This is a genomic window from Tamlana sp. 2_MG-2023 (assembly GCF_030548465.1).
In the GTDB taxonomy this organism is placed as follows: Bacteria; Bacteroidota; Bacteroidia; order Flavobacteriales; family Flavobacteriaceae; genus Pseudotamlana.
This window is the reverse complement of record NZ_JAUOSF010000009.1, coordinates 1-89,978: the sequence shown is the minus strand read 5'-3', so window position 1 is coordinate 89,978 and position 89,978 is coordinate 1. Positions and strand designations below refer to the sequence as shown.

Sequence of the window (89,978 nt, the reverse complement as noted above, 5' to 3'; positions counted from 1 at the left end):
GGAGAGGGTCCTGGGTTCGAGCCCCAGCCCGGTCACATTATACTAAAAAGCCTGTAACACAAGTTGCAGGCTTTTTTGTTCTCAAGAATAGCTGTTACACTGAGGTGCGCGGAGGTTACACGGAGAGTCACAGAGGGTTTTTTAATAGTTGCTTGTTGTTAGTTGTTAGTTTTTGGTTTTTGGTGCTTATTCTTGCGTGAAGTTTATATATTAAAGTTCAACGTAACAGCTTCTAAAAATTTTTACTGATGGTTCTCAACTTCGCTTGAACACCGTTTCTATTGATGTTATGTATTTATTAAAACTGTATTGAAAATCTGTGTTAATCTGTGAAATCTGTGTCTTAAAATTAGTTGTTGGTTTATGGTTGCTTACTCTTGCGTGAATTTTTTTCTCTGTGTATTTTTGCGGTATCCTCGGTGGAACTCTGTGTAATAACGAGCGCATATGATATTCAGTGTTTGAATAAATTTAGCGCAATGCAACGCCTCAGGGTAATAGCTTCAGTAAAATTAAATTTATCAGCTCTAAATCTTTTTAACCTTCTTAACTAAGTTTTCAGATAAATTCAACAGCCATTTTACCTGCTCTGATACCAATTGTGTTTCGTGTAATTTCCTGCGCATTCCTGGTGTAATAGGTAGTCCAGCTTCAATTTCTTTATCTCTTTTTTCAGCTAAATCATGAAAGTAATTATCATATTTCTCTGTTGCTTGTTTTATTTCATCTGTGGCAAGTGTGTGACCTGATTCTACATTATTTAAGATCGCAACGGCTTTAAGTAAATTGAAATTGATGTGTTTGATGTAAATTTCAAAATGCCTAGGAGCTTCTCCTGTTTCATTTGTTCTGATATACATTCCTAGAGAAGATAACGAAGATAAAAAAGTGTTTAGAATAGCCGTTAATTCATAAATTACAGCAGCATTTGATTGCTTGGATTTAGGTTCTTGAGCAAATCTTTGGTATGCTGCATTCATATTACCTATTTCTAAAAACACTTCTTTTCGTGCTAAACTGTAACTAGTAGGCGCTTCTCCCTTTTTATGATATAATTGATCGACTTCTTTTAAAAATAGAGATAGGGCATCTATAGTGTGTGTATAATATTCTTTTATATTTTTTGATTCCCAAGCAGGCCATAACAAATAATTTGCTACATAAGCCAATACTGCACCAATAAGGGTATCTATAACTCTAAATTTAATGACATTTAAAATGTTTGGTGTCATAAGAGCGTACATGAAAATGACGTATAGCGTAATAAAAGCAGCACCATTACGATAGTTTTGCTTTACCAATGAAAAACCTATAATTAATGATACAGCAGCGATAACGCCATAAATAATTGTGTTTTGTGTTAGAAAGACAATGCCAACTCCTACCGTAGCACCTATTAGGGTGCCCGCTACACGATTTTTAGTACGTTCTTTAGTCAGGCTATAACTTGGGCGCATGATTACTACAATGGTTAATATAATCCAATAAGGCTGCTGCATTTCAATCGCGTGACCTATTATGAACCCAATTAACATGGTTACTGTTAGTCGTAGCGAATGTCTAAATATGGGAGATTTAAAACTAAAATTAGCCTTTAACTTTTTAAAATCATAATCTTGAGGTGTGATAAACTGCTCGGCGTCTTTTATTCCCCCAATTTTGTCATTTTTCGAATAGTTGTTCAAGATCCTTACCATATCATTTAAGTTGCTTATTTGCTTCTCTAGATAGGTTTTGTAGTTTAATAGAAAAATTGTGCCTTCTCTAGATTCGGGTAAGCCTACACTAATTTTATAGTGCTCGATATGATTGTCAAGGTTGTTTAATAGTATTTTGAAATTATTTTGAAAACTTAATTTCTCTTCTTTTAAAATAACTTTAGAAAGATGGTTTAGTCGCTCTGATATTTCGAATAATAAAAGCTTAAAATCATTAATTTCTTCGGGATGTTCCTTAAACCAGGTGTCTAACTTTTCATAATCTATGGTGTTAGAAATAGCTAATTCATAGATTTCCATGATTTTAGAGAAGAATAATTGACGACGTCGTGATCTATTGCTAAAACCTGAACTCCTTCTGCGTTCTAGAATAACCTCTCTGATAGTTTCATGGAGCTCGTTAATTTCAGTTTGGAGTTTGAATATTTGTTCGAATAGCGCTGGTCTATTTGTTGTTTCTACGAGAAGTTTACCACGAACTCGTATGAATTCAGATGTTTTTTCAATCAATTGAATGTATAAAAAATCGACTTCAACTTTTGAGAAGGCGATTTGGGCCAAAGTGGTTAAAATTAAAAACCAAGTACCTCCTAAGGCAATGTAAACAGAGTGTTCTAAAGATGTAGTTTCTGTACTATGATGAGCGAAGGCTAAAACTAAAGACAATAAACCAGACAATGAAACGAGAGAGGCTCTAAATCCGAATACCGAAATGTAGGCCACCGAAAACACTAATACGATTAATAATGGAATTAGAACTACTAAATTGCTACTAAAATAACCGACTACTAAGGTGATTACGAACGTTAAAATTATAGACGCAAATATGCCGTAAAACTTATGTTTTAAACTTCCTGGTACATCGGAGGGTGCACATAATATAGCTCCTAAAGCCATACTAAAACCAATATCTAATCTGTCAAAAAAATAAATAGATACAAAAACAGGAATTGCCATCGCAAAGGCCACCAAAAAGGCTTTTGTAAAATGTGTGCTCTTAAAGTAACGAAGTAAATTATTAACCATATTTCAAATTTAAGGAGGAAAAAGTAGATTCTATGGATCTTAAGGCTAAAATAGAACTTCATAAGTTTTATATAAAAAAAATAATTTGGTTTAAAGTTATATTCATAGTGGTTTGTTCTTCATGTTTAGTGTAGACTACTTAAAAAAATTACAAGATTATTAGTTGTTGTTAGATGTTGTTTTTCGTGATAATCTTTTTAACTTGTGGTAAAGGTATACGAAATATAGAAAATGCTTTATTTACGATCCAACTATATGAGTAGCTCATTTTTATGGGGTTAATTTTTCTTCGGAAAAACTAGACAATCACATATATGGTGCTTCATTTTATGCAAAATAAATGTTGTAAAATTAAAGGTTTCTAAGTGGTTTTATAAAGGGATGATTTCAGTTTTGATAAGACGATTACCTCATAAAGTAATAACATTAATACATTTATAATAATGACTACTAATTCTGGCAGACTAAAGGAGATCATTTCCGTATTAACGAAATATGGCATCGCAGATTGGTTAAGTGGTTCAAAATCTGAATGGATTCAACAACAACTTAAATCCTCTAAACACGAATCTATTTTAATGTTACGTAAAGAAGAACGTGTTCGAATGGCGTTAACAGAATTAGGAACCACTTTCATAAAATTTGGGCAGATTTTAAGTACCCGTCCAGATCTAATCGGGGAATCGGCAGCAAAAGAACTTAGTAAACTTCAATCTTCAACGCCATCGGCTACTATAGATAAAATAGAAAAGCGAATTAAAGATGAATTTGGAATTAATGATGTCACTGAGTTTTTTGTAGACTTCAGTGTTGAACCTATCGCTTCTGCTTCTATCGCTCAAGTACATAAAGCGAAACTCAAGTCAGGTGAAAATGTTGTGGTTAAAGTGATGCACGAAGGTATTGAAGAAAAAGTCAATGCTGATCTAGAAATTATGACCCACTTGGCATCAATTGCTCAGAAATATCATGGACTAAAACCATACCAGCCTGTTGCATATACAAGACTGTTTAAACAAACGATGCTCGATGAGCTAGATTTTAACAAGGAATTTCAAAACCTTAAAAAGTTCACTCATAATTTTGAGGATGATTATCGGGTTGAATTTCCAATAGGTTATGATGCTTTTTCTGGTAAAACGGTACTTACCATGTCACTATTGGAAGGTTCTCCTTTAAATGAGGTAAAGGGGCTAAATTGGTCGGATGAACAGCAAAATGCTTTTACAGAAGAAAGTGCTGATGTTTTTATGGAAATGATGTTTCGCGATAAGTTTTATCATGCCGATCCGCATCCCGGAAACTTATTAGTTCGCGCCGATGGTACATTAGGGGTCTTAGATTGTGGTATGATTGGCAGAGTAGATAAGAGAACCAACGCTATTTTTGAAGAACTAATTATAGGAGTGGCACAAAAGGATACTGAATACATTAAAGATTTAATTATAAATATGTGTGCTATTCCAAATGATGCTAAATACAACGTTTTGTCTGCTCAAATAGAAGAATTTCTTGATCGTTATATTGATATCTCTTTGAGCGAGCTTGATATGAGCAGTGCGATTCAAGAATGCATGTCTATTATTCAAGAGCATAAAATGATTCTTCCAGCAAATGTATCAAGTGTTTTTCGGGTAGTGGTTTTACTTGAAGGAACTTCAAAGATTTTAAACCCTAATTTCAATATTGCGGTTTTGTTTAAAAATTATCAAGTAAAAATTTTTAAACAGCGCTATTCTCCAAAGGCGATATTCAGTCGTTCTTTTAGTAATTTTCAGCAATGGCAGCGTGCTATTGATAAAGTGCCTAAAGCCTTGGATAAATTACTTCAAAATGCAAGTAGCGATAACTTCGAGATTAATTTAGAACATCGTAACTTGGAAAAATCGGTAAACAGAGTTGTAAAGGGCGTTATTACAGCGTCTTTATTCTTGGGGTCTTCATTGCTCTGTGCCTTTAAAGTACCTCCAGTATTTGATGGCTATTCAATTTTTGGAATTGCCGGAATTATAATTTCTACCTATTTAACATTTCAACTATTTAGAGATATGGATAAATCTTAGCTTGTCGTAGATTTAGGTTTTATTACGAACTAACAAGCTTAAATATGTTGATCTAAACCCAGTGAATAGCGGTTGTCTCCTTCAGCAAATCTCTTTGATTAGTCACCTTTAGGTTGGAATGTAAATGTCAAATCTAGCGCCTTTGCCTAATGCGCCAGTGGCTGTAATAGCGCCTTTATGGTTTTCTACAATTTTTTTTACGATAGCAAGACCAATACCGGTTCCTATATATTTTTCTTTGCCGTGCAGACGTTGAAATACTTCAAATATTTTATTACTGTACTTGGGGTCAAAACCAATGCCGTTATCTAATACAGAAATATGGTGATATGTTTTTACTGCAGAGCTATTTCCAATATTGATTTCTTTGCCTGTTACTGTTTGACAGGTTATACTTATTTCAGGAGGTACTCCTTCTTTAGAAAACTTAAGTGAGTTACTAATTAAATTTAGTAACAACTGCCTGAATTGAAAATTAATCACTTTTATTTCACACATTTCACCTAGATGAAATGTAGCATTTTTTAATTTGATACTTTCTCTTAAATCTTCTTGGACTTCTTCAATAATTATTTTTAAATCTATGCTCTCGAATTTACGTTCTTGAATATCTGTTCGTGAGTATAAAAGTAAATCTTGAATAAGCGTTTGCATTCGATGCGCTGCTCTTTGCATTCTGTTAAATTTATCTTTTACCCGTTCAGATAGATTGTGTTCTTCTCTTTCTATTATTTGAGAAGACAGAATTTGAATTTTACGTAAAGGTTCCTGTAAATCATGACTTGAAATATAAGTAAATGATTGTAGTTCCTTATTAATTTTTTCAAGGTCTATGTTCTTTTCTTGTAACTCTTTTGTTCTTTGTTGAACGAGTTTTTCGAGTTCGTTAGTGAACATTTTTTGTTCTTGAATATCGGTGCTAGTGCCTACCCACATGGTTATATTTCCCTCTACATCTTTTTGAGGTATAGCTCGGCTTAATTGCCAACGGTACTCGCCATCATGTCTTTTAAAACGGTGCTCAAACAAAAAATCACGCCCGGTACTAATAGAATCGAACCATAAATTAATATTTTCTTCTCTATCATCAGGGTGGACAATTTCTAACCAGTCATTATGAACTTTCTCAGGAGATAAACCAGAATAGTCATATACCGATTGGTTGAAATAATTTAAAGTTCCATCAATATCGGCTGTCCATATAAATTGCGGCATAGAATCGGCTAGGAGTCGAAATTTTTGTTCGCTTTCTCTTAGTTCTTGTTGATGAAGTTTTTCTTTTGTTATATCTCGTAAAGTTCCAAACTTTTTAAAAGGTTTATTGTTTTCATCAAAAAACACTTTTCCTTGTGTTTTTATCCAGCAAATGGTTTGGTCAGGTTTTACTACACGAGCTTCATAGCTATAAATTCCTGTTATCATTGCTTTTTCAAATGCTTTTTCAATAATATCATGAATATCTTCCTGATGAATTTGATTACGCATTTGTTGGTGTGTTATTTTTTTTGATTTATCATGACCAAAAATAACGGCTAATCGAGAGGAGTGGATAATATTTCTAGTATCTAGATCTAGCTCCCAAGTCGCAAGATCGGTAGCTTCAGCCGCTAAACGAGATCGTGTTTCAGCTTCTTCCACTTTTTGACGAGCTTCCACTTTATCTGTGACATCATTTGCAGTAATCATAACGCCAAATATATCTCCGTTAGGTTCTGTTAAAGCTTTGTATTCAAAATCGAGATAAAACTTTTTAATACCATCATCTCCTTTTATTAAAGCGACAGATTCTTTTTCGGTATGTGAGATTCCTAAATTATAAACCTGACTTAATAATTCTGGATATTTTTGTTCTTTTAGCTCTGGAAAAACTTCTATTATAGGCTTTCCAAGAATATCCTTTTCTTTTTTACGCCAAATGGTTTTAATCATGGCCGTATTTGCCGATTCTATAATATGATTTTTACCTTTTAGGATGGTCATTGGAATAGGAGATTGCATGACCAAATTTCGAAAATGTCTTTCACTTTCTTCAAGTAAATATTTTGCTTTTATGGTCGCTGTTACTTCACTAGCAACCACCATAATGCCTGATATTTCACCATTTTCTTCTTTTAGAGGATGATAAACTAGATTGAAATAGCATAATTCCATTTTTCCACCTCGGTTTAGTGAAACAGATAATTCGGGGGAATAAAAAGCTTCACCGGTATCCATGACACCTTGAAAAAGTGGGGCTATTAAATCTTTGACTTCGGGTAACGATTCAAAAAGAGGTTTGCCAATAAACTCTTCTTCTGTTTTGTCAACAATTAATAAATAATTTTTATTGGCCATTTCAGTTTTAAAATTTGGACCTCTAAAAATAGCAATGCCTAACGGGGCTTGTTTTACAGAATTTCGGAATCTTTTTTCACTTTCTTCTACCTGTTGTTTCGCTTCATGAAGCCCAGTGACATCGGCTGCAGTATTTAAAACGCCATAAACCTCACCAGCTGTATTGAGTAATGGCGTAAAACTATAGTTGAAATAAAAAGTTTCTAATATGTTATTTATTTCTAGATCGACACGTTGGTTTTTGGCATGAAAAGGCCTTCCTGTATCTATGACGCCTTGGAGTTGTTCAAAAATATTTTGTTTTTTTAATTCGGGTAATACTTCGGTATATAGTTTGCCTTCTAAGTCATCACCTTTACCCCAAACATCTTTGATAGATTGATTTAGAAGCTCAATACGAAGTTCTCGCCCAGTATAGACACCAATAGGAAATGGCGCACTCTCCACTACAGCTCTAACGCGTTGTTCACTTTCTTCGATTTTTTTTCGAGCTTCTACATGAGGCGTTACTTCTACACCTAAAGCCATGACTCCATTTACCTTACCTATGGCATCGAAAAGTGGTTCGTAAGAAAAATTAATATAAACATCTTCCAAGGCTTCATTTCTAACTAATTTTACGAGTAGCTCGTCTGTAGAGAAACGATTTCCTGTGTTTGCAACATCATCTAATAGTTCTTTAATACCCTGATCTGCCAATTCGGGCATGGAAACGAAAATGGATTTGTTTAATACTTCTTCTTCAGTTCGGCCCCAAAGTTCCAATGCTTTAGTATTTGCGATTTCAACAACGTAATCTGGACCACGAAAAATTCCGATAGCCACAGGAGCTTGTAAAATCATTAAGCGAAGGTTTCTTTCGTTTTCCTCTTTTTTATTTCGGGCAAGAACTTCTTCGGTTATATCCTGTAAGGTGCCCGTAAATTTTATAGGTTCGTTTTCTAGGTTGTAAATAACTTTGCCTTTGGCTCTAACAACTCTTACTTCTCTGGTAATGGGGTTAACGATACTGTATTGATAATCAAAATCACCTCCCGATGAAAACTCTAAAACAGCTTCGATAGCTTGATATAAGCTTTCTTTATCCTTTTGTAAAACAGCATTAAAACTTGTCTCTAAATTAACATCTGTACAAGGGGATAAATAATGCCACGACCTAAATCTTTCATCTCCTGTGAGTTTTTTTGTCGTGGGATCTATTGTCCATGTTGCCAGGTTGGTGGCGTCGATGGCAAACTCAAGTTGGTTTTTACTTTCTTTAAGTTGATCTTCCGCTCGCTTTTTATTTGTGGTTTCAATAACTGTTACTAAAACACCTCCAACATCACCGTTTTCGGTTCGAATAGGGCTGTAGGCAAAATCAAAGTAACATTCTTCAATAAATCCATTTCTATTTAGGGGTAACATAAAATTAGGAAACCCTATTGGGTTACCTTCCATAACCCCATCAAACATGGATCCTATAATGTTCCATATTTCTGAAAAAGTATCTTTAGTGCTTATTCCTAATGCATTGGGATGTTTTGTAGCTCCCAATATAGGGCGGTATCCATCGTTGTATATTTGTGTGTATTCTTTGCCCCAAGCTATGTACATGCCAAACGGGTTTTCAAGCATGACGGAAACCATAGTTTTTAAACTTGCTGGCCAATCTTTAGGGTCTCCTAAAGGGGTTTTACTCCAATCTTTAGCTCTTATGAGAGTTCCCATTTCTCCCCCTCCTTTTAGAAAATAGTGGGATGTATTCGTGTTAGCCATTTAATTATTAATTATGAGATTGGAGAATAAATGAGTCTTTCGTAATTTGTATGATCTTACCAGAGTAAATTTAGTGCACTGCTTAACGCATAACTTTTTTAATTTTGAAAAATTGTAGTGTTTTTCAAAATAAAAGTTTGCAATAGAATCATATAATAAATCTAAAACAGAGGTGTCTAGTGATGATAACATTGTGACTTTATGAATGTTTGTTAGTTTTTTAATTAATTTAATTTCAGTTAAGGAGTCAAAACTAGATTATAGGGCATATTTAAATTTAGGAAAACTATTGAAGTATATTGACGTTTTCTTCCTGTTTATTAAAATAAAAAGATGTGAATAATTCAATGAGTTTATCGTTTTCATATAACGAATGTAAAAAATTAAATTCTCTTTTCTAAAATCAATAAAACAGATATAATTGGTTGGTTTAGATTGAAAGTTTTTGACCTAAAAAAACTAAGGATATCTACATGTACTTTTTTTAGTTATGGTTTATTCTAGCGTTGTTATCATAAAGGAGCAAGAGCGTTTAAGTTTGAGGCTATATAACCGACCAAAATAAGAATATAATTAAGGGAAGATGAATGTTGTTTATGATCTTTAAGACTTCTATAATTGTCTATTATTTTGAAAGGCTGTTAAAACTTTTTAAAATATAAAGTATAACCTAAAAGTAAGCCTAATGAGCCATATGATGCCTCTGTAATGGTTGTGGTTCCTTTAATTAAATCATTTTCGTTAGGGTTATTTAAAGTTCCTTTTTGTTCATAGTCATTAGTGCTTCCGGTGCTAAATAATAAACCAAGGCTTAGATTGCTTTGGTTTTTTTTGATGGTAACTCCTGATGAAATATGGTAAATGTCCCAACTACTTATTGTGGTTTTTATGCCGCGTTCATCATTTAGAGATTCATCAAAATAAGACATGTCGTTCCTAGCACTTAAAAATAGAGACAAACTGTCTTTCAATAAATATTCATAGCCAATAGCCACATTAAAAACTGATTTGGCGGCAGCTTGAACACGCATAAAATCATCAGCCCCTAATTGAGGTGCTACATTAGCAGGTCTTATAAAGGTGTCTGAAGCAACGTCCATAATGTCATACATGTCAGTGCTTCCATAATACTGACAGGAGATGCCTATATGTGATTTAGTACCAATATAGTTAACACCTGCTGAAATCGATAAAGGTGATTTATAAATTGTTTTTAGTTCACTTTGTCTATCGGTTGCCACTGCCGAGATACGATTGTCATCAATTAATTTAAAGTTGTTGGCTTCAATGTTGGCAGCTACAGAACCAATTCCTAAGAGGTTAATAGATGGTGTGGTAAGTGTTAGCCCTGCTTTCCAACGTTCTTTTTGGTATGAAACACCAAGCTTAGCACTATAGCGCGCATTGTAATAATCTACATTTTCGTTTAAGTTAGCAGCAACTAATGTACGTTCTGCATCATTCATGAAAACATAGGTAGATAAACTTCTGTTATAAGATTGTGAACGTACTGTAAATAGGTTGGTAATTCCAATGGACCAATAGTCGTTTAATCGTCTGGCTGCTCCAAAGGCAATTAAAATCTCATTAAGCCTATCGCTAACAGCAGATTCAGCCACAGTTTCTTCAAGACCTGTACTTTCAGAATCATCAATAACGTCAAAGAACCCTTCTTTTCTGGCAATACCCTTAAAATTGAAATTTGTAGGAGCCATAAATCCGTAGCCTACTTTCCAGTTGTCATTCTTAACATTTATCATGCCACCAGCTAAAAGGGGCACAGCACCTAACTGCCTACTTTTAAAATTGGCCTCTTGACCTAGAGCATTAGAAATGGTGATGTTTTCAACACGGTAAGCGGTTGCGTTTACAGAAATTGAAGAATTGTCTATGAAACCAAGTGCTCCAGGATTGTAATAAAGCATGGTATTGTCATCACCACCACCAACAACAGCACCAGACATGAGTACTGAGTTTGAACCAAATTGCTGGGTCCAATAATTCGTGTCTTGAGCATGTGTTTTGAAAACAAAACAGATTGCTATTATAATTATGCTAGTTATTTGTAGGTGTTTTTTCATAAGGGATAACGAAAGTGTTAATTGCTTCTTAAATTTAAGTAGAATATAATTAACAATCAATATGTTATGAAAACTTTTTAAGGAATCAATTTTTGTATAGACACAACTTTTAGGAATGAACCATGATTTTTTCTAAAAAATCAGTAATAGCATGGGCTTCGAGGTGGGAAATAAAAAACCCATCAACTATTTCTAGTGATGGGTCTTGCTTAGTAGCGGGAACTGGACTCGAACCAGTGACCTTCGGGTTATGAGCCCGACGAGCTACCTACTGCTCTATCCCGCGATATATAATCTAAAACAACATTACTTAGCTTTTAACTTTCGGTTCATAATGCCGACCTTGTTGTTTCGGACTGCAAATATACAATCATTTTTAGGTTCTGCAAGCAAAAATTTAAAAAAATATTATTGCTCTATACTAACTGCTTGAAAATGTATTAACTCTGTGTTATTTATTTTTAAAGAAATCTGAAAAGGATTACAGCAAACCTCGCAATCTTCAATATAAATTTGGCTTTTAATTGAAGTATCTACCAAAACGGAAATAGTTTCCCAGCAATACGGGCAAGTAAAAGGATGTTCTATCATATCCTTAAAAATAAAAAAAAAGCCATTAAATAAATAATGGCTTTTACTAATTTAATTAAGAAATAGACTACTGGTCATTAACAGGATTCATGCTCGCAGTAGAATTTTGTGATTGTAAGTCCATTAAAGCTTCTGGTTTTTTTCCAGAGATACTTATGTATTCTTGACTTAACTTGTTATCACTCACCATAATTGTATTTAACTTTTTTAAATTTACAAACTCCAGAGGTAAATCACCGGTAAATTGATTTGAAGACAATAATAACTCTTCCAAGTCAGTTAATTGGGCAAGTTCTACTGGAATTTCTCCCTCCATTTGGTTATTCATTAAACTTAATTTTTTCAAATTAGTAAGCGCTCCCATTTCTACAGGAATCATTCCAGATAAGTTATTGCTTCCTAATAAAAGTTCCTTTAGATTTGTTAATTCCATGAGCTCTACAGGAATTTCTCCAGATAGTTTATTGCTATATAACTTTAAGGTTTCTAGTTGTTTTAAGGCGCCAATTTGACTAGGAATTGGGCCTTCAATGTCATTCATAAATATCTCTAAAGACTTTAGCTGTGTTAGGTTTTCAATAGTGGTAGGTAAAGTGTCTCTCAACTTATTGAATCCTAAGTTTATTTTTTTTAAGTGTACCAAGTTTCCAATAGCGTCTGGTAATTTTCCCTTCAGGTTATTAAATTCTAAATTAATTTCAACAACTTTATTATCTTCTATTTTTACACCGTACCAATTATCTACAGAATCGTCAATATTCCACGAGGCATTCCAATCGTCACCATTTGTAGCTTGGTACAGGGCAACTAAAGCTTCTTTTTCTTCTGGAGTAATTTGAGCAAAGCTGTAGCTGGTTACAAAAAAACAGAGTAATAGTAGTTTTAGGGAATTCATAAATTTATAAAAAAAAATAGTTAGACTGATACAGAGTACAAAATAAGATTAATATAGACGAAAAACTATTTTAATCGTTAAAGTACGTGTTTTTTTAACAAATGTAAGGTTTTAATACTTTTTGTCGGCTTTTGGTTTTTTAGTCAAATTTCCATCCTATTCCTGTAGTAATAACGTAATCGGTGTCGTTTCCTTCAATCGCTGGTTGGTTATCATAGTTTAATGTAAATCCTGCTTTTACATAAAAATCTGAAGGTAGGTCGTATTTTATTGTGAAATCAATATCCGATCTAATCCTTCCTTTTTGAGATAAACTTGGAAGTAATTTAGCTTCTGCTGTTAAGCTTAGGTCATCGAAGTTGAATAGATTTATATTACTTGAAATAAAAGCCTCGGAAGATGTTTTGTTTAGTGTGCTGTCTATATAGTTCTCGATGTTGTACAAGAAACCTAGTCCAATTCCCCAATAGAGTTTGTTGTTGTTTTTAATGAATTTACCAGCACCTAAACTCGGACTTATACGTCCTTTCAGTGCTTGTTCCGTATTGGAAAGAAAAGAAGTATTCGCTATTAAGAACCATTTACCATCGACTATGATTCTAATGATATCTATTTTAGCATCGGTTCTTTTAGTGTCTTCAACATCGTCTTGATATGAGTTTAAAACGTTAACCGAGCCATCCATTAACCACGATTTATCCATGTAATGCAAAGCGCCGCCAACAGAAAATTGTCTCAAATTATTAGCTTTCGATAAATTAAAGCCTAAATCGATTGAGCCTGTGAAACGTTCCCAAAACGCATCATCTATTTCATTTAAGGCAACCATTTCGTGCATACTAAAGGTTTCTACTTCGCCTTCATTGGTAGTGACTTGCAGTTTGCCATCTTTATTTGTTGTTAGGTGACCGAAACTGCGTCTGCCTTTTGATAAAATAATAAGTGTTTTTTTGATAATATGAATATGCGCTACTTTATCGAATTCTACTTTAAAATCGCTATCACTATAATCTGTCTCAATAGTAATAACACCTTGAGAAAGTCGTTTGACTTCTCCAGTTAAAATCACTTTGTTTTTAAGTTTTAAGGTGTCTACTTGTGACAATCCAGAAAAAGAAATGGCTATTAGAAAGATCCAGACTAAATTGTTTTTGAGTAAAGATTTAATCATATCGAGGGATTAAAATGATTCAAATTATTAATTATTTATTCCGAAAATAATGATTTCGGAGACTTTATATTAATCTTCAAGTTTTGAAGTTATTGCAATTTAATAATAATCTAAAAAATGTTTAAATTTTAAATGAAATTATTAAAAAATAGAACAGCTTTTAGTAGGTTTTAATTAAGTTTGTTGTCAACTATACTAGCTTATGAGTCGTTTTAAATTTTTTGGATGTTTCGTTATTTTATTTGTTGTTTGTTTCTCTTGTAAGGAGGATAAGTATAAAGATAAACTTGATGAAACACAATTAGTGCATAGCCAAGAGGCCTCTTATATCGGTTCTAAAACATGCGTAGAGTGTCACAATGCAGCATTTAAAAAATGGCAAGGCTCGCACCATGATTTAGCCATGCAAGTTGCAAATGATTCTACAGTTTTAGGCGATTTTAATGATAGAAAAGTAAATATTGATGGGGTTTCATACCACTTTTTTAAGCGTGAAAATAAGTTCTTAGTTCATGTCACGGAAATAGATAAATCTGAAAAAGAATATGAAATCACCTATACTTTTGGTTTTACACCGTTACAGCAATATTTAGTTGATTTTGATAAGGGTAGAAAACAAGTTTTACGCGTTACTTGGGATTCTGCAGAAAATAAATGGTTTCATCAATATTCAGGAGATACTATTGTACCAAACGATTGGTTGCATTGGACGCAAGGTGCACAGAATTGGAATACCATGTGTGCAGAATGCCATTCTACCAATTTACAGAAGAATTACGACGCGGACACTGATGCGTTTCACACTACTTATGATGAAATTAATGTGACTTGCGAAAGTTGTCATGGGCCAGGGAGTAACCACGTGAAGTGGGCTTCGAATGAAGACGGATCTTATCCAGACCAAATCATTAAGGGGCAAACGCAAGAAGAGCAGTTAATGCTTTGTGCACCCTGTCATGCGCGAAGAGCTAAGTTAACACCCGATTTAGTACCTGGTTTATCATTCGAAGATCAGTATTTACTTCAAAAATTATCAACTAATTTTTACCATGGCGATGGTCAAATAGAAGATGAAGATTATGTATATGCTTCTTTTCTTCAAAGTAAAATGTATATGAATGGTGTAAAATGTACAGATTGCCATGATCCACACTCCATGGAATTAAAATTTGATGGGAATCAATTGTGTTTGCAGTGTCATGTCCCTGCCAAATACGATACTGAAAAACATCATTACCATAAAAAAGGTACAGAATCAGCTCAATGTATTAACTGCCACATGACAGGTAAAGTGTATATGGGAAATGATTTTAGAAGAGATCATAGTTTTCGTGTACCTCGACCAGATCAATCGGTTGAACACGGTACGCCAAATGCTTGTACAGGTTGTCATACCGATCAAACAGATTCATGGGCTGCAGAGCAAATTGTTGCCTGGTATGGGGAAGAACGTTTGGATCACTTTTCTGATGCGCTGTTATTAAGTACTGAAAGTGAAATGTCAGCTTCAGAAAATGCGAAATTGGAAGCTTTTATCAATGATTTAACGTACCCTGAAATAGCAAGGGCTACTGTAATTGATAATTTATCCTTATTGAGCCAATCACAATACAATGCTTTTTATACCGCTTTAGATGATAAGTTCCCATTAGTACGTTATAGTGCGCTGCAAAAATTTAGACCGTTATCACCTGAAATTCGTATTGAAATAGCAACCAAGATGCTTCATGATTCATCTAAATTGGTACGCATTGGTGTGGCACAATTATTAAATGATATTGACGATCAAAGTTTGGCTCAAATTGACCAAACTGGATTAAACAAAGCAAAAGAAGAATACAAAATCATGTTATCAAGTAGTGCAGATTTCTCTAACGGTCGCATGCAATTAGGGGATTATTATATGCAGAAGAATGATTATTCTAACGCTATTGAACATTACAACATGGCTTTGAAAAAAGATAGTTTATTCACGCCTGTATACTCAAATTTAGCGACAGCATATTCCTTGGTTAAAGATTATGATAAAGCATTAAATACTTTAGAGACATGGAGCGAAATAGAGCCAAAGGTAGGTAGGGTACATTATTTAAAAGCCTTGTTGTTTTTTGAAATATCTAAAAATGAAGAAGCTGTTTCTGAGTTAAAAACTGCGATTAAATTAGATCCTAAAGATGCTAGGTCTATGTACAATTTATCAACTTACTATTATCAAGACGATAAAGATTTAGCTTCTGCAAGGCAATACATTAATGCCGCGTTAAAAGTGGAGCCAGGAAATCCTAATTATGAATATTTACTAGCTTTAATTTATCAGAAAACGGGTGAGGCTGACAAAGCGCAGCGTATCTTGTCTAAACTGCAGGCTAATCAGTAGCAGTAGGGTTTAACCATTTTTTGTTTTTCGTAGCAGCGTTTACCTTTGTTTTTTGATACTTTAAAAAGGCTTTTCTATCGGAAATTAAATGGGTTAGTAGCTGACTGTAATTTAAATTTTTAACCTGATTATTAAAGGCTTTATCATTTATGTCGCCAATGATTTCTTTTGTTTTTTGAAATGAAGGGTGTTCTTCTAAGTCCTGGAGCGATTCAAAATCGGGATCTAATTTATTAATCCAAATGTGACTTGTTGAAATAAAGCCGTAATAGTTCTTATGTCTTAAGGTTTTTTTTACCTGAGAGAACGCATAAGCTTCAGATTTTAAATAGACCGTATGTTTACGTTGATAAACAGCTAAAGTGTATTTTAATAATTTGAAAAGCACAAAGAGTAAGAGTAGCCCTGATATCAGGTATTCAACAAACACTTTTGGTGTTAAACCAAGTATTAAAAATGGTTTGTCTTCCGCTTCGGCTTCTTCGACAACTTCATCTTGTAATGATTTTTTTATACTGGCCAACATGGTTAGGTCTGCATTTGGTTTTACTGAAACCATGATTGAATCTATCTGTTTTCTGTAAAATCGCTTGCTACTTGGGTTCCAATACACGAATTCAATGGATGGAATCATAACATCACCTTCTTTTTCAAAAAGATAACTTACAGTTTCCGAGCGTGTGGCCGATACTGCTGTTTTAGATTTATGAGTGTTTACTGATGGGCGCTTTGGATAAATACTAACCCCAGGAATACTGTCCCATGTCGTGGCTGGAATAAATTCAGAAACGGTACCACTTGCCGATCGGCTAATGGTCCGCTGTACAACATCCCCAACTTTAATGTCTTTTAAAGGAATAGACCATTTTTGGTTTATGCTTAATGAATTTGATACAAGCCAGTTGTTTAAGCTGTAACCCAATGGCACATCTTTTACCTGAATGGTTTTGGGTTTGGTTTTTACGATCCTCTTAATGCCTTTATAGCCTCCTGGTTTTGGTGATTCCACGTGTATGGATAAGCTAGGAATCGTAATCTCTCCTTGTTTGGTAGGGAAAACGTTGTAATAGAAATTAACGCCAGCGTAATTCTTACCACTAAAAGTTCTAGAATTACTTACTGATCTAAAATAAACAGTGAGCGCTCCATCAACTTGAATGTTTCCTAAATCAATACCAGAAGTAAACCATGTTTCGCTATAAACAGAAACCGTTAAATGAATGGGCTGACCAATATAAGCTTCATTTGTGCTTGTAGTAACATAACTAATAAGGTTCTGACTAAAACAAGCTACAGACAATAAACAAAAAACGATATGTAAACCGACTTTCCTTACCATGAGTTGTTTGTTTTTTTAGTTTCTACCATACCTTTTTTAATTTGATAACGGAACTTTTTACTCAAAAAGAGCGCAGGGTCATCATCAACTTTTCGCATCAAAATATTTTTAGGCAGTTCACCTTTTCCAGATTTGAAATTATCTGGAAGTTCATCCAGCTCTTTAGCTTTGCGTTTACCCGTTTCAGCTGTTTCTTCATTTCTCTTTTTCTGCATGTCTTTTTTGGTGGCTTTTTGTCCGCCTCCACTTAAGTCTTCAGGTGATTTATTTTGCCTGTTTTTGGCATTTGGCTTGTCGTTCACGTCAATGTCTTCAGGTTTTAACGCTTCCATTTCAGTTATGGCCTGCTTCACATGGGTAAGGTTAGACTTTGCGTTTGTATTCGACGGGTCTTTTTCAAGGACCTTTTCAAAAATAGCTTCAGACTCATCTAAACGTCCTAATTTAGCATAAGTTAAACCTAAATTATATAAGCCGCTAACCGTACTATCTTGCTTAAAAGCCGTTTCTGCGCTTAAATAATCGCCAGCTTTATAATAAGCAACACCTTTATGCATGGGGTCTTTAAAAGCTACTGCAGCTTTGGTGTAATTTTTAGCATTGTATTCTTGTTGTGCCTGGTATTCTTTTGTATACCATAAATCCTTAAACTTAAAATCTTCTTTTTTAGGTTTGTCTTCATCTGAGCATGAACTAAAACAAAGCATGATAATAATGAGGTTTAAAGCCCAACCTTTACGGAAGCTAAAAAGGAAAATGAAAGCGAGCGGAAAGACGAGCCAGTAGCCTTGGTCTTCCCAGTTTTCATCTTGTTGATCTGTTTTGTCTTCAAACACAATGTGAGCACTTATGGCTTTAGCTAAATCTTCAACATCACTGTTATCTAAGGTGATTTCTAAAACTTCCACTTGATCGAGTTGGTCAAGGCTATTAAGTTTAGATATATCGAGTGCAGATTGTTGTTTGTGAGCTGGAATGGTTCCGCCACTTTGAGTAGCAAAAGGGTAGATGTATAATTTTACATTGTTTTGTTGTAAATAGGAACTCACCATTTCAATAGATAAGTTTTCTAAATCGTCGGTGATTAAAAGTATTTTGCCTTCAGCTTTATTAGCGGTGAAAAGCGTGTCTAATTTTTTAAATAATAAGCTAAATTCTGTACCACTTTGCGGCATCATTCTAGGTTGTAAACCATCCAATTGATCACCAATAATTTTATAATCGGTGGTAAATGGAATAGCGACGTGTGTAGAACCAGAAAATAAAACTAAGTTGGTTGCTGCTTTTGGGTTGGCGTCTAGTAAATCGTGAATTTTAAACTTAGCACGCTCTAGTCGGTTAGGAGAAACATCAGTAGTTAACATGCTTTGAGACATATCTAAAGCAATCGCAAATTGTGATGTTACTTTTTTCGCAGGTGCTTTAAGTTGGCTCCAAGTAGGACCTAAAAACGCAACAAGACCTATGGCAAACATGATAATGACTGAAAGGCGAATTAAAATCATTTTCCATGAGTTTCCTTTTTGAATCACATAAGGCCTAAGGTGTTTGGCAATTTGTTTTTTCCAAGCATAATTTTCCTTATAAAAAAGAAAGCCGATGGCTAATATAAGAATAGCACCTACACCAAACCACAAATAGTCGGTTCGTAAAAAATGGAATTTTTCCCAATCGATATGTTTGAGTTTTTCTAACATCAGGATGCTGTAAGGCGTTTAAAAATGACAATTAAATTGTTAAGAAAAACAAGAACAAAACCTAAAACTAAAGCAGCCCCTAAAGGGTAATAGTACAATAGTGTTTTAGGTGTGAAGCTTTCTTCTTCGTATTCTACAGGTTCGAGTTTTTCTAATTCGGTGTATATTTTCTCAAGTTCTTTAGTGTCTTTCGCTCTAAAATACTTTCCGTTGGTTAATTCTGAAATTTCTGTTAATGTACGTTCATCTAAATCTGACCCGCTATCGCCAGGGTCACCAATACCAATGGTGTAAATGATGGTAGAATCCTTTTTAGCCATGTTTGCTGCATCAAGCGGTAAGATGTCCATGCCACTATCAACACCATCGGTTAAAAGTAACATGACTTTATTTTGTATGGTATCGCGTTCAAACATATCCATACCTTTTACAATGGCTTTTCCTATATTGGTCATTTGTCCAGCCATGCCAACATCTGCTTCGTCAAGCATTGTTTGTACTGTTGGTAAATCTGTTGTGAATGGTGCTTGAATATAGGCGTTACTTGCAAAAAAAATCAGCCCCATTTTATCACTTTCACGCTTTACAATAAAGTCTTGCATAATGTTTTTAACAGCTTCCCAGCGAGTTACGGGCTTGTTGTTAATATGCCAATCTTTATTTGCCATACTGAAGGACAAATCGGCTAAAATTAAAAAATTACGTGAGGTTTTTATCTTTTTTTCAGGTTTACCCACCAATTCTGGTGAAGCCATAGCTATAATTAATAGAAGCCAAATAATGAACATAAAAAAAGAAGCAAACCAAGACCGTTTTTTTATGTGTGATGCTTTCTTAGGTTTTTGTTTGGATGCTTTCGAACTTGCTTTAAAATAAGGGTAAATTAAAGCAGTGCTCCTGTTTTTTATGGCAGGCAAAAGCCAATACACCAAAAATGGTAGTACAACCAAGAAGGCCATGTAAGGATATGCAAATTGAAAATTATCAGGCATGTTTTTTAATCCAAGTTATACTCGTTTCGGCAAATTCATTAAAATTGAATGCCCCTTTATTATTAAATTCATTTTTATAAATGGCAGAAGCAATAATTTCTTGATGTTTTAAATAGTAGGGTTTATGTAATTTTTTATCTAAAAAAGCTAGCCAGTTTTCTCCTTGCAAAGCAGCGACTTCTTTTCTATTATAAGTTTGCAATGCGGTTTGTTTAATTAAAAACATGACTTGCGAGATTAGCGAACTTGTAGTTTCTTTATTTTGGGTTTTTAATACCATAATTTGAGAAACAGCTTCTCGGCGGTAGGCGTTATGCTTATATTTAACATATAACTTATAGGCGATATATGAAATGAGGATAAATAGGAGGAAAAACACAATTTTCCAACCCAAGGTATCCATGGTAAATGGAATAGGAGCAGGCTCCATAATAGGACTTAGTTCTATGTTTTTGTCTTGCAGCATTTATCTATTATAATTACTAAACACGTCTATAAGTTGATCTTCAACCGGGTCGGTGGTGTTGACTTTAAAAATATTGATTTGGTATTTTTCCAATTCAGCTTTAAAATTTTTATAATCCGTTTCAAACGTATCTTTAAGTTCCTTATTCAGTTTTTTGTTTTTTCCGTTAAGGTTAATTTGATGCGTTGTATTGGTTATGGTGAATTTTTCATCAGGAAATTGTTCTTCCATGTCATCATAGACCTTAATAAGCACCAAATCATTATGCAGCGCTAGCTGACTTAAATATTGTACAACAGAAGCACTATATCTTCGGAAATCACTAATAATGAAAACCACATAATCATGTGTGACAATGTTGTTTATTTTTGAAATGATTTCTGTTAGATTGTCTTCAAATTCGAAAGGTTCTTGTGTGTAAATCTTCTGATTGGCTTCAATTATTTTCTGTAGAAAGTAAATAATATTTCTTGGATCTCTTTTAGGTGTTACCACCTCGTAAGTTTTTCCAGAATTTATCATGCCACCAACACGATCGCCACCTTTTTTTATTTTATGGGCTAGAATAGAGGCGAGCTCTCCGGCGACAACCGACTTTGTTTTTTTCTGAGAACCAAAACCCATACTAGCGGTTTGGTCTACATATATAAAGGCTGGTTTTTCTTTTTCTTCGGTAAATATTTTAGTGTGTGTACCGCCTGTTTTTGCAGTAACCTTCCAATCAATTTTTCTAATATCATCACCTAAAACATATGGGCGAGACTCTTCAAAATCTAAACCACGACCTCTTAACTTTGAGGCATAACGACCAGATAAAACACTGTTCGATTTTTGTTTTCCAGAGCCAAAATTAATGATAGAACTTATCAGCTCAAACTTCAAAAGATGTTCAAGAGTAAGAAATACATTTGTGTTATCAATAGGCTTGGGAGATTTCATAGGAAAAGGATTTAAGCCACTACAGCCACAACTTCAATAAGTTTATCTATAATTTGATCGGGCGTTGTGCCTTCAGCTCTTCCTTTATAGCTTACAGCGATACGGTGACGTAAAACATCTTTTATAACCCCATGAATATCTTCCGGAGTTACAAAATCACGACCTTGCATCCAAGCATGAACGCGGCTGCAACGATCTAAAGCGATGGTTCCTCTAGGACTTGCACCGAAATCAATAAGTTTATCAAGCTCGGCATCATATTTTTCAGGGTAACGACTGGCAGAAATTAGGCTCACCATATATTTTTCCATGTCTTCGGACACTTTTATTTTCGAAATTTCTTTTCTAGCATCAAATATGGCTTGCTGCGGAATGGTTTTTAAAATTTCTTTAGCAGTATCTGGAGCTGCTTCTCTTTTATTAAGGCGCATGATTTCTAGTTCGGCGTCATCATCAGGATAACCTATAATAGTATGCACTAAAAAACGGTCCATTTGAGCTTCGGGTAGCGGATAGGTGCCTTCTTGTTCAATAGGGTTTTGAGTCGCCATGACCATAAACAAGTCTTCCATTTTATAGGTTTTACCAGAAACGGTAACTTGGCGTTCTTCCATGGCTTCCAGTAATGCAGATTGTACTTTTGCTGGCGCTCTATTGATTTCATCAGCTAGAATCAAATTACTGAAGATGGGCCCTTGTTGAAACATGAATTTCTCGGTTTCATTGGGTAAATAAATTTCAGTTCCTGTAATATCCGATGGTAATAAATCTGGTGTAAATTGTATACGACTTAAACCACAATCTAAGTTTTTAGACAAGGCATTTATCGCTCTTGTTTTTGCCAATCCCGGCAAGCCTTCAAGTAACATATTGCCATCAGCAAGTAAAACAAGCACGATAGTGTCTATCAGTTTTTCTTGTCCGATTATGGATTTCGACATTTGCGCTTTTAAAGCCGAAACGGATTCAAATGGTGTCATAATGTTTAGTTTTTAGTTTCGTTCAACTGAAATGGGTAAATAACTTTCCAGTCTTTCTTCATATCGATAATGGTCCAACCGTTTTCTGTAGCGTAATCCAGTCCTTTATTAAACTGGCCGATGTGAGACTCTCTATCGTAAGCCCATTCTCTTTCGGCATCCGTATGGTGTACATAAAGTTGGAAAGATGGGTATTTGTTAGAATCGCCGTATTGCATCATTTGTAAATCGCCATCGGAATTTCCTGCTGTAAATACAGGTTTTTTTCCTATGAATTTGTTGATGCCAACAGGTTTTCCTGCTTTGTCATCTATAAAATCGATAGCTGGTAATCTTTTAATTTGTGCTTTACCATTTTCCATAACAAATTCAGTTTTTATGCTACTACCAACAACTTGTTCTTTTGGTATACCATAAGCTTCTTCAACCCAAGGACGCATAAACTCTACACCACCTCCAGAAACGATGTAGGTTTTAAAGTCGTTAGCACGTAAATAGTCCAAAAGCTCTAGCATGGGCTGAAATATTAAAGTGTTAAAAGGCTTCTTAAAACGAGGATGCGTGTCCTTAGTGAACCAATCTTTTACAACTTTTTCAAATGCTTCAGCAGTCATTCCTGCATGTGTTGTCATTACAATTTCAATCAGTCCTTTTTCACCTGAAGCCATCAAAGACTTCATGTCATTTTCAAGAACTGCTTTATATGGTTGTTTGTTTTTCCACTCTGGATGTTCTGGAGCTAAATCTTTAATTCTGGAAATCGCGAAGAAAAGTTGAAAATAGGCTGGTTGTTCACTCCATAAAGTTCCGTCATTATCGAAAGTAGCAATACGGTCTGCAACTGGAATAAAGTTCGAGCTGCCTTCAGTGGTGACATCTGTTACGTATGATTTGATGGATTCTTTAGTTTTGCCTTCCGCCCAGGATGGAAGAGGATCTTTAACTTCTGTTGTAGTTTCTACTTCAGTGGTTGTAGTTGTTTCTTTATTAACATTAGAATTACAGCTAGTAGTAATAACTAAAACTACGGCAAGAATTATGGCCTGAAAGGTATTTTTTGTTTTCATATAGAGGAATTAATTAATAGTTTAAATGTACATAAAATTTTAATTTTAGCTAGTGTGACATGTTAAAAAAAGATAATTTTCTTACTATTTTAATCTGCCTTTCTAAAAAAATAAAGTGTACGGGATAAAAAAAGTCCTTTGAAGATACATCTTCAAAGGACTTTTATATAAATTTTGTGCTAAGTTTTACTCATTCAAACTATACACGATTTTCGGTATTAATTTTTCAGCAGCTTTTTGAGCATCGTTAGGGTCGTCTAATTCTGTGGTAACGACTGCAACTAATTGTTTGTCTGCTGGCTCATCTAAATTATAAGCTACAGTTTCCAAAACGTAGTCTGTGCTAACGTAGGTTGAAGTTGATGTTGGAATATAACCACCAAAAGAACCGTAGTACCCGCCATAAGCGTAAGGTGCTCTGTAGTAATCATAAAAACCACCGTAGTAACCTGGGTAGCCGTAGCCCATGCCCATTCCCATGTAAACGCCGTTTGATGATTCTGTAATGGTTTGTTTTTTGTCTTTAATTGATGTGATCACAATGGCGTTATAGCCTTCGCTATCTAAGATGCTTTTAAGAAAAGCAACACGCTCTTCGCTCATTTCAACTTCTGGGTGAATTTCAGGAGCTCTGGTGTAGCTTTCTGTAACTTTTTTAACACCCTTAGCTCTAAGTGCATTGGCTATTTCTACTTCAAAAGCAATACGGCCTTGAGTGTTCGCTGTTCTTCCTATAACCAGTACATTTTTAGTTTTGAAAAGATCTACAACAGAGCCTTCTGCTTTCCATGAATTTAGCACTTTGGCAGTGTGGCATGATTGTAATGTTAAAACAGTAACCAGGATTAGTACAAGCGTATTAATTTTTTTCATTCGGTAAAAAGGTATTTAAAATTTTTATTATTCGGAATAAGATTCTAGGTTTTTCTCTGCCAATTCATTTGTTATAAAAGGCAAACTAAGGTGTAAAGATAGATAATTAGAACGGTTATCTGCAGTACTAATTTGATCATTTAAAATATCAGTAAATCCATAATAATATCTCAAATGTATGTGTAGACCTTTGCCTTTGTGTGCTTTACCTAAGATATAGGCGAAATCTACCATCATGCCATAATCAACATCTTTGGTGTAACCATCAAAATTTTGGGTAAAATCACCTTCTGGTCTTTGAAATTCACCTCTAGATTTTTGCAGAAATGATACTTGTGGAGCTAAGCTAAAACGGTATTTTTTGTTGTTGGTTTGATAAGAAAAGAAAATAGGAACATCAATATAATCCAAGGTTACTCTTGTAGGTACATTACTGAAATCAGAATCGAGATTGGCATTACCGCTATCTAATGAAAAGTTATTTAGAAATAAATTACGCTTAGCTAAGAAATATATATTCGGACAAACAAACCAGTTTTCGTTTAGTTTTATATTACCCCCGATACCAAAATTAATCCCCATTTTTGATCTTCCAGAATCATCTAAATTGGTGTATCCCATAAATGTGCCACCAGCCTCTAAGCTTACATTAAAATTTTCAGTAGCGACTTTATCTCCAAAAAGGAGGGCGAATAAGGCAGCTTGAGCTTGGCAGGAAGTTGTAATTATAAACAAAGTGATGCCTAATATTAATGTTTTTTTCATGTTGTGGTGTTTTGTTTGACTTTTAATACCCAATGGAATTATTTGTTTCGAAAGTTAATGAACTAATTCCTTAAAACGCATAGGTTGCAGTAATTCCATATCTAAAAGAAAGTAGTCTCAAATCTGAACTCCTTTTAATTTGACTAAATCTAAAATCACTATTTAATAAGTCGAAAAGGCTATATTTATCTAAGGCCTCATTTAAATCATCATAAAATTCATCTGGAAGGTCCTTTTTGTTACTTAGTGAGAAATTGTAAAAACCAGCTCCAGGCCCAGCTATCATAAAATCTATAGCAAACTTTTTAGTAACTGGCAGTTTATAACCTATCATAAATCCTACGGATGTCACGTTTATTTTTGCATCAAATTCTAAATCGTAAGTTGTACCGGAATCATTAATGTATTCGCCATCTAGATCAGATTTAAAACCAGAGTACTTGACATACGCGCCCATATAAAAACCATTCATACCTGTTTGGCGAATATTATTTAGATAATAGCGTACTTCGGGGATTACTTTAACGCCTGTATAGGTGATGTCACTGGTTTTAATTTTTTCAGTATCTAAACCGGAAAGTTTAACAATACCGTCTGTGCCCTTGTATCCTAAACCTAAATCAATCGAGAAATGATCGCTTATTAAACGTTCATATCTCAATTGTATGGAGCCATCTATTAAATCTGTAACAACAAACCCGATTTCATTTTTATGGTTTGAAGTACTTTCTTGCGAATAAACGCCTAAAGTTATCAAGCTGAATAATAAGAGGGCAAAAGTATTTTTCATTAGTTTGAAATTTAAGTATCACAATATTAAAGATACATTTTTAAAATTTGAATATATTTTTTGTTTTTTCAATATTTTTATAAAAGGCCCTTGTTGCGCTAGTATTAAGTGAAAAGAGGTGTGTGAAATAGTTTAGTTGGCTTGTAGAAGATTTGTATTGTGTTTAGTTATGTGTGAAAAAACTCTGTTTTAACTCATTTTTAACAGCATTGGTACGGGTTCATGACATTTGTCATGTTATCGAATTTTCATTTTACGCAACTTTGCAGTGTTAATGTAAAATGGTGGTTCGTTTTTCATATAAAATGTTTGGTTAGTTTAAACTGTTCAGCTCCTTCATAAGGCTGAACAGTTTTTTTTGTGCTAGAATTTCGTATGGCTAATACGTAGAGATATGTCAAGGAAATCACCGAAGTTCGACGAGAAAATTTTCAGACGCAGATTTCCCGTAAGTAGCTAAAAACCAATAGCCAGAAACTATTATTAAGACTGCTCGAAAACTTTGTTTAAAAAATTAATACTATAATCAAGAGTTATTTCAAACCATGGATCCATTAGCCAAAATGCAGGTGGGGTGTTTGGTATGGTGCGTGTTTCGGTATAAGTGTTAAATATTTTTAAAAGGCTGGTCATGTCATCTTTTCCAGCATGAAATTCTGAATTTGTACTGTTAATAAATAACATTGGCGGACTTTTTTCACCAACATATTGTAGAGGAGAAGCGTCTTTCCAAGCTTTTTCATTTTTATCACGTGATCCATTAAGCCAGATACTGGCCATACTATTTTCTAGAGGGGCATCACGATGCACTAAGGAAACCATACCATCTAAATTTATAACAGCTTGAATTTCATCAGAAACCTCTTCCTTGGTACTGAAAATTTCAAGCTTAGAAGTAGTTCCTGCTAAGGTGGCAAGCAGACCTCCAGAATCGGCTCCTAAAACAGCAATTTTATCAGGATTTATTTTATATTTTTTTGCGTTTTTTCGAACCCACTTTATCGCATCTTTAACATCGAAAACGGCAGCCGGATAGCGCGCTTCTAAACTTAGCCTATAAGATGCAGAAACACCTATAAAACCATTTAAGGCGAGATGTTGTGCCATCACGCGTTGGTTTTCTTTTTGGCCGGTTAACCAGCCGCCTCCGTGAAGTAAGATTACGGCAGGTCTTAGTTTTTTAGATTTTTTTGAAGGTGAGTAGATATCTAATTCTAATTTTCTCTGGTTTGTTTTTTTGTAAACAATATTCTCGTCGTACTTAATGTCCTCGGTACTCAAGGGTGTAATCATTTCAGCTACATCGAAGTTCTGTTTAGTGGCGTTATAAATGTCTACAATATTGTATGGGTTTTCAGTAATTTGGCTTTGAGACCAGCTTAGGGTAAAACAAAATAAAAAAAATAGCAGGCAACTAATTTTAGATAATGTATTCATAATGTCAAATTTAGTTTAAGAACCTAGTGGTCTCACGGCTTTTTAGAGGTAAGCTTTGAGATGTTTAAGAACTTTGGTTGGTTGATTTGGACTTTTAACCTTGTAAGATTATTCATAGAATATCTTTGAGATAGGTTATGGTGTATTTGTTGCTGGAAATATACATTATTTTATCAAATCTCTTAATATTATGTTAAACTTTAACATTCATAAATCTAGGAGTATGCAATAGAAATAGATTCAAGTTCCATTATAGAATTTTAATAATTAAAGTCACATGTTTTTGGGAATTATAATTAAAGCCCATTTCATTTTTTTATAAATACACGTGTTAAGTTTAAATCATTTTATTTTTTTTTAACCTATTTTTAACTGTGTTTTCAGGGGTTTATGACATTTATCATATAATTAGTTTCTCACTTAATGCAACTTTGCGGTGTTAATGTAAAACAGTGGTTCGTTTTTCATATAAAATGTTTGGTTAGATAAAAACTGTTCGTCTACTTCATAGGGGTGGACAGTTTTTTTATGTCTAATTGAAACTTTTCAAACCTATTTTCTCTATGTTATTTTCTTTTTTTTAGTCTCTATAATTTTGTTACATTTGGCTTCGAATAACAAAAAATGTTAAAATGAAAATAATGAAATTTTTAAGTCTAGTAACGTTGGTATTACTAGTTGTATCGTGTAATCAAACGGCTGTTTCAAAAAAACCAGTAAAAACTGAATTAGATTCTGTGAGTTATGCTATTGGAATGGATGTTGCAAAAAATGTAAAAGCTAGTTTTGATGATTTTGATGATGAACTATTCGTTCAGGGGTTTATGAATGTTTTAGATTCTACAGATATTTTGTTAGATGAAACAACTGCACAAACAGTAGTTAGAACTTACTTCCAAAAGAAACAACAAGAAGAGGCTGAAAAACGTGCTGAAGAAGGAGAGAAAAATAAAGAAGTAGGCGTTGCTTTCTTAGAAGAAAATAAAGGGAAAGATGGTGTGCAAACTACAGCTAGTGGATTACAATACATCGTTTTAAAAGAAGGAACTGGAGATAAACCAACACCTGCGTCTAAAGTGAAAGTGCACTATCACGGGACTTTAATTGATGGAACTGTATTTGATAGTTCTGTTGATAGAGGAGAGCCTACTGAATTTGGTGTAACACAAGTAATCAAAGGATGGACAGAAGGTTTACAGTTAATGTCTGAAGGAGCGAAATACAAGTTTTTTATTCCTCAAGAATTAGCTTACGGTGCAAACCCAAGACCAGGAGGGCCAATTAAGCCTTACGCAACATTAATTTTTGACGTAGAGTTATTAGAAGTAAATTAATTTTACTTTATAAGTATAAAAAAACAGGAAGTTCAACTTCCTGTTTTTTTTATGTCTTTTTTTTATAAATAACGCATTAAAATCAGGTGTTTCTATTTAAAGCATTTAAAAAGGTTGATTACATTTGCCCACTTATCTCAATAATAATATCATGAAATATTTTAATACAGTAATTGCCGTTGCTCTTTTGGTGTTTTGTAACCATAAAATGCTGGCACAACACAAAGTAAAGACTGAAATCGATTCAGTGAGCTATGCCATTGGAATGGATGTCGCTAAAAATGTAAAGTCTAGTTTTGATGAATTTGATAACGATTTATTTTTTCAAGGGTTTTTAAATGTTTTAGATTCAACAGATGTTTTGTTAACGCAGGAAGAAGCTGTTAATGTTGTGAAAAATTATTTTCAAAAAAAGCAACAACTGGAAGCTGCCGAGCTTGATGAAGTGGCTGAAAAAAATAATCAAAGGGGGATCGCCTTTTTAGAAGCTAATAAAGAAAAAAAAGGGGTTAAAACTACTGAAAGCGGATTGCAATACCTTGTTTTAGAAGAAGGCACAGGTGCTAAACCCATTAAGGATTCAAAGGTAAAAGTGCATTATCACGGGACTTTAATTGATGGAACTGTTTTTGATAGTTCGGTAGATAGAGGCGAGCCAATTGATTTTGTAGTCTCTCAAGTCATTAAGGGATGGACAGAAGGTTTACAATTAATGCCAGAAGGAGCAAAGTATAGATTCTTCATTCCTCAAGACTTAGCTTACGGAGCAAACCCAAGACCAGGAGGACCCATTAAGCCTTACGAAACATTAATTTTTGACGTAGAATTGTTAGAAGTAAAGTAATTTAATTTTACGCGTGACATATAGAAAAAAACAGGATGTTCGGCTTCCTGTTTTTTTGTTTCTATATTTTATAAGGAATACGCCGTGCAAGTTGTAACTTTGCAGCACAAAAAAAACAGAGTCTTATGAACCATAAAGCAGGTTTTGTAAATATTATCGGGAATCCTAATGTTGGCAAATCGACGTTAATGAATGCCTTTGTAGGTGAAAAATTATCCATTATCACTTCAAAAGCACAAACCACAAGGCATCGTATTTTAGGCATTGTAAATGGCGACGATTTTCAAATGGTTTTAAGTGATACACCTGGTATTATAAAACCAGCTTACGAGTTACAAGAATCTATGATGGGCTTTGTTAAGTCTGCCTTTGAAGATGCCGATGTGTTAATCTATATGGTTGAAATTGGCGAACAAGCTTTAAAGGATGAAGCTTTTTTTAATAAAATTAAAGCTTCTAAAATTCCTGTTTTATTATTATTGAATAAAATTGATAAATCTGATCAAATACAGTTGGAAACTCAAGTTCAAGAGTGGACAAGCAAAGTGCCAAATGCAGAGATTTATCCTATTTCTGCCTTAGAAGGTTTCAATGTTAAAGAAGTTTTTAATCGTATTATTGATTTGCTTCCAGAGTCGCCGCCATTCTATCCAAAAGATCAGTTAACAGATAAGCCAGAACGTTTTTTCATAAATGAAACCATTCGTGAAAAAATATTGATGCATTATAAAAAGGAGATTCCTTATGCTGTTGAAGTAGATACTGAAGAGTTTTTTGAAGAAGAAAATATCATTCGTGTACGATCGGTAATTATGGTAGAGCGTGAAACCCAAAAAGGGATCATTATAGGTCATAAGGGAAGTGCTTTAAAACGTGTAGGCGTAGAAGCTAGAAAGGATTTAGAGACCTTCTTCGGAAAGCAAATTCACATCGAATTATATGTTAAGGTGAATAAAAACTGGCGTAGCAATGCAAATCAATTGAAACGTTTCGGTTATAATAATTAAGAAATCTAATACTAACTTATTGTTTAGGTAATACTTAAGTAATACTGTATTGTCATATTTGCACAAGAATTCTACTTGGTAAATAGAAATTTGAGTTAGTTGGTTTTAAAAAAAAGTTTTGGTTGTTCCTACAGCTGAGGCTTTTCTTTTTTTAGAACATCATACATAAAATCATTTAGTAAGTGCATTTCTTTTATACTTGAGGCTTTTCCAAGGCTACCAGCAAAGTATAACGCAATCCAAATAATTACCATCAAAAGCACCACGCTGAATTGAATGGCATAATCTTGTTCAAGGGTCCAATTGGTATAAGCCCATATGCCAAAGCCTAAAAAGGTTCCAGCAACCAAAAAATGTAGAAACATAAATAGTGTCCAAACGGTAGGGCTAGGGCCAAATAAGCCATAAATCAAACTGTTATTATCATCTATAGCATTAATTTCTAAATGTAATTGCGGCGACCAGTAGGTTTGTTTTTCCTTCGGAAATTTAATAAAAACATGATCGTCAATCACAGAAACGATGTAGTCCGATTGCATCGTTTTGGCGTTTTTAAAATCACTTAAAATGGCTTCATTGTATTGAGGCATTTCAATTTTAAATCTTGGTCGCAAAACAATGTCATTGGATAAGGCCATATATACTGTGTTTAGGGGCGAGTAAAGTACTATTTTTTTTAATACTGTATAAATTTTATTCTTTTCATAAAAAAGATGTGGCATAGAGTATATTTCCTATTTTTGCAAAAGTTTTCAGGGTGCCTTAAGTAAATCGGTTTTAACCTGTTAACCTTAAATTGAGATTATGAGTAATATAGTAGCCATTGTAGGAAGACCAAATGTTGGAAAGTCAACGTTTTTTAATAGATTGATTCAAAGACGTGAAGCCATTGTAGATGCAGTAAGTGGGGTTACAAGAGACCGTCATTACGGGAAGAGTGATTGGAATGGAAAAGAGTTTTCTTTAATCGATACCGGAGGGTATGTTTTAGGAAGTGATGACGTTTTTGAAGCTGAAATTGATAAACAAGTTGAGTTAGCTATCGATGAAGCCGATGCCATTATTTTTATGGTTGATGTTGAATCTGGAGTTACAGGTATGGATGAAGACGTAGCTAAGTTACTTAGGCGCGTGAATAAACCTGTTTTTCTTGTTATAAACAAAGTGGATAACAGTAAACGTGCTGAAGATGCTGTTGAGTTTTACTCTTTAGGTTTAGGTGAATATTATACCATTGCCAGCATTAATGGTAGTGGAACTGGAGAATTATTAGATGATTTAATTAAAGCTTTACCTGAAAAAGAAGATGTTGTAGAAGATGAATTACCACGTTTTGCTGTAGTTGGACGTCCAAACGCAGGGAAGTCTTCTTTTATTAATGCTTTAATTGGAGAAGATCGTTATATAGTAACCGATATCGCTGGAACGACTAGAGATTCCATAGATACGAAATATAATCGTTTCGGATTTGAATTTAACTTAGTGGATACTGCTGGGATTAGAAGAAAATCTAAGGTTAAAGAAGATTTAGAATTCTATTCGGTAATGCGAAGTGTACGAGCTATTGAACACGCCGATGTTTGTATTCTTGTTCTAGATGCTAATCGTGGATTTGATGGCCAAGTACAAAATATTTTTTGGCTTGCAGAGCGTAACAGAAAAGGTATTGTCGTTTTAGTTAACAAGTGGGATTTGGTTGAAAAGGACCATAAATCGGTTAAGGAATACGAAAAAGCAATTCGATTACAAATGCAACCTTTTACAGATGTGCCTATTGTATTTATTTCAGCATTAACAAAGCAACGTATTTATAAAGCCATTGAAACGGCTGTTGAGGTTTACCAAAACCGTACTAAAAAGATTAAAACGAGCCAGCTTAACGAGGTGATGTTACCTATTATTGAAAATTACCCTCCACCAGCATATAAAGCAAAATTCGTTAAGATAAAATACATCATGCAGCTGCCTACACCACAGCCTCAATTTGCTTTTTTCTGTAATTTACCGCAATACGTTAAAGACCCTTATAAACGTTTTTTAGAAAATAAACTACGTGAGCATTTTGGTTTTAATGGGGTGCCTATTAGTGTCTATATGCGTAAAAAGTAATACGTTTTTGTAGCTTCTCATTTAATTTCATTTCCATTATTTTTATAGAAATTTCGATTTTGTTTTGAATTATAAAATTGGTTGACCAATTGTTCAGAATATCATAATTTTTTCCAATAAAGAATTTTATATCATTCGTTATGGTTAAATTTAGGCTGCAAAAATAATATTATGAGTCAGATTATAACATTCGGTGAAGTTCTAATGCGTTTATCTCCTTTCGGAAATAAAAAATTTATTCAAGCCAATACATTAGAATTTTATTTTGGAGGCACCGAATTAAATGTAGGACTTTCAATTGCTAATTTTGGAGGAAATGTAAAGCATATTACCTGTATTTCTGATGATTTTATAGGAGATACCGCGATTTCATACTTAAATAAGTTCGATTTAGATACCACGGCAATTGTACGTTCCGGCAGACCTCTAGGCGTTTATTTTCTTGAAGTTGGTGCTGTGATGCGTCCAAGTTCAATTTCATACAACAGATCACATTCAGCGTTTTCAAGTATTCAGCCAGAAATGGTAGATTGGGAATCTGCTTTAGCAGACGGTTCTTGGTTTCATTGGACGGGTATTACTCCAGGATTAACGCAGGGCAGTTTTGACACTTTAAAGGAAGGGTTAAAATTAGCTAAGGCTAAGGGCATGCAGGTTTCTGCCGATCCAACTTATAGAAGCGGGTTATGGAAATATGGCGTTAACGCCAAAGATGCTTTAATTGAATTGATACATTGTTCAACTATTTTTATCGGTGGAATTAATGAAATGAATGAAGTTTTAGGAACCGAATACGGTTATTCTAACGAAGAGTTTATTGAAGCGAGTAAACTACTTATGGAAACCTTTCCTTCAATAGAGAAGGTGTTCGATAAAATAAGAACGTCTATAAACGCTTCTTGGCATAAGATTAGAGCTAGAATGTGGAATGGTGAAGAATTTAGAGAAACTCAAGATTTCGATATTACACATATTGTTGACCGTATAGGAACTGGAGATGCCTTTGCGGCTGGTTTAATTTATGGTTTACAGCATTTCGATGACTATAAGTCTATGGACTACGCAAGTGCAGCGTGTGCCTTAAAACATACTTACGAAGGCGATGTTAACTACGCCACCATCGATGAAGTTACTGGAATTTTAGAAGGTAACGTATCAGGTAGATTTAATAGATAACTCCTGATTTAAAATAACAAAAAAGCGACCTTTTTATAAGTGTCGCTTTTTTTATGCTTTTATTGTCTCAGCCTCCAACCACCTGTCATTGGTCATCCGTCTTCCGTCCTAGTTTTAGTAAAAAAGGATAACTAAATTTGTTTCCAAGAGACAGCTTTTCAATCTTTTTAACTTTTAACTTTTAACTTTTAACTTTTAACTTTTATAGGTTTACCATCCGCCAGAAGCACCGCCGCCTCCAAAACCGCCGCCGCCGAAGCCACCACCAAAGCCGCCTCCGCCAAAGCCACCGCCAGAACTGCCGCCCCAGCCGCTAGAGCCACGATTGTAATTTCCGCGTCCCATGTTGCTTAAGATAATAGCATCCCAGATATCAAATCCTCCAGCTCTGTTTCCACCGTTACGACCACCGCCGCCACCGCGTTTATTTTTTATAAAAGACATGATAAAAACAAGCGCTATAAACCCGAATACCAAGAAGGGCATAATGGAGTTGTCGTTTGGTTTTGATGATTGACGAGAACCGCTATACTCACCTTGCATGACTTCAAAAATAGCATCGGCACCTCTGTTTAATCCGCCAGGATAATCGCCTTGTCTAAAATAAGGGATGATGTCGCCTTCAATAATACGTTTCGACATGGCATCAGTTAATAGATGCTCCACACCATAACCGGTATTGATCGCAATTTTTTTATCGTCTCTGGCTAGTAGAATTAAAACACCGTTATCTTCCTTAGCTTGACCAATCCCCCAGGCTTCGCCCCATTGAGCTCCAAGAAAATTGATGTTTTCACCTTCCGTAGAACCAATGATAGCCACTACAATTTGTGTTGAGGTGGTATCGGAATACTTAACAAGTTTTTGCTCTAAATTACTTTTTTGAGTATCAGAAAGTAAATTAATATAGTCGTAAACACTGGTTTGAAATTTTGGCTTTTCAGGAATTTTAAACTGGCCGAAAGTAAGACTACAAGTAAAAAGTGTAAAGACTAAAAATAGACTAAGGCTTTTAAGATTAGAATAAAAGGAAGTTTGCATTTCTTTTTTATACATCATAAAGCTTAGCCTTTTGAAATTTCGTCTGAAAGTTCATTAATATCATCCGATTGATAAGGGAAATATTTTTTAAGTCGGTCACCAGACCTTAAAATCCCATCAACCAAACCTTGTTTAAAATCGCCTTTTTTAAAGTGCGCTTGCATAATGTCTTTGGTGCAGTCCCAGAAATCACTTTCAACAGCGTTGTTAATGCCTTCATCACCATAAATAACAAAAGACTTGTCTTCAACCGCGACATAAATAAGTACGGCATTTTGAAGCTTCGTATTGTCCATTTTTAAATGATGAAAAACTTCTAAGGCACGATTGGTAGCATCGCCCTTAGCGGTTTTTTCTATATGAACACGTAATTCTCCAGAAGTGTTTAATTCCGCTTCTTGAATCGCTTCAATAATTTCTTGTTCTTCCTGGGCGGTTAAAAAATCTTCAGTTTGGTTTTTAGACATAACTAGGTGTTTTTACTAAAATTCAAAATTTACGTCAGGAGCATTCTCACTACCAGCATCTGCTTTGTAATAAGCCATTTCATCAAAGTTTAAAACACCAGCTAAAATCGTATTAGGAAAGGTTTTAATATGTTTGTTGTAAGGCTGAACAGCTTCATTAAAACGGTCTCTTGTAACATTTATTCTGTTTTCTGTTCCTTCTAACTGACTTTGTAGTTCAAGGAAGTTTTGGTTGGCCTTTAAATCAGGGTAGCGTTCAACCGTTACTAATAAGCTTTTTAAAGCACCAGATAAACCACTTTGCACTTCGCTAAATTTAGCCATTTGTTCAGGAGTCATGTTTGATGGGTCAATGTTCATTGAAGTCGCTTTTGCTCTAGCTTCAATAACATCTGTTAAGGTACCTCTTTCGTATTCGGCAGCACCTTGCACGGTTTTAACGAGGTTGCCAATTAAATCATTTCGTCTTTGGTAGCTACTTTCAACATTAGCCCAAGATTTAGTGGCTTCTTCTTTAAGGGTAACAGCGGTGTTGTTAAATCCTTTAACCCAAGAGTAAACTCCTATGACAAGTACGGCGATAATAATCCATGGTAAAAATTTCTTCATGATGCTTAAATTTTAAAGGTGTTGTTTTATTTTATTAAGTTGATTTTTAATGTCTTCAAGTTTACTAACAATTTCAAAAGTATTTAAAGCTTGCTTTTTCTCTTCCTTAAGGTGTGTTTTGGCGCCTTCTAAAGTAAATCCGCGTTCTTTTACCAAATGGTAGATAAATTTTAGGTTTTTGATGTCTTCGGGGGTGAATTTTCTATTGCCTTTAGCGTTTTTTTTCGGTTTTAAAACATCAAATTCTTTTTCCCAAAAACGAATCAATGAGGTGTTCACGTCAAATGCTTTGGCAACTTCGCCAATGGCATAATAACGTTTTTCGGGCAGATTGATATGCATTAATCTAAAGATTGATTTTCTAGTGAAGCATGCTCCAATAGTTTATTAAATTCTTCGGAAGTTAAACTGCCGTAATAGAAATTAATAGGGTTAATTCGTTCCTCATCCTTAAATATTTCATAGTGTAAATGCGGCCCCTGAGAACGCCCTGTACTACCTACAAAACCGATTAAGTCTCCACGTTTTACTTTTTGATTTTTTCTAACGTTGTACTTGTACAAGTGCGCATATAAACTCACATAGCCATAACCGTGGTCAATTCTAATATGGTTTCCGTAGCCTGTAGATCTGGAATCTGCACGCGTCACAACACCATCACCAGATGCGTAAATCGGTGTGCCTCTTGGTGCAGAGAAATCCATACCACGGTGCATTTTTCTAACCTTGGTAAACGGGTCGGTACGCATACCGTAACCAGATGCCATACGTGTTAAATCTTTATTGTTTACCGGTTGAATGGCAGGGATAGCAGCGAGAAGCTTTTCTTTGTCTTCAGCTAATTTTGTGATTTCATCAAGCGATTTCGATTGCACCACAATTTGCTTTTGAAGAATGTCAATGCGTTTATTACTTTCTATAATTAACTTAGAATTGTCGAAACCTTCTAAGTTTTTGTATCGGTTTACCCCACCAAAACCAGCGCGGCGTTGTTCATCTGGAATAGGGTTGGCTTCAAAATAAACACGATAAATGTTATTATCTCTATCGGCAACATTGGCTAAAACGGTTTCAGCATGTTCCATTTTTTTATTCAGCAGTTCAAATTGTAATTGCGTGTTCTGAAGTTCTCTTTTTAAGGCACGCTCTTTTGGCGATTCAACATACTGACTTCCAATAAAAACGAAAATAAACGCGAAAAAGGCTGTTCCTAAAATAAAGAAAAAAGCGTACTTAAATGTGGTACGTTTTTTACGGTGTATCTTCCTATAGGAGAGCGTATCAGGATCGTAATAATATTTTACCTTACTCATTTCTTAAATTATGCTATTTTTGCAGCGCATTGAAGGTGTTTATAATCTTCAATTAAGCAGTAAACGAACAAACCTACAAAAAAATTATTATAAAAATTTTTAATAATAATAGCTTTGAAGTTTAAAGCTGAACCAAATTTAAAATAAATTTGTAGCATAAATATAAAAATTGTTTCCCATTAAATCTAATGGATTAGAAACAAGGTGTTTAAAAATATTACATGAAATCACAAGACATTCGCGCTAAGTTTTTAAGTTTTTTTGAAGAAAAACAACACAGTATCGTACCATCGGCTCCAATGGTTTTAAAAGACGACCCTACTTTAATGTTCGTAAATGCGGGTATGGCGCCTTTTAAAGAATATTTTTTAGGGAATGCACAGCCTAAAAATAACAGAATTACTGATTCTCAAAAATGTTTACGTGTTTCTGGTAAGCACAATGATTTGGAGGAAGTTGGTTATGATACCTATCACCATACCTTGTTTGAAATGCTAGGAAACTGGAGTTTTGGTGATTATTTTAAAGAAGAAGCGATTGCTTGGGCTTGGGAATTATTAACCGAAGTTTTTAAAATTGATAAAGACATTTTATATGTATCGGTTTTTGAAGGTAGTAAGGAAGATGGTCTTGATTTAGATACTGAAGCCTTAGAAATTTGGAAAAAATACATTTCTGAAGATCGTATCATTACAGGTGATAAAAAAGATAACTTCTGGGAAATGGGCGATCAAGGGCCTTGCGGACCTTGTAGTGAAATTCATGTTGATATTCGTTCTGCAGAAGAAAAAGCGAAAATCCCAGGAAAGGATTTAGTAAATCAAGACCACCCTCAAGTTGTAGAAATCTGGAACTTGGTATTCATGCAATACAACAGGAAAGCGAATGGTTCTTTAGAATCCTTACCAAATAAGCATATTGATACCGGTATGGGGTTTGAGCGTTTATGTATGGTTTTACAAGGTGTTCAGTCTAATTATGATACCGATGTTTTCACGCCAATCATTAAAGAAGTTGAAGCCATTACAAATAAAACTTACGGAAAAGATGAAAAGGTAGATGTAGCCATTCGTGTTATTTGTGATCACGTTCGTGCCGTGGCTTTTTCAATTGCCGATGGGCAGTTACCTAGTAACACGGGCGCTGGTTATGTGATTCGAAGAATATTACGTCGTGCGGTTCGTTACGGATTTACATTTTTAGATAAAAAAGAACCTTTTATTTATAGACTGGTTGATGTTTTAGATAAAAAAATGGGGAAAGCATTTCCTGAATTAAAAGCACAAAAACAACTTGTTGAAAACGTAATTAAAGAAGAAGAACAGTCTTTTTTAAGAACTCTAGATCAAGGTTTGGTATTATTAAATCGCGTTGTAGAAGATACAAACGGTGAGATCGTACCGGGAACTAAAGCTTTTGAATTATACGATACTTACGGGTTTCCTATAGATTTAACTGCATTGATTCTTTCTGAAAAAGGATTGAAACTAGATGAAAAAGGTTTTGAAGAAGAACTTCAAAAACAAAAAAAACGTTCGCGTGCGGCTAGCGAAATGTCTACCGATGATTGGACGGTTTTAGTAGAAGATGATGTCGAAGAATTTATTGGTTACGATTCGCTTGAAGCGAAAGTAAAATTAACTCGATACAGAAAAGTGACTTCCAAAAAGGATGGCGATATGTTTCAATTGGTTTTTAACATGACACCATTTTACCCTGAAGGTGGCGGACAAGTAGGTGATAAGGGGTATATTGAAGATGCTTACGGTGATGTGGTTTATATCCTGAATACCAAAAAAGAAAACAACGTGATCATTCACTTTACTGAAACCTTGCCAAAACACTTAAACGAGTCTCTAAAAGTGGTGGTTGATGAAAAACAACGCCACAGAACAGAATGTAACCATACGGCCACACACTTGTTGCATCAAGCCTTGCGTTCTATTTTAGGAACACATGTAGAACAAAAAGGAAGTGCGGTACACTCGAAATATTTACGCTTTGATTTTTCACATTTTTCTAAACTTACGGAAGATGAATTACACGATATTGAAAGTTTTGTAAATGCAAGAATTAGCGGAAAAATACCTTTAGTTGAAAAACGTAATGTGCCTAAGGAAGAAGCTATTGCCAATGGAGCTATGAGTTTATTTGGTGAAAAATACGGCGATACGGTGCGTTCTATTCAATTCGGGCAATCTATAGAGCTTTGTGGAGGAACACACGTTAAGAATACTGCTGATATTTGGCATTTTAAAATTGTGTCTGAAGGTGCTGTTGCTGCAGGGATTAGACGTATTGAAGCCATTACAAATGATGGGGTTAAAGGATATTATACCGAAAACAACCGCTCTTTTCAAGAAATGAAAGGTTTGCTTAATAATGCCAAAGAACCTGTAAAGGCGCTTCAAAACTTACAAGATGAAAATGCTAATCTTAAAAAGCAAATTGAAAGCTTATTAAAAGACAAAGCAAAAAACGTAAAAGGTGAACTTAAAAGTGAATTGACCGAAATAAACGGTATTCAATTTTTAGCAAAGAAATTAGATTTAGATGCTGGTGGATTAAAAGATGTGGCTTTTGAGCTAGGTAGTCAGTTTGATAACTTATTCTTATTATTTGCTACCGAAAAAGACGGTAAAGCTTTATTGTCATGTTATATTTCTAAGGAATTAGTAGCTAGTAAAGGTCTAAATGCCGGTCAAGTGGTTCGCGAACTTGGTAAATTCATCCAAGGTGGTGGTGGTGGACAACCGTTCTTCGCTACTGCAGGAGGGAAAAACCCAGGAGGTATTGATCAAGCTTTAGCGGAAGCTAAAAATTATATCGTATAAGAAAGTTTCAAAATAAATAAAGTGATAAAGTTTTCTAAAACCTAACTTTATCACTTTACATTTATGTGACTTTACAATTTTAAACAGGTGAACCTTCAAACTAAAATAGTATTAGAAAAACAGTCTGAGTATCTCATAGACTATAATTCTAATTTGCTGATGTTAGGTTCCTGTTTTTCTGAAAACATAGGAGAAAAGCTAGCTTATTTTAAGTTTCAGAATATTCAAAATCCGTTTGGAATTCTTTTTCACCCTTTAGCCATTCAAACGCTCGTTTCAAACGCTGTTGAAAAAAAGATCTACACTGGTGACGATGTTTTTTTTCAAAACGAACAATGGCATTCTTTTGATGCACATTCAAAGTTAAGTCATTCTTCAAAAGAAACTTTAATAAGTAAACTAAACGAAAATGTAATTACCACGCATGAAGCATTAGACAAAGCGTCTCATGTTATCATCACTTTAGGTACGGCGTGGGTTTACCGCTTCATTGAAACTCAAAAAGTGGTTGCTAATTGCCATAAAATTCCGCAAAAGCAATTTTTGAAAAATATATTATCCGTTCAGGAGATATATGAGGTTTTGCAAGAAATAGAGAAAACTATAAGACGTTTAAATTCGAAAGCCGTTATTGTTTTTACGGTGTCGCCAGTACGTCATTTAAAGGATGGTTTTGTTGAAAATACTCAAAGTAAAGCACATTTAATTTCAGCAATTCATCAATTTTTGAATCAGAATAAGGTAAGCAAGAATGGAGATGCTTTTTACTTTCCGTCGTACGAAATCATGATGGATGAACTTCGTGATTATCGTTTTTATGCTGAAGATATGGTACACCCTAATCCGTTAGCCATTCAATATATTTGGGAGAAGTTTAAAAGTGTGTGGGTTTCAGAAGAAACTTCAAAAACTATGGATACGGTTGATGGTATTCAAAAGGGACTTCAGCACAGAGCATTCAATGAAAATTCTGAAGCACATCAAAAATTTCTTCAAAACCTGAATGAAAAGATGAGGGTGTTACAAGCAACATTTCCGCAGATTAAATTCTGAATTTATAAATGTTTGGTGGTTTTTTGAGGTTCTAAATCTAGATAATCATTTCAACTCTTTTAAGTAACATTTTGTCGAAAAACACATGGTCAGCACTTTTAATAGTTGTACATTTATTATTGCTATTAATCAGTTTATCACAAAAAGCATCATAAGCCAAATTTAAAAGGGTGGTCCGTGGTGCTTTTTTTGTGCTTTAAGTTAACCTATCAAGTCGAAGTTGCATTGTTAACTTAAAATAAGATTAACTTAACAATGCTTTAATATAATGTCTTTAGATCTCCCTTATCTTTGAACTGTTTAGTTTAGACAACTTAATTACATTGGTAGGCTTCATATGTCGAAGGAACCGATGTTTTTTTGTTTTATAACATCTCGTATTTGTAATTATAATAGGTATGCTATTCTAATGAAAGCATTAAAAATTTTTCTAAATTAGTGCATGCGAAAAATTCTATTAGGTATCGTTATAGCTTTAGTGGTGCTTTATGCGTTTAAAAACTGTGAGGCTAAAAAGGAAGAAAAAACCATTCTTCAAGAAAACTCTGCACTTATTCAAAAGCAAATAAATAATGTAGGGAAGCTTATAGTTACCGAAGGACATTTTAGTCAGGTTTTTAATTACCAGAATTCAAAGGAAATTCTAAGCAATTATTTAACGGTAGAGAAAAAAGCCTTAGTGGTCGTGAATGCCGATGTCACTGTCGCTTACGATTTAAGTAAAATTGAGTTTGAAGTTGACGAGGCTACCAAAACACTAAGAATTTTAAGTATTCCAGAAGAAGAAATAACCATTAACCCCGATTTTGAATATTATGATGTGCAAGCTGATTTTTTAAATCCTTTTGAAGCTAAAGATTATAATAAAATCAAGAATACAGTCAATGCTTCATTAAAGAAGAAAATTGACAAATCAGAATTAAAAAGCAATGCTAAAAATCGATTGATTAGCGAACTTTCAAAATTCTATATTCTTACCAACTCTATGGGGTGGACACTGCAATACAACGAAACACCCATTTATGAAGCAGAAGATTTAAAAGGCTTAAAGCTCTAATTTTTTATACAAACTCATAAAGCCACCGCCGTTTAAGGTTTCAATCCCATTCGATTTTAATAAGGCGGCAGCACTTCCAGAACGTACCCCGCTAGCACAACAAGTGATTACAGGTTTGTTTAATTTTTTAATAGTTTCGATATTAGCGTTCAACGTTTGTAAAGGCATGTTTTTTGAGCCAGGAATCGCACTTTGGCTATATTCTGCAACTGTTCTAACATCTATAATAATAGCGCCTCTCGATTGAAAATCTTTAACTTTCACGCTTTTGTTTCCGAAAAGTGAATTTAATATGCCCATAAAATTTTAAATTTTATACAAATATATCTTTCATTCATTAAAATGAAGGTAACAAGTGTTACTAATTATTTTATGTATATTCAGCCCGTTAAACTTAAGAAACCATGGAAGCTTACGTCAATTTAAATATAGAAAACAGTGTTGGGTATATCGAATTTTTTCATCCCAATAGAAACGCTATGCCTAGTGAAGTTTTAAAAGATTTAGCTGAAACCATTAGTCAAGCAGGAAATAACCCTGAAATTAAAGTGATTGTGTTAAAAAGCGGTGGTGAACGTACGTTTTGTGCCGGAGCTAGTTTTAATGAACTTATTGAAATAGAAGATGCTCAAACAGGAAGGCAATTTTTTTCTGGCTTTGCTAATGTAATTAATGCCATGCGTACTTGTCCGAAATTAATCATTGGCCGTGTACAAGGAAAAGCTGTTGGTGGCGGTGTTGGTATAGCTGCGGCAACCGATTATTGCTTAGCTTCACAATATGCAGCAATAAAACTTAGTGAATTAAGCATTGGTATTGGTCCGTTTGTAATAGAGCCAGCAGTTTCTAGAAAAATGGGTAAAATGACGATGTCTCAAATGACGATCAACGCAGAGGAATTTTATTCAGCAGAATTCGCCAAGGAAAAAGGTTTATACGGAAACGTTTTTGATAGCGTTGAAGCATTAGATAAAGCGGTTTCTAATCTTGCTGAAAAGCTTATAACTTATAATCCTGAAGCCTTAAAAGCTATGAAAAGCGTTATTTGGGAAGGTACCGCACATTGGGATACGCTTTTAGCAGAACGCGCAGAAATAAGCGGGCGCTTGGTTTTGAGTGATTTTACAAAAGAAACGTTGAAGCGTTTTAGATAATTTATAAAAAAGAGGCTGTTCAAAAAGTGAAGTTTTCGTCAACCTGAACTTGATTCAGGTTCTCATAATGATTGGTTATCAATATGATGCGATTCTGAATCAAGTTCAGAATGACGTACTTTAATACTTTTTAGACAGCCTCTTTTTTGTGTTATTTCTTTTGATCTAATTCAGGAGGATATTTTTCCATGATTTTAGCAACAAACTCTTGAATTCGAGCTTCTTTTTGTTCCATGTTTTGCGTTAAATAACCGGTTCCCATACCTTGCCAAACCAGTTCTTTTTTATCGGCATCAATAAGGTCTATGTAAAGTTGTCCTTCGGTGCTGGTTGATACATCAGGTTGCATGTTCCAACCCCAGCCCCAACCAGGTCCCATGCCGTAACCACCCCAACCCCAGGCGCCATAACCCCAAGAGTTGTTGTAAACGTCAACACGTTGATTTGATTTTGTAAATAAGCTTATCAGTAAATCGGGGTCTTCAGATTTGGTGAAGCCTTTTTTTAATAATTCCGATTCAATAGCGCGTAAAATACGGCGTTTATCTAAATCGCTAATTTCAGCTTTATCAATACCGTTTTTAAAAAAGGCAAAGGTTTTATAGTTGTCAAAATTAACTTCTTTATCGTAATCTGCGGCAACTTGAATCGAGCTACACGAGGTTAGTGTTAAAGCGAAAAGCAGTACCGCTGCTATTTTTGTAATGTGTTTCATAGGACAATTATTTAAATGATCATTATTTCATTAAAACATCAAGAATCATACCAATTCGGCTTGTATTTTGCTGAATAGGAACTACTTGTTGATTGTATTCGTTTTTTTGTTGTAGCCATAAGGGCAGTGTCTACAACCACTTTGGCAACAATAACCACGCCTTAGGTGATATTTTTCAGTAAAACAACGATAACCTTCTGGTGTAAGGTAGTAATCGCCTTCTTCAATAGGTATTATTTTTTTCATTGCTTACAAAGATAGTGTAAATTGGTAGAATTATTTATTTTGTGGTTTATTCAAATACGCACCTATAAGCGTGATTCTGTTATGATTTTTATTTCAAAATATATGATACCAAAAGGCTATACAGGCCTAACGCTGTTTCCTTTTATTTTTTTAAAGCATCGTAAGCTTTTAAAAGATGTTATTTTGTTAAATCACGAGCGTATTCATCTTAAACAGCAACTTGAAATGTTAGTGCTTCCGTTTTATATGTTTTATGTTTCTGAGTTTTTAATTCGCCTAGGATATTATCAGAATTGGAAAAAAGCCTATAGAAATATCTCTTTTGAACGCGAAGCCTATACCAACCAATCGAACTTAGAATATTTAAAAGTGCGTCCGTTTTGGGCATTTTTAAAGTATCTTCGCAATCATGATATTTAAGCTTGAAAATAGCATTAACCAGCACATCAATCTTCCGAATAAAGGTGTTGAATTGTACATAAAACGTGAGGATGCCATACATCCTTTTGTTTCAGGGAATAAATATCGCAAGTTAAAATACAACCTTCAGGAGGCCGAAAAACAAGGCGCTAAAACCTTACTTACTTTTGGTGGCGCGTTCTCTAACCATATTGCAGCAGTAGCTGCGGCAGGTCGGTTATTCGATTTTAAGACCATTGGAGTTATCCGTGGTGAGGAATTGGAGTCTGAAATTGAAAACAATCCTACTTTGAGTTTTGCTAAACAGCATGGTATGAAATTCAAGTTTGTGTCTAGAACAGAATATCGAAATAAAACATCTCCAGAATTTTTAGCGAATTTGCAACAAGAGTTTGGTGAATTTTATATGGTTCCTGAAGGCGGTACGAATACCTTAGCTGTTAAAGGCTGTGAAGAAATTTTAACAGAAGAGGATAAAGCCTTCGATTTTGTTTGTACGGCGGTAGGAACGGGCGGTACGATAACCGGACTCATAAATTGTTCAAAACCTCGTCAACAAGTTTTAGGTTTTCCTGCCTTAAAAGGGGACTTTTTAAAGCGAGATATTAGTAAATTTGCAAAACAATCTAATTGGGAATTGATTTCAGACTATCATTTTGGAGGCTATGCCAAAATAAATGAAGAATTAGTCACGTTTATCAATCAGTTTAAAGCCGATTATAGCATTCCCTTAGATCCTGTTTATACCGGGAAAATGCTATTTGGGATTTTCGATTTAATTGAAAAGGGTTATTTCCCAAAAGGCTCTAAAATTTTAGCCATTCATTCGGGAGGCCTACAAGGTATACCGGGTATGAATGCCTTTTTGAAAAAGAAAAATTTACCATTAATTATTTGATGTAATGAAGAGAATTTTATTAGTTTTATTTTTAGCCTGTGCCTTGTTTAGTTGTAAATCTAAAAAACAAGCCGTTGCTAAAAAACCCACTAAACGCACTGAACGTGTTGTTACTAAACCACAATCAGAACCTGTTACTAAGGATTTAGAATCTGAAGTTTCTGCACCTGCACCTACGTTTACCAGCAGTGTTGATGCTTATATTTATCAATATCACCAAATCGCGCAGGAAGAAATGGCGCTTTACAAAATTCCAGCTAGTATTACTTTGGCGCAAGGAATTTTAGAATCAGGATCGGGGAAAGGACGTCTTTCGGTAGAAGCGAACAACCATTTTGGTATTAAATGCCATGGGTGGAAAGGAGCAAAAATCTACCATGATGATGATGCAGATCAGGAATGTTTTAGAAAATATAAAGATCCTAAATATTCATTTCGCGATCATTCGTTATTTTTAAGTGAACGCTCACGCTATTCGGGACTTTTCAAATTAAAACAAGAAGATTATAAAGGTTGGGCGAAAGGTTTAAGAGCTGCTGGTTATGCTACTGACAGAAAATACCCTGATAAGCTTATTAGTTTGATAGAGCGCTACAAACTATACGAATATGATGAGTCTGTTTTAGGTAAGAACTATGTTAAATATGAAGCGCCAATGGCAAGCGTTAAAGGGACTTATACCGTTGAAAAAGGAGATACTCTCTACGGGATTTCCAAACGTTATAATTTAACAGTAGAACAACTTCAAAAATTAAATGGTTTACGTGGTACGTCCTTGGATATCGGACAAGTACTTGTCGTGAAACCATAAAAATAAACAGTAATAGTTATGATTTATAAAAGAAGCAGCGCCTTATTTGCTGAGGCAGAAAAAGTAATCCCAGGTGGTGTAAACTCTCCAGTTAGAGCTTTTGGAGGTGTTGGAGGAACGCCAATATTTGTTAAGGAAGCTCAGGGAGCTTATTTATATGATGAAGATGGAAACCGCTTAATTGATTATATCAATTCTTGGGGGCCAATGATTTTAGGTCACGCCTACCAACCGGTTGTTGATGCTGTTGTTGAAAAAGCTAAAAAGGGAACTTCTTTTGGGATGCCAACAGAAATAGAAACTGACATTGCTGAGTTGGCCGTTTCCATGGTGCCTAATATTGATAAAATACGATTTGTAAATTCTGGTACCGAGGCGTGTATGAGTGCGGTGCGTTTGGCACGTGGTTACACCGGAAAAGATAAAATTATCAAGTTTGCTGGTTGTTATCACGGGCATTCAGATTCGTTTTTAATTCAAGCGGGTAGTGGTGCGAGTACCTTTGGAACACCAAACAGTCCTGGGGTTACGAAAGGAACAGCAAAGGACACGCTATTAGCAAAATATAATGATATAGAGAACGCACAGGCTTTAGTTGATGCCAATAAAGACGAGATTTCCTGTGTGATTATTGAGCCAGTGGCAGGAAACATGGGCTGTGTGCCTCCAAAAAATGATTTTCTGAAAAAGCTACGCACTTTATGTGATGCCAATAATATCTTATTAATTTTTGATGAGGTCATGACTGGTTTTCGTTTAGCAAAAGGAGGCGCGCAAGAACTTTACAATGTTAATGCTGATATTGTATGCTTCGGAAAAGTAATTGGTGGCGGTTTACCTGTAGGCGCTTTTGCTGCTAGAGAAGAAATTATGAATTTTTTAGCCCCTCTAGGTCCCGTTTATCAAGCGGGAACTTTAAGCGGAAACCCGTTAGCCATGGCTGCAGGTTTGGCCATGCTTCGAGAATTGAATGACGATGCTGAAGTTTTTTCAAGATTAGAAGAAAAAACAAAATACTTACACGCAGGTATTGCCAAGGTTCTAACCGAAAACAACGTGATTCATACTATTAATAGAGTAGGGTCTATGATTTCGGTGCATTTTGATGAAACTGAGGTTGTAGACTTTGAAACTGCCGCCAAAGGAAATAATGAATCGTTTAAAAAGTTCTTTCACGGACTTCTAAACGCTGGGGTTTATATTGCACCTAGTGCTTTTGAAACGTGGTTTATTACTGATGCCTTATCTTACGAAGATCTTGATTTTACGATTGAAGCGGTAAAGCAAGTGTCAAAAACATTGTAGAGAAAAAAACAAAGCATACCATATAGAATTCTATTGTAAATAAAAAGCCGCATTTCCAAACTGAGAAATGCGGCTTTTATCATCAAACTAAACTAAAATCTATCCGTTTCGGTGTTCACCTTTTCCTTTATTATCCTTGTGGTGTCTACCTTGTTTTTTCATGTGTTTTTGCATTTTTTCAAACTTTTCAAATTGCTCCTTGTTTAGGATTTTTTGCATTTTAGCTTTTTCAGCAATTTGCATATCTAATCTGGCGATTTCTTTGTTATAACGTTCATCGCTAGTTAGCTTTTTAGACTTTTCATTATCTTTATTAGCCTTACGTTCTGCCATCATTGCTTTGCGTTTTGTCGCTTTTTCAAGATTTAAGGCTTGTATTTCCGATTGCTGAGAAGCTGTTAAGTCTAAAGCCAAAGTCATCTTTTTGGTTTTAAGCGTTGCCATTTGGTCGGCAGTTAAATCCATTTTTTGATGATGCTTTTGGTGTTGTCTTTTTCCTTCTTTTCCTTGTTCCTGAGCTATACCTTGTAATCCGATAAGAACAATAGCAATTATTAGTATTTTTTTCATCTTCTTATGTTTTTAAAATTATACTATTAGGACTTGTCCTTTTTAGAAAGGTTTAATGGGCTAATCTATTTTAACGAAGTCTTAACGGTTTATAATTTTAAGAGATGATGAATAAAAAGATTGAAATTGTTTTTCTTTTAACTTGTTGGCCTAGTCTACCTCTAGAGTAGATAAGTGACAAAACGGATTGCCATTTTCGGTAATGCCTTCTATTTTTATACCGTAAGTGCTTTTAGAATCACTTGTGAAAAACGACACGATACTTTCATTATCATTAGCTTCTGATAGTTCAATCAAGGGCTCCCAATGTAAGGTCGTTCTTAAATCTTTTTTGGTTTCAATTGTGAAATCATCTTCGTAATTAGGTGAATAGTATTCTCTGGCAGAATAGAATCCTTTGGCTGTAAAATTAATAATTCCTGGTTTGCGCTTGGTATTAGTATTCGTGTACATCCCTAACCTCGTATGAATAATAATAACACCTGGTCCAGCATTACTATACATAGAAGCAGCAGCTCCGGTTAAAACATCCATAAAGTCAATATCTGAACCTGTCATGGTTGATATATCGCTAACGTCCACGGCACTTTCATCAACATAAATTTTTGTTACAAGTTCAGTTCGAATATATATAGAGTCTCCGGTAGTTATTACCCCAGGCAGGTGGCCTATTAACTGAATAACAGATAAATGTCTTAAGTTTTCAAAGTCGGCCATGTCCAAGCGTTTGCTAGGGGACCCATAATTTGTTCTTTCATTGAGTTTTTCATTTCTAACGGCAGTTTCTGATTTCATCCTAGCTGTGACAAGAACTTCATCTAACCGTGTAGCTGTTTCATGATAAAGTGAGTCTAGTTGCGAAATGGTCTTGGCTTGCTCCTTAAAGGTTGTGATTTTTGTACTGTCATTTAGAAGTGGTTTTAAAACTTCTTTTTTTACAATTCGCGGACTGTCGTGATACTTTTGATCTAGATAGATTGCAAGATTTCTGTTTCCTGTGTCTTTTTCAGATTTAAAATGATCGGTTCGAGCCTCAATAAGTACAGGGAGCGAATCGTTAAAAATGTAAGGTCCGTATTTAAACGAACCGTTAGACGCTGTTTGTTGTTGTTCTTGATGCGGTAATTCGCCCATGAAGGTCATTCTAGTTGTTGAGGCTTGTCTTGTTTTTCCGTTTTTTAAAGTTGTAGTGTAACCAGAAAAATATAACCCTTTTTCTTCTGAATATTTAGTTTTCTCAGGTGAAGCAAATAGTAAGTCTGTCCATTGAAACCTTCTCCATCCATGTGTTAGCATAATTAAATCAAGTTGATAACTGCGTCGTTTGTCGTTTTTCTTTTCGAAAAAATAGCCTGGGTTTTCAATGGTGCCTCTTAAATCGGAATTAAGTAATAGATATGTTTTGATGTTTTCACTTGTTGTTTTTTGATCAACCGCATCTAAATCTGTTATGGCCATAGAAAATTGCCCGGCTAGAGGGGAACCGTTTTGGTCTTTAAGGTTTAATTTCATTGTAACCTTTTCTCTGGATTTAGGAGTGGTATTGCTTAAGTTGATTTGAATATCAACATTATTATTTGGAGTGTCTATAAAAACAAGACGTTCGCAAACGGGCTTGCCGTTATTATCAAATAAGGTGAAATTGGCAACACCATCGTTTAGTAGTTTGGAGTCAAGCATAACCGAGTATTCGTTGATAGCGGTAGGTACAAATTTCTCATAAATTAAATTCCCACGTTGGTGCCCCACCAGATAGGTGTTTTTTAAGCCGATAGCGTGATTAGCCGTAACTTTAATGATTATTTTGTCGCTAAAATTAGCGATGTTAAGATTATGTCCAGAAGGTAAAGCTTTAGGTAAACTATATTTTTGTTCCTTTCCATTAATAATAATACTGGCATAATAGCTTTTATTAGCCTCTGGTGTTAAGTTAATAAGGCCAATTCCAAAGTTCTGTGTTTTAAAATGTGTTAAGGTATTTCCGTCGGAATCTTTTATTTGACCTTCTAAGGTTTTATTGTTCTTTGATTTAATAGCAATTTTTGAAGTTAGATTAGTCACTAGGTTCCCACCTTCAGGGTAAAAGTAAATTTCAGGTTTATTATCTGGAATAGTGCTGAGATTTGAGTTTTGTAGGTTGGTAGCGCTTGGAGTGTTTACTTTTTTAGTGTTATCCTTCACGTCCCATACCGAAATCTCTTTTTGAAACAAATAACTTTCGTCTAAATTACGCATGTAATTGGTGTATGCTCTAAGGATATATTTACCAGGTTTAAAGTTTTTTTCAATTTTAAAATCACCAGCAACACCAATGTGGTCTACAAAAAGCTCTCTTCTAGAAACTATACTGTCCTGTTCATTTATTAATTCCGTATAAATGATTCTACTTTTTTCAGACTTTTTGTGTGTTACACCATTAACTAAATAGGCCGTATACCAGATGTCTTCGCCTAAAGCATAATAGGGTTTATCGGTTTGTACATATATTTTTTCAGGATATTCTTCAGAAGTATATCTATTTAGTTTTTTTAATACCAGTGCTTTGAAGTGATTGACTGCCACAAAAGAGAGTAGAGTGGATAGTGTAAGTCCAACGATTAGTTTTTTAATCATCTTTGGTTAGTTTTTGGAGGTGTTTGGTTTTGCTAAATATATGGACAAATCAGATAAAAAAACAAGAATAAATCTTTCCAAGTGTTAAAATGAATAAAATCATTCCTCCTCGAATATTAATAGCAATATAAAAGATTGGGTTTTAGTAAGTTTTTGTAACCAATCGTTGTGGTTTTTCGTTAGGATCTGTGATGATTTCAAAGTCAATAACTCCCAAAACGAGTTCTTCTTGGGTAATTACTTCAACCCGCCAAAGCCCTGGTTTAACATTATTCTTATAGGTGTATCCACGATAACCTTCATTTCGACCACCTTTAATTTTAAAGCTGATATTGTCAAAAGTTTGCCATTTATCTCTATTAGCGTCATACCATTGCCACCTGTGAATAATTGATTTTTCCAAGGCTGTTGGAGCAAAAACGGAAGAAAATATATAAACCGGTTTATTTGGCGTTCGAACAAATTTAGAGCGGTAATCTCTCCAGAAGATGAATTGTTTTTTCTGCTCGAAAGTTACTGTGTATTCATTGTTTTTAACCACTATATCATGTGCAACAATACCTGTTTGTAACGCAAGTGGAACAGGGGGGATTAGTTTGAAATGATAAAACACATTAATTGTAATATAGATAGCAAGTATTAATGATATCAGTTTTCCTAAATGCACTTCTGCTCTTGTGCTTGGACTCTTTCTGTAAATAATGGTGATTAAACTAAGCGTGGCTCCGAGGCTTATAAGTCCTGAGCATAGAAAAATAAGATGCCCCATATCTCTTAGAAACACGGGAATCATAAAAGCAAAAAAGGTAAAGCTGATAAAGTAATAAATACTAAACTGTAGATACTTGTTAGAAATTCGCTTTTTTAGAAATTCGTTAGCCAGAAAAAGGGCCACCAGAATGACAAAAAAAGAGGCTGTTTTAGACAAGGAAACACTTCTGGAAAAGTAAATCACGTAGGCACTTGAAAGTCCTCCAAAGAAAAATTGAATCGCTAAAGGGAAGTATTCCTCAAAACGACCTAAAAACGTATTTCTCCATTTGCCATCATCAGCTAAGTTGAATAAGTATAGGGTAATAGTCAGTGCAGACATGTGTAAACACAATACAGTAAGGTCATACAACCTATCGATACGGCCAAGCGTTAAGGAGTCAAAAATAAAACCACCTATAAAGAATAGGATAGGCGCATATTTCTTGTTTTTTTGAAGAAATCTAGGCAAGGCACTATTTCGAATTTTTACAATGTGGCGTTTCATATCCAAACTTAGGTCGAAGCAAAAATAGTTTTTATACCAATGTAACTGTATAATGTCGTATTTTTAATTTGAATTATTTTTTGTTCAGATGAAATATAAAATTCAAGCAAAGCATTAGCTGCGGTTTTATTTTTATTGAAATATGGGCGAAAAAGAAATAAATTATATGCAACATTATATGGTTAAAATGGTATTGTAGTTGAAATGTATGTGCTGCAAAAAATAAAAGGGCTTCAAGTTTTTGCTTGAAGCCCTTTTGTAAATAAAATAAACAATGTATTTACTGCTTAACTAATTTAACAGTAAGATTTTGCCCTGAGGCATTTGTAACTCTTACAAAGTAGATGTTAGTAGGTAAATTAGAAACATCATAGTTTTGGGTTTTACTAAAGTCTCCTGTAAATTGTTTAACCAATTGTCCTGTAACATTGTAAAGTGATACTTGAGAAGCCACTTTATTAATTTTAAAGCTATTTTGGGTAGGGTTAGGGTAAACGGTGAAGTTGTTTTTCCAAACATTATCATTAACACTTAAAGTATTAGCAGGCATGTTGCCGTAAATTTTAAATGTTCCGGGTTGTAATGTCACTGCATTTGTGGCTTGAACCGTTGTGTTACCAGAAGCGTCCATTAGGTCGTACCATGTACCGTTTGTTGTGAAATTTGGGTCTACAGTAATTGCTGTCGTGTCAAAATTTGAAATGATAATAACGTCATTTAACTGCGAGCTTGGTAAGTTTGTATCAAAAACACGGATTCTAGGGTTTAGATCTCCCGAAGTAATTTCATAATCCCCTTCAAAAACTGCTTCGTTAATTTTTAATGCGTTGATACGTGACCAGGTGTCGTAAATCGATTTTCTATTAGTATCTCCTAACCAATTGTTAGTCCATTGTGGCTGTGGTTTAGTATCTAATTTACAAGAATCATCAGCAGAAACAGTGCCGTCATTACATGTGAATATTGAGTTGTCCATACCTAAGGCTCCAAAATGCCAAATCATTTTTGGGCCAGGAATTGTTAATGAAACTGCTCCCATAGCCTCCATTCTGCTTAGGGATGTCATTAAGTCTTTAACATCGTAAGCGCCATTGCTTGCGCCGTACTGAAGGTTTTTATACATCAAACGCTCTTCATCATGACTTTCTGCATAACCTACCAGTCGTGGAGATTTAAAACCTCTGCTTTGATATCCCATAGCGCTAATATCTGTGTTAGAATCAAATCCCATGGTTAACTGGTTGTAGGGAGCTGTCATTTTTCCCCAAAGCATAATACCTTTGCCTTCATCAACGCGATAATCTGCCCAAGCTCTTTCCTCCTGATAAGCTCCTAAATGTTCGAAAATCACGTAGTGTGAAGGATCTAGGCTCCAAGAATAATCGGCATACTGTTTTAAAATTGCAACACGATCAGTCTTGTAACCATTCGTACAAACTTCATCGCTAGGGGAGCATAATTGTGTAAAACCTTTAGTTAAATCCCAACGAAATCCATCAATGTTAAATTCGGTAATCCAGTGGTTAACTACGCGTTCAACGTAGTATTGTGTTTTTGCTTGTTGGTGATTAAAATCCATACCAACACTGTAAGTATGTTTGGCTTCTTCGTTAAAATACGGGCTTTCAGAACTGGGGTCACCCCAACCATCGCCATCACCATCTTTCATCCACATACGTACCATTGGGTTTCTACCGTAGGCGTGATTTAAAGCGATGTCTAATATGACTGCAATACCATTTTGGTGGCATAAATCGATAAACTCTTTGAATTTGTCCTCAGTACCATAAAATTTATCAAGAGCCATATGAAAAGAGGTGTTGTATCCCCAGCTTTCGTTGCCTTCAAATTCCATAATAGGCATCAGTTGAATGGCATTAACATTCAGATTCTTAAAATAATCGATACGATCTATTAAATCCTGAACGTTTCTATCACTATCAAAATCACGAATTAATACTTCGTAAATAACTAAATCTTCTTTTTTAGGTTTATTGAAGTTTGTGACTTGCCAGTTATAAGGTGTTTTTCCTGTTTGTAACACTGTAACTTCTCGTTCTTGTCCGCTAGGGTAGGCCGGAAGGTTAGGATAGGTGTCTGCTGAAATATAAGGATCGTCAAAAGGAGATAAAACTAATGTAGAAAACGGATCGGCCGTTTTAACCATGACAGGTGAATCTGTAATAGGTGTTTCGTCAACCACCCAATATTGGAAGGTTTCAATTTTTTGAGAAGTTAATCCTGTGAGTTCCAACCAGAATTTACCAGAACTCGGATCTTTTTTCATGGCATACGCCGAAGAAGGAGACCAATCATTAAAACTTCCCGCTACATAAACAAAATCTTTAAGAGGCGCGTCTAGCACCAGCGTAGCTTTCGTGGCATCTGATGGATTATAATTAATACCATTTTCTAAGCCGCTCGGCATGGCTTGAGAAGCTGTACCAGGGTTTAATAAGGCTGAAAAGGATTTTGTTCTCGTATTTTGTCCTTGTGTTACTGTTAAAATATAATCTTGATTTGTAGTAATGTTACTATGTGTGAAAGTATATGAGCCGATTCCTGATTTTGAGTCTATAGTGCTTCCGTTAGCGGAAAGGCTATAGTTTGCATTACCACTGGTGTTTGATGCAGAGATATTTAAACTGCTGCCAGAAGTTAAAATAGACGTACTGTTTTCGGAAGGTGCATTTAGAGCGACTTGAAAGCTTCCAACGCCGATTTTGAAATCGGAACAGCCAGTCGCTTTTAATTCTTGATTCCCTGCTGCATTTCTAAAAACCATGCCCATTTTTGTAGCCGAATTCGCTTGAGCATCGCTTAAACTATAATAAGATTTTGGAGTCATTGTGATACTCCATTTTCCATTACCATTGTTGGTCATTTCACCAACGCCATCATCTTGTCCCCAATTACCAACAGCTCCATACTCCCATGGGTCGCTATCGGTACCTATGCCGGAATGCATATAGACTTTCGCAGGGAGGCTTAAGCCATTGCAGTTTGAGGCAGAGCTTGTAATATCTACAGTAATCGTTACTGTTTCTGTCGTGTTAAATGCTGCAGGGTTAGTTGTGATTTGTGCATAACTAAAACAAGTAGCGATTAAAAGTAAAAAAGAAAGTAAAGTTTTTTTCATCATTTAAATCGTTTAGTCTCTTAACAAAAAAGACTATGAAAATTCATAGCCTTTTTTATTTGAGAGTGTTATAATTATTGAACAGGGATTAAAACATAACCACCATCTAAGTCATTAAACCAAATGTTATATGTTCCTGCCATTACCGGTATGTTTGGTCCACCAGCTGTTGCAAATCCGCTAAAAGCAGTATCTGCTCCCCAGCTGTCATCCCAAGCATCATTAGCTCTAAATTTAAGTTCACCATCCGCTAATGTTACATTTTGAATGTTCCAAATGTGTGGATCAAAATCAGATTGTGTCATATCCATATCATTATCCCATCCCCCCTCGGTAGAATCGCCTATAATACCAATAGTTGGATAAATAGAATCTCCTGAATCATCATACGCTTCAAGTGTATATGTCATATCTGTAATATTCATACTAAAAGAGTAGTACCCTGGTGTAGGAACAGCGAAAGCAGCAGGATCACTTCCTGTACCATCATTTACACCTAATGTTCCTGCAGATCCTCCCCATTGTGGAGACCAATCAGCAACTTCTAAAAGTTTAAATCCTTCAATAGAGCTTCCTCCGTTAAAATAGCCAATGTAAGAGTAAATGTTTTCATCAGCTGGATCTCTTGTAATAGCAGGGTTGTTATTATCAGGGTTCCATCCTGGAGCTGTAGCATCACCTACTAAAAACAAGTTTCTAAAAGTTGGTAGAGCAGGTGCTCCTGTGTCTTCTAACATGACTAAGGCTAAAGATTCGCCAGTAGAAATCAATTCAGTATCAGAATCTGTACCAGCAAAAGCTCTAACTCTAAAGGCTACATTACCTGTGTTAGGCATATCGTCTGTAGAAGGATCGCTATCTAAACCTGCTTCTTCAGCAATTGTAATTAGCTCACCAATAGTAACTACATAGTTGTTCTCACTTGTTGTGCCTACAACTTCTGTATCGGTAAAATCACCTAAGATAGAGCGTTGTATTTCATATGAAATATTTGTAGGTGTTCCAAAATCTGCACTTTTCCAGGTAAATCGTTCACCAATGTTGCTGGATGCAGCTGGTGATAATAAATATTCTGGTAAGAAGGAGTTTGTGAACTCTAAATCACCTTCAGGTTGAGCGATGTAAGTTAAATGGTCATCTTCAGTACAAGCACTTAGCGCTAACATGCTCACTATAAATAGTGTTATTAATTTTATATTTTTCATTGTCTTAAAAGTTTTTAGTTAGTAACCTGGATTTTGTATTAAGTTAGGATTAGTTGAAATGGTATTATTTGGAATTGGAAAAATGTTTCTGAACGGATCTGTTGATGTACCGTTTTTTTGATTGGCTTTAAAAGGCCATAAATAATTCGCCGTTGTAAAGTAATTGTAACGTACTAAATCTGTACGTCTTTGTCCTTCCCAATACAATTCTCTAGAACGTTCGTCTAGTACAAATTGTAGATTTAGGTCTGCCGCAGAAATATTTCCTGAGGCATCGCCATAAGCACGTTCTCTTAACTGGTTAATTAAAGTTACAGCAGTGTTATTATCTCCACCGCCACCTCTTAATGAGGCTTCAGCATAGTTTAAAAAGATTTCAGGAAGACGAATAAGAGCTAGATCGACATCTGCGAATTCGCCTGTTTTATCATTTCCTTGTACACCATTAGAGTCTATGTTTTTAAACTTTGTACAAGCATATCCGTTACTAAATTCTGGGATGCTTTCTATTTCAAGACTTTGTCCGTCGCTGTAAAACATTCCACGTTGGTCTGCTGCATTAAATTTATTTACTAAGGCTTTGGTAACACGGTTACCACCCCAGCCTCCGTTTACGCCAAATTCTGTAGGGTCCATAGTTCCACCAATGGCAGCATGAATTAAAAAAGTAGAACCCCCATAAGTTGTCGATCTTGTTCCGTCAAAATTCACTAAGAAAATGAATTCATTTTGAGCACCGTTTGAGTTGTTATCGGCTAAGAATAACTCATCATATGCCGTTCCGTTTCCGTTCGCATCAACTGTATTAATAGCGTACGATGAGTTGATAACATCGTTTGAGTAAGCCACACAATCACTATATCTATCTGTCCCTGTCCATACATCTGCATTTAAGTATAATTTAGATAGTAATGCCCAAGCTGCAACTTTATCCACACGTCCGTACTCGTTACCTTTAGCGTCTGGAAGTAAATCTTTAACTTCTAACAACTCGGTTTCAACAAAATCGAAAAGTTCAGTTCTGCTAGCCTGAGAAGGCAGTTCTGTAGTGATTTTTGTAACTAATGGTACGCTTCCGTAGAAATCTATCAGGTTATAATAGGCAAACGCTCTTAAAAAACGAGCTTCAGCAATAAAAGTTTGTGCTTCAGCATCAGATAGACCTTCGGCATTCGTGATAAATGAGTTACAAAATGATACTTGTTGCGCTAAACGTAAGTACATAGCTCCTGAAAAGCTATTACTCGATGTCCAGTACATACCATGTAAATCAGGTAGACCGCTATCTCCCCAGCCCACAACACCATGATCGGTAGTAAGTTCGTTGAGGTTAAATAACATACGTGTGTATTGGGAGAATCCTTGTTCGATATCTGTAATATCAGGAGATCCGCTATCGCCACCATCTTGGCCTGTTAAGGCTAAACTGGCATAAAGTTTTGCTAGAGCCCCTTTTGCTTCAGTGGCATTTGCAAAAACATCTTGTTCAGTGAAACTATCTGGATCAATAGGATATTGATCTAAATCGTCATGACATGATACCATGAAAAACGAGATAGTTAAAATTGGAATAATTCTGTTTATTATATTTTTCATAATTCAATTTTTAAAATCCAACATTAAGTCCCAATACTATTGTTCTAGGTCTTGGGTAAAAGCTATTATCTATCCCGCCATTAATTTCAGGATCTAAACCATTGTAATCTGTAATAGTTAATAGGTTTTGAACAGAGCCATACAATCTAATTGAAGCGTCTTTAACCGCATCGTTTAGTGTGTAGCCTAATGTGATGTTATCTAACTTAAAGAAAGATGCATCTTCGATAAAATGACTGCTTAAGAAATTGTTGTCTGTTTGGTTTTTAAAGCCAGTGTCTAGATATTCTGAGTGGATGTTCCATAAAAAATTGTTGGTAGTTGGAATAACCCCATTTAAGTATGAGTTTCCTGAAGCCACATTGTTATAAGCGTAGTTTCCTATGTTAGCTCTCGTAATTATTGCTAAATCCCAGTTTTTGTAAGTAAGATTTGTGTTCAACCCCATAATCACATCTGCATAAGGGTTTTTGTGAACGTATTTATCGGCATCATTAATTACGTTATCATCATTTCTATCTACAAAAGCTCCTTCGATAGGTTTTCCGTTATTGTCATAGATTTGTTGGAAAACATAAAAACTATAAGGCGCTTCACCTTCGGTGTGTAATTGAATGTTGTTACCAGTACCACCACTAATACCTCCTGTTACTTGATCGAAAGGTAAGTCTGTAATTTGATTATCGTTTACTGCGATGTTATAGCTTACCGACCATTCAAAATCATCAGTTCTTACAGGAATAACATTGATAGCAAATTCTACCCCTTTGTTTTCCATGTCGCCTATGTTTTTGTCGATACGGCTACCAAAGTTGGTAAAAGGATCTACTGAAGCAAAAGCAATTAAATCTTTTGTTTGTTTAATATATGCGTTAAATGATCCAGATATTCTTCGGTTTAATAAACTATAATCTAAACCTACATTTAATGTGTTACCAATTTCCCAACGTAAATCTGGGTTGATAGGATCAGGTCTGTATGTTTGGTAAAAACTATTACCAAATTGGTAGTTTGCATTAGATTGACTTCCTAAATAACGCGTGAGGAATTGGTAGTCACCTAAACCATTAACGTTACCAACTTCACCATAACCAACTCTTAGTTTTAATTCGTTTAATACCGCAGAGTCTTCTAAAAAGTTTTCGTTATGCATGTTCCAAGCTAAAGCCACAGAAGGGAAATAACCCCAACGGTTGTCTGGATTTAATTTAGAAGAAGCATCGGCTCTTAAAGTTGCAGTAAGTAAGTATCTGTTGTCGTAACCATAGTTAAGTCTGCCAAAGTAAGATAAAAGCACGTTTTTACTTTTGTCTATAAACTCATAAGTATTGCCGCGTTCTTCAAGCTCACTGTCGTAGCTATAATTGTCGTATTCAAATGATTGATACGAGTAACCACCAACAACAGTTAATTTGTGTGCCTCATTAAGTGTTTTGTTGTAAGTAAGGTAAGCATCAAATAAATTGTTAGTTGATTCATTTCTAAAGCTGGTTCTAGCACCGTTCCAAGTAGGATCTGTTGTAGGCATCAACTCTGAGGTGATCACACGGCCATGACTGTTTGATTTGTCTAAAGCCGCATTAACAGTAGCTGTTAGGTCTGGAAAGAAATGTAAATTATAGTCAAACTTAGCATTACCAATAAACCTTCTTACCTCGGCAACATCGTCTTTTAAATTTAATAGAGCCACTGGATTGGTATTTGCTAAACTTGGTTCTAAACCTGTAGCAGGATCAATCCACGAAGAATATCCGCCGTAAGGCAAGCTAGAATCGTAAATTGGCTGTGTTGGGGCATAACTATTAGCCGAACCAATAGCGTCACGGTTTCCAAAAGCATTTTCAGTGTAGGTACCTCTTGCGTTTAATTCAATTTTTAAATGATCATCAAATAATTTAGGCGTTAAACTAAGGGCTCCTGTGGTTCTTTTAAAATTATCACGTTTCAAAATCCCTTCAAAATCAGTATATGAAATAGAAGCACGCATTGGTACTCCAAAAGCTTTCCCTGTAGCGCTAAAAGAATGGTCTTGCCCAAAAGCACTACCATAAATTTCATCTTGCCAATCGGTATCATAATCCTGTAGTAAGCTTAAAGTTGTCGCATTGGCTTGTGGATGATTCATAACAATGTTACGAAATTCGTCTGCGTTTAAAACATCTACTTTGTCTATAGGAGACCCTACCGAAGTTAAAGAGCTTAAATTGAATTTGAAGTCGCCGTCTTTTCCTTTTTTAGTGGTAACGATTATAACACCATTCGCAGCACGAGATCCATAAATTGAAGTTGCCGAGGCATCTTTTAATACGGTCATGCTCTCGATATCGTTAGGGTTAACCATATTTAATGGATTTCTAGACCCTCCAATACCGCCTTGATCTAAAGGAATACCATCAATTACAACTAAAGGATTATTGTTTAGTGATAACGAGCTGTTACCACGAATTCTAATCTCTTGGCCGTCGCCAGGAGCGCCACTGCTAGAGGTTACAGAAACCCCAGCTACTTTACCTTGAATTAACTGAGGCGCCGAAACTACGGGGCCTTGATTAAAATCTTTGTTTGTTACAAGGTCGGCCGCACCTGTTACGTCTTCTTTTTTTACGGCACCATAGCCAATAACGACTACTTCATCTAAAACGGAGGTGTCTTCCACCAGTTGAACATTTAGAGGTGCTTGTCCACTATAAGTGATTTCTTGTGTAACAAATCCCAGATAGGAAAACTGTAATACATTGCCTTGGCTAACAGACAGTGAAAAATTTCCGTCGAAATCGGTAACAGTACCTGTAGTGGTCCCTTTAACAATAATATTAACACCTGCTATGGGAATATTAGTATCGGTCTCCGATACCATTCCTGTTACGGTGCTTTGCGCCAACACGAAGGCTGGAGCAAAAAACAGTGTCAGTAATAAACTATTAATAATTGTTTTCATACGATCTAATTAAGTTAATTGTGATTTAGTTTAAGTTGGTAGAATATATTTTTACTTCTCGAGGTTAAAATTATGTAAATGAAATGTTAAATATGAATTATTAGTTACGAAATTCTCAGCGAAAACGTTTGCGTGTTAGTAACTTTTTGTTTTTGCTGTGATATTTCGCTTTTAAACTGAGAATTTATTAAAAACGGATTAAAATTGCAATTAAACTGATATCTTTACTTTAACAAAAATCTATTCATGAAACGTAAAATAACCTTAAAGCAGATAGCTAAAGAATTAGATGTGTCTATAGGCACGGTGTCCAAAGCCTTAAGGAATAGTCAAGAAATTAGTGAAGAAACAAAAGAAAAGATACAAGCTTTTGCTAAATATTATAACTACAGACCTAATAACATTGCGTTAAGTCTAAAGAATAGAAAAACCAAAACTATAGGAGTAATTATTCCTGAAATTGTACACCACTTTTTTACTAAAGTTATTCAAGGAATTGAGCATTTGGCCAATAAAAAAGGCTATAATGTGATTATTGGATTATCTAATGAATCATTTGATAAAGAGGTGATTAACATGGAGATGTTAGCCAGCGGAAGTATTGATGGTTTTATTATGTCCATTTCTAAGCAAACCTTATTAAAACAAGATTATCATCATTTAAATGAAACTATTAATCAAGGGATGCCTATCGTGATGTTTGATCGTGTGGTAAGTGAAATTCGCTGTGATAAGGTAATTATTGATGATGTTGAAGCCGCTAAGAAAGCAGTAAATAAACTTGTAGCAAATAACTGTAAGCATATTGCCTTGATAACTACCATGGATTATATAAGTGTGGGTAGGTTAAGAACTCAAGGGTATATTGAAGCTTTAAATAAGCACGAAATTACGACGGAGGCTGAGCTAATTTTAAAAGTAGATGACAAATTAGTTTCAGAGGACTATATAGATGTATTAGAGAAAGAAATTAAAACCTTGTTTTTAATGAATCCTCAAATTGATGGTGTGTTTGCAGTTAATGAACTCTATGCTGTTACGGCTATGAAAGTGGCTAGGAATTTAGGAAAACGTATTCCTGAAGACATTCAAGTTATTGGTTTTACCGATGGTGTTTTATCAAGACATGCAACACCGAGTTTAACAACTGTAACACAATATGGGCATAAAATAGGGGAGGTTGCAGCCTCATTAATCATCGAAAAAATAGAGAGTGAATCTCCGGAAGACCCTGTAAGAACGGTAGTTATAGAGACAGAATTGATTGAAAGAGAATCAACAAAATAAAAATTAACATGGTCAAATAGAAATCTTTTGTATATTTGCCCCAGATCAAGACTTATATTTTTACTTCTCAGGTAATAAAGTTTTGATAAGTATTTTTTCCGCTTATCAATAGTATTCATTTTAAATATACTATTAATGAAAAAGCGCGCCCTTAGTTTCTGGGAAATTTGGAACATGAGTTTCGGTTTTCTGGGAATACAATTCGGATTTGCATTACAAGGAGGCTTTATGTCTCGAATATTTCAAACACTAGGAGCTGATAAAGAGGCTATTCCATTGTTATGGATTGCTGCACCTTTAACAGGTTTATTGGTTCAGCCTATTATAGGTTATATGAGTGACCGCACGTGGAGTCCGCGTTGGGGTCGTCGTAGACCTTACTTTCTAATAGGCGCTATTTTAAGTTCCATAGCTTTACTTATTGTACCGCATTCACCAGCATTATGGGTGGCGGCCGGTTTTTTATGGATTCTTGATGCTTCAATAAATGTTTCTATGGAACCCTTTAGAGCGCTGGTTGCCGATAAATTGCCAGATTCACAACGCTCGTATGGTTTTGTTGTTCAAACTTTAATAATTGGTATTGGAACTTGGGTTGCAAGTAATTTACCTTGGATGGTTTCGCAACTTGGTGTGAGTGATTCAGCCCCTATGGGCGTGGTACCTATGTCGGTAAAAGTGGCTTTTGGAATTGGAGCCGTGGTGTTTTTAGCTAGTATTTTATATACTGTGTTTACAACTACTGAATATCCACCAGAGGATATGAAGGCTTTCGAAGAAGAAAAAGCTAAGAAAAATCAATTCGTTTCAGACATCATGAATAATATTGGCAACATGCCAACAACCATGAAGAAACTAGGATTGATTCAGTTTTTTAGTTGGTTTGCCTTTTTTACCATGTGGAGTTTAGCCAATCCAGCCTTAACGGAGCATGTATTTCATACACCAGCACCTATAGAATCGGCTTACGATTTAGCTATTCCAGCTCAAGCGGAAGCTTTTGATGTGGCAAATACAGCTTTTCAAAAAGCATCGAATTTGGTGGGGTCTTCTATGGGAATCTACGGTTTGTCATCTATGGCATTTGCACTGGTTTTAGCTTTTTATACGTCCAAAAAACGCATTAATAGAAAATATGTTCATATGTTTTCTCTTATTATGGGCGGTATAGGTTTCTTAAGTATGTACTATGTGCCTTCTCCAGAATTTCTAAAGTATTCATTCATTCTAGTAGGAATCGCTTGGGGTAGTATTTTGTCTATGCCGTATGCGATGTTATCAAGCTCGGTAAATCCCAATAAAATGGGGGTTATCATGGGGATATTCAACATGTTTATTGTGATACCGCAAATTATTGCAGCCATTGGAGGCATCAACTTTATTTCCAATTTAATAGGTGAAGAAGCGATTAACGCCATGTTAGTAGCAGGATTAAGTTTAATTATTGCAGGACTCTGTAATTTATTGATTACAGATAAAAATGCCATTTCATATCAACCAGAATTAGAACAGTAATGAAAAGAAAAGGATTTATTTTCGATTTAGACGGTGTCATCGTAGACACTGCAAAGTACCACTTCTTGGCATGGAAGAACCTAGCCAATAGTTTAGGATTCGATTTTACCGAAGCGCAGAACGAGCAACTTAAAGGTGTAAGTCGTGTAGACTCACTAAATAAAATTTTAGCCTGGGGAAATACAACGGTTTCCGATGAGAAATTCCAAGCACTCATGACCCTGAAAAATGATGAGTATCTAGGTTATATTGATAAAATGGGTGATTCAGAAATTTTAGTAGATGTTCCAACGGTTTTAGATTTTTTAATCGCTAACAATCAGGGGGTTTCTTTGGGTTCAGCCAGTAAAAATGCTAGACGTATTTTAGAGAAAGTAAACTTGATTTCCAAGTTTGAAACCATTGTGGATGGTAATGATGTCACTAAAGCCAAGCCAGATCCAGAAGTGTTTTTAAATGCAGCAGCTTCTATTCATTGTAAGCCAGAAGATTGTGTGGTTTTTGAAGATTCTGTAGCAGGTGTGCAGGCAGCAAATACAGCCAACATGATTTCCATTGGTATTGGAAGTAAAGATGTGTTACATGAAGCCGATTATATTTTTAACGATTTCAGTGAGATTTCAGAACACTTTTTAAACGAATTAATTAATAAATAGAAAAAAAGGGATTAAAAGTGCGATTAAAAGGCTTTCAAGGTGATTGAAGTCAAATGTTCTTTTTTAATTCTTATTTATCCAAAATAAAAAATGAATCAAGATTATATAAAACCAGATAACTGGTCGATTATTGAAGAGGGATTTGATGTAGACCGTGTTAAATCGTCAGAAAGTTTATTCAGTATTGGAAACGGTGCCATGGGGCAACGTGCTAATTTTGAAGAACATTATTCCGGGCCAACGTTTCAAGGAAGTTATATCGCTGGAATATATTATCCAGATAAAACCCGCGTAGGATGGTGGAAAAATGGTTATCCTGAATATTTTGCTAAAGTATTAAATGCACCTAGCTGGATTGGTATTAATGTATTTGTGAACGCCAATACGTTAGATTTATTCACATGTAAAAACATTACCGATTTTAAGCGTGAATTAAATATGAAAGAAGGTTGGTTGTCTAGAAGCTTCAAAGCAACCATGCCCAACGATGTTGAGGTTTTAGTAGAAACAAAACGTTTTTTGAGTGTTGACTTAGATGAAGTAGGGGCTATTGAATTTCATATTACACCTTTAAATGGTGGTGCTGAAATAACTTTTGAACCTTATTTAGACTCTAGTATTACCAATGAAGATACCAACTGGGATGATAAATTTTGGGAAACTACCGCAGTCACTCAAAATGGAAATCAAGCGTTTATAGAAGCTCACACGATGAAAACACAGTTTCATACCTGTACTTTTATGGAGTCTAAATGCGCCCTAGCAGGTGAGCCTTTAGATATTGAGCCAAAAGTTACGCATTTAGAAACGCGTATTGGTTTCGAATACACTACGAAAGTTCAAGCCAACGAAACTTTTTCGATAAATAAATTTGGAGGATATGTAGTTGACAGAAACCATGATAAAAAACAATTGTTGAATGCTGCCAAAGCTGTGCTCTCTCAAGCCGTTGAAATTGGTTTTGATGCTTTGTTGAACAAACAAAAAGAAGCTTGGGCTAAAATTTGGGATATGGCCGATATTACCATTTCTGGTGATGTCAAAGCACAGCAAGGTATTCGCTTTAATATCATGCAATTAAATCATACCTATTTAGGGAAAGATGCTACTTTAAATATTGGGCCAAAAGGTTTCACAGGTGAAAAGTACGGTGGCAGTACTTACTGGGATACCGAAGCGTATTGTATTCCGTTTTACATGGCAACTAAAGATCAAAAAGTAGCACGTAATTTGTTGGAATACCGTTACAATCATTTAGATCGTGCCATCGAAAATGCTGAGAAACTCGGATTTACTAATGGTGCAGCCTTGTATCCCATGGTAACCATGAATGGAGAAGAGTGTCATAACGAATGGGAAATCACTTTCGAAGAAATTCATAGAAACGGGGCTATTTCTTATGCCATTTTTAACTACTACCGTTACACCAACGATTATAGTTATATCCCAGAAAAGGGCTTAGAAGTTTTAATTGGGATTGCTCGTTTTTGGCAACAACGTGCTACGTTATCTGCTGCGCATGATAAATACGTCATCTTAGGAGTAACAGGGCCTAATGAATACGAAAACAACGTCAATAATAATTTTTACACCAATTATATTGCAAAATGGTGTATCGATTATGCCTTAGAAAATATTGAAAAAGTTGCTAAAGAATATCAGTCGGATTACAAAAGAATTGAAGCTAAAGTCAAGCTTACTGAAACTGAATTAGAACAGTGGAAAGCTGTTGCCGGAAATATGTATTTTCCGTATTCAGAGAAATATCAAGTGTATTTGCAACAAGATGGTTTCCTTGATAAAGAATTAATTACCGTAGCCGATCTTGATAAAGCATCTAGACCGATTAATCAAAAATGGTCATGGGATCGTATTTTACGTTCACCATACATTAAACAAGCAGATACCTTGCAAGGATTCTACTTTTTTGAAGACGATTTTACTACAGAAGAATTAGAACGTCATTTCGATTTCTACGAGCCGTTTACAGTTCATGAAAGTTCACTATCACCATGTGTGCATAGTATTCAGGCTGCAAAATTAGATCGTATGGATCAGGCTTATGAATTCTATTTGCGTACCTCACGTTTAGATTTAGACGATTATAATAAAGAAGTCGAAGAAGGTTTACATATTACTTCAATGGCAGGAACATGGATGAGTATTGTTGAAGGTTTTGGAGGCATGCGGGTAAAAGACAATAGCTTGTCTTTTGATCCTAAAATTCCAGAACAGTGGGATGGTTATTCGTTTAAAGTGAATTTCAGAAATCAAATACTTAAAGTTGATGTCACTAAGGAAGAAACGACCTTTACTTTAGAAAGTGGAAGTGTATTAACCATCACTTGTAAAGGAAAGCCTTTAACATTAAAAGCAACCGAATCTCAGGTGCTGAATAGTTAAAAAAATACTGATTATCCGTAATGTGACATAATTGTTATCGTCAACCTGAACTTGTTTCAGGTTCGCATCACAATATATTAATTATCAGCTTTATGAGATTCCGAAATAAATTCGGAATGACGTAAATACAATGTTTAGGTTACAAAACGGATATACAAAAAAATATATTTAATAATAAAAAAATAGGACTTATGAAATCAGTAATATTAACCTTAGGGCTGTTGTTTTCAGTAGTTTGTTTAACTCAAGGACAGGACTTAAAATCTCCCAATGGTGATTTAAACATGCATTTTGAACTAAAAAAAGATGGTACACCAACTTATAAACTGCATTATAAAAATAAGGCGGTTGTTAAAACCAGTGGTTTAGGTTTAGAGTTGAAGGATGATAACAAATCTTTATTGGATGATTTTACGATTTCAAAAACCGAAACAGCAACGTTTAATGAGACTTGGAAACCTGTTTGGGGTGAAGAAGAATCAATTCGTAATCATTACAATGAATTGGCAGTCACCTTAACTCAAAAGGAAACCGAACGCGTTATGATTGTTCGTTTTCGTTTGTTTGATGAAGGTTTAGGCTTTCGATACGAATTTCCTGCACAGAAAAACTTGGTGTACTTTACCATTAAGGAAGAGCGTAGCGAATTTGCAATGACTGGCGATCATACAGCATTTTGGATTCCTGGAGATTATGATACTCAGGAGTATGATTATACAGAATCTAAACTTTCGGAAATTCGTAGTTTTTCTGAAGGGGCTGTTACCGAAAATTTATCACAAACCTCTTTTTCTCCATCAGGAGTACAAACGTCACTAATAATGAAAACCGACGATGGGTTGTATTTAAATTTGCATGAAGCGGCTTTAATTAATTATTCTTGCATGCATCTTAATTTGGATGATAAAAACATGGTTTTTCAGTCATGGTTAACCCCAGATGCTAACGGCGATAAAGGTTATATGCAAGCACCTGCAAAGTCACCTTGGCGAACAATTATGGTGAGTGACGATGCTCGTGATATATTAGCATCTAAAATGACCTTGAACTTGAATGATCCTTGCGCTATTGAAGATACTTCATGGATTAAACCAGTAAAATATATTGGTGTTTGGTGGGAAATGATTACTGGAAAAGGCGCTTGGCAATATACAGACGAATTGCCAGCAGTGCAATTAGGGGTTACAGATTATTCTAAGGTGACACCTAATAAAACACATTCAGCCAATAATACCAAAGTAAAACGCTACATTGATTTTGCTTCAGAACATGGCTTTGATGCCGTGTTGGTTGAAGGTTGGAATGTAGGTTGGGAAGATTGGTATGGCCATTCTAAAGATTATGTTTTCGATTTTGTAACGCCTTATCCTGATTTTAATGTTGAAGAAATTCACGCCTATGCTAAATCAAAAGGTGTTGAAATGATGATGCATCATGAAACTTCTGCTTCCGTTAGAAACTATGAACGCCATATGGACGAAGCGTATCAGTTTATGAATGATCACGGTTATAAATCTGTAAAAAGTGGTTACGTAGGCGATATTTTACCGCGCGGTGAAAACCATTATAACCAGTGGATTGTAAATCATTATCAATATGCTATTGAAAAAGCAGCAGATTATAAAATCATGGTAAATGCGCACGAAGCGGTGCGTCCAACCGGTATTTGTAGAACTTATCCAAACTTAATAGGAAACGAATCGGCTAGAGGTACAGAGTATCAAGCTTTTGGTGGGTCTAAACCAAATCATGTCACGGTTTTACCTTTCACACGTTTAATTGGAGGACCTATGGATTATACGCCAGGTATTTTTGAAATGGATATTTCTAAATTAAATCCTAAAAATAATTCACACGTAAACAGCACAATTGCTAATCAATTAGCCTTGTATGTTACGATGTACAGTCCGTTGCAAATGGCAGCCGATTTACCTGAACATTACGAACAGTTTATGGATGCCTTTCAGTTTATAAAAGACGTCGCTATCGATTGGGATGAAAGTAAATATTTAGAAGCCGAACCTGGCCATTATATTACTGTGGCACGTAAAGAAAAAGGTAGTAACAATTGGTTCGTTGGAAATGTAAACGGAAACGATACGAGAACGTCTAACATTTCTTTAGATTTCTTAGAAAAAGGAAAAAAATACGAAGCAATCATTTATGCTGATGCCAAAAATGCACATTACAAAACGAATCCGCAGGCATATACCATCACTAAAAAGAAAGTGACAAGTAAAACGAAGCTGTCACAGGAGTCTGTACCAGGCGGTGGTTTTGCAATAAGTATCAAAGAAGTGAAATAAGTAAACTATTTTCTTTTCAAAAGAAAGTTATAAACCCTCATAAATATTGGTTATGCATACCTATTTAAGTACAATAAAATACAGTAAACAAAGGCTTGTTTTAGGCTTGTTAATCGTTTTTAACTTGGCTTTAAACGCGCAAACCATACGTGTTGAACCATCAAATTGGTGGGTGGGATTTCAAAATTCGGAATTACAATTGTTAGTGCACGCTCCTAAAATAGGTGAAACCACACCTAAAATTAATTATGAAGGAGTAAGCATTAAAAAAACACATCAAGCGCATAGTTCGAATTATTTATTCATCGATTTAAAGATTGATAAATCAGCAAAACCAGGGCAGTTTGAGATTGTTTTTAAACCAAATAAAGGCAAAAAAATAGTTTATACTTATGAATTAAAATCCAGAGACAAATCCGCGGAAGCGTACGTAGGATTTAATAGTAGTGATGCTATTTATTTAATCACACCTGATCGTTTTGCTAATGGCGATACATCAAATGATGTTGTTAAAAGTATGAACGAAAAAGTGTTAGATCGTAAAAATGATTACGGTAGGCATGGTGGTGATATTCGTGGTATAATCAATAATCTGGATTATATTCATGGTTTAGGTTTTACAGCTATTTGGCCTACACCTATGCTAACCAACGATATGCCAAGTTCGTCTTACCATGGTTACGCGATGACGGATTTTTATCAAGTTGATCCGCGTTTTGGAACCCTGGATGAATACATTGAATTGTCTCAAGAAATGAATGAGCGTGGTTTAAAACTGATTATGGATATGGTAGCAAATCACTGCGGAAGTGAGCATTGGTGGATGAAGGATTTGCCTTTTGAAGACTGGCTAAACCAACAAAAAACATTCGAAAACAAAGGGGAGCTTAAAAACTCGAATCACAGACGAACTACAAATCAGGATGTATACGCTTCAAAAATTGATAAAAAGGAAATGACTGAAGGTTGGTTTGTGCCTTCAATGCCAGATTTAAATCAGAAGAACCCTTTTATGGCAAAATACATCATCCAAAATAATATTTGGTGGATAGAAACCTTAAACCTTGGAGGTATTCGTCAAGATACTTATCCTTACCCCGATAAATATTTTATGAGTGATTGGGCTGGGGCTATCATGACTGAGTACCCGAATTTTAGTATCGTGGGTGAAGAGTGGAGTGTGAATCCGTTATTGGTGCGTTACTGGCAAACAGGAACACCAAATAAGGAAGGTTATGAATCACATTTAACGTCTACAATGGATTTTCCAATGCAAGAAAATATTGTAAATGCTTTAAATGAAAAAGAAGATTGGGGTACTGGTTTGGTGAAAATGTATGAAGGTTTGGCAAACGATTTTGTGTATACAAAGCCTGAGTCTATTCTAATTTTTCCAGACAATCATGATATGGATCGCATATTCACGCAACTCAAGGAAGATGTAACTCATACTAAAATGGCGTTAAGTTATATGTTTTTAATGCCTCGAATTCCCCAAATGTATTATGGTACCGAAATTTTAATGCAGAATACGGCAAAACCTCACGATCATGGTTTAATAAGAACCGATTTCCCTGGTGGCTGGGAAGGTGATGCGGTGAATGCTTTTTCTGGCCAAGGCTTAAGCAAAGATCAAGCGAGCATGCAGGATTTTGTGCAAAAGGTACTTAATTATAGAAAAGATAGTAAAGCCATTCATGAAGGTGAAACCATTCATTTTGCACCCGAAAATGGTGTGTATGTTTTGGCTCGAATAGCAGGAGACGAAACGGTAGTGCTCATATTAAATAGAAATGAAGCAGCTATCGATTTAGACTTAAATCATTATAAAGAATTAGGTTTAGAAGGAAAATCTTTAAAAAACATGATATCGGGTACACCAGTAAAATGGGGTTCCCATTTAAAGTTATCAGAAAAAGGAATGCTCTTGTTGACCTCAAAATAAAAGACCATGTTTGAATTTCGAATAATACTTATTGCTCTTACTTTAGCAGCATTTGTTGGTTGCCAGACTAACAAGAAAGAATCCCTTAAAAAGAAAAATACGATCGCATCAACAGAATCACCTAAAAAAGCGGTAGTTTATCAAGTGTTTACACGCTTGTTTGGAAATACCAATACCACAAATAAGCCTTGGGGTACCATTGAAGAAAATGGTGTAGGGAAGTTTAATGACTTTACAGATAAGGCTTTAAAAGAAATTAAAGATTTAGGGATGACTCACATTTGGTACACTGGCGTACCACACCACGCAGTTATTACCGATTATACTAAATATGGTATTTCTAACGACGATCCTGATGTAGTAAAAGGTCGTGCAGGATCACCTTATGCTGTTAAAGACTACTACAATGTAAACCCAGATTTAGCTGAAGATCCAGCCAAACGCTTAGAGGAATTTGAAGCACTAATCGCGCGTTCACACGAAGCTGGTTTAAAAGTGATTATTGATATTGTTCCTAATCATGTTGCTCGAAAATATGAGAGCATTTCTAAGCCAGAAGGGGTTTCCGATTTTGGTGAAAACGATAATACTGCCGTTGTTTATGACGTGAATAATAATTTTTACTATAACCCAGATGAGGTTTTTATGGTGCCAGAACGACCAAATGGTTATTTGCCTTTAGGTGGTGATAAGAATGCTTTATCCGACGGGAAATTTGAAGAGATTCCTTCAAAATGGACGGGGAATGGTTCGCGTTTATCACAACCAGATCCTAACGATTGGTATGAAACGGTTAAAATTAATTATGGCGTTTCTCCAGAAGGAAACCGTGATTTTGACGTCTTGCCTGATCATTTTGATAAGAAAGACTATCAAGCGCATTTCGAATTCTGGAAGGATAAAACAGTGCCAAATTCTTGGGATAAATTTAAAGACATCGCTTTGTATTGGATTGAAAAAGGTGTTGATGGCTTTCGTTACGATATGGCTGAAATGGTTCCTGTGGAATTTTGGAGTTATATGAACTCCGCTATTAAAATGAAGAATCCTGATGCTTTTTTATTAGCCGAAGTTTATAATCCGAATTTGTATCGTGATTACATCCGAAAAGGAAAAATGGATTATCTCTATGATAAAGTGCAGTTATATGATACTTTAAAATATGTGATTCAAGGTAAGCGTAAAACCCATAATATTCCAGCGGTTCAAGAAGATTTGAAGGATATTGAGCATCATATGTTACACTTTTTAGAAAATCATGACGAGCAACGTATTGCAAGTCCGGAGTTTGCTGGTGATGCGAATAAAGCGAAACCTGCTATGGTAGTGTCGGCAACAATTAGTTCTTCGCCTACTTTAATATATTTCGGACAAGAATTTGGGGAGCCTGGAGCAGATGATTTAGGTTTTGGAGACCCTTCAAGAACATCAATTTTTGATTATGGAAATGTGCCGAGTGTTAACCGTTGGGTGAACAATAAGCAATTTGATGGCGGGAAATCAACTCCTAAGGAGCTGGAGTTACGCGATTTTTATAAGCGTTTACTAAATTTCACCATTACAAGCGAGGCTTTAATGGGAGCGTATCAGGATTTACATGAGTTTAACAAAAACCAAACTGCAAACTATGGCGGAAAACATTTAGCTTTTGCACGTTGGAGTAATAACGAAAAATTAATTGTTGTGGCCAATTTTGATGCCAAATATGGCGCTGAATTTACTTTAAAATTACCAGATGCCCTTATAAATACTTGGCAATTACAATCAGGTGACTATATCTTAGAAGATCAATTAGCTCATGTTTTTAAAACCAAATTAGAGCTTACAAAAGATGGGGCTTCAGCAAAAATCATAGTAAAACCTTTAGAATCTTTTATTTTAAAACTACAGTAAATCATGAGGAAGTTAATAATTGTTTTAAGTGTAGTGTTTATGGGATGTCAAAACAAATCAGAATCAACTGCTAAGGAAGTTATTGATACCCCATTTTCATGGGATGCAGCTACTGTTTATTTTATGTTAACCGATAGGTTCAATAACGCCGATACTTCCAATGATATTAATTTCAACAGAACTGATGAAGCTGGCGTTTTAAGAGGGTTTGAAGGAGGAGACCTTAAAGGTGTGATTGAAAAAGTAGCGTCTGGTTACTTCACGGATTTAGGTGTTAATGCCATTTGGATGACACCAATTGTTGAACAAATTCATGGCGGTACCGATGAAGGTACTGGCGTATCTTATGGCTTTCATGGTTATTGGACTAAAGATTGGACCAACCTAGATCCTAACTTCGGGACAAAAGAAGACTTGAAAAAACTGGTTGAACTTGCTCACAGCAAAGGAATTCGTATTGTATTAGATGCTGTTATAAATCACACAGGACCTGTAACCGAAAAAGACCCCGTATGGCCAGACGATTGGGTAAGAACTGGGTCTGCTTGCGACTATAAAAATTATAACCATACCGTACATTGTACTTTGGTGGAAAATCTACCAGATATAAAAACGGAAAGTAATGAGCCTGTAGAGCTTCCAAAACAATTGGTTGAAAAATGGAAAGCAGAAGGCCGTTACGAACAAGAAATCGCAGAATTAGATGCTTTCTTTGATCGTACAAAATACCCAAGAGCACCGCGGTTTTATATCATGAAATGGCTTTCCGATTATATTACCGAATTCGGAATTGATGGTTACCGCGTCGATACTGTAAAACATACCGAGCCTTATGTGTGGCAAGAGTTTAGAGAAGTAGTCAATGCTGCTTTTACCGAGTTTAAATCAAATAACCCTGAAAAGGTTTTAGACGATAATGATTTTTACCTAGTTGGGGAAGTTTATAATTATGCCATAAGCCACGAGAAAGCTTTCGATTTTGGAGATAAAAAAGTAAATTATTTTGATAAGGCGTTCAATCAATTAATCAATTTTGAATTTAAGTGGAATGCACAGCAATTGGATTTGGAAAGTATGTTTTCAAAATATGACCGTATCCTTCATGGCAACTTAAAAGACTATAGTGTTTTAAATTATTTGAGTTCTCATGACGACGGACAACCATTCGATCCCATGCGTAAAAAACCTTATGAGACAGCTACCAAATTATTATTGTCTCAAGGTGCTGCTCAAATATATTACGGTGATGAATCAGCAAGAATACTACATGTCGAAGGTGCTGTTGGAGACGCCAATTTACGTTCGTTTATGAACTGGGAGGCTATTAATTCGAATCCAGAAACACAGTTGGTTTTAAAACATTGGCAAAAATTAGGTCAATTTCGAGTAAAGCATCCTGCTATTGGAGCAGGGCGCCATCAAATGATATCTAAGCTACCTTACGTGTTTTCTCGAAGCTATAATAAGAATAACTTTAAAGATGTCGCTGTTGTTGGTTTAAACCTAGATAAAGGGCTTAAGTCTGTTTCTGTTTCAGAAGTTTTTAAGGAAGGCACAAAAATTAGAGATGCTTATTCTGGAGTAGAATCCATAGTGAAAAACGGGCAGGTTGAGATTGATTCAGGTTTTGATATCCTGCTTCTAGAAGAAAGTTATTAATGTCTTTTGCTCAATTTGCTGAAGCAGTCGATAAGGAATTAAAATAATTTTCCTTAAAAAATTAACATTTGGATTGCGTAATCTTAAGGGAATTGTAAAGTTTAGATGTAATGCTGTTAAACAATTCTAAATTGTTTAACTATAACGAAGAAAATCACTCTCTTTGTAGTGTAATTAGTTAAAACAAGTACTTTCGAAAGTACCTCCTAAAATGACTTTCGAATTCAAAATATTTTGGTTTTAAAATTATGTTTAGTTTAGTTAGTTTGTTAAAAACGAAAAGCCGGCTGGTTACCGGCTTTTTTTATGCAATAATATGTCGTTTCAAAGTGGCTTTACACCAGTTCTACAAACAAACCGTCGTCAGTTTTTTCAACTTTAGCCAGATTGTGTTTCGTTAATTCTTTAATCGTTTTATCCCATTTTTTATTAGATAAACCAGATTGTGCTTTTAAGTCTGTTAAAGCTAATTTTTCAGCCTTCTTTAAAAGGTCTAAAACGGCTTTTCCTTCTTCACTTAATGGAACCGCTTTTTTCTCTGGGCGCATTTGCGGGAAGAATAATACTTCTTGAATCGATTGATTGTTTGTTAAAAACATAATTAATCGATCCATTCCAATACCCATTCCAGATGTAGGAGGCATCCCGTATTCTAAAGCACGTAAGAAATCATGATCGATAAACTCGGTAGCTTCATCATCACCCTTAGCAGCCAGTTTTAATTGGTGCTCAAAACGCTCACGTTGATCTATTGGGTCGTTTAATTCAGAATAAGCATTCGCTATTTCTTTACCGCAAACCATAAGTTCAAAACGCTCGGTTAATTCAGGGTTGTCTCTGTGTTCTTTACACAGCGGGCTCATTTCCTTTGGATAATCGGTAATGAACGTAGGTTGGATGTAATTCCCCTCACATTTTTCGCCAAATATTTCATCAATCAATTTACCTTTCCCCATCGTTTCATCAACTTCAACACCTAGGTCTTTGGCAGCTTGTCTAATTTCATCTTCTGTTTTACCAGTAATATCAAAACCTGTAAATTCTTTAATAGAATCGGCCATTGTTACTCTAGCGTACGGCGCTTTAAAGTCTATCTCGTGTTCGCCAAATTTTGCTTTAGTCGATTCGTTTACAACCATAGCACAGTATTCTAATAAGCGCTCACAGAAATCCATCATCCAGTTGTAGTCTTTATAGGCTACATAAATTTCCATGGCTGTGAATTCTGGATTATGTGTACGGTCCATACCCTCGTTTCTAAAGTTTTTAGAAAACTCGTAAACCCCATCAAAACCACCAACAATAAGTCTTTTTAAATACAACTCATTGGCAATTCGCATGTATAAAGGAATGTCTAAACTGTTGTGGTGTGTTACAAACGGACGTGCCGCAGCGCCACCAGGAATAGGTTGTAAAACAGGTGTTTCAACTTCAAAATAACCAGAGTTATTAAAAAATGAACGCATCGCATTAAACAACTTGGTACGTTTTATAAAAACGTCTTTCACATGCGGATTTACTACTAAATCAGCATAACGTTGTCTATAACGGTGTTCTGGATCTGTAAAAGCATCGAAAACAACGCCATCTTTTTCTTTTGGTAATGGTAATGGTTTTAAAGCCTTACTTAAAAGGGTAAAGTCTTTAACTCTAACCGATTTTTCACCAACCTTAGTTGTGAATAATTCACCTTCAATGCCAACAAAATCGCCAAAATCTAAAAGCTTTTTAAAAACCTCGTTGTATTTAACCTTGTCTTCCCCTGGGCAAATTTCGTCTCTATTAAAATAGACTTGAATTTTACCTTCCGAATCTTGTAATTGTGCGAAACTCGCCTTGCCCTGCACCTTTATCATCATTAATCGCCCAGCGATTACAACCTGTTTGCCTTCTTCAAAGTCGTTCTTGACATCTCTAGACGTGTGGTTTACATGATATAAATCAGCAGGATAAGGATTAATCCCTAATTCGCGTAGCTTCGTTAGCTTTTCTCTTCTTACAAGCTCTTGTTCAGATAATTGTGACATACTCTAAATACGGTGTGAAAATTTTTAAGAAGCAAAGATAATCAATTGATTTCCTTTTTTTAACTAATGATTTACGAATTTTTAGGGCGTTACCACAAGGGTCGGGCTATCCGTTGCAATCTTTTTGTTCGTACCTCTCAAAAAGGATTTCCACTGCTATCCCTAACGCGGAAAAACTTAAGGATCTGTAAATGTTTTGTAACATTTTAGGTTTGTTTGCGTCTTACTTTTTGGAGACAGGATACTGAAGTGAAAAATTAATAATTAATAATGAAAAGTTAAAAATGAAAAATTAAAAATTCAATCATTCTTACGTCGGTTACACGGTTAAACAATTTTCCAAAAGTCAACAGTCAAAAGTCAACAGTCAACAGTCAAAGGCCAACAGTCAACAGTCAACAGTCAAAAGTTAAAAGTCAATAAAAATGTCATTCTGGAGAGTATTATTATCTATTATTTGTCCGCCATTAGCCGTTATAGGTAAAGGTTGTGGCTCGGTATTAATTGTATTTTTACTGTGGCTTTGCGGCTGGGTGCCAGGGGTTATTGCTGCTTTGGTGATTCTAAACAATCCGAAATACGCCAACTAAAGGCATAAAAAAAGAGGCTGTCTAAAAAGTAAAGTTTTCGTCAATCTGAACTTGATTCAGGTTCTCATAATGATTGGTTATCAGTATGATGCGATTCTGAAATCGAAGATTCAACGAAGTTAAATAAATTCAGAATGACGTACTATAATACTTTTTGTACAGCCTCCTTTTTGTGTGTTATGAAAAAAGATTATTTCGAGAAAGAAGTCATTTCTTGTTTGCTCTCCAGCTTACCTTTTTTACTATAAGTTTCTTGTTTTACAATACCAGCTCCTTTTGCTATCCACTGTTTTGATTTGGTGTGTTTTGTGATTAACATGTTAATTTCAGAATCATGTTCAATAACCATACAATCAAAAGTTCCAGCCGGAATCGTTATTTTTTCTTCACCTACCACTTTACGGTTGTAAACTTTAATTTTAAAATTCATGTTCATCGCAGAAGAAGATACCTTTAAGTTTAATATGTTGTCAGGAAGTGTTTGTCCAACTTTTAAGTTGTTAGGTATCACCATCATGGTTCCATCGATATCCACATCAATATCCTTTCCAGCCATTTCTGATGTCATTTTTTCACTCATTAATTTGTTGAAATCTATAGATACTTTGTCGGCATCGCAAACCATATCGTATTTAGCGTTTATCGTTTCCTCTCCTTTAGCATTCCTCATTACGGTATGAACTGTTGCTTGGTTTCCTGAGTTAGCAACAACTTCATAATTATCAGTAGACTGTAATTTGTTTTTCTTGTCGTAATGCGAAATTTCATATTTCGTCCCTTGATCAAAAGGAAAATAATCGCTACAATCTTGAGCGCTTGATAGATCGGAGTTCATTAAAATTCCGAAAAAAAGGAGGGAGGTACTAAGTGTTTTTAAAGTCATATTCATGGTAATTAATATTTTATTTACAATAAAGGTAATAATTATATGTCGTCCTTCTTTTTTTTAATAGGGTGTTTTTAACCGAGCTACGGTCTAGCTATCTATCTTTATTGTTATTTAATAATTATATTTGCAAAAAAATAAGGAGATTTAAACCTCTTGTTGTTAAGAGCAAGTTATTTTTATATAAAAATGTGAGAGACCTTTGTAGTAATAGGTGTCACAACGATAAAAAAGCCAGTGAATAAAAGAGTAGAAATACAAGAATTAGGGCAAAAGGACTATAAAGCGACCTGGGATTACCAGGAAACGGTGTTTAAGAGCATTGTAAATCTTAAAATTAAAAATAGAAGAGAAGAAACAACTCTTGCTACTCCTAACTACTTGTTATTTGTAGAGCATCCACACGTTTATACTTTAGGGAAAAGTGGCGATATGTCTAATTTACTGTTGGATGAACAACAACTTACCGCAAAAGGAGCGACTTTTTATAAAATTAATAGAGGCGGAGATATTACGTACCATGGCCCCGGACAAATAGTAGGCTATCCCATTTTAGATTTAGAAAATTTCTTTACAGACATTCATAAATACTTGCGCTTGCTTGAAGAAATGATTATTCTCACTTTAGCCGAATACGGACTCAAATCTGAAAGAAGCCCTGGAGAAACAGGTGTTTGGTTGGATGTTGGCACACCGTTTGCCAGAAAAATTTGTGCTATGGGCGTTCGCGCCAGTCGTTGGGTAACTATGCATGGTTTTGCATTAAATGTAAATGCCGATTTAGGGTATTTTGATAATATCATTCCCTGTGGAATCCGTGGAAAAGCTGTAACCTCTTTAAATGTAGAATTAGCTAAAAAACATGTAGATGAAGCCCAGGTGAAAGAAAAGCTATTAAAACATTTTAAAGCCCTTTTTGAAGCCGAATACATTTAGCAGAAACCCTAGTAATCTAACATTTTCTTTAAACTCTAAGTCTCCTCAATTCCCGATCTAGTCTTTAACTACTTAACTTCTTAACTACTAATTTTAACTACTTCAACTCCTTAACTACTTAACTACTCCAACTCCTTAACTCCTAAATTTACTCATCAACACCTCTCTCCAACCTAGCAGCTACAATACTAATAATAAAGATTTGCATGGCGTGAAAGAGCATCAATGGTAACAGAATTAAACCCACAGGAAAAGTAGCAGGAAATAATATTTCGGAGAAAACAGTTCCGTGAACTAGCGATTTTTTCGTGCCGCAGAATTGAGCAGTAATTTGATCTTCCCTGGAGAAATTCAGTGCTTTCGCAACAAAACCTACAATTAAATAAACACTATAAAACAGGAGAATAAGAAATGCAGCAATGATTAATAGGTCAACAAAGTTTATAGCACTGAAAATATGATCTTCAAAGGAGTGCGCAAAACTTTTGTAGATAATTAAAAGGATAACTAATTTATCAAAAGTGGTTAATTGGTTTTTATATTTTGACGTAAAATTTCTTCCGAAGCGCTGTAAAAGGATGCCCAAGGCAACAGGAAGAATTATCGTGATAATAAGACTGCTGTAAATGGTCGTTAAATCAAAATCGGTAGTGTTTTTCGGAATAAAAAGCTCCATCCATAGTGGTGTGATCACAATTCCGATAAGCCCTGAAATACTAGCGTTAAAAATAGCAGCAGGAACATTTCCTTTAGCGATAGACACCATAACCACCGATGAAGAAACGGTAGAGGGTAAAGCCGCGAGAAAAAGAAAGGAGAGCCAGAAACTTTCGCCTTCTTCAGTTGAAATAAAAGGTTTAGCCGCAAGAACAATTAAAGGGAAAAGTAAAAATGTAGAAGTTTGAACGACGACGTGAAGTTTCCAATTATTTAAGCCTGATTTAATTTTATCCGGACTCAGTTTTAATCCGTAAAAGAAGAATATTAAGGAAACACCAGTAGTACCAATTAAATCTAGAGGAACAGGACTTGACGCGCTTCCCCACTGCGGAAAAAAATAAGCCAATATGATCGTTGCTATTATTGCTAAAACAAACCTGTCAATTTTCATAGGTGTTTGGTGTTATAAAAGAAAAAACCATTTTCAAAATAATTCAAAAATGGTTCTTTTATTTAAATAATAATAGTTTTAAACTAATTAACTGGGCCAATTGGGAGTATAACCTTTTTGTACAGCTCATTAATTACTTGTGCTACCCCCGTATAAATGGCAGAGAAACCACAAAAAATACCAACGTACCCAGCAAAGTGACCAATAGAAACACTGTGTGTGTAATCGCCAAGTGCTAATAAAAAGAAAAGTAGTGTTAAAGAGCCAAACACAAATTGTAGTGCACGGCTAATCTTAAAGGTTCCAATAAATAAGGCTCCTGTGAAAATTCCCCACATAACTAAATAAGAAACCAAAGAAGTATTTTCGGGAGCTGAAGTAAGTCCTGTTTTAGGCAACATGACTAACGCAGCAAAGCTAAGCCAGAAAAAACCATAGGATGTAAATGCAGTTGTAGCAAAGGTGTTTCCTTTTTTCCATTCCATGATACCTGCTATCACTTGAGCCATACCTCCATAAAATATCCCCATCCCTAAAATGATTGAATCTAGTTCAAAAAGACCAGCATTGTGCAAATTTAATAGTACCGTTGTCATTCCGAAGCCTAATAATCCAAGAGGAGCTGGATTTGCGGTGTTGTCTACTAATTGCGTTGTATTATTTTCCATCGAATATTTTTTTAAATGTGAAAATTAGAGTCCGCTTAAAGTGAGATTTTTTTCACCCAGCAAATTTAGTGAATTTTAGGAGTTTTATATTTTAACAAATGTTAGAAGGAAGTTAAAAAAATATTCATTTCAAGCGTAGTTTGATGGTATGAAGTTGATTACAAAGCGCGTAAAATAAGTGAAATTGGTTTACCAGTCGTCGTTTTTTGAAGGTAAAAATTTATATGTTATCCTTTTTTTCGTACATTTAAAAGCGATACTAAAAACCACAAATATGAAAAAAACACTAGCTTTATTACTATTTATTCTTTTTCTACTCTTGGCTTGGTTTAGCTGGGGCTGGTATAAAGATACCGTAGTATGTTGTGCGGAACCTGAACCAGTTGTTGAATATGGTCCGTTAATTTTTGACTGCGCTACTGGCGAAGTTATTACAAATGAATTATGGTCTGAGAAAAAACAAGAAATTCTTGATGCTAAAGTAGAAGGTAAAAAATTACTATTAGTAGGCCCTTATTTTACAGGAGAAACAGAGCAGGCAGGACTTGATCGGGCAGAAAAAGTAAAAGCTTTATTTACTGAATTATCAGCAGAAGACGTTGAAATTGATTCTAGAGCGGCTAGCGATTGTGAAGTGACTAAAGTTAAAATGCTTCATGAGCTTAAATATAAATGGGTGACTCGAAATGACGATATCATGGAGAATTTTGGCACCACAATGGTATTTTATAAATACGATTCAACCGAGGAAGTTTCTAGTGAAAGTGTCTTGGCTTATTTTAAAGAATTAGCAACATTTCTTAAAGATTCTGGAGATCATATCTTATTAGTAGGACATACCGATAGCGATGGAGCGGCAGAATACAATGAAGATCTAGGTTTTAAACGTGCTAATGAGTACAAATCACATCTCATAGGTTTAGGTGTTGCCGAGGATAAAATCACGGTAGAATCTAAAGGCGAAACCATGCCTTTAAAACCAAATGATTCTAATGAAAATAAAAAACTTAACAGACGTGTAGAAATACACATTACCAAATAACAATTAACCAAAAAAAAATATAATTATGAGATTATTACAAATAAGTACTACTGCTTGCGACGGATCTGATGTCTTTTGGCCTTGGCTTTTATGGCTTTTAGCGGCCTTTATATTAGGTTTCCTATTAGGTTGGCTTTTAAAGTCTATTTTTGGATGTGGCGGTAGCGAAGAAAAAGTAACCTATGTTAAACAAGATTTAACGAAAATTGAAGGTATAGGGCCTAAAATTGAAGGCTTACTTAATAATAAAGGCATTATAAGTTATCAGCAGCTTTCTAATACGCCTATTGATTTTCTTGAAACCATGCTTGTAGATGCAGGTCCTGCATATACAACCCACAGAGGAATGACAAGAACTTGGCCTGCTCAGGCTAACTTAGCTCATCTAGGAGAATGGCAAGAGTTAAAGAATTGGCAAGACGTTTTAAAAGGAGGCGTTTAAATAGCACCACACTTTATCAACTAAACCAAAAAAAGCCATCTGAATTTATTTTTAGATGGCTTTTTGATTGGAGTAAATGGTATATATTATTTAATCTTCAGCGTTGAAAAATACTTTATAGTAATGCATTTTTTTCTCGTCGTCATAACCACGTTCTAAATATTCAGCAGAAGCATCAGGCGCGTCAATATCTAGTTTAATTTGAATATTGGTATCAAGCTTAATGTCAGTTTTTATTTTACGCTTCTCTTTCGTAACAACAGATTCTGCAACATCAAACTGATTTCTAATCACGAGGTTTTGGGCACCTTCAAATTCCTTCTTGTAATCATCAAACTGCTGCTTGTGTTTATCTTCTTCGAAAAGTTCTTCTTTAAACCGTTCTACATTAACAATTTCATTTTCCTTGAAAAAATCTATGGTTTTGGCTAAGAAGGTGTTTTTTTCTTTAGCGCCGTAACTGGTTTGTATAATTTCTGTTGAAAACTCTTTACAGAGTTCAATATATTGCTGCGTGTGGTTATTGGCATCATCGGCGTATTTGATATTCAGAAAATGATTAATCCAATACTGGGCATCATAACTGTTGTTGTCTACACTTAAAATAATATTGCCTTCAGTATCACTTTGATTTAAAATTAAGCAACCTTTATCTACTTTTTTTGAACTAATCCCTTTTTGAACCAACACATCATAACTATTGTCTTCTAAATAGGTTTGAAAGAAATTCACTTTGCTTTCAATTTTAAAGATGCCAACCGCGTTGGTAGTCATATCTTGGTATTCTATGCCTTCAAACATCACGACTAAAACATCTCCGGTTTTTATTTGAGACGAGTTAGATTGTTCAAATAAATGCGTAACAATGTGTTTTGAAACATCAACAAAGGCTTCTTCATCATTAAATAATTGCGCCGCATAACTGTTTATTTCATTTAATGAAATGTTAGAATGGTGATTAAAGCGGTAACTCTGTACAACACTTCCAAAAGGTCTTAGTAAAAACGGCAACATGAGTTCGTAACTGGCTTCGTCAAAATCAACGGTTTTATCTGAAAAAGCATTTTTAGTGTCGTTGAATTTATTTCCAACTTTATGAATTATAAATTGAGAAATGGAAGCGTTTTTTCTAGAAATCATCTGCGTGTTATTTGGTATGCAATAGTATTAAATTATGTTGACTTTGGTGTTAAAAAAGGACGCCAAAACTTGTGGTTACGAATTTCACCAAGTTTACCTTAAATTGGCAAACTTCACAAATCGAGCTGTGTTTCCTCAATAATAACCATCTAATTTATCTGATACAAGATAATAGAGTTCGCATCACCTTTTGTAACAAACTCTAACCTATTGTCTTTGTCGATTTGTTGGAGTTCTATGGGGCCGTTACCGTACACTGGAAAGTTTGGTAGTAATTCAGACTGGCTATCGAACAAATACACTTTGTTTGCGTGTAAATCTGTAGTCGATACATAGATTTTGTCGTTTATATAAAACAGTCCAGGTTTAGAATATTGTCCGAAATCTAATTCGGTAGTCTTGTCCTTTATAAGTAGTTTGTTTTCCGTTTGAGCGACTAAAGTTTTACTTGTCGTTTCTAAATTGTGATTTTTAGTCAGGTTTAAATTTTTAATGGAAACACCACCTCGAGTATCAACCGAAATTAAATCACCAGTCTCTGTTGTCGTTGTGAAATTGTTATTGTATTCGAAAACAGGTGTTTCAGAAAAACTATTAAACGCTTTTGTTTTGACTCTTATATTTCCAGTTCGGTTTAAAATATAGAGTTTGTTTTGTGTTTTAAAAACGATATAATCTTTTCCTGAAATTCTAAAATGCTCTGGTTTACAAATAATGGAATTATTAGCCGATTTAAAGGTAAAACCATTTATAGATTTTCCTCTTGCATCGTACATCAGTAGATTTTTACCCTGAGTGACTAGCAAACGGTAGTTCTTTCTATTATCATAATCGAAAACAGCTAGCGGTTGGGTAATTTTATCGTTGAATTTTAATGCGAAGGGCTTAACATCCTTGCCATTTCTATCTAAAACATAAACACGGTTTGGCGTTGCAAAGACCAATTGCAATCTGCCATTTTTATACATGTCAATTTGTTCAATACGGCCTAAAACAGGACCTTGAAGTTGCTTTTTCCAAAGTATTTTTCCCTTATTAGAAATTAAGTATAAGTTGTTGCTAACATCTTGAACCACGATTTCTTGCTGTTTCGAAATATGGTTTTTAACAAACTGCGGATTGTTTAAAAGGGGATTATCTAATTTAATATTTAGTTCTTCTGAAATGGAATTCTCGTAAGCTTTTGTTTTATTTTTTAGAATCACACCATTTACATGGGCAAAATTAGTGTCGTATATATATTGAATAGCAGAAGCATTATAATTGGACACGTCGAAATCTTCCGAAGATCCAAGATTTCTATCTAAAATAAGTTTTAATGTAGAAGCATTATTAAATTGAAGTAATGATGCGGCATCACTAATTACTGCTTTCGTGTTTTTGTAGAGGTCTTTTTCGGCTAAAGTTGTTTTATTTTGGTAATTCGAGATGATGTTTTGAAGCATGTCTTTATCATCTGAAAACACAAAAAACTGATCCAAGACACAGTAATTTGTTGCCTTGTTGAAGGAAATTAGTGGAGCAAATTTCTGTTGAAACAAATCTGGCTGGCTAAAATCGTAGATATCAACCTCGCGGTAATTGTCGTTTATAGATTGTTCGCCAAGAAGTGCATCGTTGGTGGCGATAACATCTAACGAATTTAAGACGATTGCACGATTATCATCTTCGTAAATTACACCAACTTCAATGACATCATTAAATAAAGTGGTTTCATTAGTTAAAGAATCTTTTTGTTGAAATTGACGAATGTTAGCTTCAAAAGTTTTAAAATTATCAAAGGTCATACTTAAAAAACCATCACTATTGGAAGGGGTAATATGCTGAATCTGGTTTTCTTGAGGGACAGTGCCTTTAAAGGCATTAATCAAACTTTTTGTTGAGTCATTGGCTTTAGAGATGCCATTAAATTGAATACTATTTTGGTTCAATTCGATATCAAGCGCTAGATATTCCGAGAAATCGTTTAAAGGAATCGAATCTTGAATAAAAAATGACTTTAGAAAAGGGTTTTCAGGTTTCACAACCACTGAAAAAGCTTTGTCGCTTCCCGTGGTATTGTATATTTTTTTTAATTCGGGGTCTTTTGGCGCATTTTCAAAAACAGCTTCAACCAATGCTTTCGATGAAGAAGCAAAAAATGTACTATCTATAACGGCACTATAAAATGTTGCGTCATCAATAGTCGATTTAATGATGGTTTTCTTTTTGTAAATCAGAGATTCTTCAATGTAATTAGGAATGGAGTCGGTTTCAAATAAAGATTTTTCAAACTTGGTAATGACTGAATATTGCAAACTGTCGTTTTCATCTTCCGAAAGACAGATTAAAAAGTCGGAAGTAGGTTTAAAATAAGTGAGGTTTTCTAATTTACTTTCTAAACCTTTATAAGCACTTGTTTTAGAAAGTTGCTTAAGAAAGTCGTTATTTGTTATGCCACTTTTAACCCCGTCAATTCGTGACGTTTTTATAATAATGGACGTGTTATTTGGTGCGAAATCTAAAAGTTCAGAACGTTTAGTGTTCACATCGGTACAACTAATTAAAAATATAAGTAGTAGTGGGATGCAAAAAAATCTCATGGGTTGCAATTGTTTCTACAAACCTACTATATTTTTTAATTCATTTAAAACCTTATAGCGTTAACTTTAACTGTTCTGGTAATAATCTGAACGTTTTCCGATGATATTTTGTAATTCCGAATTCTTTAATCGCAGCGCGATGTTCTTTTGTGGGGTAGCCTTTGTTTTTTTTCCAATTATACATCGGGAATTCTTCATGTATTTTCTCCATGTATAAATCACGATAGGTCTTCGCTAGAACCGATGCCGCTGCAATGCTTAAATATTTGCCATCACCTTTTATTATGGTTTCATGCGGTATGTTTGGGTAGTCTTTAAACTTATTACCATCTACAATAATATATTCTGGAATCGTAGATAGTTGCGCAATAGATTTATGCATGGCAAGAATTGAAGCATTCAGTATATTTATGGTGTCAATTTCCTCTTGATAAACGTGCGAAACACCAAAACATAAGGCCTGTTCTTCAATAATAGGCTTTAAGAGCATGCGCTTCTTTTCGCTAATTTGCTTCGAATCGTTTAAAATCGTGTTTTTAAATTTTTCAGGAAGTATGACTGCAGCTGCTGTTACGGGACCCGCCAAACAACCACGACCAGCTTCATCGGTGCCACATTCTAAAATTAAACCGGAATGATTTTTTAATAACATGCCGCTAAAATATTGATTAATCTAAAATATTTCTGCTTTATGAGTATGCAACTTTATAATTGCAGTTTAATCACATATACTTGAGGAGTGTTTGTTATGATATGTAATGACATCATCTAATAGGTTTGCAAGGTATCATAGACTGAAATTGGCCTGCTATTCATTATTTGAAATAATTTCACGCACTTTACGTTCAAATAATTACTTTTGCTTCTAGAAAAAATTGTTCGAGCGATACAGCATAAACGTTGTTATTTACCTATAAGTTTAATATGATAGTAACATTGAAAGGGAATACTAATAAAAGGAAGCCACAACTTAATACTATATTTTTAGTTTCCGTATTTCTTTTATTTGCGAATATTATTGGCGCTCAAGAAAACCCTGACGAACGTTTGGCTACGCCAAGTCAAGATTCTATTAGAGAGCCTGAACACCCTGGAGCTGCGGATGGTAATAAAAAAGTGAGGTTAAAGGGGGATATTGATGAGTATCAAATTATATCATACCGTAATGATACGACTTTTGTAGATACGACATTAAGCATTCAAAAAGATTATAAATTCAATTACTTAAGAAAGGATAATTTTGGGTTAATTCCGTTTTCAAACTTAGGACAAACTTACAACAGCCTAACCTATAACTTTGAAAACACACGGTTAATGCCTCTATTTGGTGCGCGTGCTAGACATTTTAACTACATGGAGGTTGAAGATATTAACTATTACCGTGTGCCTACGCCGCTAACAGAGTTGTTTTACAGGACAGCATTCGAACAAGGACAGTTGGTTGATGCTTTTTTTACGGCAAATATGTCTCCTAGATTAAACTTTTCTATCGCTTATAAGGGCTTACGTTCCTTAGGGAAATATCAACACCTTTTAACGAGTACAGGAAATTTTAGATTCACACTGAGTTATGCGACTAAAAATGACCGTTATCATGCACGCGGACATTGGGTAACTCAAGATTTGATGAATCAAGAGAATGGAGGTTTAGATGAAGATAGTGTGCTTAATTTTGAATCTGGAAATCCAGAATTTTTAGACCGCTCCATTTTAGAAGTTGGTTTTGAAGATGCTCAAAACATTGTTGTAGGTAAGCGTTATCATTTAGATCACCATTATAAAATAATCAAGCAGAACGATTCTCTTGCAAAGAACAAATTAACCATAAATCATATCATAACTGCCGAAAGTAAATATTACCAATATGAACAGACAACAGCAAACACGACTTTCTTTGGGAGTTCATTTAATGCCAGTAACCTTTCAGATAAAGTAACACTAAAAACGCTGTATAATGAGTTACAGCTAAATTATAGTAACAATATAATAGGGGATTTACAATTAAATGTTAATGACTCTTATTATAATTATGGTTATGATCAATTAGTGTTGGTCAATGGAGAAACGATAGCCAATAGACTTAAAGGTGATGTAGTTGCGGTAGGAGGCAAGTATCATAAGCAATATAAAGGATTTGACTTGGTTGGTGATATAGGCGCAAATATTGCGGGCGATTTTGATGGAAATTATATAAAGGCAGAGGCGTCCTTTAAACTGAACAATGATATTGAGGCTATTGCTTCGATAAACCACAGTTCCAAAGCGCCTAATTTTAATACCTTATTATATCAGAGTAATTATTTAGATTATAACTGGCAGAACGATTTTAGTAATCAAGAAACCCAGCAATTGGCGTTTAAACTAAAATCGGATAAGTGGGCAAATATTTCGGTCGATTTTTCTACTATTGATAATTATGTTTATTTCAAAGAAGATCAAGTTTCGGGTCAGGTATCACCATTTCAAAATAACGAGACCATAACCTATTTGCGCGTTCGATTAGATAAAGAGTTTCGTTTAGGGAAATTCGCATTGAACAACACGATAGAATACCAGAATGTTGACGACGCCAATCAAGTTTTAAATGTTCCAGAGTTTAATACACGAAACACCTTGTATTTTTCTAGTCATATGTTTAACAAAGCCTTGTTTTTACAAACAGGGGTGACATTTAATTATTTCACGAAGTATTATATGAACGCTTACAATCCTGTGCTAGCAGAATTTTATGTTCAGAATGATAGAGAATATGGTAACTTCCCAAGACTAGATTATTTTGTAAATGCTAAAATTCGTCAAACGCGTTTATATCTAAAGGCCGAACATTTCAATTCCTCGTTTACAGGGTATAATTACTATTCGGCGCCAAATAATCCATATCGTGATTTTATAGTGCGTTTTGGTGTAGTTTGGAACTTTTTCCTATAGCTATTGTTTCTTATTTTATATGCCTTTCGGCGGAAGTGTTTATGACTTCATATATAATGGTATGTAATTAACGAGAGCAGCATCAAAACGGTCTTCGCGCGTCGAGAAGCATTTCATAATAAAAGTAATTAGCCTTTCGGCGGAATAATTAGCGTTACATATAATGTATACATATATAAAGGAGATATAGGTTCAATCACTTTTAAAGTTTTTAGAAGATTTCGTGGAAAAAGCATACCTTCAACACAAAAAGAAGCACCCAATTAATCTGAATCAGACATGTTTTGGTTATTGTTACCCCAGTGTAAAGTCTTTTTTGAGTCATGTAAAAGATAATTTTAGGCCTTTTTGATCATATTTCCACAAAACCCAACCAAAACAGAAACATCCAAACCAACATTTTCCAGCATAAACCATCACTATTATAAAGGATAAATACAGTAGGGTTTATAGTAACCCTAAAATCTAATAAAAAGACAAAACTTTTTCAAGGCATAAATAACACATTTACTGCAAGTTAAAACGAATCAAAAAAAATAATCAAAAAAAGGCAATAAAAAGTTTGTTGTATAGGAAGAAACAGTTGTATATTTGCACCCCGCTAACAAAGGCATAGCAGTTGTAGCGGTAGTTCATTAACAGTTTTATGGTATTAAATTAGGGTTAAAAAACTTTAAAAAAATAATCAAAAAAAACATTGTGATATTAAATAAAGGTTGTATGTTTGCAGCCGCTAAAAACGGCACAGCTGTTGAGGCAAAATTAAGTTCATGATTAGGTTTTGAGATTAGAAATAAAGTTCAAAAAAACTTTTAAAAAATATCAAAAAAACATTGTGAGTTAAGAAAAAGGGTTTTACATTTGCACCCGCTTAGCAAGGAAACGAGCTAA

Annotated in this window: 68 protein-coding genes and 1 tRNA gene; 28 read left to right on the top strand and 41 right to left on the bottom strand. The window is 34.9% G+C overall.

Annotation, left to right across the window (positions count from 1 at the left end; translation table 11 throughout):
• Positions 1–527 precede the first annotated feature (527 nt).
• Positions 528–2,744: an FUSC family protein gene (locus tag Q4566_RS14430; RefSeq protein WP_303422612.1), complete on the bottom strand. Its 2,217-nt coding sequence runs from the start codon at positions 2,742–2,744 to the stop codon at positions 528–530.
• Between the two features lie 443 nt (positions 2,745–3,187).
• Between Q4566_RS14430 and Q4566_RS14425 the strand changes: the two genes are divergently transcribed.
• A complete protein-coding gene (locus tag Q4566_RS14425) occupies positions 3,188–4,807 on the top strand; it encodes an AarF/ABC1/UbiB kinase family protein (RefSeq protein WP_303422609.1) in 1,620 nt (539 codons plus the stop codon).
• A gap of 108 nt (positions 4,808–4,915) precedes the next feature.
• Here Q4566_RS14425 and Q4566_RS14420 read toward each other — a convergent pair whose 3' ends face one another.
• The 6 genes from Q4566_RS14420 to Q4566_RS14395 form a co-directional block, all read right to left on the bottom strand.
• Positions 4,916–8,899: a PAS domain S-box protein gene (locus tag Q4566_RS14420; RefSeq protein WP_303422607.1), complete on the bottom strand. Its 3,984-nt coding sequence runs from the start codon at positions 8,897–8,899 to the stop codon at positions 4,916–4,918.
• A gap of 641 nt (positions 8,900–9,540) precedes the next feature.
• The gene (locus Q4566_RS14415; protein ID WP_303422605.1) at positions 9,541–10,980 is read right to left on the bottom strand and encodes a hypothetical protein; all 1,440 of its coding nucleotides are present in this window, start codon (positions 10,978–10,980) and stop codon (positions 9,541–9,543) included.
• 213 nt (positions 10,981–11,193) lie between these two features.
• Positions 11,194–11,266, bottom strand: a tRNA-Met gene (locus tag Q4566_RS14410).
• Positions 11,267–11,388: 122 nt separating this feature from the next.
• On the bottom strand, positions 11,389–11,571 hold the full coding sequence (locus tag Q4566_RS14405) for a CPXCG motif-containing cysteine-rich protein (protein ID WP_303422603.1): 183 nt from the start codon (positions 11,569–11,571) through the stop codon (positions 11,389–11,391).
• Between the two features lie 67 nt (positions 11,572–11,638).
• Positions 11,639–12,466 carry a Two component regulator three Y domain protein gene (locus Q4566_RS14400; protein ID WP_303422601.1) on the bottom strand — a complete coding sequence of 276 codons (828 nt, stop codon included), beginning with the start codon at positions 12,464–12,466 and terminating at the stop codon, positions 11,639–11,641.
• Between the two features lie 139 nt (positions 12,467–12,605).
• Entirely contained in the window at positions 12,606–13,637 is a 1,032-nt protein-coding gene (locus Q4566_RS14395; RefSeq protein ID WP_303422599.1) for a DUF481 domain-containing protein, read from the bottom strand.
• A gap of 202 nt (positions 13,638–13,839) precedes the next feature.
• Between Q4566_RS14395 and Q4566_RS14390 the strand changes: the two genes are divergently transcribed.
• Entirely contained in the window at positions 13,840–16,014 is a 2,175-nt protein-coding gene (locus Q4566_RS14390) for a tetratricopeptide repeat protein (protein WP_303422598.1), read from the top strand.
• Here the strand turns inward: Q4566_RS14390 and Q4566_RS14385 are convergent.
• The 11 genes from Q4566_RS14385 to Q4566_RS14335 form a co-directional block, all read right to left on the bottom strand.
• Complete coding sequence (locus Q4566_RS14385; protein WP_303422596.1) at positions 16,004–17,353, bottom strand: BatD family protein; 1,350 nt, start codon at positions 17,351–17,353, stop codon at positions 16,004–16,006. The two genes, Q4566_RS14390 and Q4566_RS14385, sit on opposite strands and share 11 nt — an antisense overlap.
• Positions 17,347–19,050: a VWA domain-containing protein gene (locus Q4566_RS14380; RefSeq protein ID WP_303422594.1), complete on the bottom strand. Its 1,704-nt coding sequence runs from the start codon at positions 19,048–19,050 to the stop codon at positions 17,347–17,349. The genes Q4566_RS14385 and Q4566_RS14380 overlap by 7 nt, the downstream gene beginning before the upstream one ends.
• Positions 19,050–20,042 (bottom strand): VWA domain-containing protein, encoded by a 993-nt coding sequence (locus Q4566_RS14375; RefSeq protein WP_303422592.1) that lies wholly within the window; start codon positions 20,040–20,042, stop codon positions 19,050–19,052. The genes Q4566_RS14380 and Q4566_RS14375 overlap by 1 nt, the downstream gene beginning before the upstream one ends.
• Positions 20,035–20,508 carry a DUF4381 domain-containing protein gene (locus Q4566_RS14370; RefSeq protein ID WP_303422591.1) on the bottom strand — a complete coding sequence of 158 codons (474 nt, stop codon included), beginning with the start codon at positions 20,506–20,508 and terminating at the stop codon, positions 20,035–20,037. The genes Q4566_RS14375 and Q4566_RS14370 overlap by 8 nt, the downstream gene beginning before the upstream one ends.
• Complete coding sequence (locus Q4566_RS14365; protein WP_303422589.1) at positions 20,509–21,447, bottom strand: DUF58 domain-containing protein; 939 nt, start codon at positions 21,445–21,447, stop codon at positions 20,509–20,511. It lies immediately after the preceding gene.
• A gap of 11 nt (positions 21,448–21,458) precedes the next feature.
• Entirely contained in the window at positions 21,459–22,427 is a 969-nt protein-coding gene (locus Q4566_RS14360; protein ID WP_303422587.1) for a MoxR family ATPase, read from the bottom strand.
• 5 nt (positions 22,428–22,432) lie between these two features.
• Positions 22,433–23,494: an HAD family phosphatase gene (locus Q4566_RS14355; protein ID WP_303422586.1), complete on the bottom strand. Its 1,062-nt coding sequence runs from the start codon at positions 23,492–23,494 to the stop codon at positions 22,433–22,435.
• A gap of 186 nt (positions 23,495–23,680) precedes the next feature.
• Positions 23,681–24,367, bottom strand: a complete 687-nt coding sequence (locus Q4566_RS14350; RefSeq protein WP_303422584.1) for a hypothetical protein — start codon at positions 24,365–24,367, stop codon at positions 23,681–23,683.
• Positions 24,368–24,394: 27 nt separating this feature from the next.
• Positions 24,395–25,132, bottom strand: a complete 738-nt coding sequence (locus Q4566_RS14345; RefSeq protein WP_303422581.1) for a porin family protein — start codon at positions 25,130–25,132, stop codon at positions 24,395–24,397.
• A 70-nt stretch (positions 25,133–25,202) separates the two neighbouring features.
• Positions 25,203–25,922 (bottom strand): DUF3575 domain-containing protein, encoded by a 720-nt coding sequence (locus Q4566_RS14340; protein ID WP_303422578.1) that lies wholly within the window; start codon positions 25,920–25,922, stop codon positions 25,203–25,205.
• A gap of 483 nt (positions 25,923–26,405) precedes the next feature.
• On the bottom strand, positions 26,406–27,359 hold the full coding sequence (locus Q4566_RS14335) for an alpha/beta hydrolase (RefSeq protein ID WP_303422575.1): 954 nt from the start codon (positions 27,357–27,359) through the stop codon (positions 26,406–26,408).
• 641 nt (positions 27,360–28,000) lie between these two features.
• Here Q4566_RS14335 and Q4566_RS14330 point away from each other — a divergent pair.
• From Q4566_RS14330 to era, 3 genes are all read left to right on the top strand, one after another.
• Positions 28,001–28,693 carry an FKBP-type peptidyl-prolyl cis-trans isomerase gene (locus Q4566_RS14330; RefSeq protein WP_408056953.1) on the top strand — a complete coding sequence of 231 codons (693 nt, stop codon included), beginning with the start codon at positions 28,001–28,003 and terminating at the stop codon, positions 28,691–28,693.
• A 151-nt stretch (positions 28,694–28,844) separates the two neighbouring features.
• Positions 28,845–29,537, top strand: a complete 693-nt coding sequence (locus tag Q4566_RS14325) for an FKBP-type peptidyl-prolyl cis-trans isomerase (RefSeq protein ID WP_303422570.1) — start codon at positions 28,845–28,847, stop codon at positions 29,535–29,537.
• A gap of 125 nt (positions 29,538–29,662) precedes the next feature.
• Entirely contained in the window at positions 29,663–30,544 is an 882-nt protein-coding gene (era, locus tag Q4566_RS14320) for a GTPase Era (protein ID WP_303422568.1), read from the top strand.
• Positions 30,545–30,672: 128 nt separating this feature from the next.
• Here era and Q4566_RS14315 read toward each other — a convergent pair whose 3' ends face one another.
• A complete protein-coding gene (locus Q4566_RS14315) occupies positions 30,673–31,182 on the bottom strand; it encodes a GTP-binding protein (protein ID WP_303422566.1) in 510 nt (169 codons plus the stop codon).
• Positions 31,183–31,348: 166 nt separating this feature from the next.
• Here Q4566_RS14315 and der point away from each other — a divergent pair, with 166 nt between their 5' ends.
• Positions 31,349–32,653 carry a ribosome biogenesis GTPase Der gene (gene der, locus Q4566_RS14310; RefSeq protein WP_303422563.1) on the top strand — a complete coding sequence of 435 codons (1,305 nt, stop codon included), beginning with the start codon at positions 31,349–31,351 and terminating at the stop codon, positions 32,651–32,653.
• 171 nt (positions 32,654–32,824) lie between these two features.
• Positions 32,825–33,829 carry a sugar kinase gene (locus tag Q4566_RS14305; RefSeq protein WP_303422561.1) on the top strand — a complete coding sequence of 335 codons (1,005 nt, stop codon included), beginning with the start codon at positions 32,825–32,827 and terminating at the stop codon, positions 33,827–33,829.
• Between the two features lie 210 nt (positions 33,830–34,039).
• On the opposite strand, the gene Q4566_RS14300 is transcribed toward Q4566_RS14305, so the two are convergent.
• Genes Q4566_RS14300 through Q4566_RS14280 form a run of 5 tightly spaced genes read right to left on the bottom strand, consistent with a single transcriptional unit; the run spans position 34,040 to position 37,259 of the window.
• Positions 34,040–34,885 (bottom strand): TPM domain-containing protein, encoded by an 846-nt coding sequence (locus Q4566_RS14300; RefSeq protein ID WP_408056954.1) that lies wholly within the window; start codon positions 34,883–34,885, stop codon positions 34,040–34,042.
• Between the two features lie 8 nt (positions 34,886–34,893).
• Entirely contained in the window at positions 34,894–35,337 is a 444-nt protein-coding gene (locus tag Q4566_RS14295) for a TPM domain-containing protein (protein ID WP_303422555.1), read from the bottom strand.
• A gap of 15 nt (positions 35,338–35,352) precedes the next feature.
• Entirely contained in the window at positions 35,353–35,946 is a 594-nt protein-coding gene (locus tag Q4566_RS14290; protein ID WP_303422552.1) for a LemA family protein, read from the bottom strand.
• Between the two features lie 12 nt (positions 35,947–35,958).
• Positions 35,959–36,288 (bottom strand): MerR family transcriptional regulator, encoded by a 330-nt coding sequence (locus Q4566_RS14285; protein ID WP_303422548.1) that lies wholly within the window; start codon positions 36,286–36,288, stop codon positions 35,959–35,961.
• Positions 36,288–37,259: a M23 family metallopeptidase gene (locus Q4566_RS14280; RefSeq protein ID WP_303422545.1), complete on the bottom strand. Its 972-nt coding sequence runs from the start codon at positions 37,257–37,259 to the stop codon at positions 36,288–36,290. Before Q4566_RS14280 ends, Q4566_RS14285 begins: the two co-directional genes overlap by 1 nt.
• Positions 37,260–37,480: 221 nt before the next feature.
• On the opposite strand from Q4566_RS14280, the gene alaS reads away from it, so the two are divergent.
• The 3 genes from alaS to Q4566_RS14265 all read left to right on the top strand — a co-directional run bounded on the left by alaS (position 37,481) and on the right by Q4566_RS14265 (position 42,203).
• The gene (gene alaS / locus Q4566_RS14275) at positions 37,481–40,093 is read left to right on the top strand and encodes an alanine--tRNA ligase (RefSeq protein ID WP_303422542.1); all 2,613 of its coding nucleotides are present in this window, start codon (positions 37,481–37,483) and stop codon (positions 40,091–40,093) included.
• A gap of 87 nt (positions 40,094–40,180) precedes the next feature.
• On the top strand, positions 40,181–41,146 hold the full coding sequence (locus Q4566_RS14270) for a GSCFA domain-containing protein (protein ID WP_303422539.1): 966 nt from the start codon (positions 40,181–40,183) through the stop codon (positions 41,144–41,146).
• Between the two features lie 442 nt (positions 41,147–41,588).
• Positions 41,589–42,203: a DUF4230 domain-containing protein gene (locus Q4566_RS14265; RefSeq protein ID WP_303422536.1), complete on the top strand. Its 615-nt coding sequence runs from the start codon at positions 41,589–41,591 to the stop codon at positions 42,201–42,203.
• Here the strand turns inward: Q4566_RS14265 and Q4566_RS14260 are convergent.
• Positions 42,192–42,503, bottom strand: coding sequence for a rhodanese-like domain-containing protein (locus Q4566_RS14260; protein WP_303422533.1), 312 nt, complete (start codon positions 42,501–42,503; stop codon positions 42,192–42,194). The two genes, Q4566_RS14265 and Q4566_RS14260, sit on opposite strands and share 12 nt — an antisense overlap.
• Positions 42,504–42,607: 104 nt before the next feature.
• Here Q4566_RS14260 and Q4566_RS14255 point away from each other — a divergent pair, with 104 nt between their 5' ends.
• A complete protein-coding gene (locus tag Q4566_RS14255; RefSeq protein WP_303422530.1) occupies positions 42,608–43,357 on the top strand; it encodes an enoyl-CoA hydratase/isomerase family protein in 750 nt (249 codons plus the stop codon).
• A gap of 151 nt (positions 43,358–43,508) precedes the next feature.
• On the opposite strand, the gene Q4566_RS14250 is transcribed toward Q4566_RS14255, so the two are convergent.
• Both Q4566_RS14250 and Q4566_RS14245 read right to left on the bottom strand, forming a co-directional pair.
• Entirely contained in the window at positions 43,509–44,072 is a 564-nt protein-coding gene (locus Q4566_RS14250; protein WP_303422528.1) for a DUF4136 domain-containing protein, read from the bottom strand.
• A gap of 81 nt (positions 44,073–44,153) precedes the next feature.
• Positions 44,154–44,318: a DUF5522 domain-containing protein gene (locus Q4566_RS14245; protein WP_303422525.1), complete on the bottom strand. Its 165-nt coding sequence runs from the start codon at positions 44,316–44,318 to the stop codon at positions 44,154–44,156.
• Positions 44,319–44,420: 102 nt separating this feature from the next.
• Between Q4566_RS14245 and Q4566_RS14240 the strand changes: the two genes are divergently transcribed.
• The 4 genes from Q4566_RS14240 to hemL are packed head-to-tail and all read left to right on the top strand — an operon-like array spanning position 44,421 to position 47,752.
• Positions 44,421–44,738 (top strand): hypothetical protein, encoded by a 318-nt coding sequence (locus Q4566_RS14240; RefSeq protein ID WP_303422522.1) that lies wholly within the window; start codon positions 44,421–44,423, stop codon positions 44,736–44,738.
• The gene (locus Q4566_RS14235; RefSeq protein ID WP_303422519.1) at positions 44,728–45,636 is read left to right on the top strand and encodes a 1-aminocyclopropane-1-carboxylate deaminase/D-cysteine desulfhydrase; all 909 of its coding nucleotides are present in this window, start codon (positions 44,728–44,730) and stop codon (positions 45,634–45,636) included. The genes Q4566_RS14240 and Q4566_RS14235 overlap by 11 nt, the downstream gene beginning before the upstream one ends.
• 4 nt (positions 45,637–45,640) lie before the next feature.
• The gene (locus tag Q4566_RS14230; protein ID WP_303422517.1) at positions 45,641–46,447 is read left to right on the top strand and encodes a glucosaminidase domain-containing protein; all 807 of its coding nucleotides are present in this window, start codon (positions 45,641–45,643) and stop codon (positions 46,445–46,447) included.
• A gap of 18 nt (positions 46,448–46,465) precedes the next feature.
• Positions 46,466–47,752, top strand: a complete 1,287-nt coding sequence (gene hemL / locus Q4566_RS14225) for a glutamate-1-semialdehyde 2,1-aminomutase (protein WP_303422514.1) — start codon at positions 46,466–46,468, stop codon at positions 47,750–47,752.
• A 99-nt stretch (positions 47,753–47,851) separates the two neighbouring features.
• On the opposite strand, the gene Q4566_RS14220 is transcribed toward hemL, so the two are convergent.
• The 7 genes from Q4566_RS14220 to Q4566_RS14190 form a co-directional block, all read right to left on the bottom strand.
• Positions 47,852–48,322, bottom strand: coding sequence for a hypothetical protein (locus Q4566_RS14220; RefSeq protein WP_303422511.1), 471 nt, complete (start codon positions 48,320–48,322; stop codon positions 47,852–47,854).
• A gap of 150 nt (positions 48,323–48,472) precedes the next feature.
• Positions 48,473–50,935, bottom strand: coding sequence for a hypothetical protein (locus tag Q4566_RS14215; protein WP_303422508.1), 2,463 nt, complete (start codon positions 50,933–50,935; stop codon positions 48,473–48,475).
• A gap of 142 nt (positions 50,936–51,077) precedes the next feature.
• On the bottom strand, positions 51,078–52,193 hold the full coding sequence (locus Q4566_RS14210; protein ID WP_303422505.1) for a DUF2914 domain-containing protein: 1,116 nt from the start codon (positions 52,191–52,193) through the stop codon (positions 51,078–51,080).
• Between the two features lie 280 nt (positions 52,194–52,473).
• Positions 52,474–55,335 carry an alpha-amylase family glycosyl hydrolase gene (locus Q4566_RS14205; RefSeq protein ID WP_368506599.1) on the bottom strand — a complete coding sequence of 954 codons (2,862 nt, stop codon included), beginning with the start codon at positions 55,333–55,335 and terminating at the stop codon, positions 52,474–52,476.
• Positions 55,336–55,406: 71 nt separating this feature from the next.
• Positions 55,407–56,537, bottom strand: coding sequence for a SusF/SusE family outer membrane protein (locus tag Q4566_RS14200; protein ID WP_303422503.1), 1,131 nt, complete (start codon positions 56,535–56,537; stop codon positions 55,407–55,409).
• An 18-nt stretch (positions 56,538–56,555) separates the two neighbouring features.
• Complete coding sequence (locus Q4566_RS14195) at positions 56,556–58,133, bottom strand: RagB/SusD family nutrient uptake outer membrane protein (RefSeq protein WP_303422501.1); 1,578 nt, start codon at positions 58,131–58,133, stop codon at positions 56,556–56,558.
• A 10-nt stretch (positions 58,134–58,143) separates the two neighbouring features.
• Entirely contained in the window at positions 58,144–61,071 is a 2,928-nt protein-coding gene (locus tag Q4566_RS14190) for a TonB-dependent receptor (protein WP_303422498.1), read from the bottom strand.
• Positions 61,072–61,317: 246 nt separating this feature from the next.
• Between Q4566_RS14190 and Q4566_RS14185 the strand changes: the two genes are divergently transcribed.
• The 8 genes from Q4566_RS14185 to Q4566_RS14150 all read left to right on the top strand — a co-directional run bounded on the left by Q4566_RS14185 (position 61,318) and on the right by Q4566_RS14150 (position 74,735).
• Complete coding sequence (locus tag Q4566_RS14185) at positions 61,318–62,358, top strand: LacI family DNA-binding transcriptional regulator (protein ID WP_216068702.1); 1,041 nt, start codon at positions 61,318–61,320, stop codon at positions 62,356–62,358.
• Between the two features lie 135 nt (positions 62,359–62,493).
• Entirely contained in the window at positions 62,494–63,873 is a 1,380-nt protein-coding gene (locus Q4566_RS14180) for an MFS transporter (RefSeq protein WP_303422491.1), read from the top strand.
• A complete protein-coding gene (gene pgmB, locus Q4566_RS14175; RefSeq protein ID WP_303422488.1) occupies positions 63,873–64,529 on the top strand; it encodes a beta-phosphoglucomutase in 657 nt (218 codons plus the stop codon). Before Q4566_RS14180 ends, pgmB begins: the two co-directional genes overlap by 1 nt.
• A 90-nt stretch (positions 64,530–64,619) precedes the next feature.
• Positions 64,620–66,932, top strand: coding sequence for a glycoside hydrolase family 65 protein (locus Q4566_RS14170; RefSeq protein ID WP_303422484.1), 2,313 nt, complete (start codon positions 64,620–64,622; stop codon positions 66,930–66,932).
• A 191-nt stretch (positions 66,933–67,123) separates the two neighbouring features.
• Positions 67,124–69,238, top strand: coding sequence for a glycoside hydrolase family 97 protein (locus Q4566_RS14165; RefSeq protein WP_303422481.1), 2,115 nt, complete (start codon positions 67,124–67,126; stop codon positions 69,236–69,238).
• Between the two features lie 52 nt (positions 69,239–69,290).
• Positions 69,291–71,183 (top strand): glycoside hydrolase family 13 protein, encoded by a 1,893-nt coding sequence (locus tag Q4566_RS14160; protein WP_303422478.1) that lies wholly within the window; start codon positions 69,291–69,293, stop codon positions 71,181–71,183.
• A gap of 6 nt (positions 71,184–71,189) precedes the next feature.
• Positions 71,190–73,076 (top strand): alpha-amylase family protein, encoded by a 1,887-nt coding sequence (locus tag Q4566_RS14155; protein ID WP_303422475.1) that lies wholly within the window; start codon positions 71,190–71,192, stop codon positions 73,074–73,076.
• Between the two features lie 3 nt (positions 73,077–73,079).
• Positions 73,080–74,735, top strand: coding sequence for an alpha-amylase family glycosyl hydrolase (locus tag Q4566_RS14150; protein ID WP_303422472.1), 1,656 nt, complete (start codon positions 73,080–73,082; stop codon positions 74,733–74,735).
• 335 nt (positions 74,736–75,070) lie between these two features.
• Here the strand turns inward: Q4566_RS14150 and lysS are convergent, their stop codons facing one another.
• On the bottom strand, positions 75,071–76,762 hold the full coding sequence (gene lysS, locus Q4566_RS14145; RefSeq protein WP_303422470.1) for a lysine--tRNA ligase: 1,692 nt from the start codon (positions 76,760–76,762) through the stop codon (positions 75,071–75,073).
• A gap of 425 nt (positions 76,763–77,187) precedes the next feature.
• On the opposite strand from lysS, the gene Q4566_RS14140 reads away from it, so the two are divergent.
• Positions 77,188–77,352 (top strand): YqaE/Pmp3 family membrane protein, encoded by a 165-nt coding sequence (locus Q4566_RS14140; protein ID WP_082935990.1) that lies wholly within the window; start codon positions 77,188–77,190, stop codon positions 77,350–77,352.
• Between the two features lie 190 nt (positions 77,353–77,542).
• Here the strand turns inward: Q4566_RS14140 and Q4566_RS14135 are convergent, their stop codons facing one another.
• Positions 77,543–78,241: a hypothetical protein gene (locus Q4566_RS14135; protein WP_303422464.1), complete on the bottom strand. Its 699-nt coding sequence runs from the start codon at positions 78,239–78,241 to the stop codon at positions 77,543–77,545.
• 234 nt (positions 78,242–78,475) lie between these two features.
• Here Q4566_RS14135 and lipB point away from each other — a divergent pair, with 234 nt between their 5' ends.
• Positions 78,476–79,174: a lipoyl(octanoyl) transferase LipB gene (gene lipB / locus Q4566_RS14130; RefSeq protein WP_303422460.1), complete on the top strand. Its 699-nt coding sequence runs from the start codon at positions 78,476–78,478 to the stop codon at positions 79,172–79,174.
• A 148-nt stretch (positions 79,175–79,322) separates the two neighbouring features.
• Here the strand turns inward: lipB and Q4566_RS14125 are convergent, their stop codons facing one another.
• Together Q4566_RS14125 and Q4566_RS14120 are read right to left on the bottom strand one after the other, a co-directional pair.
• Positions 79,323–80,285: a bile acid:sodium symporter family protein gene (locus Q4566_RS14125; RefSeq protein WP_303422458.1), complete on the bottom strand. Its 963-nt coding sequence runs from the start codon at positions 80,283–80,285 to the stop codon at positions 79,323–79,325.
• Positions 80,286–80,368: 83 nt separating this feature from the next.
• Positions 80,369–80,953, bottom strand: a complete 585-nt coding sequence (locus tag Q4566_RS14120) for an acetate uptake transporter (RefSeq protein ID WP_303422455.1) — start codon at positions 80,951–80,953, stop codon at positions 80,369–80,371.
• Between the two features lie 274 nt (positions 80,954–81,227).
• Here Q4566_RS14120 and Q4566_RS14115 point away from each other — a divergent pair, with 274 nt between their 5' ends.
• Both Q4566_RS14115 and Q4566_RS14110 read left to right on the top strand, forming a co-directional pair.
• Complete coding sequence (locus Q4566_RS14115) at positions 81,228–81,995, top strand: OmpA family protein (RefSeq protein WP_303422451.1); 768 nt, start codon at positions 81,228–81,230, stop codon at positions 81,993–81,995.
• A 25-nt stretch (positions 81,996–82,020) separates the two neighbouring features.
• Positions 82,021–82,437 carry a hypothetical protein gene (locus Q4566_RS14110; RefSeq protein WP_303422448.1) on the top strand — a complete coding sequence of 139 codons (417 nt, stop codon included), beginning with the start codon at positions 82,021–82,023 and terminating at the stop codon, positions 82,435–82,437.
• Positions 82,438–82,527: 90 nt separating this feature from the next.
• On the opposite strand, the gene Q4566_RS14105 is transcribed toward Q4566_RS14110, so the two are convergent.
• From Q4566_RS14105 to Q4566_RS14095, 3 genes are all read right to left on the bottom strand, one after another.
• Positions 82,528–83,577 (bottom strand): nucleoid-associated protein, encoded by a 1,050-nt coding sequence (locus Q4566_RS14105; RefSeq protein ID WP_303422445.1) that lies wholly within the window; start codon positions 83,575–83,577, stop codon positions 82,528–82,530.
• A gap of 149 nt (positions 83,578–83,726) precedes the next feature.
• A complete protein-coding gene (locus Q4566_RS14100; protein ID WP_303422442.1) occupies positions 83,727–86,159 on the bottom strand; it encodes a ribonuclease HII in 2,433 nt (810 codons plus the stop codon).
• Positions 86,160–86,211: 52 nt separating this feature from the next.
• On the bottom strand, positions 86,212–86,811 hold the full coding sequence (locus Q4566_RS14095; protein WP_303422439.1) for a ribonuclease HII: 600 nt from the start codon (positions 86,809–86,811) through the stop codon (positions 86,212–86,214).
• A gap of 272 nt (positions 86,812–87,083) precedes the next feature.
• Between Q4566_RS14095 and Q4566_RS14090 the strand changes: the two genes are divergently transcribed.
• Positions 87,084–89,087 (top strand): putative porin, encoded by a 2,004-nt coding sequence (locus Q4566_RS14090; protein ID WP_303422436.1) that lies wholly within the window; start codon positions 87,084–87,086, stop codon positions 89,085–89,087.
• The last annotated feature ends 891 nt before the right edge of the window (positions 89,088–89,978 follow it).

What these genes read in the sequence shown, in the direction of transcription:
- Q4566_RS14430 (WP_303422612.1), bottom strand. Translation starts at nt 2,744, where the DNA reads ATGGTTAATAATTTACTTCGTTACTTTAAGAGCACACATTTTACAAAA.
- Q4566_RS14425 (WP_303422609.1), top strand. Translation starts at nt 3,188, where the DNA reads ATGACTACTAATTCTGGCAGACTAAAGGAGATCATTTCCGTATTAACG.
- Q4566_RS14420 (WP_303422607.1), bottom strand. Translation starts at nt 8,899, where the DNA reads ATGGCTAACACGAATACATCCCACTATTTTCTAAAAGGAGGGGGAGAA.
- Q4566_RS14415 (WP_303422605.1), bottom strand. Translation starts at nt 10,980, where the DNA reads ATGAAAAAACACCTACAAATAACTAGCATAATTATAATAGCAATCTGT.
- Q4566_RS14405 (WP_303422603.1), bottom strand. Translation starts at nt 11,571, where the DNA reads ATGATAGAACATCCTTTTACTTGCCCGTATTGCTGGGAAACTATTTCC.
- Q4566_RS14400 (WP_303422601.1), bottom strand. Translation starts at nt 12,466, where the DNA reads ATGAATTCCCTAAAACTACTATTACTCTGTTTTTTTGTAACCAGCTAC.
- Q4566_RS14395 (WP_303422599.1), bottom strand. Translation starts at nt 13,637, where the DNA reads ATGATTAAATCTTTACTCAAAAACAATTTAGTCTGGATCTTTCTAATA.
- Q4566_RS14390 (WP_303422598.1), top strand. Translation starts at nt 13,840, where the DNA reads ATGAGTCGTTTTAAATTTTTTGGATGTTTCGTTATTTTATTTGTTGTT.
- Q4566_RS14385 (WP_303422596.1), bottom strand. Translation starts at nt 17,353, where the DNA reads ATGGTAAGGAAAGTCGGTTTACATATCGTTTTTTGTTTATTGTCTGTA.
- Q4566_RS14380 (WP_303422594.1), bottom strand. Translation starts at nt 19,050, where the DNA reads ATGTTAGAAAAACTCAAACATATCGATTGGGAAAAATTCCATTTTTTA.
- Q4566_RS14375 (WP_303422592.1), bottom strand. Translation starts at nt 20,042, where the DNA reads ATGCCTGATAATTTTCAATTTGCATATCCTTACATGGCCTTCTTGGTT.
- Q4566_RS14370 (WP_303422591.1), bottom strand. Translation starts at nt 20,508, where the DNA reads ATGCTGCAAGACAAAAACATAGAACTAAGTCCTATTATGGAGCCTGCT.
- Q4566_RS14365 (WP_303422589.1), bottom strand. Translation starts at nt 21,447, where the DNA reads ATGAAATCTCCCAAGCCTATTGATAACACAAATGTATTTCTTACTCTT.
- Q4566_RS14360 (WP_303422587.1), bottom strand. Translation starts at nt 22,427, where the DNA reads ATGACACCATTTGAATCCGTTTCGGCTTTAAAAGCGCAAATGTCGAAA.
- Q4566_RS14355 (WP_303422586.1), bottom strand. Translation starts at nt 23,494, where the DNA reads ATGAAAACAAAAAATACCTTTCAGGCCATAATTCTTGCCGTAGTTTTA.
- Q4566_RS14350 (WP_303422584.1), bottom strand. Translation starts at nt 24,367, where the DNA reads ATGAAAAAAATTAATACGCTTGTACTAATCCTGGTTACTGTTTTAACA.
- Q4566_RS14345 (WP_303422581.1), bottom strand. Translation starts at nt 25,132, where the DNA reads ATGAAAAAAACATTAATATTAGGCATCACTTTGTTTATAATTACAACT.
- Q4566_RS14340 (WP_303422578.1), bottom strand. Translation starts at nt 25,922, where the DNA reads ATGAAAAATACTTTTGCCCTCTTATTATTCAGCTTGATAACTTTAGGC.
- Q4566_RS14335 (WP_303422575.1), bottom strand. Translation starts at nt 27,359, where the DNA reads ATGAATACATTATCTAAAATTAGTTGCCTGCTATTTTTTTTATTTTGT.
- Q4566_RS14330 (WP_408056953.1), top strand. Translation starts at nt 28,001, where the DNA reads ATGAAATTTTTAAGTCTAGTAACGTTGGTATTACTAGTTGTATCGTGT.
- Q4566_RS14325 (WP_303422570.1), top strand. Translation starts at nt 28,845, where the DNA reads ATGAAATATTTTAATACAGTAATTGCCGTTGCTCTTTTGGTGTTTTGT.
- era (WP_303422568.1), top strand. Translation starts at nt 29,663, where the DNA reads ATGAACCATAAAGCAGGTTTTGTAAATATTATCGGGAATCCTAATGTT.
- Q4566_RS14315 (WP_303422566.1), bottom strand. Translation starts at nt 31,182, where the DNA reads ATGGCCTTATCCAATGACATTGTTTTGCGACCAAGATTTAAAATTGAA.
- der (WP_303422563.1), top strand. Translation starts at nt 31,349, where the DNA reads ATGAGTAATATAGTAGCCATTGTAGGAAGACCAAATGTTGGAAAGTCA.
- Q4566_RS14305 (WP_303422561.1), top strand. Translation starts at nt 32,825, where the DNA reads ATGAGTCAGATTATAACATTCGGTGAAGTTCTAATGCGTTTATCTCCT.
- Q4566_RS14300 (WP_408056954.1), bottom strand. Translation starts at nt 34,885, where the DNA reads ATGTATAAAAAAGAAATGCAAACTTCCTTTTATTCTAATCTTAAAAGC.
- Q4566_RS14295 (WP_303422555.1), bottom strand. Translation starts at nt 35,337, where the DNA reads ATGTCTAAAAACCAAACTGAAGATTTTTTAACCGCCCAGGAAGAACAA.
- Q4566_RS14290 (WP_303422552.1), bottom strand. Translation starts at nt 35,946, where the DNA reads ATGAAGAAATTTTTACCATGGATTATTATCGCCGTACTTGTCATAGGA.
- Q4566_RS14285 (WP_303422548.1), bottom strand. Translation starts at nt 36,288, where the DNA reads ATGCATATCAATCTGCCCGAAAAACGTTATTATGCCATTGGCGAAGTT.
- Q4566_RS14280 (WP_303422545.1), bottom strand. Translation starts at nt 37,259, where the DNA reads ATGAGTAAGGTAAAATATTATTACGATCCTGATACGCTCTCCTATAGG.
- alaS (WP_303422542.1), top strand. Translation starts at nt 37,481, where the DNA reads ATGAAATCACAAGACATTCGCGCTAAGTTTTTAAGTTTTTTTGAAGAA.
- Q4566_RS14265 (WP_303422536.1), top strand. Translation starts at nt 41,589, where the DNA reads ATGCGAAAAATTCTATTAGGTATCGTTATAGCTTTAGTGGTGCTTTAT.
- Q4566_RS14260 (WP_303422533.1), bottom strand. Translation starts at nt 42,503, where the DNA reads ATGGGCATATTAAATTCACTTTTCGGAAACAAAAGCGTGAAAGTTAAA.
- Q4566_RS14255 (WP_303422530.1), top strand. Translation starts at nt 42,608, where the DNA reads ATGGAAGCTTACGTCAATTTAAATATAGAAAACAGTGTTGGGTATATC.
- Q4566_RS14250 (WP_303422528.1), bottom strand. Translation starts at nt 44,072, where the DNA reads ATGAAACACATTACAAAAATAGCAGCGGTACTGCTTTTCGCTTTAACA.
- Q4566_RS14245 (WP_303422525.1), bottom strand. Translation starts at nt 44,318, where the DNA reads ATGAAAAAAATAATACCTATTGAAGAAGGCGATTACTACCTTACACCA.
- Q4566_RS14240 (WP_303422522.1), top strand. Translation starts at nt 44,421, where the DNA reads ATGATACCAAAAGGCTATACAGGCCTAACGCTGTTTCCTTTTATTTTT.
- Q4566_RS14235 (WP_303422519.1), top strand. Translation starts at nt 44,728, where the DNA reads ATGATATTTAAGCTTGAAAATAGCATTAACCAGCACATCAATCTTCCG.
- Q4566_RS14230 (WP_303422517.1), top strand. Translation starts at nt 45,641, where the DNA reads ATGAAGAGAATTTTATTAGTTTTATTTTTAGCCTGTGCCTTGTTTAGT.
- hemL (WP_303422514.1), top strand. Translation starts at nt 46,466, where the DNA reads ATGATTTATAAAAGAAGCAGCGCCTTATTTGCTGAGGCAGAAAAAGTA.
- Q4566_RS14220 (WP_303422511.1), bottom strand. Translation starts at nt 48,322, where the DNA reads ATGAAAAAAATACTAATAATTGCTATTGTTCTTATCGGATTACAAGGT.
- Q4566_RS14215 (WP_303422508.1), bottom strand. Translation starts at nt 50,935, where the DNA reads ATGATTAAAAAACTAATCGTTGGACTTACACTATCCACTCTACTCTCT.
- Q4566_RS14210 (WP_303422505.1), bottom strand. Translation starts at nt 52,193, where the DNA reads ATGAAACGCCACATTGTAAAAATTCGAAATAGTGCCTTGCCTAGATTT.
- Q4566_RS14205 (WP_368506599.1), bottom strand. Translation starts at nt 55,335, where the DNA reads ATGATGAAAAAAACTTTACTTTCTTTTTTACTTTTAATCGCTACTTGT.
- Q4566_RS14200 (WP_303422503.1), bottom strand. Translation starts at nt 56,537, where the DNA reads ATGAAAAATATAAAATTAATAACACTATTTATAGTGAGCATGTTAGCG.
- Q4566_RS14195 (WP_303422501.1), bottom strand. Translation starts at nt 58,133, where the DNA reads ATGAAAAATATAATAAACAGAATTATTCCAATTTTAACTATCTCGTTT.
- Q4566_RS14190 (WP_303422498.1), bottom strand. Translation starts at nt 61,071, where the DNA reads ATGAAAACAATTATTAATAGTTTATTACTGACACTGTTTTTTGCTCCA.
- Q4566_RS14185 (WP_216068702.1), top strand. Translation starts at nt 61,318, where the DNA reads ATGAAACGTAAAATAACCTTAAAGCAGATAGCTAAAGAATTAGATGTG.
- Q4566_RS14180 (WP_303422491.1), top strand. Translation starts at nt 62,494, where the DNA reads ATGAAAAAGCGCGCCCTTAGTTTCTGGGAAATTTGGAACATGAGTTTC.
- pgmB (WP_303422488.1), top strand. Translation starts at nt 63,873, where the DNA reads ATGAAAAGAAAAGGATTTATTTTCGATTTAGACGGTGTCATCGTAGAC.
- Q4566_RS14170 (WP_303422484.1), top strand. Translation starts at nt 64,620, where the DNA reads ATGAATCAAGATTATATAAAACCAGATAACTGGTCGATTATTGAAGAG.
- Q4566_RS14165 (WP_303422481.1), top strand. Translation starts at nt 67,124, where the DNA reads ATGAAATCAGTAATATTAACCTTAGGGCTGTTGTTTTCAGTAGTTTGT.
- Q4566_RS14160 (WP_303422478.1), top strand. Translation starts at nt 69,291, where the DNA reads ATGCATACCTATTTAAGTACAATAAAATACAGTAAACAAAGGCTTGTT.
- Q4566_RS14155 (WP_303422475.1), top strand. Translation starts at nt 71,190, where the DNA reads ATGTTTGAATTTCGAATAATACTTATTGCTCTTACTTTAGCAGCATTT.
- Q4566_RS14150 (WP_303422472.1), top strand. Translation starts at nt 73,080, where the DNA reads ATGAGGAAGTTAATAATTGTTTTAAGTGTAGTGTTTATGGGATGTCAA.
- lysS (WP_303422470.1), bottom strand. Translation starts at nt 76,762, where the DNA reads ATGTCACAATTATCTGAACAAGAGCTTGTAAGAAGAGAAAAGCTAACG.
- Q4566_RS14140 (WP_082935990.1), top strand. Translation starts at nt 77,188, where the DNA reads ATGTCATTCTGGAGAGTATTATTATCTATTATTTGTCCGCCATTAGCC.
- Q4566_RS14135 (WP_303422464.1), bottom strand. Translation starts at nt 78,241, where the DNA reads ATGAATATGACTTTAAAAACACTTAGTACCTCCCTCCTTTTTTTCGGA.
- Q4566_RS14125 (WP_303422458.1), bottom strand. Translation starts at nt 80,285, where the DNA reads ATGAAAATTGACAGGTTTGTTTTAGCAATAATAGCAACGATCATATTG.
- Q4566_RS14120 (WP_303422455.1), bottom strand. Translation starts at nt 80,953, where the DNA reads ATGGAAAATAATACAACGCAATTAGTAGACAACACCGCAAATCCAGCT.
- Q4566_RS14115 (WP_303422451.1), top strand. Translation starts at nt 81,228, where the DNA reads ATGAAAAAAACACTAGCTTTATTACTATTTATTCTTTTTCTACTCTTG.
- Q4566_RS14110 (WP_303422448.1), top strand. Translation starts at nt 82,021, where the DNA reads ATGAGATTATTACAAATAAGTACTACTGCTTGCGACGGATCTGATGTC.
- Q4566_RS14105 (WP_303422445.1), bottom strand. Translation starts at nt 83,577, where the DNA reads ATGATTTCTAGAAAAAACGCTTCCATTTCTCAATTTATAATTCATAAA.
- Q4566_RS14100 (WP_303422442.1), bottom strand. Translation starts at nt 86,159, where the DNA reads ATGAGATTTTTTTGCATCCCACTACTACTTATATTTTTAATTAGTTGT.
- Q4566_RS14095 (WP_303422439.1), bottom strand. Translation starts at nt 86,811, where the DNA reads ATGTTATTAAAAAATCATTCCGGTTTAATTTTAGAATGTGGCACCGAT.
- Q4566_RS14090 (WP_303422436.1), top strand. Translation starts at nt 87,084, where the DNA reads ATGATAGTAACATTGAAAGGGAATACTAATAAAAGGAAGCCACAACTT.